This is a genomic window from Streptomyces sp. NPDC051976, from assembly GCF_040680795.1.
Lineage (GTDB): Bacteria > Actinomycetota > Actinomycetes > Streptomycetales > Streptomycetaceae > Actinacidiphila.
In genome coordinates this window covers 1-86,115 of the sequence record NZ_JBFAXL010000042.1, presented here as the reverse complement: position 1 = coordinate 86,115, position 86,115 = coordinate 1, and the positions used below count along the sequence as shown (strand labels likewise).

The following is an 86,115-nucleotide window of genomic DNA, read 5'->3' as shown; positions in this document are numbered from 1 at the left end:
GCGGCACGCGGCACGCGGCACGCGGCACGCGGCACGCGGCACGCGGCACGCGGCAGCGCCGCTTCCGTCATAGCCCGCCGCAGGCGGCTATTCGGCGTGGATCGCGTCCCGCCAGTCGCGTTCGCGGACCACCCGGGCGGCCAGGGGCAGGCTGACCAGGACCGCGCCCGCCACGGCCAGGGCGACGACGGCGAGCGCGACCGCGGGCGCCGGGGTGCGGGCGATGCCCGCGCCGACGCCGCTGGAGCGGCCCTGGAGGTCGATCAGCCAGTCCGAGACGACGCCACCGACCACCGTCCCGGTCACCGCGGCGGCCAGCACGATCAGCCCCACACTCGCCGTCATCGTCATGATCGTCTGGTGGGGTGTCAGCCCGACGGCCCGGTACGCCCCCAGGTCCCGCGAGTGGTCGCGGATCTCGGAGGCGACCGCGGTGAGGAGTTCGGCCAGGCCGATGAGGCCCAGGACGAGGATCAGGCCGACGATCACCCCGCGCGCCGGGGCCAGCGCCACCGCCGGGTTGGCGATGCTGCGTACCTCCAGCCGCCCGTGCGAGGCGGCGGCCAGATCGGCGCGGACGGTGTCGGCGCGCACGCCGTCGCGCAGTCGCAGGGTGTACGAGTCGGGCAGCACCGAGGCGTCCTGGGCGCGGAGGGTGTCGAAGGACGTGGAGATCACGACGCCCTCGTGGCCCGTCTCGATGCTGCGGCCGACGATGTGCAGGATGTGCGGGGTGCCGCCCACGGTGAGCCGGGTCCACTGGCCCACCGACAGATGGAGGGTGTCGAGCAGTCCCTGCCCGGCGACCGCCTCGTCGTCACCGCTGGGCGCCCGCCCTGAGGCGATGGCGTACGGATACGGCTGCGCCGCGGTCCCGACGCCGCGCAGGGTCACGGTGCCGGTCTGCCCCGGCGCGAGGGCGTCCAGTTCGACCTGCGGGTAGACGGCGGCGACACCCGGGGAGGCGGAGAGCAGCCGCTGGGCGGCGCCGTCGTCCAGCGAGGTGGGCCGGGCGGTCAGGGTGCCCGCGAGACCGACCCGGGTCGGCTCGTGCTCGAAGCGGTTCAGGGTGGCCCAGGTGCCGAGCGCCACGGTGATCATCAGCACCGACAGGGCGAGCCGCAGCGCGGTACCGGCCGACCGCACCGGGCGGTTGATCACCCCGCGCCACCCGAGGACCAGCGACGGCGGGGTACGCAGCCGCAGCGCGATCCGGGCGGCGCTGGACATCCGGCGCCTCCCCGCGGCCTGCACCCGGGCCAGCGGGACCGCGGGGAGCCGGCCGGCCCGCCACGCGGCCAGTACGGTGCCGCAGGCGATGACGAACACCGTGCCGAGCGAGGTCACCGGCAGCGACCAGGCGTGCTGCGGCAGTGTCTGCCAGAGGGAGACGGCCTCGCCGAGCACCCCCGGCACCAGCGGGCCGATCCACTCGGTGATCGCCGCACCGAGGAGCACGCCCACCACGGCCAGCGAGACATGCTGGACGAGGTAGGCCGCGACCACCTGGGCGGGCGTGAAGCCGATGGCCTTCAGGATCGAGATGTCCCGGCTCTGGGCCAGCACCCGGGTGCCCGCGGCGCCGGTGACGGCCAGCGCGGCGGCCAGCAGCGCGCCGAGGCCGAAGAACCCGATGAGCACGCCCAGCAGGTGGTTGTCCCCCTCGGCGTCGGTACGGGCGTCCCGCCAGGTGGAGACGTTCACGACCTGCGCGGCGCCGAGCACGGTCACGGCCCGCTGGACCACGAACTGCGTGTCGGCGGGGTTGGCCACCCGCAGGCCCATCGTCTGCCCCGGCTCACCGCTCCCGGTGCTCAGCGCCGCGACCACCGAGGGCGGCGCCCAGGCCGCGCCCGGGGTCTCCCCCGGTGCGTACGGCGACTCCGCGGTCTCCGCCACCCCCACCACCGGCAGCGACCGGTCCGTACCGCCGACCCGTACGGTCAGCGTGTCCCCCGGCCGGGCCCACAGGGCGGCGGCGACCGACTCCTCCAGGACCACGCCGTCGTCCGCGCGGCCGTCGAGCCAGCGGCCGTCGGTGAGCCGGGGGCGGCCCACGGTGGGCTCCTGCGACTGGGCGGCGCGCAGTTCCAGCGCGGCCTTGTCGACGCCGTGCAGCGCGGTGAGCGAGACCGTGCGGTACGGGCCCGCGGTGGCGGTGACCCCGTCGAGCGCGCTGAGGAACGCGGTGTCGGCGGTCGCGGTGGTCCGCAGCCACACATGGGCGCCCTGGGTCTCGGTGAACAGCCGCTGCCAGGGGTCGGCCGCGTAGGAGAGCAGGGAGACCGACAGCAGCAGGGCCACGGTGATCCCGACGGTGGCCAGCACGATCGACAGCGCCTGCCCTCGGTGGGTGCGCAGATCGGCTCCGGCCCAGCGGATGGCGGCACGCACCGGCTCAGCCCATCAGCTTCACGACGTGGGCGGCGGCCGCGGTGTGCGCGGGGCTGTCCTCGAACGAGGCGTCGTCGACGACCTCGCCGTCGAAGAGGGTGATCACCCGGTCCGCGGTGGCGGCCACGCTCGCGTCATGGGTGACCAGCAGGATCGTCTGGCCGCGGCGGTGGTAGCGGGCGAGCAGCCGCAGCACCTCGCGGGTGCCCTTGCTGTCGAGGCTGCCGGTGGGCTCGTCGGCGAGCAGCAGGCTGGGCTGGTTGATCAGTGCCCGGGCCAGCGCGACCCGCTGCCGCTCTCCGCCGGAGAGGTCGGCCGGGGTGCTCTCCTCGCGGCCCTCCAGGCCCAGTTCGGCCAGCAGTTCCTCCCGGGCGGCCCGCACCTGGCGCGGTGAGCGCCCGGCCAGCAGGCCCTGGAGTTCGATGTTGTCCGCGACGGTGAGGGTGGATATGAGGTTGAAGAGCTGGAAGACGATGCCGATATGGCGTCTTCGCAGCACCGCCCAGCGGGCCTCGCTCAGCCCGTCGACCCGGCGGCCGTCGAGCGTGATCGTCCCGCTGTCGGGGCGTACCAGCCCGCCGAGCAGGTGCAGCAGTGTGGACTTGCCCGCCCCCGACGGGCCGGTGACCGCGACGAACTCCCCCGGGCGGATGCTCAGGTCGACACCGCGGACGGCGCGGACCGCGCCGCCGCTGTCCTGCTGGTAGGTCTTGAGCAGTCTCTCGACGGCCACCGCCGCGGCCCCTGCGGGCTGTGCCTGCTTCATTCCAGTTCCTCCTGGCAGCGCTCCAGCCAGTCGAGGTCCGCCTGCAGATGGAGCAGCGCACCTTCGATGAGCAGTTGGGAGATACGGTTGTCCTGGTCTTCGGCGGCGGCCAGCCGGTTGAGCGCGCGCACCAGGTTGAGGTAGTGGCGGCGCTGCCGGTTGATCAGCCCTACGGCGTCCGCCATGCCCGTCTCCGGTGCCAGCGCGAGCTTCATGAAGAACTCGTCGCGCACCCGCGGCTCGTCGGACGCCTCCTCGAACCACGCGGCGACCGCCTCGTGGCCTGCCTGTGTGAGCTCGAAGATACGCTTGTTCGGCCGGTTGGACTGGTTCACGTCCTGGCCCGAGATGAGCCCCGACTTCTCCAGCCGCCCGAGGGTGACGTAGATCTGCCCGACGTTCGGCTGAGGATAGGCCGCCCCGAAGAGCTTCTCAAGGGACTGCTTGAGCTCGTACCCGTGCGCGGGCCCCTTGGCGAGAAGGGCCAGCAGAGGAAGGCGCACAGGACTCTCCTTACCGACTGTCCTCGCTTCTCCGGTCTACCTGCCCGTTAGAGGACCTCGGCATGACCGCGGGGGAAGCTCATAGTCTCTCATTCGCAGGCCGCGGGGGTTACCTTGCGCAGAGCCTGGTCTCCTCCATGCTCAACATGTATATATGACCTTCCGGGGTGTAGTACCCCATGCCTGGCACAGCCGGGGAGGATCGGATGGGGTGTGGTCGCGCCGCCGCGAGGTGGCTCGCCGTCGTGGCACTCCTTTTCGCCATGCCCGCGGGAGCGGTGGCCACCCCGGCCGCCACAACCAGTGACCGCGGTCCGATCACCTTCGTCACCGGCAAGGACCTGACCGGCTACCTGCAGCCGCTGCTCGACGGCTGGAACCGGGCGCACCCCGCGGAGCGGGTCACGCTCGTGCAGCTGCCGGAGGCGGCCGACGACGTGCACGCGCAGATGGTCGACAGCCTGCGCTCGGGCAGCGCGCGTTTCGACGTGCTCAACATCGACGTGGCCTGGACCTCGGAGTTCGCCGGTTCGGGCTGGATCGCCCCGGTCGACGGGCGCGGACTGCCGCTGGGCAGCCTGCTGCCGCACGTCCTGGACACCGCCACCTTCCGCGGCAGGCTGTACGCGGCCCCCTACGTCACCAACGCGGGCCTGCTGTACTACCGCAAGGACCTGCTGGCCCGGGCGGGCGTGCAACCGCCTCACACCTGGGCGGAGTTGGCGAAGGACGCCGCCACCATCGCGCCCCGGTACGGAGTGGGCGGCTACGCGGGGCAGTTGTTCCCGTACGAGGGGCTGACCGTCAACCTGTCCGAGGCCGTGCAGTCGGCGGGCGGCTCGATCCTCGCCGGCGACGGCGAGAAGGTGACCGTCGACTCCGACGCGGCGCGGCAGGGCCTGGACTTCCTGGTCAGCGGGGTCCGGCAGGGCTGGATCCCGAAGGCGGCGCTGACGTACAAGGAGGAGGAGTCCCGGGCGGCGTTCGAGCAGGGCAAGCTGCTCTTCCTGCGCAACTGGCCGTACGTGTACGACTCCGCGGGCGCCGCCGGGTCCAAGGTGGCGGGCCGGTTCGGCGTGGTGCCGCTGCCCGGGTCCAGTGTGCTGGGCGGCTCCAACCTGGCCGTGAACGCGCACTCCCGCCACCCGCGGACCGCCGCCGACCTGCTGGCGTACCTGATGAGCGAGCAGGCACAGCGCCAGGTGCTGGCCCGCGGCTCGCTGCCGCCGGTCCGCGCCGGGCTGTACACCGATCCCGCGCTGCTGCATGAGTTCCCCTATCTGCCGATCCTGCGGCAGAGCGTCGAGTCCGCGAAGCCGCGGCCCAAGAGCGCCCGCTACGACCAGGTGAGCCTGGCCGTGGCCGCGGTCACCAGCGACGCGCTGAACGGGCGGATCACGCCCGACCAGGCCATCGCCACGCTCAACCGCGACCTGCGGGAGATCGTCGCCGGACGCTGAGCGTCGGCGCCTCCCTGAGCTCATTCTAGTTACTTGTTAAGTAACTGACCCCCTCTTGCACGGCCCAATTTATGGCCCAAACCATGACAAATCAGGTCATGGATATGTCACGTTGCCGCAACCTGGTTGACATATGTCGAGCGCCGATACTTAACATGTAACTACGCAAGGCGGCGCTTCGACGCCAGCGTGCACCAGCGCAGACGCGGCCCCCACACGACGTCCCCGCGCACCTCCCGCGGCTCCCCGCAGCTCTCAGCCCCATCGCGCCCGACGTCGTTCGTGCGCCCGTGTGCATGGACGGTGAACGGTGTTCACGATTTCCCCGGCGGAAGAACCTCCCGGGTCGGCGACCGCGCCGCCCGGTGGCCGCGACCGCCCGTGGTGGCGCGACGCGGTGCTCTACCAGGTCTACGTCCGCAGCTTCCTGGACAGCACCGGCGACGGCGTGGGTGACCTCGCCGGGGTCCGGGTCGGCCTGCCCTACCTGCGCAAACTCGGCGTGGACGGCATCTGGCTGAGCCCCTTCTACCCCTCACCGCAGCACGACCACGGCTACGACGTGGCCGACTACCAGGACGTCGACCCGGTCTTCGGTGACCTCCAGGAGTTCGACGGGCTGGTCGCCGACGCGCACCGGCTGGGTCTGCGGACGGTCATCGACATCGTGCCGAACCACTGCTCGGCGGCCCACCCGTGGTTCACGGCCGCGCTGACCGGCGGTCCTGGCAGCCCGGAGCGGGCGATGTTCCACTTCGCCGACGGCCGCGGCCCCGGTGGCGACGAGCCGCCGAACAACTGGCGGGCGATGTTCGGCGGGCCCGCCTGGTCGCGGGTCACCGAGCCCGACGGCAGCCCCGGCCAGTGGTACCTCCACCTCTTCACGCCGGAGCAGCCCGACCTCAACTGGCGTGACCCGCGGGTGCCGCGCCACTTCGAGCAGGTGCTGCGGTTCTGGCTGGACCGCGGTGTCGACGGCTTCCGTATCGACGTGGCCGCCGGCCTCTTCAAGCACCCCGCGCTCCCCGACTCCACCGACCCCGAGGCCGACGAGCGCAGCCGCGACTCGGTCAACCCGCTGGCCTGGAACCAGCCCGAGGTGCACGGTGTCTGGCGCCGCTGGCGGGCGATCTGCGAGGAGTACACCGCGCGCGACGGCCGGGACCGGCTGCTGGTCGGCGAGGTGTCGGTGCCGACCGCCGCCGACCAGTCCCGCTACGTCCGCGCCGACGAACTGCACCAGGCGTTCTTCTTCCACCTGCTCAGCGCGCCGTGGAACGCCGGCGCCTTCCGCAAGACCATCGGCGAGGCGCTGCGCGACATCGCGGGCACCGGCTCGACCGTCACCTGGGTGCTCAACAACCACGACCAGGTGCGGACCGTGACCCGGTACGGCGGCGAGACCGGTGTCTTCGGTGCGACCAGGGCGCGCGCCGCGGCGCTGCTGATGCTGGCGCTGCCCGGAGCGGCGTATGTCTACCAGGGCGAGGAGCTCGGCCTGCCCGAGGTCGTCGACCTGCCGGACGAGGCGCTCACCGACCCCATCTTCCGCCGTACCGGCAGCCGCCGGTACGTCCGGGACGGCTGCCGGGTGCCGATGCCGTGGTCCGGGCACGCCTCGCCCTTCGGCTTCACCGCGCAGGGCAGCACCGCGCAGCCGTGGCTGCCGCAGCCCGCCTGGTTCGCCGAGCACACCACCGACCGGGCGCTCCAGGACACCGGGTCCTTCTGGCACCTCTACCGCGACGCCCTGATGCTGCGCGACAAGCTGCCGCAGCTCGGCGAGGGTTCGCTGACCTGGATCGACTCGCCGCCCGACGTGCTGGTCTTCGCCCGCGGCGACGGGCTGCTGTGCGCAGTCAACTTCGGCGAGGACCCGGTGCCCGCGCCGCTGCTCACCCTTCCGCTGCTCTCCAGCGGCCCCGTCCAGCCCGGCCTGCTGCCCGGCAACACCGCCGCCTGGTGGGCCACCGACTGCACCACTGTCACCGGCAACACCACCACCGCCACCGCCACGCCCACCCCGTCCGCCTGACCCGTCCCGCGTGACCCAGATGAGGGGAACTCTCCTATGAAGCACAAGCTCACCGCCGCCGCCACCCTGTGCGGGCTGGCCCTGGCCACCACCGCCTGCGGAGGAAGCGGCAAGTCCGACTCCACCGCCAAGCCGGGCGGCCAGGACCTCAAGGGACACACCATCACCGTCGCCGCGGTGTGGACCGGCGAGGAACAGCAGAACTTCATGAAGGTGCTGGACGCCTTCAGCAAGAAGACCGGCGCCAAGGTGCAGTACATGTCCACCGGTGACAACAACTCCACCGTCGTCGGCAGCAAGGTCGCGGGCGGCGACGCGCCGGACGTCGACATGGTGCCGCAGGTCGGCGTCCTCCAGCAGTTCGCGCAGAAGGGCTGGCTGCTGCCGCTGTCGCCCACCGCGACCGGCAGCGCGAGCGCCAACTACGCCAAGGCGTGGCGGGACTTCGGCACGGTGAACAACACCTACTACGGCCTGTACTTCAAGGCGTCCGACAAGTCGACCGTCTGGTACGACCCCAAGGCGCTGGACAACGCCGGGGTCACCCCGCCCAGCACCTACGCGCAGATGCTCACCGACGCCAAGACCGTCTCCGACTCCGGCACCGCCGCCTTCTCCATCGGCGGGCAGGACGGCTGGCCGCTGACCGACTGGTTCGAGAACATCTACCTCTCCCAGGCGGGCCCCGACAACTACGACAAGCTCGCCCACCACACGATCCCCTGGACCGACCCGACCGTGGTCAAGGCGCTCACCACGCTGGCCCAGCTCTTCGGGCAGGACTCGCTGATCGCCGGCGGCCGCACCGGCGCCCTGCACACCGACTTCCCCAAGTCGGTCCAGGAGGTCTTCGGTGACAGCCCGAAGGCGGCGATGACGTACGAGGGCGACTTCGTCAGCGGCAACATCACCGACCTGAAGAAGAAGGTCGGCACCGACGCCAAGTTCTTCCCCTTCCCCTCGGTGGACAACGGCCCCAAGCCGGTCGTCGGCGGCGGTGACGCCGCGGTCGTCCTCAAGGCGGGCAAGGACTCGGCGACGGCCATGCGGTTCGTCGAGTTCCTGGCCACGCCGGAGGCTGCGAGCGTGTGGGCGAAGGCGGGCGGTTTCCTCTCCCCCAACAAGCAGGTCGCGCCGTCGGCGTACACCGACCCCACACTGCGGCAGGCCGCGGCGTCCATCGTCGGCGCCGGTGACGGAGTCCGCTTCGACATGTCCGACCAGACGCCCGCGGCCTTCGGCGGCACGCAGGGCACCGGCGAGTGGAAGATCCTCCAGGACTTCCTGCGCGACCCGTCCAACCCGACCCGCACCGCAGCCCAGCTGGAAGCCGCCGCCGTCAAGGCGTACAAGGGCTGAGGCGCCGTCATGACCGCCGTACTCCCCACGTTGCCCTCACGGGCGGCGCCGACGCCGGTGTCCCGCCGGCGTCGGCGCCGGCGGCAGCGGACCATAGCCGTCCTCTTCGCCCTGCCCGCCCTCACCCTGGTCGGCGCGCTCGTCGGCTACCCCGTCGTCTACTCGGTCGTCCGCAGCCTGTTCGACGCCGGCGGCGGCAAGTTCGTCGGCATCGACAACTACCGCGAGCTGTTCGACGACCCGTCGACCCGCACCGCCCTGCGCAACACCGCGGTCTGGGTGCTGGTCGTCCCCGCCCTGCTGACCGGTGTCGGGCTGATCCTGGCCGTCCTCACCCACCGGGTGCGCTGGGCGACCGCGTTCAAGCTCGTGGTCTTCATGCCGATGGCGGTCTCCTTCCTGGCCGCCGGGATCACCTTCCGGCTGGTCTACGACCAGGACCCGCACCAGGGCGTGCTGAACGCGATCGCCGTCGAGGCCCACGACACCTTCGCGGGCAGCTCCCCGTACCCGGCCGCGCGTCCGCGCGACACCAAGGTGCTGCACAGGACCAGCGGCGGCGGCTACACCACCGTCGGCGCCGCGAGTCCCGGCGACACCGTGGCCCTCGGGCTGGTCGGACTGCCGCCCAAGGACGTGCCCAAGAGCGCGCGGCACGCCGCCGATCCCGCCTCCCTGGCGCGGCCCGGCGACATCACGGGCACGGTCTTCCTGGACTTCGTCCCCGGCGGGGGCGGCACGCCCGACAAGGTCGACCCGCAGGAGCACGGGCTGCCGGGTGTCACCGTCAAGCTGACGCAGAGCAACGGCAGCGGTGGCACGCACACCGTGGCCAGCGCCAAGTCCGCGCCGGACGGCTCCTTCCGCTTCTCCGGCCTGCCGTCCGGCAGTTACCGGGTGGAGCTGCCCGCGAAGAACTTCGCGCAGCCGTACGGGGGCGTCTCCTGGCTGGGCCCCGCGCTCGTCACGCCCGCCATCATGGCCGCCTACCTGTGGATCTGGACCGGCTTCGCGATGGTGCTGATCGGCGCCGGGCTGTCCGCGCTGCCGACCGAGACGCTGGAGGCCGCCAGGATCGACGGCGCCAACGAGTGGCAGCTCTTCCGCAGGATCACCGTCCCGCTGCTCACCCCGGTGCTGAGCGTCGTCTTCGTCACCCTCGTCATCAACGTGATGAAGGTGTTCGACCTCGTCTACATCATCGCCCCGGGCCCGGTGCAGCAGAACGCCAACGTACTGGCCCTGCAGATGTGGCTGGTGTCGTTCGGCGGCGGCAACAACCAGGGGCTGGGCAGCGCGATCGGTGTGGTCTTGCTGCTGCTCGTGGTCCCCGCGATGGTCCTCAACATCCGACGCTTCCGCAGGAGCGGCTCATGACCGGTCGAACCCGCAGCAGCCGGGGCCTGACACGCCTGCTGGGCAGCGGCATCACCCAGGCCCTGCTGGTGGTCGTCGCCCTCGTCTGGCTCACGCCCACCGTCGGCCTGTTCATCTCCTCGCTGCGCCCGTCGGGGGACAACGCCGACAGCGGCTGGTGGACGGCGCTGAGCCACCCGGGCAGCCTCGGCTTCAGCAACTACTCGCACCTGCTGGACGACAGCAGCATCACGCAGTCGTTCTGGAACACGGTGATGATCTCGGTGCCGACCACCTTCGCGGTGGTCGTGCTGGCCGCACTCGCCGGATACGCCTTCGCCTGGCTCCGGTTCCCCGGCCGCGACTGGATCTTCCTGGTGGTCGTGGGCCTGCTCGTGGTGCCGCTGCAGGTCGGTCTGCTGCCGGTGGCCAAGCTGTTCGGCACGCTCGGCATCTTCGGCTCGATCACCGGCGTGGTGCTCTTCCACGTCGCGTACGGACTGCCCTTCGCCGTCTTCCTGCTGCGCAACTACTTCGCGGAGATCCCGCGGGAGATGCTGGAAGCGGCGCGCATGGACGGCGGCAGCGAGTGGACGATCTTCCTGCGGGTGGTGCTCCCGGTCGGCCGCCCGGCACTGGCGAGCCTGGCGATCTTCCAGTTCCTCTGGGTCTGGAACGACCTGCTGGTCGGACTGATCTTCGCCGACAGCGGCTCGCAGCCGCTGACGGTGGCCCTCCAGTCCCAGATGCGGCAGTTCGGCTCGAACATCGACATCCTCGCGCCGGGCGCCTTCCTCTCCCTGCTCGTCCCGCTGGCGGTCTTCTTCGCCTTCCAACGGCACTTCGTCGAGGGGGTGATGGCGGGGTCGGTCAAGTGACCCCGGGGCGCGCACCGCACACGCCGCCCTCCACAGACCCGGGCTTCCGCCCGGTATCCGCGGGCCCCGGCCCCTCCCGCTTCCGGGGCCCGCGGCGCTGATCCGGTACGGGGGCCGGACCGGCCCGCGCGGATGGCAGACTGGCGCCCGGCCCGGGCTGCGTCCGCCCGGCGGACGGCGCAGGGGGGCGATCATGTCGGTGATCGTGAACATCGTGATCGGGCTGGCGACCAGCGTCATCAGCGGCGGTCTGGTCTGGCTCTGGGAACGCGGCAAGCGGGGGCGGGCCCTCGCCCGCAAGGCCCGCTTCTTCGGCACGGAACCCGGCCGTCCCTGCCTGATCGTCATGAACAGCAAGCACGACTCCCCGCGCAGCGCCGCCCACCAGGACGTCCAGGCGATGATCGAGATCGCCACCCTGGCGGGTGAGTTGGGCTGCGAGGTCTCCGTGACCTCCAGCGACGAGTTCCAGGGCAGCAACGGCGACCGCACCGAGTTCTGCGTCGGCGGCCCGCTCGGCGGCTCCAACCTCCGCACCGGCGGCCACCTCGCCGCCTACGTCCCCGGGGTCGCCATCCACCCCTATGGCACCGGCCCCGACAGCGTCGCGTTCACCGTCGGCGGGCGGACGTACCGCTACCGGCGCGGCGACCAGGAATACGCACTTGTCGTGAAGTTCCGCCCCACAGAGGCCACCGCCTCCGTCATCCTGATCTGCGGGCAGAGCGCGACGGCCAACCGCGCGGCGATCGCCTTCCTCAAGCGCGCCCACCGCGAGCTGAGGGAGTCCGTCGCCTCGGTCGACCGCTTCTGCCTGGTGATCAAGGTCGCGGGCATCGCCACCTACGGTCACCTGGGCACGAGCCTCGAACGCGACGAGTCCGAGGCGGCGTTCACGCCGGCCGCGCGGGCCGACTGACGCGAGGGAGGGGCAAGGGGGGCTGGTGCACGCGGTGTTATGGGCGGGTCCGACGATGACCGTCCTGATCTTTGTCACGGTCGTGTTACTGGCGGTCGGCTCCATCCTCGGCCGCAGGCTGGCGCGGATCGCCGAGGCCGAGCGGGCGGTCGCGCGGCAGATCATCGACGACCGGCGCGCGCTGGGCATCCGGTCCCGGCGCCTGGAGGCGGAGGACTACCTCGGACTGACGCTGGAACCCCGGTACGAGGCCGCGTACCGGCCGGGCGCCGACCGGCCCCCGCGGATGACGGTGGATCCCGTCGACATACTGCTCCCGGCGCGCGGCGGGGTGCTGGTCGTCCTGGGGGCGCCGGGATCCGGCAAGAGCAGTCTGCTGCGCCATGTCGCGCGCACCCTCGGCAGGCGGGCGCTGGGCACCACCCGCCGCCCGATCCCCCTGCTGCTCGACCTTCCGGCGCACGCCCAGGAGATCGTCCACGGCGCGAGGACACGGTTCACCGACGTCGCCACCCACACACCCTGGACCCGGGCTTTCCGCGCATCCCTCCGGGTGAGCCGACTGCTCGTCAGGACCCCGTGCGTGGTGCTGGTGGACGGCATCGACGACATCCCCGACGAGAACGACCGCGCCCGGGTCGTCGGCTGGCTCCGGCGGGAGATCGCCGCGCACCCCCGCTACACCTGGGTGATCGTCTCCCGCCGGATCCGCGACCCCACGGGCGGCTTGCCCGACGCCGCGGTCGTCCGGATCAGTCCGCTGACGGCGGCGCAGATCGACACCTACGTCCAGCGCGAGATCGTCTCCCATGCCTCACCCGAGGGTGCCGCGACGACCGTCGACGAGTGGCTCGCGAGCGTCGCCGCGCCGGCGCTGGACCGGATGATGCGCCAGGAGCCGCTCCGGGACCTGACGTCCAATCCGTTGATGCTCAGCGTCGTCGTGGACGCCTTCACCCGCCGCCGGAGCGTGCTTCCGTCGATGTCCGAGGTCTACCGCGAGATCCTGGACGAGCTCCTGGAGCGGCGGCAGCGCGCCGCGTGGTCGTCGGAACGCGGCGCCCTCCATCCCAGCGAGAGCCGCCGCCGCGCCCAACTGATCGCCCTCGCGATGATGGAGCAGAGACACACCGTGGCCCGGGGGATCGAGATCCCCGTCAGATGGGACATCGTCGACTCCATGATCGCCAGCGGCGTCCTGGTGGAGCCGGAGCCCGGGCTGGTGGCCTTCGCTCACCGGAGCATGCAGGAGTACCTGGCAGCCGAGCAGATCCGGCTGGAGAGCGGCTCGGTGCGTACGCTCACCGAACGCATCGAGGATCCGTTCTGGCGGCAGACCATCCTCTTCTGGGCGGCGCAGTCCGACGCGAGCCCGGTGGTCGAGGCATGCCTCGACCTGGGTACCGAGCGGGCGCTCGAACTGGCCGAGAGATGCGTCGAGGTGAGCCGCGTCGACGTCGGGCTGCGGCAGGCGCTGCTGCGCGAGCTCGAACATTCGGCGGGGCGCGCGGGAGTGCGGACCTTCCTGGGCGGCACGTCCCCGCTCTCGGCCTACATCGAGGACCGGTACGCCGAGCCGGCCCGTGCCCGGCTGAGGCGGGTGGACGACGGGGTGCCGCTGATTCCGAGCGACATCGACGAGGTCCTGCGCGAGGCCGGTGCGTTCACGGATCCGTCGGGAGGGCGGTGGCCGCAGGAGGAGGCGGAGGCGTACCTGTCGGCGGCAGTGCTCGCCACCGCGCTGGGGCGGGACCAGGAGGCGAGTCGCCACCGCTTCCGGGGACTGATCGCGCTCGCGCTGCGGATGAACCGGCAGAACCAGGACTCCGCCCGTGACCTGTGCCTGGCCGCCCTGGCCTGCCTGGACCGGCAGGAGCGCCACCTGGCGGAGGCGGCTCTGGCCGTCTCGGTCCATCTGCGGATGCCGCGGCCCGGCCCGTCGGAGCACCGCAGTTACGCGGCCCGCGTCACCCGCGAGGCGCTGCTGGTGCACGCGGACCGGCACCGCCACGACCCGGCGGCCTTCGAGGCGCTCGTGCCGCTGCTGGCCACCAGCGAGGACGCCGCCGGGCTGATCCAGCAGTGCCTGCGCGACGATCCGTATCTGGGCGACATCGAGCGGGCGTTCCTGCGCATGGACGGCTCCGGCGCGCAGACCACTGCCGACGCGTGGACCGCCCGGGTGGAGGACTGGCGGCGGACGCGGCGCGACATCGCGCAGCGGCTGGCCGGGCTGGCCCGGCTCGACCTGGAGCAGGAGGCGCTGCGCCAGGCCGACGAGCGGCTGGCCGGGAGTTGGGAGATGGCGCCCTTCCCGCTTGCGGCGGACGTGGAGGTCCTGCGCCGCGCGGTGGCGGCGCTGCGGTCGTCCCTGGACCTGTGGCGGTTCGAACCGAAGGACGCGGCGCTGCGGACGGCCGAGCGGTTCGCGGAGGATCTGCGGGCCGCGGTCGCGGGGGCGCCCACCGCGCTGGGCGTGGAGCTGGTCGAACCGGCCGCCGTACGGATCGGTGAACTGGCCCGCACCGCCCGGCAGCGGCTCGCGAAGGCGCAGGCGCCGCTGCCCGAGGTGGCGCCCGCGCTGCCGTCGGCGCGGCTGCGCGGCAGCACCGTGACCGTCCAGCTCCGGGTGAGCAACGCGGAGGGCCGCGCGCCGGTCGAGTCGGGCTGGCTGGACGTCGGCGCCGATCCGGCCCGCCTGGAGCCCGCGTCCCAGCGCGTCGACCTGCCGGTGGCGGTACGCGGCGGGAGCGACACGACCGTCCTCGTACGGTTCTCGCTCGCGGACGACGGCGGTGACCGCTCCGACGTCGGCCTGACGGTGACGCTGCATCACCAGCCGCGCGGTCGCCCCACCGCCGCCGAGCCGTGGGCGCTGACGCTGCCGGTGGACCGCGACTTCACACCTGTCGATCCCAACCCCTTCTCGGACGGCGCCACCGGCCGGCCGGTGGACGACCCGAGCATGTTCTACGGTCGCGACGAGCTGGTCGAGCGGATCCGCGCGCGGCTGCGGGACGCCCCCTCTCCCGGTGTGGGCGTGGCCGTCGTCGGGCAGAAACGCGCGGGCAAGTCGTCCATCCGCCTCCAACTCGCCCGCAGGCTGAGCGAGGAGGAGGGACTGCCCGTGGTGGACGTGCACAACCTCGCCGAGCTGGAGCCGCCGCGGACCGGGGACGCCGACCGGCAACTGCTGGGCGCGCTGCTGTGGCGCATCCTGGAGGGCGCGCAGCGGACCCTCGCGCCCGGCAGCCCGCCGCTGCTGCCGCCCGGCCTCGACCGGCAGGCGCTGATCGCGAGCCCCGACCCGGTCTTCGACTTCGGTGACCTTTTCGGCCGCCACCGCGAGGCGGCGCCGCAGCGGCCGCCGTGGGTGGTGTTCATCGACGAGTTCCAGCACCTGGAGGAGTGGGTGCGCGACGGGCTGCTGTCGCCGTCCTTCATGCGGGCGTTCAAGGCGATCGTCGAGCGCCGCCTGTTCCATCTCGTGCTGGTCGGCCACTCCGACGTGGAGCGCCTCATCGCGGCCGACCCCAACGCGTTCGGTGTCTTCGGCATCGAGCGGGTCACCTACCTCGACGGCAAGGGCGCCCGCGCGCTGATCGAGGAGCCGGTGCCGCTGCCGGAGCCGGTGGCGGGCGGGGTGAGCCGTTACGCGGGCCACGCGGTCGACGACATCGTCCGGCTGAGCGGCGGCAATCCGTTCTACATCCAGCGGCTCTGCTCCGGTCTGGTCGCCCATATGAACACCGAGCACGCCGCCCGGGTCACCGAGGCGGACGTGCGCGTGGTGGCGGACCGGCTGGTGGGCACCCTGAAGGAGGCCGACTTCGACAACCTGGAGTCGCCGGGCACCATGGACGCCGCCTGGACCGCGGACGACGTACGGGCGGTGCTCGCGGCGGTGGCGCACGCGTGCGACGGCTCGCCCGCCCCGGCGACCCGGTCCGACATCGACCGCCACTACACCGGCTACCTCCCGCAGGCTCTGCTGGACGACCTGACCGCACGCGAGATCATCACCCGCCAGGGGAACGGCTTCCGGATCGTCGTCGGCCTGTACGAGGCATGGCTGCGGCGCTACTACGGCCCGTCGGAGAGGACAGAGTGAACGCACCGAACCCGTACCGGTTCGTCGGAGGTCCGCCGCCCACCGGGGAGCACTTCGTCGAGCGGCCCGAGCTGACCCGGCGGATCACGCAGGTGTGGCGTCGGCCGGGACGGCCGGGGAATCTCAGCGTCATCGGGTCCTACCGGGCCGGCAAGACCAGCCTGGTCCATCACGCGCTGCGGGGAGTCGACCGCGACGACCTGGGTGTGGTCCAGATCAGCATGGGTGCCCAGCCCTCGATGTCCCACCTCTTCCACACGCTCGTCCGTGAGGTGATCGGCGTCTTCCCGCACGTCCCCGCGCTGGGTGAGCTGTACCGGCCGATGCGGGAGACACGTGACTGGTTCGAGCTGCACAGCCACGTCACCGCGTTCTTCACCGAACTCGCCCGCCGGGACCTCCATGTACTGATCGTGCTCGACGAGTTCGACCACGCCCCGCTCGTGGCCGCCGACCTGTCGGGGTTCCGGCTGCTGCGGACGCTCGCCGGCGAGGCCGCGTACAAGGTCGGCCTGATGACCGTCTCGCGGCGACGGGTCATGCAGATCGAGACGACGGCCACCGGCGATTCCAGGCTCGACCAGGTCATGACCGATCGCCTCTACGTCGGGGCGTTCACCGCGGCCGAGGCGGGAGAACTGGTGGACCGCGCCCGCGAGGCGGAGGTCGACCTGAGCGCCGTGGTCCCTGACCTCTACGCCCTGTCCGGGCTGCACCCCTATCTGCTGGGCCGGTTGTGCCACCGGGTCATGGCGCACTACCAGCAGACCGGTGTGCTCGACGTGGCCGCCGCGGTCGGCAAGGAGGCGGCCGCCTTCCACAGCCACTTCACCCTGGTGACCGACTCGATCGACGAGGAGGACACACCGCCACGCGGCGCGGACCTCCTGCGCGAACTGGCGAGCGGTGCGCGGGTCCACGGGAACTCGCAGGAACTCGACCGGCTCGTCGAGCTGGGCATCGTGACCCGCAACGGAACCGATCTGCGGCTGCTCTCCAGGGAGTTCGCGGACTTCGCGCGGGACCCGGACGGCTACCGCAGCGGTGACCGGGAGCGTACGACGCCCTACCGCTGCACCGCGCTGGTCGTCGCCACCGAGTGGGGCTCCGCGCACGGCGGCCTGAGCACCTTCAACCAGCGGCTGTGCGTGGCACTCGCGGCCGAGGGGGTCCGGGTGTTCTGCATGGTGCTGGAGGCGACCGGGGACGAGCGCGAGGAGGCCGCCGGGCAGGGGGTGACCCTGCTGCACCGTCCGCAGGTGGTCGGGGAGGGCGCGCACAGCCGGCTGAGCCGGCTGCCGGAGGAGCTTCGCGGCGTGACCCTCGACATGGTGATCGGGCACGGCCGTATCACCGGATACCCCGCGTCCGTGCTGGCCGAGGACTACTTCGGCGACCCGAAGCCGAAGCGCCTGCACTTCGTCCACATGGACCCGGACGAGATCGAGTGGCACAAGCCCGACGGCGACAACGACGCGGTGGAGACCGCCGAGCACCGCAAGCGAATCGAGGTGCAGCTGGGCCGGACCGCGCACCGGATGGTCGCCGTCGGCCCGCGGCTGCACGACACCTACACCAGCGCCATGCCCCGCCGTACCGACCGCGACCCGCTGCGGTTCGACCCCGGGTTCGACATGGCCGACCCCAGCCCGCGCAAGATCCCCGGCGGCAGCCCGGTCTCGGTGCTGGTGATGGGGCGGATGGAGGACGCGCACCTCAAGGGGGTGGACCTGGCGGCGCGGGCGTGCGGCATCGTGGCGGGCTGGCGCAAGGAGAAGAATCTGCGCCGGATCGAGCTGGTGGTCCGCGGGCTGCCCAAGGACGACGCGACGGCGCAGGTGGCGCGGCTCAGGGAGTGGGCGGGCAGTCCGCTGCTCTCGATCCTGCCCCGGCACTACACCACGGACGCGGAGACCCTGGCCGACGACATGGAGCGGGCGAGCCTGCTGCTGATGCCGTCGCGCGGCGAGGGCTTCGGCCTCGCGGGCCTCGAGGCGATCGTGGCGGGCACGCCCGCGCTGATCAGTGACGTCAGCGGACTCGGCGAACTGCTCAGGAAGCGGCTCACCCCGGAGCGGGCCGCCCAGGTGCTCGTCCCCGTCACCAACGACTTCGACCACGACGTCAAGGAATGGGCGAGGGCCATCGACCGGATGCTGCTGGGCATCGAAGCGGAGTTCCCGGCGGCGCAGCGGATGCGGGAGGGTCTGGCCGCCACCCACACCTGGGCCGCGTCGGCGGACGCGCTCCTGACGGCCCTGGGTTTCTGACAGCTCCGGGATTCCGGCAGCTCCAGGACCCTGATGGCCGGTCCGGTCGCGTCAGGTCCGGTCCTCTGTCGTGGAGCCACCGCCGTGGACCCGGCGGTGGCTCCAGACCAGCAGGCCGAGGAGCAGGCAGCCGGAGAGGATCAGGCTGGAGCCGGTGCTCCAGCCGGAGAAGGGCAGGCCCGGCACCAGACGGGCGCCCGCGACGACTCCCGCGGCGATGAGGGCGAGCCCCGCCAGGACGGAACCGGCGATACGCCAGCGGGAGGCGACGCTCGCCTCGACGGCCTGCATCGCGCGAACCCGTACCGGCTCCTCGAAGCGGGCCACCGCGGGGACGGCCCGCGACAGGACGACCAGACCGCCGAGCACCAGCAGCATGCCGGGCCCGGGGAGTACCAGCAGCGCCACGCCCACCAGGAGCAGGGCCCCGCCCGCGACGGCCAGCGCCGCCCGGGTGACGGGGTGCAGCTCCTTCTCCGGCGGGGACGACGGCGACTTCTCCCGCGGGGACGACGGCGACCCGCCGCCCTCCTCGTCGGACCGCCGTGCCGCGCTCACCCTCCCACCGTGTCCGCGCGTCAGTGGATGCCTTCCTCTTCGGGGAGGACGACCTGGTCGATCATGTGCTGGATCTGCTCCCTCGGCAGGGCCACCGCCATCGCCCAGTAGTAGATCACCAGGCTGAACACCGCGACGGCGAGCATGTCCCACCACAGCGGGAACCACGGGTGCTTGAGCGGGCCGAAGTCGCTGAGGTAGACGATCAGGCCCATTCCGACCAGGTAGACCGGCAGCCACTGCGCGGCGCGCAGGTCGAGCTGCGGGGTGATCGGGTTCATCTTGAACACCCGGTTGGCGATCAGGATGACGTAGCCGATGAGGATCGCCACGCCCAGCTTCCAGTCGGTGGTCCACCCCGACCAGAGGATCAGCAGGTTGGCGACGACGAAGGCCAGCGGCGACATCCAGCTGCCGCCGAACAGCCGGTACGGCCGTTGGGCCTCTGGGAGCCGGTTGCGGAAGACGCCGAAGGACAGTGGCGCGCCGGCGTACATCAGCACGCTGGCGCTGGTGATCAGGCCGACCAGGGAGCGCCAGCTCGGGAACGGCAGGAAGCAGATGCAGCCGATCACGAAGGCGGTGATCAGACCGACCCACGGGACGCCGCGGTCGTTGGTCTTCTCGAAGGCCGACGGCACGTAGCCGTTGCGGCTGAGGCCGTAGGACACCCGCGAGGAACCGGTGATGTAGATCAGACCGGTGCCCGCGGGGGAGATCACCGCGTCCAGATAGAGGATCGTGGCCAGCCAGCCGAGGCTGATCAGCGTCGCGACCTGGGCGAACGGTCCGCTGAGGTCGTTGAAGGCGGAGGTGGCCCAGTGACTGCCGATCTGCGAGGCGGGCAGCGCGGCCAGGAACACGATCTGCAGCAGGACGTAGATGATGATGCCGATCACGATGGAGCCGATCACCGCGCGCGGGATGTCCCGCCTGGGGTTCTTGCTCTCGCCCGCGAGCTGGTCGGCCTGCTCGAAGCCCAGCAGCGCGAAGATGATGCCGCTGGTGGAGACCGCGGACAGGATGCCCTTCGCCCCGTCCGGGTTGAAGCCGTCGGCGGCCGTGAAGTTGCTGGTGTGGAAGGTGGCGATGGCGAAGACGAAGATCGTCAGCAGCGGGATGCCGACCTTCCACCAGGTCGCGGCGCTGTTGGTACGGGCCAGCAGCCGGATGCTGAGGAAGTTGATCGCCGTGATGACCGCCATCAGGCCGATCGCGACGGCGATACCGGCGCCCGTGAGGACGTGCTCGCCGCCCTGGATCTTCTCCCAGCCGCTCGCCCAGGAGTAGTGGGTGCCGTAGGTGATCATCGCCAGCACCTCGATGGGTGCCACGGTGGCGGCCTGCAGCCAGGAGAACCAGCCGAACGACGCTCCCGCCGCGCCGCCGAAGGCGTAGTGCGGGAAGCGCGCGGTGCCGCCGGAGACCGGGTACATACCGCCGAGCTCGGCGTGCACCAGCGCCAGGATCAGGATCGCGAGACCACCGATCCCCCACGAGATGATCGCCGCGGGTCCTGCTACCGACAGCGCCCCCTGGGCGCCGAACAACCAGCCCGAGCCGATGATCGAGCCCTCGGAGGCCCAGATCAGGCCGATGAAGCCGACTTCACGCCGTAGTCCGGGTTTGCCGGCATCGGCGACAGGGGTCGCTTCTGAGACGCCCATGGTCCACACTCCTCGGCCGAAGGTGACGTACATCACAGACGTACATCACAATCGTCTCACCGAGGGGCAATAACACCCAATAGGGCACGTGTCCAATCGGCCGTCCGGGTGACGGACGGTCCTCAGACGCTACGGAGAGCGCTCAGATGCCGGTGACGGCGCTCGACGCGGTGACGTCGAAGACGAGGTCGATCTCGCGCCGGTCGCCGGGGCCCAGACGCAGGGTGTAGCGGACCAGGCCCTCGGCGTCGACCTCGTCGGGCGCGGGGCGCGAGTCGTCGCCGCGCAGCCGGATCTCGACGGCCGAGACCTCGGAGACCGGCACGCGCTCACGGACCACCACCTCGCGCGCGTCGCCGCCCTCCGGCGCGTCGAGGCGGGAGACGAAGAGCCGCACACGGCGGGTGATCACCGTGCGCTGGTTGATCCCGGCGAGTCCCGCGGTGTCGCGGCGCTCCTCCACGTGGCGCACCACCCGGAAGGTGTCCTCGCTGCCGAACGCCAGCCGCACCTCCTGCCCGAGACCGGCGAAGGCCAGCTCTCCGCGGCCGACGAAACCGGCGCCGCGCACCAGGTCCACCGGACCGGCGAGCAGCACATGGCCGGACGCGTTGGTGAAGCGGGCGGTGGTCACCACGAGCGGTGACAGCTCGGGGGCGCAGGTGTTCTCCGCGCGGCACGGGGCGGTGAAGGACGACAGACGCACCCGGTGCGGCCGCCGGTCCGAGGGGACGCTGACCGGCCGGGGCGCCGTCAGTACCCGTACCGCGCCGCCGTCGTGCAGACCGGGCAGCGGGGCGGCGCCGTCGGCGGCGGGCGAGTCGTCGCCGACGCCGCGGATCTCCTCCTCGCGGATGTTCACCTCGACCGTGCGCCGCTCCTCGGCGGAGCGGTCCCGCAGGACGAGTACGTCGTCGGTGAGCACCGGCGGGCTGGCGGCCAGGGTCGGCCGGGCGGTCGACAGCGACAGCGCCACCGCCGTCCAGTCCTCGCCCGTGTCCTGCCAGACGTAGGCGTCGGACTCCAGCAGGACGGACTCCCGGTCGGCGCCGAGAGTTGCCCGGTAGGCGGGCCGCCACAGGGCGCACGGCACCAGGTGGACCACCCGCAGCCGGGCCTGTCCGGCCTGCGGCGCCTCGACCACCAGGTCGACGAACGCGGTCAGCGTGTGCGGTTCGCTCTCCACCCGCGTCAGGGTCTGCCGGACCTCGGCCAGTTCCTCGTCGAGGTCGTGCAACCGCCGCCGCAGCCGGTGCAGTTCCTCGATCCGCGGCTCCGCCTCCTGGTCGACCCGGTCCAGCCGGTCGGCCCACCGCTCGGGGTCGGCGTCGCCGCCGCCCGCGCCCTGCACGATGTCGCGGTGCAGATCGGTCTTGGCCTGGCCGATGACGGCGAGGGTGCTCTCCAACCGCTGCTGCTGGAGCCGCGCGTCGTGGATCTCGCGTTCCAACTGGTGTGCCTCACGGCGCAGTACGGACGCGTCCTCGCCCGGTTCGCCGGGCGGCGGGGCCGTGTAGGTGCGCACCACGCGGGCGTCGACGACACGCGGGGCGGCTCCTTCGGTGCCGTCGCCCTCGTCGGCCCCGGTGAGGGTGAACTCCGCCCGGAGCGAGCGGTCCACCACCAGCGGGGTGACCGGGCCGACGCGCAACCGCCGTACGCCCGCGTCGAGTTGTACGGTGCCCGCGCGCTCGACCTGGGCGCGATCCTCCATGCAGGTGACCGCGGTGATGGGCAGCGCGAGCAGGTCCCCGGCGTCGTCCGGCACCGCGGGGGCGGAGGGTGTGTCGGCAGCCATGGGTCAGTCCCTCCTGTTTCCGCCGACGACCGCCTTGCCCGCCGGCAGGCGGATGTCGAAGCCGGCGGTGAGCGTCGTGGTCCTGCCGGGCTCCAGCGCGACGCGCCACACGCGCGCACCCCGGGTGTACGAGCCGTCCTGGCCGTCGAGCGGCCGGTCGGGTTCCGTCCAGGGCGGCTGCGCCCGGCGCTCCTCGATGCGTACGTCCTTGTCGTCCGACACCGGCACCCGCTCGCGCACCTCGACGACCACGGGGTACGGGAGGCGGTTGGCCAACTCGACCTCCACGGAGTGGTCGAGGACCGTCGTACCGCCGCGCAGCCCGGCGCTCGACTCCCGCATGTGCGTCCGCCGCGCCACCCGTACGCTCTCGGCGACACCGAGTCCGACGGCCTGTCGCTGGCCGGGAGCCAGGGTCGGCAGCGCGGCGGTGAGGACGAAGTCGCCGTCCACCATCACGTCGACGGGTCCGGTGAGCAGCGCGTGCGCGGAGGCGTTGGTGACCAGGACGGTGCCGAAGACCGACTGGTCCACCGCCGGGACGCAGACGTACGCGAACTCGGTGCTGACCGGCACCTCGCTGACCGGCACGATGTGCCACTGGCCGTCCGACGCCACGTCCGCCGGGGCCGTGGTGTCGAAGCGGTAGTCGAAGGAACCCGCCGACGCGCGCACGTCGCGCGTGTACGCCGGGCGGTCCAGCCGGGTCACCGCCTCGGCGCGCCGCCGGTGCTCGGCGACGAGGGCGTCGGCCCCGGTGGCCGGTGCCGGGCGCAGAGTGCCGCGTCCCTGCCCGGCGTCGGGTCCTGTCATCGTCAGCCTGCTGTAGTCGAGCATCCGTGCGGAGGGTGCCGCGTCCGCGGGCGGGAGCGCGGGCTCGGCGGCGGGGGCCATGGCCCCGAAGGACCGCGTGGCGGAGCGCGACCGGGACGCCTCGGGCCCGGGTGCGCCGCCGGGTGCGGCCGGCGCCGCGGCGGGCATCGACGCGGAGAGCGCCTGGGGCAGGGCGGGCTTCTTGGCCATCGGCCGCCGCATCGCCGGCGCGTCGGCGTCCGCGGAACCGGCGAACGCGGCGCCGTAGCCCGGCTGCTGGTCCCTCGCGGCGCCGCCGGGCGCCGGGGGCGGGAGCGGCGCTCCGCCGGCGCTCAGGGCGAAGTCCGCGGGCGGCAGCGCCGCGTCGTATCCGGCGAACAACTCCTCGAGCCCGGCCGGGGGTTCACGCCAGCTCACGGCGGCCGGTGCCTCCTGGCTGCGGCCGATCCGCAGCGAGCGCAGCTCCGGCAGGTCGGAGCGGCGCAGCAGATCGGCCGTCGACAGGCCGAGGCCGACCCCCGTCCAGTCCTCCCCGGTGCGCTGCGCGACGCTGGCCCGCAGCACGAGCGTCCCGGCGCCGCTGCGGCCGTCGAGGCGCAGTTGGTAGACGGGCGCCCAGGTGGCGCCGGGGACGTGGTACTCCAACTCCAGCTCCCACTCGGGTTCTACGGAGTCGGGTTCGGGGTCGGCGTCACTGCCGGTGTCGCCCGGCGCGACTTCTTCGCGCGTGTCGGGCTCGTCGAGTGCCAGGGTCAGTACGGCGGCGGCCGTCGGCTCCGCCCGGTCGGTGTTCACCGCGCTGGACGCCTGGTCCAGCCGGTGCCGCAGGGCGGAGAGGTCGTGCTCGGCCGTGGCCAGTTCCTCCTCGACCGCGCCGAGCCGCTGGTGCAGCACGCCGAGCCGCGAGTCGACGAAACCGGCCAGCGCGAGGATCGACTCCACCGGCGCCCAGCGCGGCGGATCGCCCCGGCGCGGCGCGAGCGGCTCCGCGCGGAATCCGGCGACCTCGGCGATCTCGGCCGCCAGCCGGTCGCGGCGATCGGCCAGCCGCGACCTGCGGTCCTCGGCGTCCTCCAAGTCCAGCCGCAGCGAGGGCAGTTCGTCGCCGCGCCGGAGGGTCGCCCCGAGGTCGAGGCGGACGTCCGTCACCCGCAGCCCCGCGGGCCCGGACACCACGGCGCCGCGTACCGAGTGCTCGTACAGCGTCGGCGGCAGACCCTCGAACCGTACGGTGGCGGCGCCGTCCCGCAGCCGCGGGGTGACCGTGGCGCGGCGGGTGCAGACCGCGCCCGAGGAGTGCACGACGACGGACCGTACGGACGAGCGCACGGCCGGCGTGTCCTGAGCGGTGTCCCGCGTGTCCCGAGTGCTGTCCCGCGTGTTGGCGTCGTCCACGATGCGTCCTCCCCGTCCGGTGATGGCACCAGGTCCGGCCCCCCGGCCGGGGTTCCTGCGTACCCTATCCAGTTCCGCCCGGCGGGGGCTCTTCCGGCCGTACTCCTCCCGGACCGCCCCGGCCTGCCATGCTTTGCCCGGGGCCGACCCACCCCGTAGCCTTTGCCCGACGCTGTGTCAGTGACTGACGGAAGCATTCTGTGGGGGGAAGCCATGCGGCGTGTGCGTTCCGGGATGTCCGCTCGCGGGAAACGGGCGGGTGCGCGAGGGCGGGTGGCGGCGACAGCCGTACTGTGCGTGCTGTCCGGGGCCGCGCTCGCGGCCTGCGGGTCGTCGAAGGACAAGGCGGATCCGGCTCCCGACAGCCCGAGCGTGTCGGTCTCCGCGCCGTCCATGAGTGCGACGGCCGCGCCGGAGCCGAGCACCGTGGTCACCACGCCGGTGGCACCGCCGACCACCGAAGCGCCGCTGACCAACGCGTCGTTCCCCAAGGGGAGTTGTGTGGCCGAGGACCCGACGGACACGACCGGCTCCACCAACCCCACCCAGGTCGACTGCAGCAGCCCGCTGGCGGTGGCGAAGGTGCTGTCCCGCGAGCCGTTCGACCTCGTCGCGGTGACGTCCTGCCCGAAGGCGTCGGAGACGGCCGACAAGCTGGTGCAGGTCACCCGGCTCGGCACGGGCAAGAACGCGAGCAAGCTGGAGTACGCCGCGCTGTGCCTGCGCAATCTCGGCGCGCCGCACCCCGGTGACCCCGGCCAGGGCGGCGGCCCGAACATCGTCAAGGGCGACTGCCTGGTGGAGCACAAGAACGTGATGTCGCTGACGACCGGCTCCGCCACCTCCACCGTCGAGACGGCCTGCTCCGCCACGGGTTATGCCGCGCCGAACTACCAGGTGATCGGCATGGGCACCCAGACGATCGTCAAGGGCGCCAAGAGCATCCCGTGTCCCAAGGGCACCCAGGCCGAGTTCGCCGCACCGCGCCAGCTGATCGGTGACGTCTACTGCGCGGTGCGGGTCTGATCCCCCGCCCCGCGTACGCTTCCGGCCCTCACCGTCCCCAGGTCACCGGCACCGTCTCGACCGTCACCCGGTGGCCGTCCTCCGGCGAGACGACGTAGGCGGTCAGCGTGCCGGGACCGGTCGCGACAGGGGCGTGGAGCGGCACGGTGACGTCGAAGGTGCCGCGGGTGCCCGTGCCCGAGGTGGCCTTGACCCGGACGTCGGCGGCGACCCGGCCGGTGCGGTCGGTCAGGCGCAGCCGGAAGACGGCCTCGAAGGTGTCGGCCGTGCCCCGGACCCGTAGCGGCGACCCTACGGTGACGGTGTCGCCGAGCAGGGGCGACTCGACCAGGACGGCCGGGGACTGCGCCTCGAAGTCGGCGCGGCCGACGGGATGCGCGACGGCGATGTGCGCGCTGCCGAAGACCGTCACCAGCCTGCCGTCCAGCGCGAACCGCACCGTGTCGATCCCGGTGAACCGGGTGACGGTGAAGACCACTTGGGCCAGCCGCGCCCGCGCCGAGGCACCGCTCGCGCCGTCGTCGTACCGTCCCGACAGGTCCACGGTGGCCACCCGGGAGCGCACGGCCACCGAGCGCAGGGTCGTGCCCGACGGGATCGCCGTGGTCCGGCCGTGTGCCCGTTCGTACGCGTCGGGACCGGCCAGCAGCGCCCGCAGCGCACCCGCGGCGGTCTGCGGCGCCGTGACCGTACGGGCGGCCGGGGACACCTTGCCGCTGTGCAGGAAGTAGACGGCGGTGTGGACGGTCGTCGTGGCCGCGGCGGGCGCGGAGGTGGCGGTGGCGGCCGTCGTGGCGCTCGCCGTCGCCTGACCGCCGCCGCTCGTACCGGCCGTGGTGCGGCTCGGCGCGGTGGTCGCCGCGGTCGCCGCGGAACCGCCGCCCGAGCAGGCCACCAGCAGGGCCGCCGCGAGCGCGGCGCCGAAGACGAGGCGCGGGCGCGACACGGCCCCGGCGCCGGCTCTGCCCCTGCTGTCGGCTCCGGTCCCGCTCCCGGAAGAGTCGCTGCGGAATACGGACGTCATGACATCCCCCTACCCCTGGTGGCATTGGCTGCCTGGCACGCGCGCGGGGCGGACCGCGTCCGGCCGTGCCCTGTGCCCCCTCCCGCGATTGCAGCACTTCCCGGCCGCGGGCGATAGCTCCCCCGCACATCGGTTATGCACCGATTTTCCCCGGCCCGGCTTCACCCGGCTCGACCCGTTCGTCCGGTCGCCGCGCGCGTCACTCCGCGACCAGCACCGCCGCCCCGTTGACCCGGTCGGCCGCGAGGTCCGCGAGCGCGTCGACGGCCCGGTCCAGCGGGTATCTGCTGACGGTCGCGCGCAGGCCGATACGGTCCGCGGTCTCCAGGAACTCCCGTCCGTCGGCACGGGTGTTGGAGGTGACGCTGCGCAGATCGCGCTCCTGGAACAGGTGCCGCTGGTAGTCGAGCACCGGGATGTCGCTGAGGTGGATTCCGGCGACGGCGAGGGTGCCGCCCCGGTCGAGTGCGGCCAGGGCGACCGGCACCAAGTCGCCGACGGGCGCGAAGAGTACCGCCGAGTCGAGCGGCTCCGGTGGCGGGTCGTACGCGCCGCGCGCCGACGACGCGCCCAGCTCCAGGGCGAGTTCGCGGGCGCGCTGCGACCGGGTGAGGACGTGGACGGTGGCGCCCTCGGCCAGCGCGACCTGTGCGGCGAGGTGCGCGGACGCGCCGAAACCGTAGATCCCGAGCCTTCCGCCCGGCCCCGGCGGCAGGGCGCTGCGCCGCAGCGCGCGGAATCCGATGATCCCGGCGCACAGCAGCGGCGCCAGCAGCGCGGCGTCCGGCCCGGGCGGCAGGGCGTAGGCGAACTCCTCGGGCAGCAGCGCCACTTCGGCGAAGCCGCCGTCGGCGTCCCATCCGGTGTAGAGGGAGTCGGGGCAGAGGTTCTCCCGGCCGAGGCGGCAGTAGCGGCACTGCCCGCAGGTACGGCGCAGCCATGCCCCGCCCACCCGGTCGCCGACCTGGAAGCGCATGGCCGCGTCACCGGTCGCCACGACCCGCCCGACGATCTCGTGCCCGGGGATCGTGGCCTCCCGGTGCGGGCGCAGGTCGCCTTCCGCCAGGTGCAGATCCGTACGGCAGACCCCGCACGCCTCCACCCGTACGACCAGCTCGCGCGGCCCGGGCTCCGCCACCTCGCGGACCACCGCCACCAGCGGGCGGGTCCCGATCGGGCCGGGCCGGGCCACCGCCCAGCCGCGCATCGGCCCGGCGTCCGCGGCATCCCGTGCGCCGACTGCCATGCCTCCAGGATGCGGCCGCCGTCCCGGCCCGGCAATCGGCGGCGGCCCCGGCGTACCCGCGGGGCCGCCGCCGGGTGTGCGGCTCAGGCGGCCTTGGTGCCCCAGCGGTCGAGGGCGGCGAAGGCGGGCCGCCACTGCTGGTGGAACGCCTGGCGGACGGGTTCGGGGAGCGGGCGCAGCGCGGTCTCGACGTCCTCCGGGGAGGCGTCCTCCAGGAGCCAGGGGAAGTAGCGGGAGACGTCCGCGCCGAGCCGCTTGCCGTGCTCGGCGCCGAACCGCTGGAGCAGTTCGGGGGTGGCGTGGGCGTCGACGACGGCCAGGCCCTCCTTCTCCTCGTGGTCGAGGTGGGCGCCGAGGCCGGTGACCAGGCGGGCGACGATCGCGGCGAGGCGCTCGGGTCCCGCGTCGCGGTCGGCCACCGCCTCGTCGAAGGCGGCCAGTCCCGGGTCGATCATGGCGTGTTCGGCGTCCATCGCGTCGAGCACGGCCAGTTCGTCGGGGCGGTCGGCGGCGGCCGGGCGTATCGCGGGCCAGAGCACGTCGTCCTCGGCGCCGTGGTGCACGTGCAGGTATTGCGTGAACATCTCCCAGCCGACGGCGCCACGCAGCACGTCCCGGGGGTCGCGGGTCGGGTCGGCGGTGATCCGGGTGAGATGCCGCAGTTCGCGGCGGAGCGCGTCGTGCATCACGTACATCATCGTCATGTCGTTCTTGAAGCCGGTGTTCCTCATGCGCGCTGCGACTTCCTTCGTGTCGTTCGTCCGGCGGTGCGGTCGTGCCCCGCGGCCGGCCCCTTCGGACCGGTCAACTCCCTGACGTAGCCGGGCGCGCGAATGTGACGGGGCACCGGCTGCCGGGCCGGTCCGTGACCCCCGGCACAGGCGTGCGGCCCGAAACGCGGCGGCACTCTCCCCAATTCCCGCCCACGCACGATTGGGCGGGATTTTTCCTATGCGCTCCATACGATCTGAGCCCCAATTTTTGCTTCCTCTTTACGGCGCTCCCCGCGCCTCCCAGGTTTCGCGGGCGTTAACTGGACATATCACCCAGGGGTATTGACCATTCCGTCACCGCGGTGTCACGCTGTTTTCGGGAAACACGTGTGCCCATACGGCACGGCGACCATCCTCGGCGTTCCGCCGCATTTCGCCGTGCCCGTCGGCAGTCAGCCGACCTCCGGGGGCGACTTCTCCACATCACCCCTGGTCACGAAGGTGACGTGGTCATGATGACATCGTTGCCGACATCGGAATGCACAGCGCGCGGGAACTCGCGCGAGTCATCCAGCCCATTGCACCGGATCTCCCGGATCGGGCATTCCCCGCCACCGCGGGGTCAAAGACCCGTCGTCGCGGGTCCCACCTTTGCCGCGCCATCACGCGGCCCCCAAGTAGTTGCCCTTTGGAGGAATACGCATGACATCATCGCGCACGCCGACTCCACGTACCGCCGCTGACGCGGACGTAGTGGTGGTCGGTGGCGGACCGACGGGGCTGATGCTCGCCGGTGACCTCGCCGCCGCCGGGGTGAGCGTACGGATCCTGGAACGGCGCAGCAGGCATCTGAGCAACTTCACCCGCGCGTTCACCGTCCACGCCAGAACGCTGGAGCAACTGGACACCCGCGGAATCGCCGAGGAACTCCTCACCTCGGGCACGCGGTTGGACACCCTGCCGCTCTTCGGCGAACTCGACATCTACTTCTCCCACCTCCCCACCCGCTATCCGTTCCTGCTGCTGTCGCCGCAGTACGACGTGGAGCGCGCGCTGGAAGCGCGGGCGGTGAAGCTGGGCGTGGAGATCGACTACCACGCCGAGGTGACCGGGCTGCGCCAGGACGCCGAGGGCGTCGACGTCCGGGCGCGGCTCGGCGACGGGACAGAGGTCAGCCACCGCGCGCGGTACGCGGTCGGCACCGACGGGGTGCGCAGCACCGTACGCGGCCTGCTCGGCATCCCCTTCCCGGGCGACACGATCCTGCGCTCGGTGATCATCGGTGACGTCCTGATGAAGGAGGCGCCGCCGGACCTGCTGACGGTGGACGCCAACGCGCACGGCTTCGCCTTCATCTGCCCCTTCGGTGACGGCTACTACCGGGTGCTGGCCTGGAACCGGCACGCGCAGCACTCCGCCGACGAGGCCGTGGACTTCGAGGAGCTGCGCCGACTCACCCGCGACGTCCTCGGCTCCGACTTCGGTATGCACGACCCGCGGTGGGTCTCCCGTTTCCACAGCGAGGAGCGGCAGGCGCCGCACTACCGCGCGGGCCGGGTGTTCCTCGCGGGGGACGCCGCGCACGTCCACGCCCCGGCCGGCGGCATGGGCATGAACATCGGGTTGCAGGACGCGGCCAACCTGAGCTGGAAGCTGGCCGCGGCCGTCCACGGGTACGGCGGCGACGCGCTGCTGGACAGCTACGAGGCCGAGACCCACCCGGTCGGCAAGGAGGTGCTGCGCACATCGGGCGCGCTGGTCCGCGCCGCGGTGGCGCAGAGCGGACGCACCCGGCTGGCACAGCAGTTCATGATCTGGCTCGCCGGTCACCTCGGCGGGCTCGGCCGGGCGGTCGGCCGCCGCGAGGGCAGCGCGATCTCCGGCACCTCGATCAGCTACCGGCGGCCGAAGGGCGGCCACCGGCTGGCCGGGCAGTTCTGGCGGCACCGGCCGGACGAGCGCGTCAAGGAGGCACTGCGCACCGGGCGTTTCGTCCTGCTCGGCCGCTCCCCCGAGCTGGCTCGCGCCGCGGCGGACTGGTCGGACCGCGTGGTCACCGCCGCGCCGGACGCCGCTTCCCCGGACGCCGTCGCGCCGGCCGAACCCGCCGCCGTACTGATCCGCCCCGACGGCTATGTCGCCTGGGCGTCCGACCGGCCCGACCCGGCGGCCGTCCGCCGCGCGCTGGCGCGGTGGGCGGGACCCGCGGGGAAGCGCCGTCACGACGCCCCCGCCGACGACCGCGCCGAGGCGCTCACCGAGGCCGGGCTCGACCGCACCTCCGCCCAACCCTCCCGGTGAGACCGGACAGTTGCTCTCCCCCGCACCACCGACTCCCCCGCACGCAAGAAAGAGGACGCATGCCTACGTACGGTGACGAACTCATCGCCCTGCCCGCCGACGCGGCCATCCGCCGCTTCGTCGACCGCGCCGAGGTGAGCGAGTTGATCGACCGCTACATCATCGGTTTCGACACGCTGACCGACGAGCCGCGCGACGACGCGTGGTACCGGGACCTGTTCACCGAGGACCTGGTGCTGACCTTCCCGGTGATCGGTGCCCACAAGGGGCTGGCCGGGGTGACGGACTTCCAGCGGGCCGCCAAGCTCAAGTGGGCCCGCACCCATCACGTGACCTCGAACCACCTGGTCTACGTGCACGGCGACGAGGCCACGGCGCAGGGCCGGTTACTCGCCACGCACGTCCACCCCGGGGACGAGCCGCGGGACCACTTCACCATCGGCGGCCGCGTCCACGCCTCGGCCGTCCGCACCCCCGCCGGATGGCGGCTGAGCGAGCTGACCTTCGAACTGGTCTGGTACGGCGGGGAGGTCCCGGCCAGCCCCGGCTCCCCGGACTGACCCGCGCGGGGCCCGCGCCCCCGTACGACAAGGGCTCACAGGGCGTAGCGCACGAGCCATTCGTCGGCGTTGTAGGTGTCGCGGGCCGGGTCCGGGACCGTGGCCGGGCGCTCCTCGATCGTGTCCTCGGGACGGATGCGCTCGGGCAGCGTGCCGAACCGGGCGCGACGCGCGGCTTCCGCGGACTCGGCGACTTCCTGCGTACGTGTCATCTCATCGCTTCCTCGGTCTGCCAGGGCGCTCTGCCGGTGGCCCGGAGCATCACCCTTTCAACTGGTGACGATCCTCGCAGGAGCGGCGTCACCTGTCAAGGTGGTGACACAGAACTGCCCTGTCGTGACGTACGCACGACAGGGCAGTTCCCGCGTTCCCGTGGAAGGGGTGGCGTCAGTGGGCGGCGACCGTGGCCGCGTCCCGCTTGCGCGCCCGGTAGGCGGCCGCCTTCATCTTGTTGCCGCAGGTCTCCATGCCGCACCACTCGCGGCGGCGGCCGCGCGAGCGGTCGATGTAGACGCGGGTGCACTCGGGATTGGCACACTCCTTCATCAGCGGGACGTCCGGGCCGCTGAGCAGCTCGATGGCGTGCCGCGCCACGGTGGACAGCGCCTCGGCGGGGGTCGCCTCGACCCAGCGGCCGTCGGGAGTGAGCCGCGGGGTCGCGGGCGGGGTCCGCGCCGCGTCGTTGAGCAGCGCGAGGGCCGCCCGGTCGTAGCCGTCCCCGGCGACCCGGGCGGTGACCAGCGTGTAGATGGCCTCGCGCACCTCCACCGCCCTGGTCACATCGGCCGCGCGGCAGGCGGAGAGGACGTCCACGATCCCGGACTTCAGATACCAGGCGTCGAGCTGCTGGGGCGAGTCGAGCACGTCGACGCGCGCCGACCGCCGCGAGCGCAGCGTCGCCGCGAGATCGAGCGCCGGGTTGCCACTGATGAAGACATGTTCCACATCACCAGTCTGACAGGTGACGCCCTGCCGGACAAGGACAAGGGCACGGCCATGGGCCGTCACCTTTTCGGCAGGTGACCGCCGGGATTCTCACGAACGCGCCCCTCAGGAGGTGGCGAAGTCCGGCACGTCCTGCTCCGCCCACACCACCTTGCCCGTGGAGGTGCGGCAGGAGCCCCAGCGGCGGCAGAGCATGTTGATGAGCTGGAGCCCGCGCCCGCCCTCGTCGTCGAGCGTGCTGTGCTCGATCTCCGGCAGGTCGGGGCCGGTGTCGGAGATCTCGACCACCAGGCGTTCGTGCCGGAGCATCCGGAGCTGGCCGGGGCCCGCCGCGTACCGCAGCGCGTTGCCGACCAGCTCGCTGACGACCAGCTCCGTGGTGTCCGTCATGTCGGCCAGTCCCCAGCGGTCGAGCTGGGCCCGCACCAGCCGCCGGGCCTCGCCCGCGGCCCGCCCGTCCCGGCCCAGGTCCCACACCTTGATGTCCGGCGCCTCCTGGCTGGCCGACACCGCGAGGACGACGGCGTCGTCGAACCGCGCGTCGGAGGTGACGCCCGCTCCCTTGGCCGTACGGCCGTTGGAGTCCGGCCCCGCCGCGCCCGGTCCCGGCATGATCCCGCCGAAGCCCGAGGCCGGCAGCTCCTTCACCGCCCCGCGCAGCCGCTCCATCTGCACGTCGATGTCGTCCGTGCGGTTCTTGACCAGGCCGTCGGTGTACAGCAGCACCCGCGCGCCCTCCGGGACCTTCCGCACGGTGACCTCGTACGGGATCACACCCGCGCCCAGCGGGGCGCCCGGCGGCACCGAGAGGTGCTCGGCCGAGCCGTCGGAGGCGATGAGCAGCGGCGGCAGATGTCCCGCGCTGGTCATGGTGCAGGTGCCGTCCGCGGGGTCGTAGACCACGCACAGGCAGGTCGCGACCTGGTCCTCCTCCAGGTCACGGGCGGCCAGGTCGAGCCGGGCCAGCACCCGGTCCGGCGCGATGTCCAGGGACATCAGGGTGCGGGCGACGGTCCGCAGCCGGCCCATCGTCGCCGCCGCGGCCAGGCCGTGCCCCATCACGTCGCCCACCACGAGCGCGGTGCGCCCGCCGGGCAGCGCGACGACGTCGAACCAGTCGCCGCCGACACCCGCCGGGTCGGCCGACGGCAGATACCGCGACTCGACCTTCAGCCCCGGTGTGCCGGGAGTGCGCCGCGGGAGCATGGCGCGCTGCAGCGCCACCACGTTGTCGCGTTCGCGTTCGTAGAGCCGGGCGTTGTCGATGAAGACGGCCGCCTTGGACGCCAGTTCCAGCGCCATCGCGACGTCGTCCTCGGTGAACGGCTCGGGGTTCATCGCCCGCAGGAAGTCCGCGGTTCCCAGCAGCACGCCGCGGGCGATCAGCGGCACCGCGAGCAGGCTGTGCACGCCCGCCTCGCGCATCGCCCGGCCCGCGCTGGCCGTGGGCGCGGCCCAGCCGTAGTCCTCGTCGCAGGTGATGTGGGTCAGTACGGGCCGCCGGGTGGTCAGCAGCTTCGTGGACAGCGCCACATTGGGATGCTCGACGGGCTCGCCCACGGGATCGGGCTCCAGCACCAGACCGTCCACCTGGGCGACGGCCATCGCCCGCATCCGCGGCCGCTCGGCGAGGATCTCGCGCACCCCGTCCTCGCCGGAGAGCACCGACTCCAGCAGGTCGACGGCGGCGGCGTCGGCGAACTCGGGGACGCAGAACGCGGCGAGTTCCTGGGAGGTCTGCTTCAGGTCGAGGGTGGTGCCGATCGCGCTGCTCGCCTCGTTGAGCCAGGCCAGCCGCCACCGGTCGGTGACCGGCGCACTCGCTGCGGGGGCGCTCGGCCGGTCGCGGCGGGTGGGGACCCGCACCCGGCTCCTGCCGGACGCGCGCACCGGTCTGGCCTTGCGACCTCTGTCCGCCACCTCGTCAACCTTCCGCCGGGCCGCACCCAGGACGATCAGAGACCGTCGGCTGCCTCCCGTGACGGCGTGATCATGTACGCGACCTGGCGCGTGTGGAAACCGTCACAGTGTAGATCGGCCGGTCGCCTCCTCGAAGGCGGATACGCCGTTCCGCGCGGTGCCGAATTCGCCGGGAGAGCGGTCGTTCCCGTCACGGGCCCGAAGTCGAGCGCGCCCACGTCCCCGCTCACCGCCATCGTAACGTCGTCCCGGATGTCACCGCAGGTCCGCGGGGTGGTGATGACGTACGGCTCAGGCATGGGTGATCTCCGCCATCGCGAAGTCGGCCTTGGCGGCGCCGCAGTCGGGGCAGGACCAGTCGTCGGGGATGTCCTCCCAGCGGGTGCCGGGGGCGATGCCCTCGTCCGGCCAGCCCTCCGCCTCGTCGTAGACGAAGCCGCACACCATGCACTGCCATTTCCTCGCGGGCCGGGTCACCGGGTCTCCTCGGGCTCGAAGTCGATCTTCTCGCGAACGCCGCAGTCCGGACAGCACCAGTCGTCCGGCACCCGGCTCCAGGGGGTCCCGGCGGGGAAGCCCTCGCGGGGGTGGCCCTCGCGTTCGTCGTAGGTGTAGCCGCAACCGGGGCAGCGGTGCCGGTGCCCGGTCACGCGGCGGCACCGTAACGGGCCAGCACGGCGCGGCGCTTGGACGGCTGGATGTTGGCCCGTGTGATGTCGCCGTCGTAGTGCGCGAGGACGCGGGGGTCCATCACCCGGCGCCACAGCGGCGGGAAGTAGGCGAGCACGATCATCCCGGCGTATCCGGTGGGGAGTTCGGGGGCGTCCTCGAAGCACCGCAGGGCCTGGTAGCGGCGGGTGGGGTTGGCGTGGTGGTCGCTGTGCCGCTGCAGGTGGTAGAGGAAGATGTTGGAGGCGACGTTGTCGCTGTTCCAGCTGTGCCGCGGGGCGCAGCGCTCGTACCGTCCGCTCTCGGTGCGCTGCCGCAACAGGCCGTAGTGCTCGGTGTAGTTGATGACTTCCAGCAGGCAGAAGCCGAAGACGGCCTGGGCGGCGAGGTAGGGCAGGACGCCGGGGCCGAAGGCGGCGGTCAGCGCGGCGAAGAGGGCCAGCGACATCGCCCAGGCGCTGAGGATGTCGTTCCGCGGCGACCAGGGGGACGCGCCGGTGCGCCGCAGCCGTGCCGCCTCCAGGCGCCAGGCGGACGTCAGGCTGCCCAGGACGGTACGGGGCAGGAACCGCCAGAAGCTCTCGCCGAGCCGGGCGCTGGCCGGGTCCTCGAAGGTGGCCACCCGTACGTGGTGGCCGCGGTTGTGCTCGATGAAGAAGTGCCCGTAGCAGGTCTGCGCGAGGGCGATCCGGGACAGCCAGCGCTCCACCGACTCCTTCTTGTGGCCCAGTTCGTGCGCGGTGTTGATGCCGATCCCGGCGACGCCGCCGAGCGTGATGGTCAGTCCCACCCGGTCCGGCAGGGCCAGGCCGCCGCGGGTGAGCAGCCAGCAGCCGACGACGAGTCCGGCGTACTGCACGGGCAGGTAGAGGAAGGTGCACCAGCGGTAGTAGCGGTCCTGCTCCAGCCAGGCGAGCGCGCTCTCCGGGGCGTTGGCGGAGTCCTTGCCCACGAGGTGGTCGATGACCGGGAAGACCGCGTAGAGCACGAGGACGCCGGTCCACCAGAACAGGCCGGACCCGGTGGCGCGCACCAGCCCCCAGCCGATGAAGGGGAAGGACGGGATCACCAGGCCCATCAGCCACAGATAGCGCTTGGGATCCCGCCAGGCCGCCTCCGCCGTCGCCGCGGCGTCGGGTTCGGTGCGCGCACTCATCTCTGGGCCTCCTCGCCCTCGCGACCTGGACAGCGGCCCGGGGCAGCCGTCCCCACCAGGAGTCGTGGACACTTCTGCGTCCTACTGTCCAGTAGTTAGACAGCTCGAAGGCAAATCGTCAATGCTTTGGGCAGTGGGCGATGACTAGAGTGAGCAGACGATGACCCGTTTCCGTGAGAGTGTCCGGTCCCTGCTCCGCGAGCGGGTGCTCGACGCCGCCCGCGATCTCGTCGGCTCCGGGGGCTGGGGCGGGCTGCGGCTCGCCGCGATCGCCCGGGCCGCGGGGATCAGCCGCCAGACCCTGTACAACGAGTTCGGGTCGAAGGAGGCCATCGGCAAGGCCCTCGTCGAGCGCGAGCTGGAGGGCTTCCTCCTCGGCATCCAGCGGGAACTCGACGCCCACCGTGACGATCTGCGGGCCGCGGCGGCCGCCGGGGTCGGCTACACCCTGCGGCAGGCCGCCGACAACCCGCTGATCAAGGCGGTGCTGCTGGCCGAGCGCGGCGGCGAGGACGATCTGCTCGCCTATCTGACCACCCGGCCCGAGCCCGTCTTCGACACCGCCGCGGCGATGCTCGACGCCTACGCCGCCGACGCCTGGCCCGACGCGGACGCCGAGTCGCGCGGCCTGGCCGTCGAGGCCATCGTGCGCCTGACGGTCAGCCACATCATCGCGCCGGTCGCGCCCCCCGAGGAGTCCGCGCAGCGCATCGCGCGCATCACGGCCCGGATCGCCTACCCGGCCGACGGCCGCTGACCGGCCGCACTCGGGTTCGTACCCGCCAGGGCGGCCTGGGCGATGCCCTGGATGAACGCGGTGTACGGGTCCGAGTCGCTGGTCGGGGTGAAGGCATAGACCAGGACGCGGCTCAGGTCGCGGGTGGCGAAGACACCGTCGGTGTAACCGGGGCGGGAGCCGGTCTTGCCCCAGACGGTCACCCCGTCGATGGTCGCGCTCATCAGGCCCATGCTGAAGCAGGCCCGGCCGGGGTTGCCCAGTTGGCAGTGGGTGGCGTCGTGGTACGGCACATCGGGCGCGGTGAAGAGGTCCTCGCGCTGGGCGGCGGGCAGCAGCCGGCCGTCCATCGCCGCGGTGAGGACGGTGCGCAGATCGCGGGCCGAGGAGATCATCCCGCCCTCGGCCCACGGGTACGGGCTCTGCTCGGTGACATCGGCCGGGGTGGTCACACCGTTCTCGGTGACGTCGAGGTAGCCGTGCAGGTGGCGGCCCCCGACTCGGTAGTCGGTCGCGGCGGGCACCTCGGTGTCGCGCAGCCGCAGCGGGCGCAGGACGCGGTCGGTGACCTCGGTGGCGTACGAGCGGCCGGTGACCTTCTCCACCAGCATGCCGAGCAGGTAGTAGTTCTCGCCGTTGTACTGCTGCTGGGTGCCGGGCGCGAAGGTCATCGGCTGACCCGCCATCTCGGCCACCACCTGCGCGGGCGTGGGGTGCCCGAACCGCTCCCGTACGAAGGTGGCCGGATCGTCCTCCCCGTCGTCGGTCGTGCCCCCGGGCAGGCCGCTGGTGTGGTCGAGCAGCTCGGCCACGGTGATCGGCGGGAAGTCCGCGGGCAGCACACCGGGCAGGTAGTGCTGCACGGGTGTGTCGAGGTCGACGCGGTGCTCGGCGGCCAGTTGCAGCACCACCACGGCGGTGAAGACCTTGGTGACGCTGCCGATCCGGAACCTCATGTCCGGGCTCGCCGCCCGCCCCGTGGCCAGGTCCGCGGTGCCGGACGCACCGCGCCAGCTCCCGCCCGATCCCGAGACGCTCACCAGGGCCGCGGTGATCCCCTGGTCCGGCAGCCCCGCGATGGACTGCCGCAGGGCGGCGGGGTTCACCGGCGGCAACTGGGCGCCTGAGGTGGTCGAAGCGGCCGAGGCTGCGGCGGGCAGCACCGCGGCCAGCGCGAGCGAGCCCGCGGCGAGGGCGACAAGGGTACGCAGCGGGCGGGTCGTGGTGGGCATGGCGGTCTCCCCGTGACGAAGATGGTGTGGGGCCCGGTGCTCGGGCGGTCACCCCGAGTCTTCCGGCCGCGGCCGCGCGTCTCACGGGTGCGCGCCTCCGAATACGGGGTGAGGCAGGCTTCACCAAAACTCTCCGGTGAGAGTGTCGAATCGGCGGCTCCCCGTTCGACGCAACGGGTGAGACAGCACGAGAGGCCCACCAGGGCCAGGACACATCGGACCGAGGAGCACGCGATGCCCAAGCTGCGGGTACACAACCTGACCGTGACCCAGGACGGGTTCGCCACCGGCCCCGGCCAGCGGCTGGAAGCGCCGTTCGGCGACTTCCCCGAGAACCTGCACGCCTGGATGTTCGCCGCGATGCGCGACCTCGCGGACGGCAAGGCGGGCATCGACGTCGACTACATCGCGCGCAGCGAGGAGAACATCGGCGCCACCATCATGGGCCGCAACATGTTCGGGCCGGTGCGCGGGCCGTGGCAGGACGAGTCGTGGAAGGGCTGGTGGGGAGACAACCCGCCGTACCACAACGACGTGTTCGTCCACACCCACCACCCGCGCCCCTCGCTGACCATGGAGGGCGGCACGCGCTTCCACTTCACCGACCAGCCGATCGAGACCGTGCGGGACCTGGCCTTCGAGGCGGCCGGCGGCAAGGACGTACGGATCGGCGGCGGGCCGGGCACCGTCCAGCAGTATCTGCGCGCCGGTCTCGTCGACGAACTGCACATGGCCGTCGCCCCGGTCCTGGCGGGCCGGGGCGAGCGCCTGCTCGACCACCTGGGAGACGCCGTCAGCCACTACCGGGTCGCCGAGCAGGTCACCTCGGACACCGTGACCCACGTGGTGCTGCTGCGCCGCTGACGGTGCGTCACCCCGGGGTCCTGCCCAGGGTGTGTCCTGCGGATCACGCCCTAGCCGAAGACCTTCAGCTCGTAGACGCGGGTGGCCGGGTCGGTGGTCTGGGTGGGCTTGGTGACGTTCAGCCGGACGTAGCGCGCGCTGGTCGCGGTCAGGGTGTGGGTGGTGACACCGGCGGTGTTGGCGGTGGCCTGCGCCACGGTGGTCCAGCTGGTGCCGTTGGTGGAGACCTGCACGGTGTACGCCCTGGTGTTGTACGAGGTGGACTCGCCGCCCGCGCTCGCGTGGTCGATCTCGAGACCGGTGACGGCGTAACTGGCGCCGAGGTCGACGGTGAGCTGCGACGGCGAGGCGAAGGAGCAGAACTTGTCGCTGTTGCCGCCGCTGACACTGCCGTTGACCGCCTTCGCGGGCGTCTCGTTGCTGTTGCAGGGGGCGGTGCCGGTGACGCTCTTGCCCAGCGCGAGGTCGGTGGGGCCGGTGCCGCCGCCCGCGCCCATCGCCGCGCTCACCTGCGCGGCCCACTGCCAGGGCGCGGCGGTGCCGCCGGGAAGGGAGTTGAAGTACTCCCAGCCCGCGACGCCGCCGAACGACGGGTACGTGGCGGTGAGTGCGGCGATCGTGCTGTGCAGCGTGGTGGGGTCGACATAACCGCTGCCGCAGTTGTCGGGGTTGGTCAGGGTGCCCGCGACGACCTTGTCGGCCGGGACCACCCCGTGGTTGACGACCGCGTCGTAGCCGCTGGTCGAACTCAGCGAGCCCCAGCCGCAGTAGAACTGGGCGTTGAACCACGCGATGGAGCCGGCCCGGTCGCGGTAGAGCTGGTCGTAGCTGAAGCCGGAGAGGTTGCCGCCGCCGCTGAGCGCGGTCGCCACCGGTGCGAGCGTGACGAGGAAGCCGGAGCCGAAGTCGGTGTGCAGCTGGTCGATCAGCCGTTCGACCCCGGCCAGCGACATGGACTCCTCGACGTCCAGGTCGAGTCCGTCGAGGTGGTAGGTGGAGACCACGTTCTTCAGCAGCGGGTAGTACGTGGCGAAGTCGGTGTCGAGCCGCTGGAAGCTGCCCGCGGCGGCCCCGCCGACCATGCCGAGCGCGTGGACGCCCTTGGCCCGCATCGTGGCGACGTCCGCCCACATCTGCGTGAACTTCGGGTCGCCGGGCGGGTCGTCGTTCAGGTGCACGGACTTGTCGGCGTTGAGGTGGAAGGCGCCGATCAGCAGGTCCGTGGCCCCGGTGTTGTGGTCGGTGAGGCCCAGCGGCGAGACATAGCTCCCGTTGGAGTACTGCGTCTGGTAGTAGACCACCACGCGCTTGCCGCCGGCCGCCGAGGCCGGCGTCCCGCCGCCGACCAGCGCGGCCGCGGCCGCCACCAGCCCGGCGACCAGCACGGCGAGCGTTCTCCTGACAGTCATCCCTGGCCTCCTCGGCCCCTGGACGGGGCGGCCCGTCGCGGTGGGGACCGCGGCGGCCCCACCCGGATGACAATGTTGTCATGGACACCGCTGTGACAGAAGAGGCGTGCGGTGACCACGGTGTCACCCGGAGGGCGCCCGCTCAGTCGTCCGGGGCCTGGTCCGCGAGTTGCTCCAGCTCGCGGATCAGCCAGGCGGCGGCCGCGCGGCCGCCGGGCGGCAGGCCCGTCGGGACGTGGTCCTGGCCGGTGCGGCGTTCCGTGGCGAACCGCAGGGCGGTCGCGGCCTGCCGGGCGAAGAGCGAGAGCAGGTCGAGTTCCGGCAGGCTGGAGCGGGCCTGCGGTGCGGGGTCGAGGACTTCGAGCACGCCCAGCACCCGGTCACCGTGGACCAGCGGCGCCGCCATCATCGCGTCCGGCACGTACTCGGTGGACTGGGCGAGCGAACGGTCGAAGGCGGTGTTGCCCGCCAGGTCGTCGACGACGATCGGCTCGCCGGAGACCGCCACCCAGCCCGCGATACCGCGGCCCGCCGGGAAGCGGCGGCCGACCAGGAACTCCTCGCCGCGGCCGGAGACGGCCTGGAAGACCAGTTCCCCCGCCTCTTCGTCGAGCAGGAACACCGAGCTGGCCTGGGCGCCGAAGATCGCCCGGGCGACGTCGACGACGGACTGGAGGAGTTCGACCGCCATGGGGTCGTGGGGGACGGATGTGCTCGCGGGCTGGAGATCGAGGGACACGGCGGCACCTTTGCTAGTGGTCGCTAGTGGACGTTGGCGGCGGACGCGTGCAGGGCGCTCTTCAGGTGAAAGGGCGTCATGCGGGGGGCCAGGGACAGGATTCGGGCGCACATGCCGGAGATGTAGGGCGTCGCGAAGCTGTTGCCGGTGGAGCGGGTGGTGCGGCCGCCGAGCCAGGCCACCTCCACGTTCTGGCCGGGGGCGAAGAACTCCACGGGCGGACTGGGGTTGTACAGGTGCAGTGCGGGGTCGTCCTCCTCGTGGCTGCCGACGGAGATCACGGACGCGAACCGCCAGGGGAAGCTCTCCACCGGGGCGTTGTGGGCCGACGCGACGATGATCGTGCCGTTGAAGTACGCCTCGTCGACGAGGGCGTGCAGTTCCTCCGCGAAGCGCACCCTGGTCGTCGACAGGCTGAGGTTGATCACGTCGAACCCCTGCCGGACGGCCCAGCGCAGTCCTTCGAGGAGGATCTCGCCGGTCCCGGCGAAGCGTTCGCCCAGGACGCGGACGCTGTAGAGCTCGCAGTCCGGTGCGACCCTGCGCACGATGCTCGCGCAGGCCGTGCCGTGGCCGCAGGTGTCCCCGGTGTCGGTCTCGTCGACACGGATCCCGGTGTCGTCCTTGACCACGACCCAGGAGCCGTTGACCCGCCCGACGGCCGGATGGTCGCGTTCGACGCCGGAGTCGACCACGCAGACCCGCACGCCGCGGCCGGAGCCGTCGGTCAGCGGGCTGCCGGCGTGGAACTCGTCGGCGGAGACCGGGATGTCGTCGGGGCCCTTGCCGAGCAGGCGCCAGGTGAGACCCGCGGGTGCCGCTGTCGTCATCGTTCGCTCATTTCCGTGTTCGCTCGATTCGGTTCGTCCAGCAGGCCCGCGGCCCAGCGCACGCCGGGCAGGTGTCCCTTGGCCGCGAAGACCGCGCCGGCCGCCTCGGCGGCCCTGGCCGCCCGGTCGGGCAGGGCCAGCAGCCGCAGGGTGTGTGCCTGGTCGAGCAGGGCGAGGCCGCGGACGACCGGGGAGTCGGTGTGCTCGGCCGCGGCGACGGCCCGGGCGGACAGCCGTACGGCGTCGTCCTGCCGCCCCTGGGCCGCGGCGGCCCGGCCCATCAGCCCGTCGTACTCCACCCCTTCGGCGTGCGGGCCGTCGTCCGCCCGCACGATCCGCCCGAGGACGTCGGCCGCCGCGGCCATGTCGCCGCTGTCGGCGTGCAGCCGCGCGGACTCCAGGGCGGCGCTGTTGAGCAGGGCGGTCGCGCCGAGCCGCCGCGCGGAGTCGGCCGCCGTACCGAGCAGGGACAGCGCCTGCCCGCTCTGCCCGGCCAGGGCCGCGACCGCCGCGCCGAACAGCGGGAGCGCGACCCGCGTCTCCGCGTAGCCGAGGGCGTCGGCCAGCCGCCCGGCCTCGGCCAGGCACTCCTGCGCCGCGGCCCACTGCTCCTGGAGGGCGAGCAGCACCGCCAGCGGGCAGTTCAGCGTCATCCGGACCGTACGCCGCTCGGCGCCGTGCTCGGCGAGCAGCGCCCGGCAGCGGGCCACCGCCGCCGGGACGGGCAGCGGGCCGCGCCACAGGGAGATGCCGATGGCGCCGAGCGCGGCGGCCCGCTCGGGCTCGCCGTCGGCCCGCACGGCGTGGGCCAGGGCCCGGGTGAGGTGGTGGTCGGCGTCGCCGTGCAGCCCCTGGGACTGGCTGCGCTGGGCCAGCCGCAACCGGGCGCGGGCCTGGCCCAGTTCGTCCCCCGCCGCCTCGAACACCGGCAGCACCGCGTCGGCGGCGTCGGCGGGCGACTCGTCCTCGGGAGCGAGGGTGGCCAGCGCGAGTCTGGCGTGCGCGGCCTCCAACGGGTCGGCGGACGCGGCCAGTACGCCCCTGAGCAGGGTGCGGCCCTCGTCGGCGCGGCCGAGCGCGGCGCGCACCTCGCCCAGCCTGCGGGCCGCGGACGCGCCGCCCGGCTCCCCCGGCCTGTGCAGCGCGGCGGCCCGGGTCAGCAGGTCGTCGGCCCACGGCAGGTCCGAGCGGGCCACCGCCTGCGCCCCGGCGCGAGACAGCGCCTCCGCGGCCCGGCCGCGCAGCGACTCGGTGGCGCCGTCGAGCCGCCCCAGTTCGCCGCGGTACCCGAAGGCGCGCTCCAGATGGCCGCCCACCGCCGCGTGCCCGGCGGACAGCACCGACGGCAGGTCGGCGGCCCGCTCGTGTCCCTCGGCCCTGGCCCGCTTGGACATGCACGCGTACGTGACCTCCTGCACCAGTCCGCTGCTGAACCGGAACGACGCCTCACGGACCGGTTCGACCAGGCGCCGTCTGCTCAGCTGCGACAGCGCGGCCCGCAACACCTCGGGCGTCCCGCACAGTTCGGCGAGCTCGGCCAGCTCGCCCGCGGCGAACTCCCGGCCGATCACCGACGCCTGGTCGAGCGCCGCGCGCTCCCGTGGCTCGAGGGCGTCGATACGCGCGCCCAGCACGGCCTGCACGGTCGGCGGCAGTTCGTCCTGCGAGCCCGTCTCGACGGCCGCGGCGATGAGTTGCTCCAGATGCAGCGGATTGCCGTTGGCGCGCTCCAGCAGACGTGCGGGCGCCGCGTCCCAGTGCGCACTGACGTCGGTCAGCCCCGCGGCCAGCAGGGCCGACTCCTCGTACGACAGCCCGGGCAGCGGCAGCACCCGGGCCCGCGCCCACTCGGTTCCGGCGTCGAGCAGCTCCGAGCGCGCCACGCAGACCAGCAGCACCGCCGACTGGTCCAACTCCCGTACGAGCCGGTCGAGTACGTCGAGCAGCAGCGGCCCCGCCCAGTGGCAGTCGTCGATCACCAGCACGACCGGCTGCCGTGCGGACAGCGCGGTCAGGACGGAGACGAGGGCGGCGCGGGTCTCCTCCACCGTCGGGTTCGGAGTGCCGTCGAGCAGCAGCCCGCCGCGGAGCACCCGCAGGGCGTCGGCCGCGCCGTCGAGGGGCGGGGCGGCGGCCAGGACCGCGGCCAGGGCGTCGCCGAGCGGGCTCAGACTGCCCTGGTCGCCGTATTGGCGGCAGCGGCCGACGCCCGACAGCGGCGTGCGGGTGCGCAGCCACTGCCGCAGCAGCCGGGTCTTGCCCTGTCCCGCCTCGCCGTGCACCAGCACCCGCCGGGCGCCGCGGCCGCCGGCGGTGTCGGCCAGGGAGCCGTCCAGCGCCGCCAGTTCGCGCTCGCGGCCGACGAAGCGCACATCGAAGCGGCGCAGCAGTTCGGGATCGTCCTCGCCGAGGCCCAGCAGCCGGTACGCGCTGACCGGTTCGGCCTTCCCCTTCAGCGTGAGCGGTCCCACCGGCTCGGCCTCGACCGCGGCGCCGGCCGAGAGCAGGGTGTCAGGGCCGATGAGGATACGGCCGGGCCCGGCGTTCTGCTCCAGGCGCGCGGCCACGTTGACGGTCTCGCCGGAGACCAGCGCCTGGCGGGCCGACGCGTCGGAACCCGACACCACCTGGCCGGTGTTGACGCCGATCCGCACGGACAGCCTTACGCCCACGGCGGCTTCGAGCTCGGTGTTCAGCTCCTCCAGCGCGGCGACCATGCCCAGCGCGGCGCCGAGCGCCCGCCGGGCGTCGTCCTCCCGCACCACCGGCACGCCGAAGACCGCCATGACGGCGTCGCCGATGAACTTCTCCACCGTGCCGCCGAACCGCTCGATCTGATCGCGCATCAGCTCGAAGTAGCGCAGGGTCACCGAGCGCAGGGTCTCCGGGTCCAGTCCCCCGGAGAGCGCCGTGGAACCGACCAGGTCGCAGAAGAGCACCGTCACGACCTTGCGCGACTCGGTGGTCTCCCCGGCGGCTGCCGGAGCGGCGCACGGAGTGCCGCACGCGGGGCAGAAACGGGCGTCGGGCGGCAGCGCGCCTCCACACGCGGAGCAGGGCATGGGCGGGTCCCTCCGGGATACGGGGATGTCGAGACGGGACAGTGCGGCGGTGCGGGGCCGGCGGCGGCCGGGGGCTCAAAAGAGGGCGCCGCCCGCGATCTCGCTGTGCGCCTGCACGTCGGGCCCGACCTCGTCCAGCCGGCCCTTGATGTCGACCAGCAGGTCCAGCTCGTACGGGGTGAGCGCCAACAGCACCTCACGCTGCTCGTCGGTGAGCGTGTCGAGGCTGAAGCCCGCGAGGTTCAGGCGGTCCAGCGCGGTGGGGTCGTGGGTCATGGCGTGCCTCCCGGGGCGGATGCGAGATGCGAGAACAGACGGGTGACCCCGTCCGCCGTACACAGGGCGCTGACGGCCACCGCGACCTGCTGAGCGGCGGACAGCGGCAGGGCGTCGAGCAGGTCGTCCAGTGCGGCGATGTGCCCCGTGTCCAGGTCCGCGTGCTCGCGGACGGTACGGAACGCGGCCGCGGGCAGGCCGCTGCGCGCGGCGAGCCGGTCGGCGAGCCAGGGCGCGGGGGCGTTGTCCTCCAGCACCCGGATGTACCCGAGCAGGGCGACGGGGTGGTGGTGCTCGATCCAGTAGTACTGCGCGCCCGCCAGGTCGGCGACCACGGGGTGCGGCAGCCGCCGCAGCGCCTCGGCGGGGTCGGCGCCCGCCGCGGCGAGGTCCTCCAGCAGCCAGTCGTCGTGGCCGCGTTCCTCTTCCGCGTGCGCCTCCAGATACCGCCCGAGCGGCCCGGCGACGGCGTCCGCCGCCCCCAGTTCCGCGCAGCGCGAGGCGGCCCGTTCCATCAGCGGCACGGACGCGCGCACCAGGGTGTGCATCGCGTACAGGTAGCCGACGTAGACCGCCCGCAGCCGCTCCGGGTCCTGCTCCCCCGCCCACAGTCCGGTGGTCGCGGCCCGCAACGCGGGGGCGGCGAGGCCGAGTTTGACGCGCAGGGCGGCTGAAGTGGTCGTGGGGCTCATCGGGCGCTCCTGGTGACGGCGAGGATCCGCCCGGCAGGCGGGCGGGCGGTACGGCCGCGCCACCGCGGCAGCTCGGCGAGGCGATGCATCGGGCACTCCCCACCGCCCTCGACGGACCGCGTGCCCCGCTCCTCGGGCGGCGCGCCCAGGGCAGGCGGACGGCCCATCGGAGGCTCCCCGGCGCCCTCGACGGCAAGGCCAGAACGCATGCGGCGCTCCTCGGGCAGCGTCCCCGGGGCAGACGGGCGGCTCATCGGGGGCTCCCCGGCGCGCCCGGGAGCGCCACCAGATCCGCGTAGGGTGCGCAGCCGTACCGTCGGAGCAGTTCGGCCGGACCGGCGTCGGCCTGCATCCGGGCCACCTCTCGGTCCAGCAGTTCGCCGACCAGTCCAGAGGCGTCGCGGACGGCGCCCGCGACCACAGCGGGGTGCTCCGACAGGTTCCGGCATCCGGCGCAGTAGCCGCACTCCCCCGCTTCCGGCGCGTAGCGGCCGTAGAGATGGGTGGGGCCGACCACGCGGACCATCCTCAGCACCGGCGAGGACAGCGAACGGCGGCGCACCGTCGCCCAGTCGTCCTCGGCGATGTGCCCGAGCGACAGGTGCGCGGGGACCGGCCTGCGGTCGACCGCCCGCTGGTTGCAGCAGGCGAGCACCTCGCCGTCGAACGCCACCGTCGGCCAGGCGGCCATCGCGCACGGCAGCGCGCGGCCCGCGGCGGCCGGGCGCCGCGTACCGGCGGCGGCCCAGGCGGCCGCCCGGCCCACCGGGCGCACCTCGTTGACCAGCATCGGCACCCGGTCGGCGAACTCCCGCCCGATAGCGGCGGTCACGTCTGCCAGGTAGGGGTCCTCCGGTCCTGTCCCGGCGAGATGGAAGCTGACGGGGGTCCCGGAGTCGAGCACCTGGCGCATCACACGGAAGACGTCCCCGCGCGGCACCTCCCGCTCGTGGAAGGCGTCCAGGCTCGCCGAGAAGTGGTCGACCGCGCCGATCGCCCGCAGGACCGGCGGCGGGATGCGCCCGTCGCGGGCGAAGAACATGCCGCTCAGCAGCACGCTCCGCGACCCGGCGGCCCGAGCCAGCGTGGCGAGTTCGTAGGCGAGGCCGGGCCGCAGCAGCGGTTCCCCGCCGGTCAGCATCACGGCCTCGGGGCGGTCCTCCGCGGTGAACGAGCCGACGAACGCCCGCAGTTGCTCAGCCCCGGGCTCCTCGCCGGTCGTCGTGGACGACGTCGAGCAGTGCGCGCAACTGAGCGGGCAGCGCCGAGTGAGCGTGAGCAGCAGCCCGGCGCAGGGCACCGGACGCAGTCCGATGAGCTCGGCCAGTTCCACTATCCCCTCCTCGGTCGGATCCGTAACCCTGCTCTGTCGCGGGGCGGCACGGAGGGCGACTCTCCCGTCGGGTGGTGCGGAACCGGCTGATTTCCGGTTCGTCACCGGTATGACCGCAGCTCGCGGCCGGCGCCGGGGCGACCGAGACGGGTGGCGGCGGGCGCCACCGGGTGGCCGATGCGGTCGGCAATACCGCCCGGGCTGGGCAAACATCGTTTCCATACCGGCACTTGCCCGTTTCCGAACGCGGGCTGCCTAGCTTTCGGGTGTCGGAACAGCATCTGTCTCCGACCCCGCCGCGGCGGAAGTGTCGGCCAAACGGCGAAGGCCCGGGTTCGTTCACGAGTGCACAAGGAGATCACCATGGCGGAGCACACCCAGTCCCCCGACGCCAGTCTTCCCGACGACGAGTCGGTCCTGGCACTGCAGAACCTCAAGGGCGACGACGACAAGCCCGAGGTCGAAGCCCACGACAGCACCTCGAGCTACGTGCTCTGCACGATTCACGAGAACTAGGTCGGCAACTGACCGACTTCAGGAATGAGCAGCCCGCGCCGAATCCATCCCGCGCGATCTGCACATCCACCCAGTCGAGGAGCCAAGCATGGCGGAGAACACGGAGCCCACGAACGCCGGCAACCCCGAGGACGAGTCCGTCCTGGAGCTGCAGAACCTCAAGGGCGACAACGACAAGCCCGAGGTCGAAGCCCACGACAGCACCTCGAGCTACGTGCTCTGCACGATCAGCAAGAACTAGGTCGGCAACTGACCGGCTTCAGGAATGAGCAGCCGGTGCCGAATCCATCCCGCGCGATCCGCGCATCCACCCAGACAAGGAGCCGAGCATGGCGGAGAACACCGAGCCCACGAACACCAGCAAGCCCGAGGACGAGTCGGTCCTGGAGCTGCAGAACCTCGAAGGCGGCGACACGCAGCCCGAGGTCGAGGCCCACCTCAGCACCCTGAGCATGCTCGGGTGCTTCCGCGCGGAGTAGCCCCCATGGCCGCTGACGGCTCCGCGCCGGGGCGGCCGGACCCACAGACCGCACGCACATCCCCCAGGAGGAGCCAGAAATGGCGGAGAACACCGAGCCCACGAACACCGGCAAGCCCGAGGACGAGTCGGTCCTGGAGCTGCAGAACCTCAAGGGCGACAACGAGAAGCCCGAGGTCGAGGCCCACCTCAGCACCTCGAGCTGGGCCCTCTGCGACATGAAGCCCGAGTAACCGACTTGTGGGCCCGGCCGCGTACAGGACCGCGGCCGGGCCCACTGTGCCACACCGCGCTTCGCGCACCCAGCAGTCACCGCGACAGGCCCTGTCCGGTCCCCAAGGAGTCGATCATGACTGAGAACGTTCGTCCCACCGATCCCGACGAGTCCGAGCCCGAGGTCGAGGCGCACGCCGCGCCAGTCCTCGGACTTCAGGGGCTCGGTGTCAGCAACCCCCAGCCCGAACAGGAAGCGTGGGGTTCCAGCTACAGCTGGATATGCACTCCGCACCCGCTGTAGCCCGTCACCCGTGGAAAGCGCCGGTACGCCGTGACACAGGTCCACCTCGCGAAGGAGCAGACAGGTGATCGACAGCAATTCCTCCACCTTGGCGGGCCCCACCGAGGCCCGCGCCACCACTGTGCTCGCGCTGCAGCAGCTCGGTGCGAGCGACGGGCGGCCCGAGGACGGTGCCGGGCCCGGAAGCCTCTTCAGCGCCTGGCTCTGCGAGCACCGCACGGAGTAGCCGGCGGTCCGGCGGGGCCCTCAGGGGCCGCCAAGCCGCCTCACCCGTCCTCGCACACCCCCGCGCACGCTCACCTTCGCCTCACGCAGAGGGATCCGCGCATGTCCGACAGCAGCAAGTCCATCACTCCCGACCAGCCCGCGAGCGACGGCACGTCCGGGGCCGAAGTCGAGGCTCACGCCGCCGACGTCATCGGCCTGCAGGCGCTCGGGGCCAGTGACCCCCAGCCCGCCGACGGCTTCATCAGCACGTGGAGCGCGCAGCTCTGCGCCACCTACCCGCGCTAGCCGCGGACACCGGCGACCCGGCCACTTCGCGACTGCGGCCAGGTCGCCGGTCTCTCCCCGCCGTACACGGGTGCGGCTCCTCCACCATCGCTTCTTCGACCTGGAGACCTTCATGAACGCGCTGATGGGATTCACCCTCGCCGACCCGGACTTCTACGCCCCGTTGGAGAGCGCAACCACCAGGGGAACGGTGTACCGGCCGAGCCGGGTGGCGGAGGGCTGGCGGGAGACGGAGTCGGGGATCTGGACCATGTGGCACCGCGAGGGCATCCGCATGGTCACGGAAGGCTGGAAGGTCCACGTGTCCGCCCGGTCCGAACGGCTGGCGGAGGTCTTGGACACCGTCGCCACCACCTGCTTCGAGCAGGAAGTGCCCTTCAAGCACCTGTCAGCGGACCTGTTCTACCAGGCGATGCACCACAAGCACGCCTCCAGGCCGCAGGGCGGCAAGTTCATCGCGGCGTACCCGGTGGACGTTGCCTCGGCGCGGCGGCTCATGGAGGCACTGGCCGCCGCCCTGGAGGATGAAGAAGGGCCGTACATCCTGTCGGACCGCCGATTCCCGGGATCGCGGGTCGTCCACTACCGCTACGGGGGGTTCGCGCGCGTGGAGCGAGCCAAGGCAGACGGCACCAGCACGCTCATGGTCCTCGACGGGCTCGGCGAACTCGTCGAGGACCGCAGGGAAGCCGCCTTCCACCTGCCCGAGGGAGTGACGGACCCGTTCGCTGCCCCGGTCGCGTCCTCCACCGCGCGTTCCGAGGACAACGGCCCGGCGACATTCGGCGGCTTCGCGTTCGAGGAGGCGATACGGCACAGCAACGCCGGCGGCACGTATCGCGCCCGCGAACTCTCGACCGGGCGAATCGTGTTCGTCAAGGAGGCCAGGGCCCACACGGCGATCGAGAAGGGGCGCGACGCCCGGGAGCGGCTGCGCGGCGAGTGGGAGACCCTGCGGGCGTTGCACAAGACGGCACCAGGTCTGGCTCCCGAGCCGGTGGCCTACTTCAGCGAATGGGAACACGACTTCCTGGTCACCGAGTTCGTCGAGGGCATCACACTGCAGAAGTGGATGGTCGCCAACAGCCCGCTGGTGGTGGCGGGCGCCACGCCGGACGACTTCGCCGCGTACTACAAGCGGTGCGAGAAAGTGATCTCCGACGTGGAACGCGCCTTGGACCAGCTGCACTCCAGCGGCTATCTCTTCGTCGACGTCAGCCCCGGCAACGTGCTCGTCGACGAGGAGGACGGGGTGCGGCTGATCGACTTCGAGTGCGCGCACCGTCTGGGCGACGACTTCCTTCTCGCGGGTACTCCCGGGTACACGCCCCCGCGCAAGCTGGTGGGGGACGACCTGTCGGTGTACGACGCCTACGGCATCGCCGCGCTGGCCCAACTGCTGTTGGCACCAGCGCACCACGTGGTACAGCGCAACCCCGACGCGCTGGCCCACCTCCACCACGATCTGACCGCGGTCGCACCGGTCCCGCCCGCCCTGTGGAAGCGCGCCACGACCTTCCACACGCCCGGCGACAGTCCCGAGCTGCCGCTTCCGGAGCGCGTCGACGAGAACCCGCTCACCCACCTGAACGACCTGCGGGACCGGGTCGGGGACGCACTGCTGGCGATGGCGGACGCCGAGCACCCGGAGACGATGTTCCCCACCGTGTCCCAGGGCTACCGATCCAACACGCTCTGCGTGGCATACGGTGCCGCTGGTGTCGTGCACGCCCTCCACACGGCCGGACGGGCCCTGCCCGAGGGGGTGTTGGAGCGGCTGCGCCGCGATGCCCTCGCCAGCGCGAACGAATTGGTGCCCGGACTCCATGTGGGGACGGCGGGAATCGCCTGGGTGCTGGCCGGTCAGGGGCACGTGGAGGAGGCCCGTACCCTGCTCGACGCGGCCGACCGGCACCCGCTCACCGGTCAGAACGCGACCCTGTTCGGCGGGGCTGCGGGAGTTGCCATGAGCCACCTGGCGCTGTACCGGCACACTCACGACGCACATCATCTCGACCGCGCGACCGCACTCGCCGAGGCACTGCCCGCGGACGACGTCCTCGTGGGTCAGCTGGGGGACAACGACGCCACTGGACTGATGCACGGCCGCACCGGGGTTGCTCTGATGTTGCAACAGCTCGCCGCGATCACCGGGAACAGCAGACTCGTGGACCGCGGGCTGCGGCTGCTGCACGCCGAACTCGATCGTGAGAGCAATCCGGGCAGCCCTGGTATGGCGTTCCCCGTCTCCTCCCTCGACCTTCGCCAGATGCCGTACCTCTACTGCGGAACGGCCGGCATGGTCCATGTCGCCACACGCTATCTCCAGAGCGGCGACGACGAGCGGCTCACCGCCGCCATGCCACGTCTGCTGACGCAGCTCCAAGTGCCGTACGCCGTGATGCCCGCGCTGTACGCGGGCATGGCCGGTCTCGGCTTCGCCCTCGCTGACCGCGCGTTGCTCACCGGACACCAGGAAGAGCGCGCGGCCGCGTTGCACGTCGGGCGGGCCATGTTCCGGTACGCGATACCGCACCCCACGGGTGTGCGGTTCAGCGGAGACCAACTCCTGCGCCTGAGCGCCGATCTGTGGAGCGGATCCGCCGGGGTTCTGCTCTTCCTGACCCAACTGCTCGATCCGCGCCCGGACACCTTCTTCACGGTCGACACCTCGGCCGTCGCGGGAACCGCCGCGGCGAAGCGCTGACCGACCCGCCCGGTGGGTGCGTCCCCCGGGGACGCACCTGAACTCCCCGAGGCGTCCGGTCCGGCACCGCCAGGTCCTGACCGGACGCCTCCCCGCCCCTCGATCAGGAGCGTGCAGTGCGACGCGATCTCAATCTCTACTGGTGGGGCCAGACCACCTCCGCCTTCGGCTCGGTCTTCACGGCGGTGGCTCTGCCCGTCGTCGCCATTGTCCAACTCGGCGCCTCACCAGGCCAGATGGGACTGATCACCGCCGCCTCCACCGTGCCCGGCATGGTGTTGGGGCTTCCGGCGGGGGCGCTGGCCGATCGGATCAGACACCCCCGCAGAGCGCTGCTCACCCTGGACACGTTCTCGGCGCTCGGCGTCGGCGCCGTCGCCCTGGGACTGGCCGACCACATCGTCTCCGTCGGCTGGCTGATCGGCCTCGGCGTCCTGCAGGGCCTGCTGTCGATCCTGATCGGATGCCTGTACTTCGTCCATCTGCGGCAGCTCGTGGACGCCGACGGCATAGGACCGGTCCGCGCCCGCCTCCAGGCCGGACAGTACGGGGCCGCCCTCCTCGGCCGGATTCTCGCCGGACCGGTGATCGTGGCTTTCGGCAGCCAGGCCGCACTCGCGATCGACGCCGCCAGTTACCTCCTGAGCGCCACAGCGCTGCTGAGCATGCGCTCCTCCGACCTGACAGCGCCCACCCCCGGCCGGGACAGCACGGGCACCTTCCACGGAGCCGCTTCCGGCCTGCGGTTCTTCGCCGGACACCCCTTCCACCGGGCCCTGCTGGTCTTCCTCGTCGTCCCGGTCGCCGCCATGACGGGACTGGCAACCCTGACCGGCCCGTTCCTGCTGCGTGTCATCCACCTGCCGACCGGCTACTACGGCCTTGCCTTCGTCCTGTCGGGAGTGACCGGTCTGGCCGGCTCCGCTGCCGCCGCCCGTGTCCTCGGCCCTCGCAGCGACCCCCGACGCGTCACGATCCTCGCCTTCACCGGCGGTATAGCGTGCTGTCTGCTGCTGCCGCTGGCAGGCGGGCCCCTCCCCCTGGCGGTGGCATGCGCGGCGCTGGGTATCGGCCTCCCCATCTTCTTCGGCGCGATCGCCAACGTGGCCGTCTCCTCGGTCTTCGCCACCGACGTCGCCGAAGGCGAGATGGGCCGCATCACCGCCGCGCTCCAGGTCATCACCGCCACCGCGGCCATGCTCGGTTCCCTGGCAGGCGGCGCGCTCGGCGACCAACTCGGAATCCGCCCAGCCCTGTGGGCCCTGTGTGCCGCCGCCCTCACCGCCGCGGCCCTGGCCGGCCCCCACGCCCTCCGTTCAGCCCGCGCCCTCCGCCAGAGCGAAGCCTCCGGCGTCGCGGACCTGCCGACCCCGACGGAGACGGCCGTCTGAGGCGACCGCTCACGCGCTCGGCGCGCCAAGCGCCAGCTCGCGGGCGTAGAGGCGGGTGAGGCGCGGGAGGGAGTAGAGGGCCGCGTGGGCGGTGACTTCACTGGCGGGTGGGGTGACGGCGCCGGTCTCGATGAGGCGTTCCAGGCCGCGGAGGGCGGACGCGCGGTCCTGGGCGAGGGCGGAGACCGCCTCGTGGAGGGTGAAGAGCGGGGGGAGGGTGGCGAGGCGGAGGAGTGCGGCGCGGGCGGGTTCCGGCAGGCGGCGCCATTCGTCGGTGACGTGGGACCGTACCTCGGTGTCGCCCGCGGAGAGTTCGTCGAGGACCCGCAGGTCGTCGGAGAGCCGCGCCGCGTACTCGGCGAGCGGCAGGTGGCGCAGCACGGCGAGTTTGAGCCCGGCGGCGCGCACCGCGAGCGGCAGCATCCCGCAGGCGGTGACGATCCGCTCCGCGGCGGTCTCGTCGGAACGGATCCGGCCGAGGCCGATGATCCGGCCGAGGAACTCCAGCGCCTCCGCGCTGGAGTGCGGCGGCACGTCGAGCCGATGCGCGGGCGTGATACCGGCCAGCTGGGTCCTGCTGGTCACGACGGCCGAACTCGGCCCGTCGCAGGGCAGCAGCGGCCGCGCGGTGACCTCGTCGGGCGCGCCGTCGAGCACCAGCAGCACCCTGCGGTCGGCCAGCCAGGAGCGCCACAGCGCGGTGGCGGTGATCGGGTCGTCGGGCATCCGGTCCGCCAGGCCCGACCAGCGGCCGAGCTCGGCCATCACGGAGCTGCGGGACCGCGGAGAGCCGTCGTCGTGACGGAGCCTCACATACACCTGGCCGTCCGGGTACTGATCGGTCAGCCGGTGGGCGGCCCGGACCGCGAGGGCCGTCTTGCCCACCCCGGTCGGCCCGGTGACGATCGCGACCGTGCCGCCGTGCGCGAGCACGTCGAGCAGTTCGGCGGTCTGTCCCTTCCGGCCCGTGAAGTCGGCGGTGTCGGGCGGCAGCAGCACTAACCCCGGGCCGCGCCCGGCGCCGTGGTCGACACGGTCGCCGTGCTCGGCACGGTCGCCGCTCCCGGCGGGCACCAACGCCTCGCCGCCCGGCGCCTCCTGGGCCAGGATCGACTGGTAGAGCCCGTCGAGCGCCGGGCTCGGCGGCAGGCCGAGTTCCCGCGACAGATGCTGCCGCAACTCCTCGTAGACCGCGAGCGCCTCGGTCTGCCGTCCCGACCGGTAGAGGGCCGTCATCTGCGCGGCGCGCAGCCGTTCCCGTAGCGGATGGCGCTCCACCAGGTCGGCGAGCGCCTCGGCGACCGGGGAGGACTGGCCCAGGGCGAGCGCGGCCTCGGCCCAGTCCTCGCACACGCCCACATGGCGGGCCGCGAGCCGGTCGGCCTCCTCCTGGATGACCGGGGAGCAGCCCAGCTCCGGCAGCGGCGGGCCGGTCCAGAGGTCGAGGGCCTCGGCCAGCAGCTCGGCGGCGGTCCCGAAGGAGCCGGTGGCCGCGGCCGCCCGGCCGGAGCGGGCGAGCGCCTGGAAGCGGAGTGCGTCCAACTCGCCCTCGGCCACCCGCAGCCGGTAGCTCCCCAGCCGGTGGGTGAGGCGCTCGCCCTCCCCCGCCTCGCCCAGCAGCTTCCGCAGCGCCGAGATGTACACCTGGAGGTTCTTGCGCGCGGTCTTCGGCGGCTCGTCCCGCCACACCGTCTCGGTCAGCAGGTCGGACGAGACGAAGGCGTTGGGACGGCACAGCAGCAGGGCGAGTACCAGCCGCTGCTTGAGCGGGCCGATGTCCAGCGCCCGGCCGTCGACGTCGACCGAGAGCGGCCCCAGGACCCGGAACCGCAGCCCGTCCCGAACACCGTCGTGAACACCGCCCCGAACCCCGTCCCGAGTGGTTTCCGGAGCGCCCTCCGGGGCTGACGTGTCCTGCCTTCCCTGCGCGCTGGTCCTCACTGGTCCCCACATCTCCTCGGCGCCGTTCTACCCGCGTCCACCCCGTCGTCCATCCGTGAAGGGTGACGCTCACCTGGCAGACCATCGCATCCGCGGGGGCCTGAGGGCCTGGGTAGAACTACGCGCTCCGTTACGTGATCCGGTGGGAGGAGGGGCTCAGCCCTGGTCGACGGCCGAGGCGCCCGAGGCATCGGGTACGCCAGGTGCGCCCGGTGCATCTGGTGCGTCCTGTGCCTCGCCGTGCAGCACCACATGGGCGAGACCGGCGCGGTTGGAGACGTCGAGCTTGCGGTAGACGCGGCCGAGGTGGCCGTCGACCGTCCGTACGCTCAGGAAGAGCGCCTCGGCGATCTCGCCGCTCGTCTTCCCGGTGCTGGCGAGGACGGCGATCTCCCGTTCCCGCGCCGTGAGGACGGCGAGAGCGGCGGGGACCGCGTCGCCGGGAGCGGACAGGGCGGCGAACCTGCCGCGCTGGTGGGCGAGTTCCTGCGCCACCCGCTGCGACTCGCTCTGCGCGGTGAGGATGGCGACCCGGTCGAGCCAGCCGTCCACCTCCTGCGTCCGCCCGGCGTCCAGGAGGAGTTCGACCGCCGCGAGCAAGGTGCGGGACGCCTCGATGCGCTCCCCGCTGGCGGTGAAGCTCGCGATCGCCTCCCGCGCGCTCGCCAACGCCTGGTCGGTGTCGCCGTGCAGCGCGTGCGCCCGCATCCGGGCGCGGTGGGCGAAGCCCTGCCGTCCCACGGAGGGCAGTTGGCTCACGCACTCCTCGGCGAGCCGCGCCCAGTGCTCGACGTCCACCTTGTCGCCGTCGTACCAGGCGGCCAGAGCCAGCGTGTCGCACCAGCGCGGCCTGCGCCAGACGGTGATGCGCGGCAGGTCGGAGCCGCCCGCGGCGTCCAGCATCTGCCATCTGGCACGCGCCGTGTAGCCCGCGAGCAGCAGCAGTTCGGCGTTGAAGCAGCGGACGGTGACCGCCCATGTCGCGGGGTCGTCACCGGCGATCACGATCGCCTGCTCGGCGAAGGAGACGGCCTCGGCGAGCTCTTCGGGGCCGTGCAGCCAGAACAGCACCTCGGCCCTGAGCATGGCGATGATCGCGCGCGTCGGGGGGTTGCCCGCACGGTCGGCGTGGCGTGCGGTCGCGTCGAGGGTCACCAGCGCCCCCCGCAGATTGCCCGCCCGCAGTTGGGTGTTGGCGAGCGTGGTGAGGATCTGCGGCTCGATGTACGTCTGCCCGGTACGCCGGGACAGCGCGGCGCCGCGCTGGAGATGGCGTTCGGAGTCGACCAGCCGCCCCAGCATGCCTTCCGTCAAGCCCAGTTGGAACGTGGACTCCAGGTTGGTCAGCAGCGTGGAGTCGGCGGCCGCGTCGATGAGCCCGGCCGCCCGGGTCGTCCGCTCGAGTGCCGTGCTCTGGTCGGCCGCGAACAGATGGGCGACGGCGGCCTGGGCCAGGGCGTTCGCCTCACCGGCCGGGTCGTCGTGCCTGCGGGCGATCTCCGCGGCTGTCTCCGCGTGCTGCCGCGAGGTCTCGTAGTCCTGTATGTCGTAGGCGTGGTCGGCGAGTTCGCTGTGGACGGCGGCGGCCGTCGCGATGTCACTGTCGGCCAGCACCGCCAGCGCGGAGCGGGCGATGGCGCCCGCTTCCGTGTAGCGGCCGAGCCGGCGCTCCGCGCGGCTCGAATCGACCAGCGCCCGTACCTTGTTGGCCGCCGGCCCGCCGGGCAGCGCCGCTCTCAGGACGTCGAGGAGCTCCCGGCTCTCGATGGCGTCGCCGGTGAGCAACCGTGTACGGGCGAGCAGCACATGGGCCTCGTGCCAGTGCGCGTCGCCCTCCTTGAGCAGCGGGAGGGCGGCCTGGAGGTGCTCGGCCGCCATGGCGGGTGAGGCGTACAGCGAGTCGCGGGCGGCGGCGATCAGGGTCGTGACGTGTTCCGGCCGGGAGGGATCCGCGGCCTGGGCGACATGGCGGGCACGCCGGGCGATGGGGGCCGTCCGCCGGGCCAGCGCCGCCTCGGCCCGCTGGTGCAGGGCGATCCGGCGGCTGGGTTCGAGCCGCTCGTAGACCACCTCCCCCACCGCACGGTGCCGCAGCACCAGCCCGGCGGGCTCGGTCTGCCGTACCAGGTCCACGCGGGTGAGCAGGTCCAGCACGCGCAGGGTCTCGGCGGACTCCAGGCCCGCGACCTCGGCGAGCAGTTCGGGGTGGAAGTGCTCGCCGAGCACCGCCGCCGCCTGGACCGCCGCCAGCGCCCCGGCGTCGAGGTCGGCGATCTCCCCGAGGACGGCGACCCCGGCGTCGGCGCCCGCGTCGCCCCGGCCCGCGAGGATCTTCAGATACTGCGGGTTGCCCAGGGCCGCGCGGTGCAGCGCCTCCGCGTCGGGGAGTTGACGGCCGCGGTCGCCCTCGGCGTCGCGCTCGCCGCCGCCCAGCAGGTCGCCGCACTGCTCGGCGGTCAGCGGCCCGACGTTCCACACGTCGAGCAGACCGGCCGAGGCGGCGCGGGAGAGCACCGCGGCAAGCGCGGGCGGGAGTTGGCGCTGGCGGTAGGCCATCAGGCACAGCACCGGCTGGGCCGCCGCCGTCTCGATCAGCCGCTCGGCGAGCGGTATCTGCTCGGCGGGAAGCTGGTGCAGGTCGTCGACGGTCACCATGACGCCCGGTGCCCGCGCGCTGTGCGCGGCGACGGCGGGCGGCCGGACGCCGAGAGTCGCGGAGTCGATGCCGCCCCGGCCGCGTGCCGCGCGCACGGGCACCGCGGCCGCACGGGCCTGGGCCGCCGCGGCCGCCATCAGCGCGCTCTTGCCGATCCCCGGCTCCCCGACGAGCGCGATCGCCCGCCCGACCCCCGAGGCGAGGTCGGCCAGCGCTGTCCGCAGTTCCCCGATCTCGGTCTCCCGGCCGACGAACCGACGCCCCCCTGCACCCGATGCGGGGGCCGGGCCCCCTTCGCGCAGATCACCAGCCATGTGCGGAACATTATCCGTCCCTACCGACAAAGACGTGCCTTCTCACCAATGGAGTGATGCGCCCCACTCGCCGCCTCCTGCGGGGGCGATCGAGCGGCTCCGGAGGGCTGGGAGCCAGTGCGGGAAACGGGCCTCAACCCGCTACCGCCGCCGGTGAGGAGGCGTCGTGGATGAGCAGGCGGGCGGCGCCGCTCCCGTCGGCCGGGACGGACCAGACGTCCCAGCCGCCGCCGTGGCGCGGCAGCCCGTACATGACGGTGCCGGCGCCGAGCCAGGCCGCCTGGTCGTCGACGCTGCGCTGCTCGGCGAGCGGGGTCTCCCGGAGGGTGGCGAGGTCGAGGACGTAGAGCCGCCAGGGGCGGTCGGCGCTCGCGTGGACGCGCTTCTTGAAGACGACGCGGCGGCCGTCGGGTGACAGGGACGGGCATTCCACGTTGCTCAGCAGGGTGTGCGCGGTCCAGCTGCGGTAGTCGCCCTTGACCAGATAGGTGCGGCTCCCGGTGCGGGCGGTGGCGTAGAAGGTGGTGTCGTCGGAACCGAAGCCCACACCCCAGTAGTTGAGGTCGGCGGCCTGGTAGGGCCTGCCGTCCAGGGTGAGCGGGATGCGCTCGACGGAGTCGGTGAGCCGTCCGGTCGCGGTGTCGAGGATCGAGGTGCGGGTGGAGAAGTCGTCGCGCAGATACGAGTCGCCCTGCACGAAGGTGGTCCACGACAGCATGCGGCCGTCGGCGGAGACCCTGGCCCGGTTGGGGAATCCGGCGGCCTTGACCTGCCGCACCTGGCGCAGGTTCCGGTCGAGCACGCTGACGTAGGTGGCGGGCACCGGGCCCTTGCGCTGGAGGCAGACCCCGGTGCCGTGCGCGGCGTACACCCGGTCGCAGGAGGTGCCGCTCACGGTCCTGGCGGCCCCGGGGTGGGCCAGCGGGACGGCGGCGATCCGGCCGAAGCCGCGGCCCGGGGCGGTGTCGCGGAACAGGATCTGCCCGGGGGTGTCCAGGCGTACGGTCCCGGTCGCGGCGCCGGCCGCGGACATCTCGTCGGCGCGGGAGCGCAGCACGTACCCGGTCAGCCCGGTGGCCGCGAGTACGGCGAGGGCGAGCAGGACCAACAGGCGTTTCCTGGTGCTCATTCGGGGTTCTCCTCGGTGGGTGCGGCCGTCCCGGACAGCGGAAGGATCCAGGCGGCCAGGAGCACGGCGGCGGCCAGTGCCACCAGGGCGAGCACGAGGGCGGTGTGCAGGCCGTAGGCGGACCAGGCGGCGCCGAACAGCACCGAGGAGCCGAGCGTCGCCACCGACTGGCCGGTCTGGATCAGCGACATGCCGCCGGACCGCAGCCCGGCGGGCACCATCGGCCCGACGGCGGCCATCAGCACACCGTCGGTGGCTGCGTAGAACACGCCGTGCAGCGCCAGCACCACCACGAGCAGCACGGGACCGCCGCCCGGTCCGCACAGCAGCAGATACGCGCAGAGCAGGGCGCCGTAGCCCGCGACGAAGACCCGCAACCTGCCCAGCCGGTCGGCGAGTTGGCCCAGTGGCAGGGCGAGCAGCAGATAGGCGCCGGTGGTGCCGAGCGGGAGCAGCGGGAAGTACTCCTCGGAGATGTCCAGGCGCTGCTGGACCAGCAGGTAGACGAAGGAGTCGCTGAGCGCGACGGTACCCAGCAGCAGCACCGCGATGTTCACCCGGCGGAAGCCGGGGCGCAGCAGCAGGCCCAGGGCGGCGCGGACGGTGGCCCGGTCCGCGGCGGGGACGGCGGCGCGGCGGTCCCGGACCAGCAGCGCGAGGATCGCCACCCCGAAGGCGGCGAAGACGAAGCTCGCCACGAAGACCGTGTCGTAGTGCTCGGGGGTGGCCAGCAGCAGGGCGAAGGCCACCAGCGGGCCGAGGAAGGCGCCGGCGGTGTCCATCGCGCGGTGCGCGCCGAAGGAGCGGCCGAGGGTCTTCGGGGTGCTGCTGAGCGAGATCAGCGCGTCGCGCGGGCCGGTGCGCAGACCCTTGCCCGTACGGTCGGCGGCGATGACGGCGCCGAGGAACGGCACCGAGGAACCGGCCGCCAGCAGGCCGAGTTTGCAGGCCGCCGACAGGGCGTAGCCGCCGCCCGCGACGAGTTTGGGGCGCTGCCAGCGGTCGGCGGCGTGCCCGGCGGCGAGCCTGACCAGGGCGGTGGCGCCGAAGTACATGCCGTTGAGCGCGCCGAACTGCAGCGGGCTCAGGCCGAGGGTGAAGATGACGTACATCGGCAGGACCGCGGTGATCATCTCCGAGGAGATGTCGGTGACGAGGCTGACCGAGCCGAGGGCCAGCACATTGGCGGGCACCCCGGCGCCCGGCCACGCCCTGCGCCTGCCTGCTGCGCTTCCGGTGGGCTCGGCGGGTGGCGGGGCGGCGGCCCGGCTCGACGAGAGATACATGGGGGTTCCTACGGGGGAAGGGGCCCGCCGGCCTCGCGGGAGGCACGGCCGGCGGGCCCGGTGCGGGGCGGTCGTCAGCCGATCGCGTACGGGTCGCCGTAGACCTTCCAGCGCAGCGGTGCGTCGAGGCCGAGGTTGCCCGCCTTGAGGAAGACGCGCTGTGCGGTGTCGACCCGGCTGGTGTCCTCGTGGGCCTCCTCCGTCTTCATCGCGGCCACGCGTGCGTCGAGGAACGCGTTGAGGTACGCGGTCTCGTCGCCGCCCTGTGCGGGTGTCCTCGCCTTCTTCATCGCGGCCGCGCGGATGCCACCGAAGCTGGTGGCGTCGTCGCCGGGGCCGTGCATGACGAGGGCGTCGTAGTAGGCGAACTGGCCGAGCGCGTGCAGGCCGTCGGCCTTGGCCCGGTCGACGGCGGGGGTGAAGTAGACCCGGTCCCGCTCGTCGTTCTGCGCCCGCTGGAAGACGCCGTCCTTCGCGGCGGTGTGCCAGTCCGCGACGAAGGCGCTGCCCAGACCGGTGTGCGAGGCGCTGCCGTCGGCCTTCTCCAGCGCGGGCAGATATTTGGCCAGGACGTTGCCCGCCTTGAGGTCGGTGTAGTGCCTGACCAGGTCGAGCATGTCGCCGGTGCCGGAGCAGAAGCCGACGATGCCCGCGGTGTAGCCGCGGCCGTCGCCGATGTCCTCGATGTACGTGTACTGGTTCTTCCAGTCCAGCGAGGAGTTCTCCGCGGAGGAGACCAGCTCCATCGCGGTCTCCTTCTTCGCCGGGTCGGTCAGGTCCGCGGCCGGACCGCCGGGTGCGGTGGTCGGGGTGGTCGCCGTCGGGGTGGCGGCGGGTGCGGCCGGGCCGGCGCCGTAGACCTCGAACTCGTAGAGCGAGTAGCCGTAGGACGTGCCGCGCTTGGTGCCGTACATCCGCAAGTAGCGGCCGTGGCCGGTCACGGTGAGGTCGTCCGTGCCACCGTTGCCGGTGGTCGTGGAGGAGACGGTGGTCCAGGACGAGCCGTCGGTCGAGGTCTGGATCTGGTACGCCTTCGCGTACGCGGCCTCCCAGGTGAGCTTCACCCGGCTGAGGGTGCGGTCGGAGCCGAGGTCGACGGAGATCCACTGCGGGTCGGCGCCCTCCTTGCTGCCCCAGCGGGTGGTGCTGTCGCCGTCGACCGCCTTGGCGCCGCCGTACTTGGTGCCCTCCGTGGACGAGGTCGTCGTCGGGCGGCCGAGCGCCAGGTTGGTCCCGCCGGAGGGGGGTGTGGTCGGCGGGGTCGTGGGAGGTGTGGTGGGCGGGGTGGTCGGCGGGGTGGTGCCGGTGTCCCAGATGTCGGTGATCGGGGTGGCCGAGGACGCGCTGCCCAGCGGGGGCAGCCCGTACATGTCCTCCAGGGTGCGCAGGATCGAGTAATGCGTGTAGCGGACCGCGGACTTGGCGCCCGGCGTCACATGGGCGCCGACGATCATGGTGGCGATCTGGTTGCCCGAGTCGTCGCCGTCGTCCTCGTCCCAGGTCAGGACGAGGGCGCTGTTGTGCGTCTTGGCCCACTGCACATAGCCGTCGAAGTGGCTCTTGAGCCAGTTGTCGCCCTGCTTGACGCTGCCGTCGTGCATGTCGTCGTTGAGGTTGGGCGTCACGAAGGAGACGTCGGGCAGTGTGCTGTAGTCCGTGGGGAAGCGGCTGTAGCGCAGGTTGGCGGAGGCGGGGACATTGGTGAAGTCGACCCAGCCGTTGTGCTTGCGCGCGTAGCCGCTGTCGCCGTCGTCACCGCAGTCCTTCGACCCGTCGGCGGGCAGGTCCTCGGAGTAGCCGGTGAAGGTGTGGCCGCGGGTGAGCAGTTGGTTGGCGAGGTTGTCGCCGCTGAAGTCGTGCGGGCAGTCGTCGTCGGCGATCCCGTGCGTCGAACCGGAGACGAGGGCCACGTAGTTGCCCTGGCTGGGGTGGGTGGTGCCGTGGAAGTTGGAGAACGAAGCGCCTTGCTTGGCAAGGGAGTTGATGTACGGGGCGTCCGCGCTGCCGACGATGTCGTCGTAGAACTTGTTCTCCTCGGTCAGCACCACGACATGGTCGAACTTCGGTATGCCGTTGGCGGTGGTGCTCACCGGTGCGACGGCCGCCGCGTGGCCGCCGGGGGTCGCGGCGACGGCGGTGGCGACCAGGCCGAGCACGCTCAGCGCCAGGCTGGTGCCGGCCGCGACGGCGGCGCGGCGGCCGCGGCGGCTACCGGCGGCGTGCGCGCCCGGTGCGCGTGGGCCGGGTGCGGCGGGTGGGGAACCCGAGATCAGAGGGGGGCGGGGAGGCGTCATGCTGATCTCTCCTTGGACAGGCGGAGGCGCCGTCGGTGCGGTGTCGGTGCGTCGAGCCGCAGTGGGATCGGAGCAGCGCCTGGGCGACATGCGGCACGCGGCGGCCCGGCGGGCGCACGGGAGCGTCCGCCGTCCGCGGGGTGAGCACGTGCGGCAACAGGCGTGAAGCGGCATCCGGCCGCATGCGGCCGGGGCGCCTCCATCCACGCGGGATGCAGGGCGAGCGCGTCGAGTTGGGAACATCCGCGCCAAGCCGCTGACGGAATTGGTACGCCGTCGCGCGCACGCCTGTCAACACCGGAGAAGGGATCGGGTACGCCCCCTTGACGAGGGCACATATCTCGAAAGTAAAGTTAACTAACAAATGCCCACCGTGGCGCGGCGCCACCTCCGCGGTGAAGGCGGCACGCGACAGCCGCACCTTCCGCTCGGCCGCCGGAAGGCGGTCAGTAGTCGATGGCCAGGGCGGCGATGACCTTGCCGTGGGAGTCGGTGACGATGGCGGCGCCGGCGTGGCGGGAGGTGGGGTGGGTGAGGGCCTGCTCGTGGGGTGGGTCGCTGAACCAGAGGTTCATCATGGTTTCGGGGGCGCTGCTGCCGCCCCAGTAGAGGACTTCGTAGCCGCAGTGCTCGAAGGTGTTCTGCCGCAGGTTCTTCTCGGCGCAGGCATGGGCGGACCGGGTGAGGGCGGCGCTCTTGGTGACCGCGTGGAGTCCGAGGGCGTGGCGGCGGGCGTTGAGCAGGGAGAGCAGGCGGTCCGCGGGGGTGGCCGGGGGCGGGGGCGTGTGTGTCGGCTTGGCGGGCCCGGGGGTTGGGGTCGTGCGGGTGGGCGACGCGGTGGTGGGCGTCGGGCGCGGGGTGGGGCGGAGCGTGGCGGCGATCGGGGTGCGCGGGGCGGGAGCGGCAGTCGCCGGGGGGTGGGAGGAGCCGGTGGGCGCGACGGCCGACACCGCGGTGGCGCCGACGACCGCGGCCGCCGCGGCACCGGCCCACCACGGATGGGCCGCCAGCCATCCGCCGCCCTTCGCGGAGGCCGCCGAGGCGGCCGAGCCCGCGGAGGCCGCGGTGGCCGCCTTGCCCGAAGCGGCGGTCACGGCGGTCGCGGTCGCCGCCGTCGTGCGGGCACCGAGGAGGAGTGCGCTGCCCGAGCCGAGGAGGAGGGCGAAGGGGGCCAGGGCCCGCAGGCGGGAGTTGAAGTGCTCCAGGTCCGCGAAGGCGGTGGCGCAGCGGCCGCATTCGGCGAGGTGGCGGGAGAGGCCGCGGTCGCGGCTGTTCGCGCCGCGCACCGCGGAGCCCAGCAGCCCGGAGTAGTGGCGGCACTCGACGTCGCCGCCCTCGCGTATGTGCGCCTGGAGATACGCCTGGCGCAGCCCCTCCTGGGCGCGGGCGAGCAGGGAGGTGACCCCGTTGGGGGTCAGGCCGAGCAGACCGGCCACCTCGGTGTTGGCGCGCCCGTCGACCAGGCGGTGCCACAGGACGGCCTGCCAGCGTTCGGGGAGCGAACGGAAGCCGCGGGCCAGCAGCCGCGTCTCCTCGCTGTAGAGGACGACCCGTTCGGGGTCGGTGGTGTCGGGCAGGGACTCGCACCAGGTCTGGAAGTCGGCCAGCGGGACCTGGGCGCGGGCCGCCTTCGCGCGTTCCGCGGCGGTGTTGCGGACGACCGCCAGCAGGTACGGCCGCCATGAGCCGGTCGGGCCCGCCCCCTGACGTACCGCGCGTACCGTCCGCAGGAACGCCTCCGAGGTGAGGTCGTCCGCGCTCTGCACCCCGGCGATACGGCGGGCGCCCGCCAGCACATCCGCCCGGTGGCGCCGGTAGAGCTCGGCGAGCGCCCGCGCGGCCTCCTCGGGAACGGCCCCGCCGGAGGCGGCGGCAGCACCGTCATCGCGCGCGGGCCGCAGTCGCGCGGTGAGCGCTTCGTCGGACAGACCGGAGAGATCGGACGGACCTGACAGGTCGGCGAGGTCGCCAGAACGGACGGCGGACACGGCATTCTCCCAATTTCCGTACGGGAGCGTGCGGCAGGCGACGCCGGTGACGCGGAAGCCCGGGCCGGGTCCACGGTGCGGCGGACGGCCCGCGTAACGAACGCATAACGCGGCGGAGGGTTGCGCTGCCTGAACGCTCTTGAAGGTGACAGGTCCTTCGGGAACCGCTGGCCGCTCGCGACGGCACAGCCTCCCACTCTCGCCGCTCCGGAGTCATCATGGCACGCGCCCCGCCCCCCACGGGAGCACCCCCACACCCCTGCCGTACCCCCGCAGACCTCACCCCAACAGATCGGATGTCTCTCTTCCTCACACCTAACTAATTCCGCGCTGGTCGCACCACATCCACCACACGACCGGCGACATATTACGGACAACCTGCGCGTGTTGGGTTCTGTCCGATCCGTTGACACGCCCCCTCGGCACTCCAACACTCTCCTCTCATCCGATGTCTGTGCAGTGCACCCGAGGGAGAGCCGTGACGATGAGTTCTGTTCCCAGCCCGGACGAGGCGGGGGCCGCGGGCCCGGACGGCACGCGCTCGCGCTCGCGCCGGGACGTGCTGAGGCTCGGTGCCTCGCTCGGCGCCCTGCTGGCCGCGGGCGGCATCCCGGCCTTCACCGCGAGCAGCGCGGCGGCCACCCCCGCCGCGGCCATGGCGGCGGCCAAGAAGGGCTCGCTCGTCCCGAATCCGACGACGCTCTGGTACACCGCCCCCGCGGCGGAGAGCAGCGTCATCTCGCAGGGCCTGGCCATCGGCAACGGCCGGATCGGCGCCCTGGTCGGCGGCGACCCCGGCAAGGACTTCCTCTACCTGGCCGACGCCAGCCTGTGGACCGGCAACGGCAACACCGCGCTCAACGGCTCGGGCCAGTGGCCGTACGACGACCAGCCGTCCGGTTTCGGCATCGCCCAGCTCCTGGCCAAGCTCTACGTGTCCGTCCCCGGGCACGCGCTGTCCTCGGTGTCGGGCTACCGCCGCCAACTCGACCTGAGCAACGGCTATGTGTCGGCGTCGTACAGCCAGGGCGGCGTGACCTACACCCGCGAGGCGTACGCCAGCCACCCGCACGACGTGGTCGTGGTCCGCCTGCGGCAGAGCGGCGGCGGCAGCTACACGGGCTCGGTCGCGCTCCAGGGCACGCACGGCGAGCCGACCGCGGCCTCCGGGCAGACGGCGTCCTTCAACGCGTCCTTCGCCAACGGCCTGAAGTACGCCACGGTGATCGACGTGGCGCACACCGGAGGGTCGGTCACGGCCTCCGGGTCCTCGGTGGCGTTCACCAACTGCTCCGAGGTCGTCATCGTGCTGAGCGGCGGCACCAACTACACCCCGGACGCGGCGAAGGGGTACATCGACGCCTCCGTCGACCCGAAGGCGCTGGCCGCCGACAAGGCCGGTACGGCATCGGCGCTGTCCGGCGACACCCTGCTCAGCACCCATGTGGCCGACTACCAGGCGCTGTACGGCGCGCTGACCGTCGACCTCGGCGCGTCCACCGGCGCGCAGCGCGCGATGGACACCGCCACCCGTCTCCAGGCCCGCACCACGTCCACCGACCCGGCGAAGGCCGACCCCGAACTGGAGGCCAGCTACCTGCAGTTCGGCCGCTATCTGGCGATCACCGGCTCCCGCGGCCATCTGCCGACCAACCTCCAGGGCCTGTGGCTGGCCGACAACCAGCCGCCGTGGCACGCCGACTACCACACCGACATCAACCTGCAGATGAACTACTGGCTGCCCGACCGGGCGGGACTGCCGTCCGCCTTCGGTCCGCTCGCCGACTACTGCCTGAGCCAGCTCGCGTCGTGGACGTCCGCGACCCAGAAGTCGTTCAACGACAGCCGCAACACCGACTACCGCAACTCCTCCGGCAAGATCGCGGGCTGGACGACCGCGATCTCCTCCAACATCTACGGCGGTCTGGGCTGGGAGTGGCACCCGGCGGGCAACGCCTGGCTGTGCAACTCGCTCTTCGAGCACTACCAGTACACCCAGGACCCGGCTTATCTGAACCGGATCCACGCCATGCTCAAGGGGGCCTGCCAGTTCTGGGAGGCGCGGCTGGTGGCGAAGACGATCACCAACCAGGCGGGGCAGCGCGTCACCGTCCTCGTGGACGACGTCGACTGGTCGCCGGAGCACGGCAGCCACCAGCAGCAGGGCATCACCTACGCCCAGGAACTCGTCTGGCAGCTCTTCGAGAACTACCGCAAGGCGTGCGACGTCCTGGGCACCGACGCCGCGTACGCCGCGACCGTGAAGTCCCTCCAGGACAGGCTCTTCCTGCCCGAGGTCAGCACCGACCCCAGTACCCCCTACCTGGAGGAGTGGATGCAGGCGCCCACCACCTGGGGTGACGACGGCGGGCTGACCCACCGTCACCTGTCGCCGCTGATCGGCCTGTTCCCCGGCGACCGGATCAACACCGACACCAGCCCCACCGCCCTGGTCGACGGCGCCCGCGGGCTGCTCACGGCGCGCGGGCTGAACAGCTACGGCTGGGCGGTGGCCTGGCGGTCGCTGTGCTGGTCGCGGCTGAAGGACGCGGGCAAGGCGTACCAGGCGGTGCTGAACGTGATCGGCACGTCGTCGACGGCGGAGAACTTCTTCGACATGTACTCCGCCGGCGTCTTCCAGATCGACGCCAACTACGGCACGCCCAGCGCGATGCTCGACATGCTGCTCTACTCCCGGCCCGGTCTGGTCGAGCTGCTGCCCGCGCTCCCGTCCGCGTGGCCGACCGGCTCGGTCACCGGCGTCGGCGCCCGCGGCGGCTTCACCGTGGACATCACCTGGAAGTCCGGCGCGGTCACCTCGGCCACCCTGCACAGCGTCGGCGGCACGTCCACCGTCGTCAGGTCCGGTTCCTGGAGCCAGCTGGTCGTGGTCCCGTCCGGCGGTTCGGTCACCGTCACACCGTCGGGCACCTCCACCACCTGCTACCTGGCCAACAGGAAGAGCGGCCAGGTGATCGACGTCCCCGGTTCCAGCACGGCCCACGGCACCCAGCTCATCCAGTACCCGGTCCAGCACTCCTCCAACGAGCGGTGGGTCCTCAAGCGGGTCGACAACGTCTACTTCACGATCCAGAGCGCCGGGACCGCGCTGGTCGTCGACGTCCAGGGCGGCGGCACGGCCGACGGCACCCCGGTCATCCAGTGGGAGCCCAACGGCGGTGCCAACCAGCGGTGGCGGCTGGACGACGCGGGCGGCGGCCACGTCAAGATCGTCAGCGCGGCGAGCGGCAAGCTCCTCGGCGTCGACGCGAACTCCCGCCTGGTGCTGCAGAGCGACGCCGCGGACACCGCACAGCACTGGCGGCCGACCCTGGGGTGACCGCCCGCACGATCACAGGAATTCCACAAAGTACCCCTCTACGGTGCCCCGGCAGGCCGACAGCGAGGGGGCACGGGAGTGGATCGCGCACGGTGTCTGGGCGGGCGTTACCGCCTGGAGCAGGTGGTGGGCCGCGGCGGGATGGCGGAGGTGTGGCTGGCGTACGACCTGCTGCTCTTCCGCTCGGTCGCGGTGAAGATCCTCCGTCCGGATCTGGTGGCCGACGCGGAGCAGTGGGCCCGCTTCCGCCGGGAAGCGGTCTCCGCCGCGCTGCTCGGCCACCCGTCCGTCGTCGCCGTGTACGACGCGGGCGAGGATCTGACGGACCACGGCGTGTCCGTGCCGTACCTCGTGATGGAGTACGTCGAGGGCGTCACCCTGCACCAGTTGCTGCGCGACGGGGGGATCGCGGGACCCGACCACGCGCTGGAGCTCACCGAGGGCGTCCTGGAGGCGCTCGAACACGCCCACGGGCACGGCATCGTCCACCGGGACGTGAAACCGGCGAACGCGATGCTCTCCCACAAGGGCACGGTGAAGGTGATGGACTTCGGCATCGCCCGGTCGACGGACCCGGCGGCCACCACCCTCACCGCCACGTCGATGGTCGTGGGCACGGCCGAGTATCTGTCGCCGGAGCAGGCCAGGGGCGAGCGGGTGGACTGCCGCACCGACCTGTACTCGACCGGCTGCCTGCTGTACGAACTGCTCACCGGCCTGCCGCCGTTCACCGGCGACACGCCGCTGGCGGTGGCCATGAGGCACCTCGCGGATCAGCCCGTCCCTCCGTCGGCCAGGGTGCCGGGGCTGCCCGGCGGCTACGACGCCCTGGTGCTGCGCGCGCTCGCCAAGGACCGCGCCGAGCGGTACCAGACCGCGGCGCAGATGCGCCGCGCGATCCGCGAGGTCCTCGCGGCCCGTCCCACGGCGGTCGCCGCGCCGCCGCCGGTTCCCACGCCCACGGTCAGGTCGGTGCCCGCACCGGAGCCGCGCCCCGGGACCGCGCGGCCCGCACGCCGGCGCCGCGTCCGCTGGATCCTCCCGGCCGCGGCGGCGCTGCTGGTCGCCGGTCTGACCACCACCCTGGTCACCGCGTGGCCCGGCACGGCCAGGACCGTGACGCCGTCGTGCGGATCGGCGTGCCACGCGGCGGTCCCCGGAAAGACGGTGCCTCTCGGGCGGGCGCACTGCACGCTGACGCCGCACCGGCACCTGCTCCCCGGGCGGGAGGGCAGGTGCCGGTGAGGGGCCGGGCGGCGGGCCTCAGCCGACCTTCTCCAGCTGCCACTGCTGGTTGGCCCCGCCGTTGGTGGGCCACTGGTCGACGGCGGCGCCGGACTGCCGGGACTGACCGCTCACTTCGAGCATGTAGCCGTCGGAGCGGGACTCGAAGGTGTAGTTGCCGTTGACCGCGGAAGGGGCGATCTCCCACTGCTGGTTGGTGCCGGAGTTGGGGTCCCACAGGTCGAGCTGGGTGCCCGGCCAGGTGGTGATGTTGGGGATGTCCAGGTTCCGGTGCGGGGTGGGGACACCGCTGACCGTGTAGTAGCCGTCACTGCTGCGCGCCAGCGTCCACTGCTGGTTGGCACCGCCGTTGGACGTCCACTGGATGATCGGGGTGCCGTTGTCGTCCTTCCCGCCGGAGGCGTCGAGGTACTGGCCGCTGTTGACGTTGCGGATCTTGTAGGTGCCGGAGAGGTCGGGGACCGTGCCGGCGGTGACGGACAGGTGGCTGTACTCGACCGGGTAGTAGCCCGCGGTGCCGAGACCGGCCAGGCCGCTGCCGTAACCGCTGTCATGGGTGGTGCCGACGACCGTGCCGTCGATCCGGGCGGTGAGCGTGTCGTCCTGGAAGGACAGCGACAGGTTGTGCCAGGTACCGGTGCCGGGGGCGGTGACCGTGCCGCTGGCCAGGGTCGTCCAGTTCCACGCCCCGTCGGTCTTGAGCAGCGACCAGGCGCCGGTGTCGGTCAGCCGGAGGTGGTAGGCGTTCAGGCCGTTGTTGTTGTGCGCCTGGGTGCCGACCCGGCCGAGGATCTCCGCCGCGCTGCCGCTCTTCTCCAGCAGCACGTCGGAGCTGACGGTGTAGTTGGACCAGCCGCGGTCGCCCACGAGGGTGTACGGCTGGTTGGACGTCTCGTCCGTCCACTGGATCGGTGACGCCGTCGCCATCTGGCGCAGGCACTGACCGGTACGGCCGCCGCCGCACGGGGCGGCCTGGAAGGCGCCGTTCATCGAGGACAGGTAACGGGCCTCCTGCCCGGTGGTGTATCCGGCGAGCGTGTCGGAGTACGGCAGTGCGAGCAGGGCGCGCTGCGGGGGTGTGGTGCTGCCCGCGCCCTGGCCGGTGGTGGTCGTCACCGTGTACACGTGCCCGGGGGCCAGAGTGAGGGTGTACGTGCCACCGGAGGCGGCCAGATCGGCTTCGCGCTGCATGTGGGGGGTGGCGGTGCCGACGCCTGACAGGTCGGTGGACCACACGTGCAGCGTCCCGCCGGGCAGGCCGCCCGCGACCTTCATCGTCACCGTCTGGGCGGCGGTGGCGTCCATCGTCTCGAAAACGGTGCTCCAGGCGTTCTTCCCCGGCGCCGCGTAGCTGACGTAACTGCCGTCCGCGCCACCGCTGTTGTTGAGGTAGCCGGTCGCGGCATCGAGATACTTCCACCCCGGCGAGGTGAACTGCGTGGTCTGCGCGATCGCCCAGGTGGTGCGGCCGACGCTGTAGGCGCCGGACCAGGGCTGGTTGGCGGTGATCAGGCCGTCGTCCTGGAACTCCAGGTTCTGGTAGATCGACGCCACGACGGGCCAGTTGACGTACGCGGTCATCTTCGCGTCGATATAGCCGCGGTTGATCGCGCGGGCCACGGGGGCGGCGCCGGTCTCGGCGTCCTCCGAGCCGTTCTCGCTGGCCCAGATCGGCTTGCCCAGGTTCTGGGCGTCGGAGGTGGAGGAGCAGTGGGTCATCGCCGACCGGTAGACGCACGGGTAGTGGGCGCCCGCGACGTCCACGGCCGCCGCGAGCTTGCTGTCGTTCCTCATGTCGGTGGCGATCTGCCAGCCGGACTGGGTGTCGCCGCCGACCAGCTTGGTGGAGGTGTAACCGGCCGCCCGCATCGCGGACTTGAGGTTCTCGTACCAGGTGGCGTTGTAGTTCTTCTCGTTCCAGCCGCCCATGTACGAGATGGTCAGGCCGTGCTGCTTGGCGCAGCCGAGCCAGGCGACCAGGTAGTCGATCATGTCCTGGGAGTAGAAGTTCCCCTTGCCCCCGGTGCTGCCGATCCAGCCGGGGGCGCCCCAGGACAGTGCGTAGAACGCGATGGCGGGGTTGCGGGCCTTGGCCTGCTCCATCAGCCACCACTCGTAGCCGGAATTGCAGTCGACGGTGCCCTTGGCGTGCTCGATGCTCGCCTCGGCGCCGTCGGTGGAGTTGGTGTCGCCGCCGACCTCGACCTTGAGCATCTGGAGGTCGGCGCCGTAGCCGGGCGTGAACAGGTAGTCGAGGATCTGGTCCCGCTGGGCGGCCGGGTAGTCGTACAGCAGGCGGGAGTTGCCACCACCACCGCTGATGGCGCCGACGCCGTCGAAGGTACGGCCGCCGCTGGCGCCGTCCACGGTGATCGCCGTGGTCGCGGTGGCCGCCCGGGCGCCGGGCGGGAAGGACAGGGCCGCCGCGGCGGCCAGGATCAGGGCGAGGACGGCGATCAGCGCCGTACGGCGGCCATCGGCCGTGGCCCCACGGGGTGTTCGGTGCGGAGGTGCTCCGACTGCGTACACGGGTGGTGTTCCTTTCGGGACGGTCACGGGGCCGGGGTCAGGAGGCCGGGGTGAGGTTCCAGGTCTGGTTGGCGCCGCCGGTGGCGGTCCACTGGATCACCGGGGCGCCGTCGCCGGTGGACCCGCCCGATACGTCGGCGGTCCAGCCGCTGCCCATGTTGACCAGGGTGTACGCGGTGTCGCCGGCCGCCGTGTAGTCGCCGGTGGCGGTGAGCGCCCACTGCTGGGAGATGGCGCCCGCGACGCAACTCGACTGGTCCAGCGTGGCGTTGGTGGCGGTCGAGGCACCGGACACGTCGAGGCACTTGCCGCTGTGCGCGTTGGTGAGGGTCCAGACGCCGCCGGAGACCTGCTTCAGCGCCCACTGCTGGTTGGCACCGTTGTGGCTCTGCCACTGGATGACCTTGCCGCCGTCGGCGGTCGACTCGTCGGCGACGTCCAGCACCTTGCCGCTGTTGGCGTTGGTCAGATACGCGCTGCCGGCCGCCGGGTGGGGCGAGCCGCCCGACCAGGTGCCCGCGGTGGTGTCCAGGCTCCAGGAGTTCTGCCAGCCGACGGCGACGGTGGTGCCGCTGATCGTCATCGGCAGCCAGACCGGCGGGGAGTTCCCGAGGTCGGAGGTGTTCCAGCGGTCACCGGCGTAGATGTACGTGGTGCCGAAACCGCCCTGCACGGGGATGATGTTCGCGCTCTGGCTGTCGTACGTCCGGGTGCCCGCGGGCGCGAACGGGCGGAACGGCGCCCACTGGGCCGGGTCCAGCGAGAGCGAGGTCGTACTGGAGTAGACGTTGTCGTTGGTGGCCCAGCCGCTCAGATGGGAACCGAGCAGGTAGTAGCGGCTGCCCACATGGACCATGGCGGGGGCCTCGTAGTCGTCGCCCGACCCGTTGGCGCCCGGCAGCAGGTTCACCGCGCTGGCGACGCCGAGGTAGTCGGCGGACAGCTTGTCGATCCGCAGGCCGTTGGCGCGGTCCTCGGTCAGCAGGTAGCCGGTGCCGTCGGTGTCCTGGAACAGGCTCATGTCCAGGCTCATGTGGCCCAGCGGCTGGAAACTGCCGCGGTAGGTGTAGGGGCCGCAGGGGGTGCTGCTGGTGGCCACGCCGACCTTGCGCTCGCTGTAGGACGAGTTGTCGATGTGCGTGTACATCACATAGGTCCGCGTCACGGCGTTGTAGAGGACCTTCGGGCGCTCCACGATCCGGTGCGGGCCCAGGTCGCCGCTGCTCTGCCGGCTCAACGCCTGGCCCTGGTAGGTCCAGTGGGCCAGATCGGTGGTGCGGTAGCAGGCGATGTCCTGGAACGAGGTGTCGCCGGAGTTCTCGCCGGCCTTGTCCTCGCCGAAGCCGTACCAGGCGGAGCCGGACTCGACGATGCCGAGGCCGTGCAGTTGCAGCGCGTTGCCCGAGGTGTCCTTCCACACCTGGCCGGGCGTGAACGAGGCGGTGGCGGCGTGGGCCGCGGAGGGGGAGGCCAGCAGGCCGAGAGCGCCGAGAGCGGCGGCGGCGAGCAGCGCGCCGACACGTCGGCGCCATGGGGGTGGGGGGTGCACGTCTACTCCTACGAGGGGTGGGGGGACGAGCATTTCCAACAAAACTCATCAAGAAGGAACGCCTTCTCCAGAGCAGGGGTAGTTGTACGCCAGGCCGTATGGCAGCGTCAACATTTTGGACCGGATCCGTTCCTCTGGAGGTAATGCCCCACTTGCTCCATTTTTGGCGCGCAAACGCTTACGGCCTCTCCGTTGCGGGAGAGGCCGTGTCACGCCACCAAGGCGTGTGCGAACCTGTTCGTAGTGGTGAGGTGGAGCGGGTTGACCGGCGGAGACTCAGAAGGTGAAGCCGGTCGGGAACGGGTCGGCCGGATCCAGCAGGTACTGGCCGATGCCGGTCACCCACGCCCGGCCGGTGATGGTCGGGACGACGGCCGGGATGCCGGCCACGGTGGTCTCGGCGACGAGGCGGCCGGTGAAGCGGCTGCCGATGAAGGACTCGTTCAGGAAGTCCTGGTGCAGCGGGAGTTCGCCGCGCGCCCACAGCTCCGCCATCCGGGCCGAGGTGCCGGTGCCGCACGGGGAGCGGTCGAACCAGCCGGGGTGGATGGCCATGGCGTGCCGCGAGTGCTTGGCGTCGGAGCCCGGCGCGAGGAACTCCACGTGGTGGCAGTGGTCGACGCCGTCGATCTCCGGATGCCGCGGCGGCGCCTGCTCGTTGACCGCCCGCATGATGGCCAGGCCCGCGTGCAGGATCTCCTGCTGGTGCGCGCGGTCGAAGGGCAGACCGACGTCGTCGAGGTGGACCATCGCGTAGAAGTTGCCGCCGAAGGCCAGCGAGTACGGGACGCTGCCCAGCTCCGGGACCTCGATCCGCTCGTCGAGGCGTACGCAGTACGACGGCACGTTCTCCAGCGTCACCGCGTCGGCGTGCCCGTCGCTGACCGCCACCCGCGCGATGACCAGCCCGGCGGGGGTGTCGAGACGGATCGTGGTGACCGGCTCCACGACCTCCACCATGCCGGTCTCCACCAGCACCGTGGCCACGCCGATCGTGCCGTGGCCGCACATCGGCAGACAACCGGAGACCTCGACGTACAGCACGCCCCAGTCGGCGTCCTGCCGGGTCGGCGGCTGCAGGATCGCGCCGCTCATGGCGGCGTGCCCGCGCGGTTCGTTGACCAGCAACTGCCTTATGTGATCGAGGTGTTCGATGAAGTACAGCCGCCGGTCGTTCATGGTGGCGCCCGGTACGACGCCCACCCCGCCGGTGACGACGCGGGTGGGCATGCCCTCGGTGTGGGAGTCGACCGCGGTGAACATCCGCTGGGAGCGCATGGCCGCTCAGCCCTCCTTGCCCGCGCGGGCGGCGAGCGCGTCCACCGCGCGCCGCATGTCGGCGCGCACCGCCTGCTGGTGCCCGGCGCTGAGCGGGCCGCGCGGCGGACGGCAGGGGCCGCCGTACCGCCCCGCCTCGTCCATGCAGAGCTTGATGGCCTGCACGAACTCGGTGCGCGAGTCCCAGCGGAAGAGCGCCACCAGCCGCTGGTAGAGGTCGCGGGCCTCGGCGAAGCGGCCCTCGGTCATCAGGTCGTAGATCTCCACGGACTCCGCGGGGAACGCGTTGGGGAACCCGGCGAACCAGCCGACGGCGCCGTCCAGCATGAGTTCGAGCAGGACGTCGTCGGCTCCGGCGATGACGTCGATGTCGCACAGCTCGGCGATCTCGAAGGCGCGGCGCACATCGCCGCTGAACTCCTTGACGGCCACCACGTTGTCGATGGCGGCGAGTTCGGCGACCAGCCGCGGGACGAGGTCGACCTTGGTGTCGATCGGGTTGTTGTACGCCATGACCGGCAGGCCGACCTCGGCGATCCGCTCGTAGTGCTCGACGATCTGCGGGGCGCTGGCCCGGTACATCGTCGGCGGCAGCGCCAGCACGCCGTGCGCGCCGTCCTCCGCGGCGAGTTCGGCCCAGTGCCTGGCCTGGTGCCAGCCGGGGCCGTGCACACCGGCGACGACGACCCCGCGGTCGCCCACGGCCTCGACCGCGACCTGGACCACCTTGCGGCGCTCGTCGTCGGTGAGCGAGGAGTACTCCCCCAGCGAGCCGTTGGGGCCGACGCCCCGGCAGCCGTTGGCGATCAGCCAGTCGCAGTGCTCGGCGTACCGGTCGTAGTCCACGGCGAGCCCCGCGGGGGCCGACGGGTCCTCCCGGTACGGCAGTGCGGTGGCGACGATCACGCCTCGGAGGTCGGTGCTGTGCGTGGTCACGGGGTTCCCTTCGGATGAGGCGGAGACGGGGCGGAGGCGGGGTGATCGGGGTCCGGGGGGCCGGCCGTCGGCGGTGACGCCAGTTCGGCCAGGCGGACCGGGGCCGCGAGGGGGCGGCGGTCGGTGGTCGTGGCGCCGAGGAGCGCGCCGCCGGGCGCGTGTCCGGCGAGCAGTTCCTCGACGGTGCGGCCGCACACCCGGCCCTGGCAGATGCCGAGCGCGGCGCGGGTGCTCAGCTTCAGCGACCGCAGGCCCTGGGACCGGGTGGCGGCGGCGACGTCGCGGAGCGTGCCCGCGGTGACCTCCTCGCAGCGGCACACCGTGGTGGTGTCGTCGAGCCAGGCCGTCCAGCCCGGGCGGATACCGTGCGCGGCCTCGATACGGGCGGCGAAGCCGGTGAACACGCGGCGGCGTCCGGCGGCCGCGCGGACCACCGGGTCGCCCGGCGTCCCGCCCGCGGCGCAGTGCCCGGCCAACGCACCCTCCGCCAGGGCCAGATCGACCCCGCCGATGCCGGTGATCTCCCCGGCCGCGAAGACACCGGGCACGCTGGTGCGCTGCGCGTCGTCCACCGCGACCGTGCGGTGCGCGGTGATCCGGCAGCCCGCGGCGACGGCCAGTTCCAGGCGCGGGACGAAGCCGTGGCTGACGCACACCGCGTCGGCCACGACACGGCGCTCGGTGCCGGGGACGGGGGCCCAGGACGGGTCGAGGTCGGCGACGGTCACGGCCGTCACCCGGTCGTCGCCGTGCGCGGCGACCACGGCGGCGCCGGTCCGGTACGGGATGCGGTGCCGCAGGTGGGAGCGGGCGTAGCCGCCCAGTTCCGCGATCTTCCCCGCGGCGCCCAGGAGTTGCCACGGCCGCGGCAGCCAGCCGGCGGCCAGCCGCGCGGGACCGCTCGCCTCCACGACGGCGGCCACCCGCGCCCCGGTCTGCGCGAGCGAGCGTGCCACCGGCAGCAGGAACGGTCCGGCGCCCGCCACCACGACCCGGCGCCCGACGGCGACACGCTCCCCCTTCGCCATGGCCTGCGCCGCGCCCGCGGTGAACACCCCCGGCAGGTCCCAGCCGGGGAAGGGCAGCGTCCTGTCGTGCGCGCCGGTGGCGAGCACCAGGGCGTCGGGTGTGAAGGTCAGGGGCGTCCTGCGCGCCCCGTCGGCCTCCCCGGCCAGTACGTGCACGGTGGGCGCACGGCCGTCCCTCTGCTCCAGCGCCCAGACCTGGGCCCCGGTCAGAATCCGGCACCCGGGGTCGTCGGCCAGCCGTCCCCGCAGGTCGAGGAAGCGCTGCCAGCCGTGGTGCAGGGCCGCCTCCCGGCGGCTCGGGCGGGACGCGGGCAGGTGCCGCCAGTACTGGCCGCCGAGCCCGTCGTCCGCGTCGAGCAGCACCACGTCCGCGCCCTTCCCCCGGGCGCACACCGCCGCGGCCAGCCCCGCGGGCCCGGCACCGATGACGAGTACCTCACCCATCGCGCCGCCCTCCCGAACCGGGCCCGTCCGGGCGGTCGTCGGAGCCGTCGCTCGCGTCCGAGCCGCCACGCACGTCCGCCGCGCGTTCGGCGTCCGAGCCGTGGCGTACACCCGACGCGGCATCCGCGTCCGAGCCGTCATGCGCGTCCACCGCACCCTCCGCGTCCCGGCCGCCGGGCGCGTCCGAAGCGCCCTTCGGCTGCGCGGCGACCGGCAGTGGGTCGTACTGGACGGTGACCTCGTCGCCGTCCTGGGCGCGGCGGCGGCAGGCGCGGACGTCGCGGAGGCCGTTGACGACGACGAGGCAGTCGAAGCAGACGCCGATGCCGCAGAAGAGCCCGCGTGGGCGGCCCGTGCGGGAGGTGCGGCGCCAGGCCAAGTGGCCGTTGGCGAGGGCGATTCCGGCGATGGTCTGCCCGGCCACGCCGGTGAGGGGGCGGCCGTCGAGGGTGATGCGTACGGCGGGTGCCGCCTGCGGGCGGGCCGGGTCGCGTTCGGGGGGTACGGGGAAGGAGGTCATCGTCATGCCGCCGCGGTCAGATGGGGGGCGAGGGTGGGGCGGTCCAGGCCGAAGGGGGCCGGGTCGAGCCGGGGCGGCGCGCCGAGCATCAGGTCGCGCAGGAGTTCCGCGGTCGCCACGGACAGGCCGATGCCCGCGCCCTCGTGCCCGGTGGTGTGCCACAGTCCCGGCAGCCGCGGGTCGGGGCCGATCAGCGGGAGATGGTCCGGCAGATACGGCCGGAAGCCACCGTAGGCGCGTATCGCCGACACCCCGGCGAGGAACGGGAACAACACCAGCGCCTTCGCGGCCAGTTCGCGCAGGACGTCGACGCGCAGCCGCTCGTCGAAGCCGATCCGCTCACGCGACGAGCCGATCAGGACCGTACCGGCCGGGGTGCTCTCGACGACGCTGGACGTCTGCAGGTCGGCGTCGCCGGACCCGACGGCGCCGACGTAGTCCGCGTCGTAGACCTTGTGGAAGATGCGGTGCGGCATCCGGGCGGTGACCAGGACCATGCCGCGCCGGGGCAGTACCGGCAGCCGCACGCCGAGGGTGCCGGCGACCTGGCCCGACCAGGGGCCCGCGGCGAGTACGACATGGCGCGCGGGGATGTCGCCCGCGGTGGTGCGTACGCCGGTGAGACGGCCGCCCGCGGTGAGCGGTCCGGTGACGCGGGTGCCGGTGCGGACGACGGCGCCGTGCCGCCGGGCGGAGGCCAGCAGTGCCTCGGTGGCGACCACCGGCTGAACCTGCGCGTCCTGCGGGTAGTGGACGGCCGCGGTGAGTGCCGGGGTGAGGTCGGGCTCCAGCCGCAGGGCCTGAGCGGGCGTCACCTCCCGGGCGTCGACGCCCGCCGCGCGCTGCTCCGCGGCGAAGGCGCGCAGCGCGGCGGCCCCGGCGGTGGTGGTGGCGACCACCAGGCCGCCCTTCGCCTCGTACTCCGGCGAGGGGAAGGCGGGGCCCAACTCGTCGGCCAGTTCGGCGACGAGGCCGGGCCAGAGCCCGGCGGCGTACTGCGCGAGCAGCAGTTCGGGGCCCGGTCCCTTGTCGGAGACCAGGAGATTCCCCTCACCGCCGGAGGACGTGCCTCCCGCGGCGGCGCCGCCGTCCACGACCGTCACCGAAAGTCCGGCAACGGCCAGTGCGCGGGCGACGGCACCGCCCACGATTCCCGCTCCGACGACAGCCACGTCGACCAGGTCAGCCGTACGGGCCGTAGCGGCTTTGTGGGCCTGGCCTGCGGTTTCGGCTGAATCGGCGGTCATACGCGGACACCTCCGGTCTGTTTCCCAGGGTCCTCGGCGGGCGGTCCCGTAGCCAGTAATATGTCACACCGTACTGCCCTCGACAAGTGATCACCGTGGCCGAAGCGCCGTGGCCCCGCCGGTCGTTCGCCCCGTCGGCACGTGACGGCGGGGCCAGCCGTAGGTCACGGATGGATAACGGGGCGAGGGGTGCTGCGCGAGCCGGCCTCTCCATGGGTGACATGTCCTCCGGGACCGCCGCCCGCCGACCGCGGGCGGTGTCCCTCTCGCGCTCCGGAGTCACCCATGGCACGCCACTCCTCGCAGGACGGGCACCGCGCCCGCCGCAACCACCACCGGCGCAGGCCGCGCACCGCCCGCTACGCCACGGCGGCGGCCGCCCTCGCCGTTGTCGCGGCGGGTGCGGTCGGGGTCGCGGGGATATCCGGGATATCCGGCGGTGGCGGCGGGCGGGACTCCCACGGTCACGGCGCCACCGACACCCAGGCCCTCCAGGACTCGTCGGCGCCGCTGGCGACCGCACCCGGACCGTCGGCCACCGCCCCGCCCACCGCGGGTGCCACGAAGAGCGCCGCCGCGAACGCGGCCGCCAAGGCCGCGGCGGCGGCGCGCAGGACGCCGACCCCGCCGGCGAAGACACCGGCCCCGGCCGCACCGGCACCCTCGCGCACGCCCTCCCCCCGCCAGCTCTCCGCCGGGACGCCCTCGCGGATTCCGGTCGACCGCGTCCTGGCGCTGATCAACCAGGCCCGCGCGACGGCGGGCCTGCCGCCGTACACCTCCAGCTCCGTACTGGTCGCCAGCGCGACCCAGCACAACCGCGTCATGGTCGGCGGTGACTGCTTCGAGCACCTCTGCCCCGGCGAACCCGGCCTCGGAGACCGCATCAAGGGCGTCGGCACCGGCTGGCTCGGCGAGAACATCGGCAAGGGCGGCCCGGTCGCCGCCACCGATTCCGCCATCGCCGAGATGGCCCTCGGCCTCACCCAGAGCATGCTCGACGAGAAGCCGCCCAACGACGGCCACCGCCAGAACATCCTCAGCTCCCGCTTCCACCACATCGGCATCGCGATCTACCGCGACAGCGCGGGAGTCGCCTGGATGACGCAGGACTTCAGCGACTAGCGACACCGGGGCGGCGCCCCTTGCCGCCGCCCCGGCCCCGATCCCCGGGGTCAGGCGGGAGTGCCGCCCGCGTAGTCGCCGTTGAAGGTGGTCTCGATGGTGGCGGCGACGGACTGGGCCACGCCGGTGCCGGTGAGGATGAGGCCCAGTTCACGGTTGTTGCTGAGGGAGTTGCTGCTGATGTTCATCGAACCGGCCTCCACCTTCTGGGTGGTGAGGCCGTAGTCGGCGACCATCGCCTTGGCGTGGATGTAGAAGCCGTTGGGGTCGGAGTACCCGACGACATGGCCGCCCGCGGCCTTGATCGCGGACACCTCACTGGCGTAGCTGGACGGCGTCTCCAGGACGACCCGCACGGCCACGCCCGCCTTCGCGCGCGCCACAATCGCGTTGACCACCGCGCTGTCGCTCAGCTCCAGCTCCTCGACGTCGAGGGTCGCGGTGGCGCCGTTGACCACGGTCAGCAGGCGGTTGCGGGAGTCGGTGGGCGACCAGAGCAGGTGGTCGCCGTCGGTCGGGGTGATCGAGGTGGCGGCGTAGTCCGCGGCGAAGACCTTCTCTATGGAGGCCACGTCACGGCTGTCGTCGTCGAAGACGCCGTAGTCGCGGCTGGTCGCGTAGTACTGCGAGGTGAGGTTGCCGGTGAGGATGAGCGACCTGGTGGCGTCCACGGTGATGGTCTTCTGGTGGGTGTAGACGAAGGCCGACGACGACCAGACCACCCCGACACCGGCCCCGGTGAGCGCGGTGTACGCGGAGTTGTTGGCGCTCTTGTGCTGCCGGTCGAGCACGACCCGTACGGTGACGCCCTTGTTCTTCAGGGCTATCAGGTCGTTGACGGCCGTGGTGTCCTCCAGCTCGTACATCGTCATGTCGAGCGACGTGGTGGCCGAGTTGATGAAGTCGTAGATGGCGGGCTCGCCGCCGCTCTGCGAGAACGCGAACGCCGTGTACGTGGCGGCGTTCGCGGGGACGGCGGTGACGAGGACGGCCGCACTCGCGGTGACGGCGACCGCGGCTCGGCTGAGAACCTTCCACAGCATGCGTGACTCCAGGTGAGGTTGACGCCTACGAAGGGTGCTGGTGCACGGTGGGCGTGGGCATGACACCACGCGCGTAGAACGCCGAGGAAGTCCGGTGCGGTGAACTTGTCGTGACGAGCCGGGCACGGCCACCCGCAAAAGGGACGCCGCCCAGGTCAGAGGCGGCGCACCCACCCCCCGCGCGAACGCAAAATCTTCCTCATCGCACCCCCAAGAGCTGCCCGGGTGGCGCTACCGGCGCTACCCCGCGACGACGAGCCCGCGCAGGGCCCGCAGCGCCTCCTTGTAGGCGGCGGGCGACAACGGCCGCTTCGGCAGACGCGCGGGCACCGGCGCGCCGAGCGGCGCGTAGACGTCGGTACGCTGCCGCACCGACGCGGTCTCCAGGCAGAAGGTGACCGTCTCCAGATGCGGCGCGGGAAGGATGTGGTGCAGGGCGTCGGGCGAGAGGAAGTAGTCCACCCCGGCGGTCAGATGGAGTTCCGAGGTGACCCCGAGGCGGTCCTCACCGGCCCCGGACAGCACCCACCCCTCGTCCCCGGGGCTCAGCTCCTCCCGGAACCGCGACATGGCCGTTCCCGACGGGTCGAGCCCGAAGACCGTCATCGCGAGTTCGCCCCTCATGACCGAGGACGCGAAGGCGAAGCGGTGGTTGTGCACATGTTCGGGCGGCCCGCTGTCGGCGCCCCCGTCCGACGGACGCCACACATGCGCGCGCAGCATGTAGTGCGGCGCGCCGTCCATCAGGACGATCTTCTCGAACCCGAGGGCGTGCCCGTACGACAGCCGCGCGTTGCGCTCACAGCGGTCGGGCTCGCGCTCCGCCTCGTCGATGAGCGCGTCGAGCAGCAGCGGCGTCGTGTCCTTCCGGCGGAGCGGGGTGAGCACCCCGAGCGCCGCACGCGCGGTGGGAGAACTCCCGGCCCGAAGAGCGGAGCCGAAGTCGCTTCGGACATCGGCGAGGAAACGGGAGAACTCCCCGTCGCCCATCTCGTCACTCCCTCTCGTGGCGGTGCCTGAAGGGTATCCCGGTTCTTGCGGCGCCCTGCCGGAACAGCCTGCTCCGCCCGGGTGCTCCACGGCTGTCCTGGACGGGGAATCGGCACGGCGCCCACGGTAACAACCGCCCGTCGACGCAGGGTGGGACCGGGGCCGTACGGGCTAACATGGCATCAGTCGCGACGTTCGCTGGTCCTCGCCGGGGGGAGAGGTATGACCGCTGAACTCGGTGAGCAGGACCGGGTGTTCGTGCGCTACGCCAGGCTCTGGGCCTTTGTGACCATGACCGTCGCCGCCGTGTCCGGGCTTGCCCTCATCCTCGCCGGGGCGGCCTTCACACTCTCCAGCACCACCGGCACCGCGCTGGCGGCGGTGGGCGAGTCGGTGATCGCCTCGGTGCTGCTCTATGTGCTGGTCTCACTCTTCCTCGACCCGGTCCACCAGCGGGCCCAGTCCCGGCAGATCGCCGGATACGCCATCCAGGCGGCGAACGCCGAGTTCCAGCGCCGCTTCGAGGCCGCGCTCCCGCAGGCCGTCTTCGCCTCCTCGGACAGCCTCAAGCCGAGTTTCCGGGTGGCCTTCTACTCGATGCTCTCCGGGTCGACGCGGTACGACGTCAAGGGCAGCAGTGCGCGGGTCGCCACCTTCCGGCTGGCCAAGTCCACGGAGAAGCGGGAGTTCCAGCGGCTCGACCAGATCCGCTTCTGCCTGATCGACCCGCGCGACGAGGACCGGCTGCGCTGCTACGCGCATCTGGAACTCAAGGAGAAGCACCGTCCGGTCACCAACGACAGCGTGCGGCAGAGTGCGCGGGAGATCCGCCGGGACGTGTTCGTGTCGCTCGTGGCGCTGCACGACATCAGGGACGCCCTCCCGGTGACCGTCTACTTCCACCGGGACCTGCCGTTCTTCCGCTGCGAGATGTTCGACGGCGGGATGTTCCTGACGTACTACCTGGACGGGGTCGAGTTCCCCGAGAGCCTGCAGTTCTCGCACACCACCCGCCCGTACCGCGCCTACCAGGCCAGCCTGGAGCTCACCCGCCGCTTCGCCGCGAAGGTCATGGTCTTCAACAACTCCGGTGCCTCCGCCGACCTCGTCGACGGCGACGAGCGGCTGTCGCGGGCGCTCGCCGAGCTGGGCTGCGAGGAGTCGCTCGACGCGCTGCGCGGGCTGCGGGACGAGCGGTTCCAGAGCCTCGAGGAGGATCTGCGCCGCCAGGGCCTGCGGACGTCCGACATCCTCTGAGCCCCTGGAGGGCCGCGGGCTAGTGCCCGTCGAGGCGGAGGGGGGTGCGTGCGGGTGCGGGGGTGGTGGGGTCCTGGCCGGTGGCCCAGAGGGAGCGGATGTGGCCCAGGTGGCGGGTCATGCAGGACTCCGCGGCCGGGGCGTCACCGGCGAGCATCAGGTCGAGGAGTTCGATGTGCTCGGCGGCGGAGTCGACGAGGCGGCCGGTCGCGTCGAGGCGGTTGAGACCGTAGAGCCGCGAGCGCTTGCGCAGGTCGCCGACGACCTCGACGAGGTGGTCGTTGCCCGCCAGGGCGAGCAGGCCGAGGTGGAAGCGGCGGTCGGCGTCGAGGTACTCGATGAGGTCGTGGCGGCGGGCCGCCTCGACGATCTCCAGGGCGACGGGGCGCAGCGCCTCGAGAGCCTCGGTGGGGGCGAGGGCGGTGACCCGGCCGACCGTGGGCACCTCGATGAGCGCCCGGATCTCGGTGTACTGGTCGAGGTCGCGCTCGGTGATCTCGGTGATGCGGAAGCCCTTGTTGCGGACGGCCTCGACCAGGCCCTCCTTCGCCAGGTCGAGCATCGCCTCGCGTACGGGGGTGGCGGAGACGCCGAGTTCCGCGGCCAGCGTGGGCGCGGAGTACACCACACCGGGCCGCAGCTCGCCGGCGATCAGGGCGGCACGCAGGGCGTTGGCCACCTGGTCGCGCAGATGCGCCGGTGCCGGGATGACGCTGCGCGCCGACAGATGGCCCATGACCGTTCCTCCCGAGAGATTGTCGCCGAACCATACAATGTCACGTTGCCTGCCGACGAAGGACGTGAGCGGCGGCCATGGGCGGATTGGGCGGTATCGGCGACCTTTGCGGCTTCTCGCACAAGTCGGCGTGGAACTCCGCCTTTTGGACCCAAGAATTCCGAGAAAAGCCCGGAAACCCGAAAGGCCCCCCTGCTATTCCCGCGAGACGGCGCCCTCGGGGCTGCCACGCAATGTGAATGTTTCTGACGGACGTTCACCTGGCGGCACATAAGCGTTCATCTCCGCCATGTCTGGACCAAGTCGCGACGACCGCTCCCACCTGCGGGTTTAGCGGGCCACCAGGCACCCGGGTGAGGAAACCTTCCTGACGAGCGGTCGGGAAGTGCGGTACTGCGATTTTTCCAGTGTTGACGTGTTCACAGCTCGCTGACAGGGTTTCCGCATCAATCGCCCCAGCAGGCGCAACAGCACCTGCCGCAAGGGCGATTGGCATTGCATCCCCCCATGCAGAAGGACACAATTCCATGCGCATATCCGGCATATCCACGATCGTGGTCGCCGTCGCACTGTCGGCCGCGGCCACCACCGCTGGAGCCGCCACGCTGTCGTCCAGCCAGAGCTCGGACGGCCGGCAGCAGACCGCCGCCCGTACGTCGGCGCCCTCCCCGTCCGCCGTGGTGGCGGCCGCCCGCGCGGCGGCCCTCGCCCACTCCGCGCAGACCGGAATCGGCCGGGACAACCAGCTCGTGGCCACCGACGTCATGATCGACGCCAGCGGCACCCAGCACGTCCGCTTCCACCAGACCTACCGCGGCATCCCGGTCACGGGCGGCGACCTGATCGTCCACCTGCGCTCGGACTCCACGTACCTGGACGTCACCAGGGCCGCCCACAGCGCGGTGTCGGTGAAGACCACCACGGCGAAGCTCACCGCCGCGCAGGCCAAGGCCAAGGCGGCCCGTCTCGTCCACGGCGGCACCGCCACCACCGGCGCGCTGACCGTGGCGGTGCTCGACGGCAAGCCGACGCTGGCCTACCAGGTCGGTGTCGCCGCGCCCGGCGGTGACATCGACGCCGCCCGTACGGTCACCGTGGACGCCACCACCGGGGCCGTGCTGCGCAGCGCCCCGGTCGGGGACGGCTTCCTGACCCCGCAGGTGCTGGCCAAGCTGCGGGCCCGCGGCGAGCACGCCACCCCGCGCGGCACCGTCACCGGCACCTCGGCCGCCCGGCGCGGGACGGCCAAGCCCTCCGCCTCGTTCCCGGCCCCGGCCGTCGGCACGGGCAAGTCGATCTTCTCCGGCACCATCAGCCTGCACACCACGCAGACCGCCGCGTCGTCGTACAAGCTGATCGACACCACCCGCGGCAACAGCGAGGTCCGCGACGCCAAGCACGTCTTCAGCGAGTCGGCCAACACCTTCTCCACCGCGAAGGCGCTCACCGACACGGACGACGTGTGGGGCAACGGCACCACCAGCGACAACGCGAGCGCGGCGGTGGACGCGCAGTACGGTCTCACGTCCACCTTCGACTTCTACAAGAACACCTTCCAGCGCAACGGCATCGAGGGCGACGGCGCCGGCACGCACGGCGTGGTGCACGTCGGCCGCGGCTGGGCCAACGCCGAGTGGCTCGACGACTGCAAGTGCATGATCTACGGCGACGGTGACGGCCAGACCTTCACCAAGCCGCTGGTCGTCCTCGACGTCACCGGCCACGAGCTCACCCACGGTGTCGTGTCGGCGACCGCGGGCCTGGAGACGGACGTGGACTCGTCCGGCAACCAGATCGGTGAGCCCGGCTCGCTCAACGAGTCGCTGGCCGACATCTTCGGCAGCGCCTCCGAGTTCTCGGCCAGGCCCACCACCGGCAACTACCTGATGGGCGAGCAGCTCGGGCTGTCGCAGGGCTTCCTGCGCCGCCTGGACCACCCGTCGCTCGACAAGCTGGAGGGCACGGTCGACTACTGGTCGTCCAACGCCCCGACCACCGAGGTGCACGCCGGTTCCGGCGTCTCCTCGCACGCCTTCTACCTGCTCGCCGAGGGCAGCGGCCAGAAGACGGTCAACGGCGTCAGCTACAACTCGCCGACGTCCA

General features: G+C 72.4%; 66 protein-coding genes and 3 pseudogenes. 27 read left to right on the top strand and 42 right to left on the bottom strand.

Annotated elements, in window-relative coordinates; genetic code table 11:
* Nucleotides 1–87 precede the first annotated feature (87 nt).
* The 3 genes from AB0M29_RS32145 to AB0M29_RS32135 are packed head-to-tail and all read right to left on the bottom strand — an operon-like array spanning nucleotide 88 to nucleotide 3,663.
* A complete protein-coding gene (locus AB0M29_RS32145) occupies nucleotides 88–2,394 on the bottom strand; it encodes an FtsX-like permease family protein (RefSeq protein ID WP_365389080.1) in 2,307 nt (768 codons plus the stop codon).
* Between the two features lie 4 nt (nucleotides 2,395–2,398).
* Nucleotides 2,399–3,160 (bottom strand): ABC transporter ATP-binding protein, encoded by a 762-nt coding sequence (locus AB0M29_RS32140; protein ID WP_365389078.1) that lies wholly within the window; start codon nucleotides 3,158–3,160, stop codon nucleotides 2,399–2,401.
* Entirely contained in the window at nucleotides 3,157–3,663 is a 507-nt protein-coding gene (locus AB0M29_RS32135) for a PadR family transcriptional regulator (protein ID WP_365389076.1), read from the bottom strand. Before AB0M29_RS32135 ends, AB0M29_RS32140 begins: the two co-directional genes overlap by 4 nt.
* A 263-nt stretch (nucleotides 3,664–3,926) precedes the next feature.
* Here AB0M29_RS32135 and AB0M29_RS32130 point away from each other — a divergent pair, with 263 nt between their 5' ends.
* The 8 genes from AB0M29_RS32130 to AB0M29_RS32095 all read left to right on the top strand — a co-directional run bounded on the left by AB0M29_RS32130 (nucleotide 3,927) and on the right by AB0M29_RS32095 (nucleotide 18,051).
* Entirely contained in the window at nucleotides 3,927–5,123 is a 1,197-nt protein-coding gene (locus AB0M29_RS32130) for an ABC transporter substrate-binding protein (protein ID WP_365389090.1), read from the top strand.
* 310 nt (nucleotides 5,124–5,433) lie between these two features.
* Entirely contained in the window at nucleotides 5,434–7,158 is a 1,725-nt protein-coding gene (locus AB0M29_RS32125) for a glycoside hydrolase family 13 protein (RefSeq protein WP_365389073.1), read from the top strand.
* Between the two features lie 36 nt (nucleotides 7,159–7,194).
* Nucleotides 7,195–8,517, top strand: coding sequence for an ABC transporter substrate-binding protein (locus AB0M29_RS32120; RefSeq protein WP_365389071.1), 1,323 nt, complete (start codon nucleotides 7,195–7,197; stop codon nucleotides 8,515–8,517).
* 9 nt (nucleotides 8,518–8,526) lie between these two features.
* Nucleotides 8,527–9,894 carry an ABC transporter permease subunit gene (locus AB0M29_RS32115; RefSeq protein ID WP_365389069.1) on the top strand — a complete coding sequence of 456 codons (1,368 nt, stop codon included), beginning with the start codon at nucleotides 8,527–8,529 and terminating at the stop codon, nucleotides 9,892–9,894.
* Nucleotides 9,891–10,751, top strand: a complete 861-nt coding sequence (locus tag AB0M29_RS32110; protein WP_365389067.1) for a carbohydrate ABC transporter permease — start codon at nucleotides 9,891–9,893, stop codon at nucleotides 10,749–10,751. The genes AB0M29_RS32115 and AB0M29_RS32110 overlap by 4 nt, the downstream gene beginning before the upstream one ends.
* Before the next feature lie 193 nt (nucleotides 10,752–10,944).
* Entirely contained in the window at nucleotides 10,945–11,670 is a 726-nt protein-coding gene (locus tag AB0M29_RS32105) for a hypothetical protein (protein ID WP_365389065.1), read from the top strand.
* Between the two features lie 25 nt (nucleotides 11,671–11,695).
* Nucleotides 11,696–15,781 (top strand): AAA family ATPase, encoded by a 4,086-nt coding sequence (locus AB0M29_RS32100; protein ID WP_365389063.1) that lies wholly within the window; start codon nucleotides 11,696–11,698, stop codon nucleotides 15,779–15,781.
* Nucleotides 15,778–18,051, top strand: a complete 2,274-nt coding sequence (locus tag AB0M29_RS32095) for a glycosyltransferase (RefSeq protein WP_365389060.1) — start codon at nucleotides 15,778–15,780, stop codon at nucleotides 18,049–18,051. Before AB0M29_RS32100 ends, AB0M29_RS32095 begins: the two co-directional genes overlap by 4 nt.
* 51 nt (nucleotides 18,052–18,102) lie before the next feature.
* Here AB0M29_RS32095 and AB0M29_RS32090 read toward each other — a convergent pair whose 3' ends face one another.
* From AB0M29_RS32090 to AB0M29_RS32075, 4 genes are all read right to left on the bottom strand, one after another.
* Nucleotides 18,103–18,519 (bottom strand): PGPGW domain-containing protein, encoded by a 417-nt coding sequence (locus AB0M29_RS32090; RefSeq protein ID WP_365389088.1) that lies wholly within the window; start codon nucleotides 18,517–18,519, stop codon nucleotides 18,103–18,105.
* A 110-nt stretch (nucleotides 18,520–18,629) separates the two neighbouring features.
* Nucleotides 18,630–20,276: an APC family permease gene (locus AB0M29_RS32085; protein WP_365389058.1), complete on the bottom strand. Its 1,647-nt coding sequence runs from the start codon at nucleotides 20,274–20,276 to the stop codon at nucleotides 18,630–18,632.
* Nucleotides 20,277–20,418: 142 nt separating this feature from the next.
* Nucleotides 20,419–22,074 (bottom strand): mucoidy inhibitor MuiA family protein, encoded by a 1,656-nt coding sequence (locus tag AB0M29_RS32080; protein WP_365389056.1) that lies wholly within the window; start codon nucleotides 22,072–22,074, stop codon nucleotides 20,419–20,421.
* Nucleotides 22,075–22,077: 3 nt separating this feature from the next.
* Nucleotides 22,078–24,282 carry a DUF4139 domain-containing protein gene (locus AB0M29_RS32075; protein ID WP_365389054.1) on the bottom strand — a complete coding sequence of 735 codons (2,205 nt, stop codon included), beginning with the start codon at nucleotides 24,280–24,282 and terminating at the stop codon, nucleotides 22,078–22,080.
* 273 nt (nucleotides 24,283–24,555) lie between these two features.
* Here AB0M29_RS32075 and AB0M29_RS32070 point away from each other — a divergent pair, with 273 nt between their 5' ends.
* Nucleotides 24,556–25,308 (top strand): hypothetical protein, encoded by a 753-nt coding sequence (locus AB0M29_RS32070; RefSeq protein ID WP_365389052.1) that lies wholly within the window; start codon nucleotides 24,556–24,558, stop codon nucleotides 25,306–25,308.
* A gap of 28 nt (nucleotides 25,309–25,336) precedes the next feature.
* Here the strand turns inward: AB0M29_RS32070 and AB0M29_RS32065 are convergent, their stop codons facing one another.
* From AB0M29_RS32065 to AB0M29_RS32055, 3 genes are all read right to left on the bottom strand, one after another.
* On the bottom strand, nucleotides 25,337–26,254 hold the full coding sequence (locus tag AB0M29_RS32065; protein WP_365389049.1) for a Gmad2 immunoglobulin-like domain-containing protein: 918 nt from the start codon (nucleotides 26,252–26,254) through the stop codon (nucleotides 25,337–25,339).
* A gap of 277 nt (nucleotides 26,255–26,531) precedes the next feature.
* On the bottom strand, nucleotides 26,532–27,539 hold the full coding sequence (locus tag AB0M29_RS32060) for a zinc-binding alcohol dehydrogenase family protein (RefSeq protein WP_365389086.1): 1,008 nt from the start codon (nucleotides 27,537–27,539) through the stop codon (nucleotides 26,532–26,534).
* Nucleotides 27,540–27,661: 122 nt separating this feature from the next.
* Nucleotides 27,662–28,309 (bottom strand): hemerythrin domain-containing protein, encoded by a 648-nt coding sequence (locus AB0M29_RS32055; protein ID WP_365389047.1) that lies wholly within the window; start codon nucleotides 28,307–28,309, stop codon nucleotides 27,662–27,664.
* A 684-nt stretch (nucleotides 28,310–28,993) separates the two neighbouring features.
* Here AB0M29_RS32055 and AB0M29_RS32050 point away from each other — a divergent pair.
* Nucleotides 28,994–30,592 (top strand): FAD-dependent monooxygenase, encoded by a 1,599-nt coding sequence (locus tag AB0M29_RS32050; protein WP_365389045.1) that lies wholly within the window; start codon nucleotides 28,994–28,996, stop codon nucleotides 30,590–30,592.
* A 59-nt stretch (nucleotides 30,593–30,651) separates the two neighbouring features.
* On the top strand, nucleotides 30,652–31,152 hold the full coding sequence (locus AB0M29_RS32045; RefSeq protein ID WP_365389044.1) for a nuclear transport factor 2 family protein: 501 nt from the start codon (nucleotides 30,652–30,654) through the stop codon (nucleotides 31,150–31,152).
* A 35-nt stretch (nucleotides 31,153–31,187) separates the two neighbouring features.
* Here the strand turns inward: AB0M29_RS32045 and AB0M29_RS32040 are convergent, their stop codons facing one another.
* From AB0M29_RS32040 to AB0M29_RS32015, 6 genes are all read right to left on the bottom strand, one after another.
* Nucleotides 31,188–31,364, bottom strand: a complete 177-nt coding sequence (locus AB0M29_RS32040) for a hypothetical protein (RefSeq protein ID WP_365389043.1) — start codon at nucleotides 31,362–31,364, stop codon at nucleotides 31,188–31,190.
* Between the two features lie 175 nt (nucleotides 31,365–31,539).
* A complete protein-coding gene (locus AB0M29_RS32035; protein WP_365389041.1) occupies nucleotides 31,540–32,097 on the bottom strand; it encodes an ABATE domain-containing protein in 558 nt (185 codons plus the stop codon).
* A 105-nt stretch (nucleotides 32,098–32,202) separates the two neighbouring features.
* The gene (locus AB0M29_RS32030) at nucleotides 32,203–34,017 is read right to left on the bottom strand and encodes a SpoIIE family protein phosphatase (protein WP_365389040.1); all 1,815 of its coding nucleotides are present in this window, start codon (nucleotides 34,015–34,017) and stop codon (nucleotides 32,203–32,205) included.
* 291 nt (nucleotides 34,018–34,308) lie between these two features.
* Nucleotides 34,309–34,464, bottom strand: coding sequence for a rubredoxin (locus tag AB0M29_RS32025; RefSeq protein WP_365389084.1), 156 nt, complete (start codon nucleotides 34,462–34,464; stop codon nucleotides 34,309–34,311).
* Between the two features lie 26 nt (nucleotides 34,465–34,490).
* Nucleotides 34,491–34,667, bottom strand: a complete 177-nt coding sequence (locus AB0M29_RS32020; protein WP_365389038.1) for a rubredoxin — start codon at nucleotides 34,665–34,667, stop codon at nucleotides 34,491–34,493.
* Complete coding sequence (locus AB0M29_RS32015; protein ID WP_365389037.1) at nucleotides 34,664–35,842, bottom strand: alkane 1-monooxygenase; 1,179 nt, start codon at nucleotides 35,840–35,842, stop codon at nucleotides 34,664–34,666. Before AB0M29_RS32015 ends, AB0M29_RS32020 begins: the two co-directional genes overlap by 4 nt.
* A gap of 160 nt (nucleotides 35,843–36,002) precedes the next feature.
* Between AB0M29_RS32015 and AB0M29_RS32010 the strand changes: the two genes are divergently transcribed.
* Nucleotides 36,003–36,599: a TetR family transcriptional regulator gene (locus AB0M29_RS32010; RefSeq protein ID WP_365389035.1), complete on the top strand. Its 597-nt coding sequence runs from the start codon at nucleotides 36,003–36,005 to the stop codon at nucleotides 36,597–36,599.
* Here the strand turns inward: AB0M29_RS32010 and AB0M29_RS32005 are convergent.
* Complete coding sequence (locus AB0M29_RS32005) at nucleotides 36,578–37,810, bottom strand: serine hydrolase domain-containing protein (protein ID WP_365389033.1); 1,233 nt, start codon at nucleotides 37,808–37,810, stop codon at nucleotides 36,578–36,580. The two genes, AB0M29_RS32010 and AB0M29_RS32005, sit on opposite strands and share 22 nt — an antisense overlap.
* Nucleotides 37,811–38,044: 234 nt before the next feature.
* Between AB0M29_RS32005 and AB0M29_RS32000 the strand changes: the two genes are divergently transcribed.
* Nucleotides 38,045–38,674: a dihydrofolate reductase family protein gene (locus AB0M29_RS32000; protein WP_365389031.1), complete on the top strand. Its 630-nt coding sequence runs from the start codon at nucleotides 38,045–38,047 to the stop codon at nucleotides 38,672–38,674.
* Between the two features lie 50 nt (nucleotides 38,675–38,724).
* On the opposite strand, the gene AB0M29_RS31995 is transcribed toward AB0M29_RS32000, so the two are convergent.
* The 8 genes from AB0M29_RS31995 to AB0M29_RS31960 form a co-directional block, all read right to left on the bottom strand.
* The gene (locus AB0M29_RS31995; protein ID WP_365389029.1) at nucleotides 38,725–40,083 is read right to left on the bottom strand and encodes a discoidin domain-containing protein; all 1,359 of its coding nucleotides are present in this window, start codon (nucleotides 40,081–40,083) and stop codon (nucleotides 38,725–38,727) included.
* A gap of 142 nt (nucleotides 40,084–40,225) precedes the next feature.
* A complete protein-coding gene (locus AB0M29_RS31990) occupies nucleotides 40,226–40,774 on the bottom strand; it encodes a GAF domain-containing protein (RefSeq protein ID WP_365389082.1) in 549 nt (182 codons plus the stop codon).
* Between the two features lie 71 nt (nucleotides 40,775–40,845).
* Nucleotides 40,846–41,652, bottom strand: coding sequence for a S8 family serine peptidase (locus tag AB0M29_RS31985; protein WP_365389027.1), 807 nt, complete (start codon nucleotides 41,650–41,652; stop codon nucleotides 40,846–40,848).
* On the bottom strand, nucleotides 41,649–44,714 hold the full coding sequence (locus AB0M29_RS31980) for an adenylate/guanylate cyclase domain-containing protein (protein ID WP_365389025.1): 3,066 nt from the start codon (nucleotides 44,712–44,714) through the stop codon (nucleotides 41,649–41,651). The genes AB0M29_RS31985 and AB0M29_RS31980 overlap by 4 nt, the downstream gene beginning before the upstream one ends.
* A gap of 75 nt (nucleotides 44,715–44,789) precedes the next feature.
* Nucleotides 44,790–44,990, bottom strand: a complete 201-nt coding sequence (locus AB0M29_RS31975) for an aroma-sacti cluster domain-containing protein (RefSeq protein WP_365389023.1) — start codon at nucleotides 44,988–44,990, stop codon at nucleotides 44,790–44,792.
* Complete coding sequence (locus tag AB0M29_RS31970; protein WP_365389021.1) at nucleotides 44,987–45,682, bottom strand: iron-containing redox enzyme family protein; 696 nt, start codon at nucleotides 45,680–45,682, stop codon at nucleotides 44,987–44,989. The genes AB0M29_RS31975 and AB0M29_RS31970 overlap by 4 nt, the downstream gene beginning before the upstream one ends.
* Complete coding sequence (locus AB0M29_RS31965) at nucleotides 45,679–45,891, bottom strand: hypothetical protein (RefSeq protein WP_365389019.1); 213 nt, start codon at nucleotides 45,889–45,891, stop codon at nucleotides 45,679–45,681. The genes AB0M29_RS31970 and AB0M29_RS31965 overlap by 4 nt, the downstream gene beginning before the upstream one ends.
* Before the next feature lie 41 nt (nucleotides 45,892–45,932).
* On the bottom strand, nucleotides 45,933–47,015 hold the full coding sequence (locus AB0M29_RS31960) for a radical SAM protein (RefSeq protein WP_365389017.1): 1,083 nt from the start codon (nucleotides 47,013–47,015) through the stop codon (nucleotides 45,933–45,935).
* Nucleotides 47,016–47,378: 363 nt separating this feature from the next.
* Here AB0M29_RS31960 and AB0M29_RS31955 point away from each other — a divergent pair, with 363 nt between their 5' ends.
* The 9 genes from AB0M29_RS31955 to AB0M29_RS31915 all read left to right on the top strand — a co-directional run bounded on the left by AB0M29_RS31955 (nucleotide 47,379) and on the right by AB0M29_RS31915 (nucleotide 53,137).
* Complete coding sequence (locus tag AB0M29_RS31955; RefSeq protein ID WP_365389014.1) at nucleotides 47,379–47,531, top strand: hypothetical protein; 153 nt, start codon at nucleotides 47,379–47,381, stop codon at nucleotides 47,529–47,531.
* An 88-nt stretch (nucleotides 47,532–47,619) separates the two neighbouring features.
* Entirely contained in the window at nucleotides 47,620–47,772 is a 153-nt protein-coding gene (locus tag AB0M29_RS31950; RefSeq protein ID WP_365389012.1) for a hypothetical protein, read from the top strand.
* A gap of 88 nt (nucleotides 47,773–47,860) precedes the next feature.
* On the top strand, nucleotides 47,861–48,010 hold the full coding sequence (locus tag AB0M29_RS31945; protein ID WP_365389010.1) for a hypothetical protein: 150 nt from the start codon (nucleotides 47,861–47,863) through the stop codon (nucleotides 48,008–48,010).
* Between the two features lie 79 nt (nucleotides 48,011–48,089).
* A complete protein-coding gene (locus AB0M29_RS31940) occupies nucleotides 48,090–48,242 on the top strand; it encodes a hypothetical protein (protein ID WP_365389007.1) in 153 nt (50 codons plus the stop codon).
* 116 nt (nucleotides 48,243–48,358) lie between these two features.
* Nucleotides 48,359–48,526, top strand: coding sequence for a hypothetical protein (locus AB0M29_RS31935; RefSeq protein WP_365389004.1), 168 nt, complete (start codon nucleotides 48,359–48,361; stop codon nucleotides 48,524–48,526).
* A 64-nt stretch (nucleotides 48,527–48,590) separates the two neighbouring features.
* On the top strand, nucleotides 48,591–48,752 hold the full coding sequence (locus AB0M29_RS31930) for a hypothetical protein (RefSeq protein ID WP_365389002.1): 162 nt from the start codon (nucleotides 48,591–48,593) through the stop codon (nucleotides 48,750–48,752).
* Between the two features lie 101 nt (nucleotides 48,753–48,853).
* Nucleotides 48,854–49,039, top strand: coding sequence for a hypothetical protein (locus AB0M29_RS31925; RefSeq protein ID WP_365388999.1), 186 nt, complete (start codon nucleotides 48,854–48,856; stop codon nucleotides 49,037–49,039).
* Between the two features lie 70 nt (nucleotides 49,040–49,109).
* Complete coding sequence (gene lanKC / locus AB0M29_RS31920; RefSeq protein WP_365388997.1) at nucleotides 49,110–51,746, top strand: class III lanthionine synthetase LanKC; 2,637 nt, start codon at nucleotides 49,110–49,112, stop codon at nucleotides 51,744–51,746.
* A gap of 116 nt (nucleotides 51,747–51,862) precedes the next feature.
* Nucleotides 51,863–53,137, top strand: coding sequence for an MFS transporter (locus AB0M29_RS31915; protein ID WP_365388995.1), 1,275 nt, complete (start codon nucleotides 51,863–51,865; stop codon nucleotides 53,135–53,137).
* A gap of 9 nt (nucleotides 53,138–53,146) precedes the next feature.
* On the opposite strand, the gene AB0M29_RS31910 is transcribed toward AB0M29_RS31915, so the two are convergent.
* From AB0M29_RS31910 to AB0M29_RS31880, 7 genes and pseudogenes are all read right to left on the bottom strand, one after another.
* Entirely contained in the window at nucleotides 53,147–55,078 is a 1,932-nt protein-coding gene (locus AB0M29_RS31910) for a BTAD domain-containing putative transcriptional regulator (RefSeq protein WP_365388992.1), read from the bottom strand.
* 156 nt (nucleotides 55,079–55,234) lie between these two features.
* A complete protein-coding gene (locus tag AB0M29_RS31905; protein WP_365388990.1) occupies nucleotides 55,235–58,048 on the bottom strand; it encodes a LuxR C-terminal-related transcriptional regulator in 2,814 nt (937 codons plus the stop codon).
* A 133-nt stretch (nucleotides 58,049–58,181) separates the two neighbouring features.
* Nucleotides 58,182–59,177: a hypothetical protein gene (locus AB0M29_RS31900; protein ID WP_365388988.1), complete on the bottom strand. Its 996-nt coding sequence runs from the start codon at nucleotides 59,175–59,177 to the stop codon at nucleotides 58,182–58,184.
* Complete coding sequence (locus AB0M29_RS31895) at nucleotides 59,174–60,463, bottom strand: MFS transporter (RefSeq protein ID WP_365388986.1); 1,290 nt, start codon at nucleotides 60,461–60,463, stop codon at nucleotides 59,174–59,176. Before AB0M29_RS31895 ends, AB0M29_RS31900 begins: the two co-directional genes overlap by 4 nt.
* A gap of 74 nt (nucleotides 60,464–60,537) precedes the next feature.
* A pseudogene (locus tag AB0M29_RS31890) lies at nucleotides 60,538–61,233 on the bottom strand (chitosanase); the annotation flags it as partial.
* A gap of 108 nt (nucleotides 61,234–61,341) precedes the next feature.
* Nucleotides 61,342–62,757 (bottom strand): annotated as a pseudogene (locus AB0M29_RS31885) (alkaline phosphatase family protein); the annotation flags it as partial.
* A 446-nt stretch (nucleotides 62,758–63,203) separates the two neighbouring features.
* Entirely contained in the window at nucleotides 63,204–64,745 is a 1,542-nt protein-coding gene (locus tag AB0M29_RS31880) for a sigma-70 family RNA polymerase sigma factor (RefSeq protein WP_365388985.1), read from the bottom strand.
* A 484-nt stretch (nucleotides 64,746–65,229) separates the two neighbouring features.
* On the opposite strand from AB0M29_RS31880, the gene AB0M29_RS31875 reads away from it, so the two are divergent.
* Together AB0M29_RS31875 and AB0M29_RS31870 are read left to right on the top strand one after the other, a co-directional pair.
* Nucleotides 65,230–68,085 (top strand): glycoside hydrolase N-terminal domain-containing protein, encoded by a 2,856-nt coding sequence (locus AB0M29_RS31875; protein ID WP_365388984.1) that lies wholly within the window; start codon nucleotides 65,230–65,232, stop codon nucleotides 68,083–68,085.
* 78 nt (nucleotides 68,086–68,163) lie between these two features.
* A pseudogene (locus AB0M29_RS31870) lies at nucleotides 68,164–68,976 on the top strand (protein kinase); the annotation flags it as partial.
* A gap of 372 nt (nucleotides 68,977–69,348) precedes the next feature.
* Here AB0M29_RS31870 and AB0M29_RS31865 read toward each other — a convergent pair.
* The 7 genes from AB0M29_RS31865 to AB0M29_RS31835 form a co-directional block, all read right to left on the bottom strand.
* A complete protein-coding gene (locus tag AB0M29_RS31865; protein ID WP_365388983.1) occupies nucleotides 69,349–71,859 on the bottom strand; it encodes an RICIN domain-containing protein in 2,511 nt (836 codons plus the stop codon).
* A 37-nt stretch (nucleotides 71,860–71,896) separates the two neighbouring features.
* Complete coding sequence (locus AB0M29_RS31860; protein ID WP_365388980.1) at nucleotides 71,897–73,408, bottom strand: RICIN domain-containing protein; 1,512 nt, start codon at nucleotides 73,406–73,408, stop codon at nucleotides 71,897–71,899.
* A 276-nt stretch (nucleotides 73,409–73,684) separates the two neighbouring features.
* Complete coding sequence (locus AB0M29_RS31855) at nucleotides 73,685–74,686, bottom strand: proline racemase family protein (protein ID WP_365388978.1); 1,002 nt, start codon at nucleotides 74,684–74,686, stop codon at nucleotides 73,685–73,687.
* 6 nt (nucleotides 74,687–74,692) lie between these two features.
* Nucleotides 74,693–75,622 carry a dihydrodipicolinate synthase family protein gene (locus tag AB0M29_RS31850; protein ID WP_365388975.1) on the bottom strand — a complete coding sequence of 310 codons (930 nt, stop codon included), beginning with the start codon at nucleotides 75,620–75,622 and terminating at the stop codon, nucleotides 74,693–74,695.
* The gene (locus tag AB0M29_RS31845; RefSeq protein ID WP_365388973.1) at nucleotides 75,619–77,094 is read right to left on the bottom strand and encodes an FAD/NAD(P)-binding oxidoreductase; all 1,476 of its coding nucleotides are present in this window, start codon (nucleotides 77,092–77,094) and stop codon (nucleotides 75,619–75,621) included. The genes AB0M29_RS31850 and AB0M29_RS31845 overlap by 4 nt, the downstream gene beginning before the upstream one ends.
* Nucleotides 77,087–77,620, bottom strand: a complete 534-nt coding sequence (locus AB0M29_RS31840; protein WP_365388971.1) for a (2Fe-2S)-binding protein — start codon at nucleotides 77,618–77,620, stop codon at nucleotides 77,087–77,089. Before AB0M29_RS31840 ends, AB0M29_RS31845 begins: the two co-directional genes overlap by 8 nt.
* Nucleotides 77,617–78,861 carry an FAD-binding oxidoreductase gene (locus AB0M29_RS31835; RefSeq protein ID WP_365388969.1) on the bottom strand — a complete coding sequence of 415 codons (1,245 nt, stop codon included), beginning with the start codon at nucleotides 78,859–78,861 and terminating at the stop codon, nucleotides 77,617–77,619. Before AB0M29_RS31835 ends, AB0M29_RS31840 begins: the two co-directional genes overlap by 4 nt.
* Nucleotides 78,862–79,146: 285 nt before the next feature.
* On the opposite strand from AB0M29_RS31835, the gene AB0M29_RS31830 reads away from it, so the two are divergent.
* Nucleotides 79,147–79,986 carry a CAP domain-containing protein gene (locus AB0M29_RS31830; RefSeq protein WP_365388967.1) on the top strand — a complete coding sequence of 280 codons (840 nt, stop codon included), beginning with the start codon at nucleotides 79,147–79,149 and terminating at the stop codon, nucleotides 79,984–79,986.
* Nucleotides 79,987–80,036: 50 nt separating this feature from the next.
* Here the strand turns inward: AB0M29_RS31830 and AB0M29_RS31825 are convergent, their stop codons facing one another.
* Entirely contained in the window at nucleotides 80,037–81,029 is a 993-nt protein-coding gene (locus AB0M29_RS31825; RefSeq protein WP_365388966.1) for a phospholipase D-like domain-containing protein, read from the bottom strand.
* A gap of 240 nt (nucleotides 81,030–81,269) precedes the next feature.
* Nucleotides 81,270–82,019 (bottom strand): hypothetical protein, encoded by a 750-nt coding sequence (locus AB0M29_RS31820; protein WP_365388964.1) that lies wholly within the window; start codon nucleotides 82,017–82,019, stop codon nucleotides 81,270–81,272.
* Nucleotides 82,020–82,241: 222 nt separating this feature from the next.
* On the opposite strand from AB0M29_RS31820, the gene AB0M29_RS31815 reads away from it, so the two are divergent.
* Complete coding sequence (locus AB0M29_RS31815) at nucleotides 82,242–83,276, top strand: hypothetical protein (protein WP_365388962.1); 1,035 nt, start codon at nucleotides 82,242–82,244, stop codon at nucleotides 83,274–83,276.
* A gap of 19 nt (nucleotides 83,277–83,295) precedes the next feature.
* Here AB0M29_RS31815 and AB0M29_RS31810 read toward each other — a convergent pair whose 3' ends face one another.
* On the bottom strand, nucleotides 83,296–84,012 hold the full coding sequence (locus AB0M29_RS31810; protein ID WP_365388961.1) for a GntR family transcriptional regulator: 717 nt from the start codon (nucleotides 84,010–84,012) through the stop codon (nucleotides 83,296–83,298).
* 527 nt (nucleotides 84,013–84,539) lie between these two features.
* On the opposite strand from AB0M29_RS31810, the gene AB0M29_RS31805 reads away from it, so the two are divergent.
* Nucleotides 84,540–86,115, top strand: a 1,576-nt coding sequence (locus AB0M29_RS31805) for a M4 family metallopeptidase (RefSeq protein WP_365388959.1), incomplete at its 3' end; no start/stop codon positions are given.

Bases quoted from the DNA above. Each gene is read 5' to 3' on its own strand.
- AB0M29_RS32140 (WP_365389078.1), bottom strand. From the start codon at position 3,160: ATGAAGCAGGCACAGCCCGCAGGGGCCGCGGCGGTGGCCGTCGAGAGA.
- AB0M29_RS32130 (WP_365389090.1), top strand. From the start codon at position 3,927: ATGCCCGCGGGAGCGGTGGCCACCCCGGCCGCCACAACCAGTGACCGC.
- AB0M29_RS32120 (WP_365389071.1), top strand. From the start codon at position 7,195: ATGAAGCACAAGCTCACCGCCGCCGCCACCCTGTGCGGGCTGGCCCTG.
- AB0M29_RS32115 (WP_365389069.1), top strand. From the start codon at position 8,527: ATGACCGCCGTACTCCCCACGTTGCCCTCACGGGCGGCGCCGACGCCG.
- AB0M29_RS32110 (WP_365389067.1), top strand. From the start codon at position 9,891: ATGACCGGTCGAACCCGCAGCAGCCGGGGCCTGACACGCCTGCTGGGC.
- AB0M29_RS32105 (WP_365389065.1), top strand. From the start codon at position 10,945: ATGTCGGTGATCGTGAACATCGTGATCGGGCTGGCGACCAGCGTCATC.
- AB0M29_RS32085 (WP_365389058.1), bottom strand. From the start codon at position 20,276: ATGGGCGTCTCAGAAGCGACCCCTGTCGCCGATGCCGGCAAACCCGGA.
- AB0M29_RS32080 (WP_365389056.1), bottom strand. From the start codon at position 22,074: ATGGCTGCCGACACACCCTCCGCCCCCGCGGTGCCGGACGACGCCGGG.
- AB0M29_RS32060 (WP_365389086.1), bottom strand. From the start codon at position 27,539: ATGCGCGGCTGGGCGGTGGCCCGGCCCGGCCCGATCGGGACCCGCCCG.
- AB0M29_RS32055 (WP_365389047.1), bottom strand. From the start codon at position 28,309: ATGAGGAACACCGGCTTCAAGAACGACATGACGATGATGTACGTGATG.
- AB0M29_RS32050 (WP_365389045.1), top strand. From the start codon at position 28,994: ATGACATCATCGCGCACGCCGACTCCACGTACCGCCGCTGACGCGGAC.
- AB0M29_RS32045 (WP_365389044.1), top strand. From the start codon at position 30,652: ATGCCTACGTACGGTGACGAACTCATCGCCCTGCCCGCCGACGCGGCC.
- AB0M29_RS32040 (WP_365389043.1), bottom strand. From the start codon at position 31,364: ATGACACGTACGCAGGAAGTCGCCGAGTCCGCGGAAGCCGCGCGTCGC.
- AB0M29_RS32025 (WP_365389084.1), bottom strand. From the start codon at position 34,464: ATGGTGTGCGGCTTCGTCTACGACGAGGCGGAGGGCTGGCCGGACGAG.
- AB0M29_RS32015 (WP_365389037.1), bottom strand. From the start codon at position 35,842: ATGAGTGCGCGCACCGAACCCGACGCCGCGGCGACGGCGGAGGCGGCC.
- AB0M29_RS32010 (WP_365389035.1), top strand. From the start codon at position 36,003: ATGACCCGTTTCCGTGAGAGTGTCCGGTCCCTGCTCCGCGAGCGGGTG.
- AB0M29_RS32005 (WP_365389033.1), bottom strand. From the start codon at position 37,810: ATGCCCACCACGACCCGCCCGCTGCGTACCCTTGTCGCCCTCGCCGCG.
- AB0M29_RS32000 (WP_365389031.1), top strand. From the start codon at position 38,045: ATGCCCAAGCTGCGGGTACACAACCTGACCGTGACCCAGGACGGGTTC.
- AB0M29_RS31995 (WP_365389029.1), bottom strand. From the start codon at position 40,083: ATGACTGTCAGGAGAACGCTCGCCGTGCTGGTCGCCGGGCTGGTGGCG.
- AB0M29_RS31990 (WP_365389082.1), bottom strand. From the start codon at position 40,774: ATGGCGGTCGAACTCCTCCAGTCCGTCGTCGACGTCGCCCGGGCGATC.
- AB0M29_RS31985 (WP_365389027.1), bottom strand. From the start codon at position 41,652: ATGACGACAGCGGCACCCGCGGGTCTCACCTGGCGCCTGCTCGGCAAG.
- AB0M29_RS31980 (WP_365389025.1), bottom strand. From the start codon at position 44,714: ATGCCCTGCTCCGCGTGTGGAGGCGCGCTGCCGCCCGACGCCCGTTTC.
- AB0M29_RS31975 (WP_365389023.1), bottom strand. From the start codon at position 44,990: ATGACCCACGACCCCACCGCGCTGGACCGCCTGAACCTCGCGGGCTTC.
- AB0M29_RS31970 (WP_365389021.1), bottom strand. From the start codon at position 45,682: ATGAGCCCCACGACCACTTCAGCCGCCCTGCGCGTCAAACTCGGCCTC.
- AB0M29_RS31965 (WP_365389019.1), bottom strand. From the start codon at position 45,891: ATGCGTTCTGGCCTTGCCGTCGAGGGCGCCGGGGAGCCTCCGATGGGC.
- AB0M29_RS31955 (WP_365389014.1), top strand. From the start codon at position 47,379: ATGGCGGAGCACACCCAGTCCCCCGACGCCAGTCTTCCCGACGACGAG.
- AB0M29_RS31950 (WP_365389012.1), top strand. From the start codon at position 47,620: ATGGCGGAGAACACGGAGCCCACGAACGCCGGCAACCCCGAGGACGAG.
- AB0M29_RS31945 (WP_365389010.1), top strand. From the start codon at position 47,861: ATGGCGGAGAACACCGAGCCCACGAACACCAGCAAGCCCGAGGACGAG.
- AB0M29_RS31940 (WP_365389007.1), top strand. From the start codon at position 48,090: ATGGCGGAGAACACCGAGCCCACGAACACCGGCAAGCCCGAGGACGAG.
- AB0M29_RS31935 (WP_365389004.1), top strand. From the start codon at position 48,359: ATGACTGAGAACGTTCGTCCCACCGATCCCGACGAGTCCGAGCCCGAG.
- AB0M29_RS31925 (WP_365388999.1), top strand. From the start codon at position 48,854: ATGTCCGACAGCAGCAAGTCCATCACTCCCGACCAGCCCGCGAGCGAC.
- AB0M29_RS31905 (WP_365388990.1), bottom strand. From the start codon at position 58,048: ATGGCTGGTGATCTGCGCGAAGGGGGCCCGGCCCCCGCATCGGGTGCA.
- AB0M29_RS31900 (WP_365388988.1), bottom strand. From the start codon at position 59,177: ATGAGCACCAGGAAACGCCTGTTGGTCCTGCTCGCCCTCGCCGTACTC.
- AB0M29_RS31895 (WP_365388986.1), bottom strand. From the start codon at position 60,463: ATGTATCTCTCGTCGAGCCGGGCCGCCGCCCCGCCACCCGCCGAGCCC.
- AB0M29_RS31875 (WP_365388984.1), top strand. From the start codon at position 65,230: ATGAGTTCTGTTCCCAGCCCGGACGAGGCGGGGGCCGCGGGCCCGGAC.
- AB0M29_RS31855 (WP_365388978.1), bottom strand. From the start codon at position 74,686: ATGCGCTCCCAGCGGATGTTCACCGCGGTCGACTCCCACACCGAGGGC.
- AB0M29_RS31845 (WP_365388973.1), bottom strand. From the start codon at position 77,094: ATGGGTGAGGTACTCGTCATCGGTGCCGGGCCCGCGGGGCTGGCCGCG.
- AB0M29_RS31840 (WP_365388971.1), bottom strand. From the start codon at position 77,620: ATGACGATGACCTCCTTCCCCGTACCCCCCGAACGCGACCCGGCCCGC.
- AB0M29_RS31835 (WP_365388969.1), bottom strand. From the start codon at position 78,861: ATGACCGCCGATTCAGCCGAAACCGCAGGCCAGGCCCACAAAGCCGCT.
- AB0M29_RS31830 (WP_365388967.1), top strand. From the start codon at position 79,147: ATGGCACGCCACTCCTCGCAGGACGGGCACCGCGCCCGCCGCAACCAC.
- AB0M29_RS31825 (WP_365388966.1), bottom strand. From the start codon at position 81,029: ATGCTGTGGAAGGTTCTCAGCCGAGCCGCGGTCGCCGTCACCGCGAGT.
- AB0M29_RS31820 (WP_365388964.1), bottom strand. From the start codon at position 82,019: ATGGGCGACGGGGAGTTCTCCCGTTTCCTCGCCGATGTCCGAAGCGAC.
- AB0M29_RS31815 (WP_365388962.1), top strand. From the start codon at position 82,242: ATGACCGCTGAACTCGGTGAGCAGGACCGGGTGTTCGTGCGCTACGCC.
- AB0M29_RS31810 (WP_365388961.1), bottom strand. From the start codon at position 84,012: ATGGGCCATCTGTCGGCGCGCAGCGTCATCCCGGCACCGGCGCATCTG.